Raw genomic sequence first — 115343 nt, 5'->3', positions numbered from 1 at the left:
GACGCCGTCTGCCGGCGGTCGTTCGCCTCGTTCTACCGGCTGGGCATCATGTCCCCCGACCGGTGCCGCCCGTTCGACGCCGACCGCAAGGGCATCCTCAGCGGCGAGGGAGCGGGGATCCTGCTCCTGGAGAGCCTGACCTCGGCACGGGCGCGGGGAGCGACCATCCACGCGGAGGTCCTCGGCTACGGGCTGAACTGCGACGCCCACCACGCGTTCGCACCCGAGGAGAAGAGCATCCAGCGGTGCATGGAGTCGGCCCTGCGCGACGCCGGGGTGCGGCCCGAGGACGTGGACCTGATCTCGGCACACGGAACCGGCACCAAGTCCAACGACGTGACGGAGATCCGCGCGATCAAGTCCGTCTACGGCGACCGGACACCCCCCGTCATCTCGCTGAAGTCGATGCTCGGTCACACGATGGGCGCCTCCGCCGCGCTCGGCGCGATCGCCTCGTCGATCGCGATCACCGAGGGCTTCCTGCCGCCGACGGTCAACCACCGGACGCCGGACCCGGAACTCGGCATCGACTGCGTCCCCAACCGGTCGGTCCCCGCCGACGTGCGGATCGTGCAGAACAACGGCTTCGCCTTCGGCGGCAACAACGCCATCGTCCTGCTGGGCCGTTACGAGGAATCCCGATGATCATTACTGCTTGGTCGGCCCTGTCCCCGTACGGCACCGACGACCAGGACTTCGCACAGGGCACCGTGTCGGGCCGTCCCCTTCCGGACGGGCCCCGGCCGGTGCCGGACTTCGAACCGCGGGAGTTCCTCGGGCAGCAGGGCACCCGGGCCATGAGCCGTGCCACGGCCCTGTCCGTGGCGACCGCCGCCCGGCTGCTCACCGAGGACGACGACCGCGCCCGTACGGGACTGGTGCTCGGGACGACCAACGGCAGCGCGCAGAACATCCTGGACGTCAACCGGGCCTCGCTGCAGCGCGGGAAGCCGTACCACATCCAGCCGACGGTCATCCAGAACGCGGCCATGAACAGCGTCGCGAGCCAGACCGCGATCTGGCACGGCCTCAGGGGACCCAACGCCACCCTCGCGGGGGGCCGGTCCACCGGGCTGTCGGCCCTCGGCTACTGCCGGCGCCTGCTGCTGACGGGCCGCGCGGACACCCTCCTCGCGGGCGCCGCCGAGGAGTTGACCGAGGCGCGTACGTGGGTCGGTGACGGCACCACACCGCTGGCGGAGGGCTGCGCCCTGGTCCGTCTGGAGCGCAGTGCCTCCGACGGTCTGGCCGAGGTGCTCGCCGTCGCGTCGGTGGTGGCCGTGGACGGCGACATCGGTACGGCGGTGCTCAAGGCCGCGGACCGGGTGCTGACCCGTACCTCGCCCGACCGGGTGTGGGCCGCCGTCGGCTCGGGAACGTCGGATGACGCGGAGTCCAAGGCGCTGGCCACGGTCTGCCCCGAGGCGACGGTGCTGCCGCCGCTGACGGAGTCCCTGGGCCAGGTCCATGCCGCGTCGGGCCCCTTCCAACTGGCCGCCGTCCTGAGCCACGCAGCTGCCTCGGGGCCGGCCGAGCGGTTCGCGCTGCTGACCTCGGCCGAACCCCAGGGCATCGCGGCCGCCGCTGTCCTGCGAGTCAAGGGAGAAACCGTTGTCGTTTGAGACCGCCTTCGCCGTCACGCCGTCCACTTCGGGCTTCCGAGGGACGGTCGGCGAGGAATGGATGTTCGCGGGCCGCGTCTTCGGCGGCTGCGTGGCGGCGTTCGCGAGCGAGGTCGCCCGGGCGTTCGCACCGCATCTCGTCCTGGGCGGAATCCAGGGCTCCTATCCGCGGGCGGCCTCGCCCGGCCCCATCGAGGGCCGCGTCGAGACCGTCCGGAAGGGCCGGAGCACCGAGTTGGTCCGCGTCGACCTGATCCAGGGAGACGAACTGGTCTTCACCGCCCAGGCCTGGCTGCTCGACAGCCGGCTGGTGCCGACCGACGAGACCGTCACCGGCGTGGAACCCCCGGCATCGGCCGCCCCGGTGACCTGGCTGGAGGACGAGGTCGCCTTCTTCAAGAACCTCGAGGTCCGGGCCATCGACTACCCGCTCACCCCGGCCGGGCTGGGGGACGGCGTCCCCCGGTGCGAGGTCTGGGTCAGGGGCCGCCCGGACCTCATCGGCGAAGCGACGCACGGGGCGGCCGTCGACCTGCTGCTCTTCGACAGCTTCCTGCTGGAGTGTGTCTTCCGCAGCGAGGGAGTCGGCACCGTCCAGCCGATCACCCTGGATCTGGGCGTCCGCTGGACGCGGCACGTCCCCATCCAGGCGTGGCGCCGCCTCACCACGGAGGCGACCATCACCGACGGCATCGCGCTGGCCGAGGGAACCCACCGGACCGCCGACGGCATCCTCCTGTCGACGGCCACCACGCTCGGCAGGCTGCTCCGGCGCGCCGACACCGCCGCGCAGAAGTGACGGCCGGCGGGGAAGGCGATCTGATACCGGTATGAAGATTCGCATCGGCGTGGGGAACGTGCCCGAGCGCGGTACACCGCCCGGCGATCCCGATCTGGCCCGTCTGGTGGCCGAGCTGGAGACGCACGGGGTCGACTCCGTGTGGTTCTCGGACCTGGTCTCGGCGCCGGGCGTGGTCGATCCGCTGGTCGCCGTCGCCTATGCGGCGGGCCGCACCGAGCGGCTGAAGCTGGGCATGAGCGTGGTGGTCCTGCCCGGCCGCAACCCGGCGGTGCTCGCGGCGCAGCTCGCGAGCCTGGCCGCGCTCGCCCCGCGCCGCGTGCTGCCCGTCTTCGGCGTCCGCCCCGCCCGGCCCGCCGACCGTACGGTGTTCCCCGTGCCGGACGGGCGGCGCGCCGAGGTGTTCGAGGAGGCACTGGGCGTGGTGCGGGCCCTGCTGACCGAGCCGGTCGTCACCCACCACGGCCGGTTCTTCCACCTGGACGAGGCCTCGGTCGCCCCGCTGCCCACGCGGCCCCTGGACCTGTGGCTCAGCGGCCGGGTGCCGGCCGCGCTGGACCGGGTCGGACGGCTCGGCGACGGCTGGCTCGGCAGCACCATCACCCCGGCCGAGGCCGAGGTCTGCCGGGCCCGGATCGTCCGCGCCGCCGACCGCGCGTCCCGGACGATCGACGAGGACCACTACGGCACCTACCTGACGATCGTCCAGGACGACGCCGACGAGCACGCCGTGGACGCCCTGCTGGCCCGGCTGCGCCAGGACCGCCCCGACGTGGCCGACCCGCGCACCCTGCTGTGCTGGGGCTGGGCCGACGCCCGCGACCAGCTGCGCCGGTACACCGACGCAGGCCTGTCGAAGTTCGTGGTGCGCCCGGCGGGCCCGGTGACCTCCCGCCGCGCCTTCGTCGAGGCGTTCACGACCGAGCTGATGCCCCTCGAGAACCGCTGACGTGCCGCCGCCCGCAGGCCGTCAGACAGCGGCCGGGGAAGCAGCGCGCAGCGGGGCGAGCGCCCGCGCCCAGGCCAGCAGCTCGTCGACCAGCCCGCGCACCTCCGCCCCGTGCGGCTCCTGCGGCTTGAAGTCGGCGAAGTCCACGAAGTCCTCGCGCAGCGACAGTGCCACCTGCGGCCCGATGTCCGCCATCCGCAGCGGCCCCGCCTGCGCGCGCAGCTTCTGCACCGCCATGACCGCGCCGAAGATGCCGTACCCGACATAGCCGACCGGCTTGCCGCCCCACTCCTCGTAGAGGTAGTCGATGGCGTTGGTCAGGGCGGCGGGCGGGGCGGTGTTGTACTCGGGGGTGACGACTATGTAGGCGTCGCACGCGCCGATGCGCTCGGCCCAGCGCCGGGTGTGCGGGTGCCGCCCCGGAGCCATGCGCGCCGGGACGGCCTCGTCGAGCAGCGGCAGCGCGTGGTCCTTCAGGTCCACCAGCTCGAAGTCCGCGGCGTCGCCCACGTGTTCGGCCGCCACGTCCCGTACCCATCGGGCCACCTGCTCGCCGTTGCGGCCGGGGCGGGTGCTGCCGATGATGACGCCGATCCTGATCATGTCCGGTTCTCCTGTTCGGGTTCTGGTGCGCTGAAGGTGTGTTGGCGCGGCCCCTGGTCGGCCTCGCGGAGGATCGCCCAGATGTCCGCCACGGGACCCACGTGCCCGAGCTTGTCGGGGTTGAGCACCGAGCGGATCGTGTGGATCCGCCCGTCGAGGATGTCGAGCGCCCAGGTGTTGATGACCCTGCCCTCGCGGTCGCGGAAGATCGCGCCGGGCTGTCCGTTCACCTCGTGCGGCTCCATGGCGCAGCCGACCCGGACGTACGACAGCAGGAGCGCGGCGAGTACGTGGGACACGTTCCCGGCACCGTGGAAAGAGGGCCGCCACTGCGGGGCCTTGCCGCCGCTGTCGCCGACCAGGGACGCGTCGGCGGCCAGCAGCTCCCGCAGCGCGTCGACGTCCCCATCCCGGAAGGCGTCGAGGAACCGTCGGGCGAGTTCCTCGCGCTCGCGCCGGTCGGCCTCGAAGCGGGGCCGGCCCGCGTCCATGTGCCGACGCGCCCGTACCGCGAGCTGGCGGCACGCCGCCTCCGATCGCCCGACGGCCGAGGCGACCTCGGGGAAGCCGAAGGCGAACACCTCCCGCAGCACGAAGACCGCGCGCTCCAGCGGGGTGAGCCGTTCGAGCAGCAACAGGGCGGCCATCGACAGCGAGTCGGCCAGCTCCGCCGAGCGCTCGGGGTCCTGGTAGGGGTCGGCCAGCAGCGGTTCGGGGAACCACGGGCCGACGTACTCCTCGCGTCTGACCCGGGCGGAGCGCAGCACGTCGATCGAGATCCGGGTCACCACGGCCGAGAGGAAGGCCTTGGCCTTCGCGGGGCGTGCCGGGGAGGTCTCGTAGCGCAGCCAGGTCTCCTGAACCGCGTCCTCGGCCTCGCTCACGCTGCCCAGGATCCGGTAGGCGATCGAGAACAGCAGCGGCCGCAGCTGTTCGAACTCCTCGGCGGTACCTTCGTCGAATTCGGTCATCGTGTCGGCTACCAGGGCAGCGGGCCGTCCGCGTTGAAGAACCCGGCGGTCGGTCCGTCATCCGCGAGCGTGGCCAGCCGCACCGCGACCGCGGCTCCCTGTGCGGGGGCGAGGTACCCGCTGTGGTCGTTGATGTCCGTGTCGACGTAGCCGGGGTCGGCGGCGATGGTCAGCGACCCGGCGGCGCTGCTGACGTTGACGATGCGCGGCGCCGGTGCCTTCCGCAGCAGCGGAAGCAGGGCGTTGGTCACCGCGATCACCCCGAAGACGTTGGTCTCGAACACCGTCCGGACCATGTCCAGGTCGACGGAGCTGGGGATCTGATCGCGGGCGTCCTCGGGTGAGACCTGCCCGGATCCGGTGATGCCCGCGTTGTTGGCCAGCGCGTCGAGCCGGCCTGCGCCGATCAGCACCGTCATGCCCAGCGCGGCGAGCTGCTCGGCGATCGCACGGCTGATCGCCTTGTTCGCCCCGGTGATCAGTGCCGCCTTCCGGTGCGTGGCGGGTTCGTTCACGGTCCAGCTCCTGTCCGGGAGAGTCTGTGTTCGCTACCCGAGACGAGACAGCCGGGCCGTTTGTGACATGGCGGGCCGCGCCGAGCGAGGAGTGCGGGTTCTAGAGCCAGTCCCGCCGCTTGAAGATGACGTACAGGCTGACGCAGACGACCCCCATCAACCCGATCGCGAAGGGGTACCCGAAGTTCCAGCCCAGCTCCGGCATGTCGTGGAAGTTCATGCCGTAGATCGTCCCGACCAGCGTCGGCGCGAACAGGATGGCCGCCCACGAGGAGATCTTCTTGACCTCCTCGTTCTGCTCGAACCCCGCCTCCGCGAGGGCCCGCATCTCCGCGTTCTGCTGCTGGGTGACCAGGGTCGCGTTGACGGTGAGGATCTCGGTGAGGGCCTGGCGGAAGCCGTCGACGCGTTCGCTGGTGTGGGTGACGTGGTCGGCGACGTCACGGAGGTAGCGCTGGAGTTCCTCGTCGGTCTCGTACTTGGCGAAACCCGCCATCAGACCGTGCAGCATGCCGACCAGCGGGCGGGTGGCGCGCTGGAACTCGACCATCTCGCGGGAGAGTTCGTAGATACGGCGGGAGACCTCGGGATCACCGCGGAAGACCTCCGTCTCGATCTCGTCGATGTCGTTCTGGACGCCGGAGACGACCGGCGCGTAGCCGTCGACCACCGCGTCGAGGATCGCGTACAGGACCGCCTCGGGGCCGAGTTTCAGCAGCTCGGGGGAGTCCTCCATGCGGCGGCGGACCGCGGACAGGTCGGGGGCCGCGCCGTGCCGGACGGTGATGACGAAGTCGGGGCCGACGAAGACGTGCAGCTCGCCGAAGTCGACCTCCTCCGGCGCGTCCAGGTAGCGGGCGGCCCGCAGCACGACGAAGAGCGTGTCGCCGTAGCGCTCCAGCTTCGGCCGCTGGTGGGCCTCCATCGCGTCCTCGACCGCGAGCGGGTGCAGATCGAACTCGGCGGCCAGGGAGAGGAGTTCGTCCGCCGTGGGCCGGGCGAGGCCGATCCAGGCCATGCCCGAGGGCTGGTCGCGCAGCTCGTGGAAGGTCTCGGCGAGCGTGGCGGGGGCGGAGACCCGGACGCCGTCCCGGTACAGCGCCGCCTGGACGACGCTCGCCGGCTCGGCCGGCTCGGCGGGCTCCGGGGCGGCCGCGGGAGTCTCGGTGGCGGGGGCCGCGGTGACGGTACGGCGCCAGACGGACCTGCGGCCGCCGTTTCTGCCGTTGGGGCGCTCGGACATCGGCTGCCTCTCCGTCGAGCCTGCGTACGGCGTGATCACGAAGCGGAATACGTGCAGGATAGCCGCGGCCTCCCGGTCCGGGCGCCCGGAACCGGTCCAGGGTTCGGTGAGAGTTACGGACAGAAGGTGTCCGCAAGCGGCGCTAGCGTGCCGGCATGACGAAGAGCAGCGCAGCTCCCCTCCTGGACACCCGGGCCCTGAACCGCGCCACCCTCGACCGGCAGCTCCTGCTGCGCCGCTCCCCGCTGTCCGCCGCGGACGCCGTACGGCACCTCGTCGGCCTCCAGGCGCAGAACGTCAGGCCCCCGTACTACGCCCTCGCCGCCCGCCTCGACGGGTTCGCCCCCGAGCAGCTGTCCGCGCTCATGGCCGCCCGCGAGGCCGTCCGGATCGTCACCCTGCGCTCCACCATCCACACCCACACCGCCGAGGACTGCCTGACCCTCAGGCCGCTCGTCCAGCCCGCCCGGGACCGGGAGCTGACGAACTTCCGCAAGGGCCTCGCCGGGGTCGACCTCGACCGGCTGGCCGCACTCGCCCGGGAGCTGGTCGAGGCCGAACCGCGGACCATGGCCCAGCTGCGCGAGGCGCTCGGCACCGAGTGGCCGGACGCCGACCCGCAGTCCCTCGGCGTCGCCGCCCGCTGCAGGCTGCCCCTGGTCCAGGTGACCCCGCGCGGCCTGTGGGAGCGGAGCGGACAGGTGGCCCTGACGACCGCCGAGCACTGGCTCGGCCGCCCGGCCGAGCCGGCCCCCGCCCCCGACGCCGTGGTCCTGCGCTACCTCGCCGCGTTCGGACCCGCCTCCGTCCAGGACATGCAGACCTGGGCCGGACTCACCCGGCTCAAGGGCGCCTTCGAACGCCTGCGCCCGCGGCTCCTCACCTTCCGGGACCCGAGCGGAGTCGAACTGTTCGACCTGCCCGACGCGCCCCGCCCCGACCCCGGCACCCCGGCCCCGCCCCGCTTCCTGCCCGAGTTCGACAACCTGCTCCTCTCCCACGCCGACCGCACCCGCGTCATACCCGCCGATTACTGGGGCCGCAGCTGGCAGGGCAATCAGGCCCACCGCACCCTCCTCGTCGACGGCTTCCTGGCCGGGCTGTGGAAGCCGGAGGGGGACACCCTGGTCATCGAGCCCTTCGGCGAGCTGACCAAGGCCCAGCGGGAGGACGTGACCGCGGAGGGGGCGCGGATGCTGGCGACGATGCACCCCGGGACGTCGTACGACATCCGGTTCGGCACCGTCGTACGGCGCTGAGCCGCCCCCCGGACGTCTCAGCGCCGTACGCCGCATGGAGAGGGGGCGCTGCGGGCCGCTCGTGGTGGCCCGCAACGCCCCCTGGTATCTACCTGAGGGATGCTCAGGTGTTCTGCTTCCGGGTCACGAGTTGACCTGCGTGGTCACGAGGTTCGAGAAGGTGGTCAGCCGGGTGTACACACCCGGGTAACCCGCCTCCGCGCACCCCTCGCCCCAGGAAGTGATCCCTGCCAGGGCGCCCCCGATGAGCAGGGGACCGCCGCTGTCGCCCTGGCAGGTGTCTACGCCGCCGGACGTGTATCCGGCGCAAACCATGTCGGTCTGGACGAAGTCCGAACCGTAGGAGCTCTTGCAGCTGGAGTCGGCCACGATCGGGACGGTCGCGGTCCGCAGCTGGTTGGAGGAGCTGCCGTTCTCCGAGGTGGTGCCCCAGCCGAGGATCCGGGCCGTGGTGCCGGCCGCGTACACGCCCGTCTGGGACGAGGAGACGTACGACGCCGGGGTGTACGGCATCGACGTCGAGAGGGTCAGGACGGCCACGTCGTCGCCGTTGGTGGCGTCGGTGTAGTCCGGGTTGATCCAGATCTTGCTCACCCGGCTGACCGTGCCGTTCGTGCCGTTCAGGTAGGTCCGGCCGCCGACCACACGGACACTGCTGGTCGACTCGCCGACCATGCAGTGCGCCGCCGTCACGACCTTCTTGGCGGCCACCAGGGTGCCGCCGCAGAACTGGCTGCCGGACGCGTCCGTGATCTGCATCATGAAGGGGTACGCCGTGGTGGTGGTGGTCGTACCGCCCACGATGGGCTGGGGTGCGGCGTTCGCCGTGGGGGAGGCGAGCAGCGCGGTCGCCGCGGCGGCGGCGGTGGCCACCAGGGTCGCGGCGGTCTTTCTGGCACGTCTTGACCCGAACATGAGTCTCCTCAGTGGGGGTTGCCGGTGGGGGGTCGCGCGGGTGGGGTTGTGCACGGGGGTCGCGGGACCGACCCCCGTATGCCCGGGCGAGCGGCACGCCCTTTACGCTAGGACCCGGAACCCTCGACTCCCAATGAGGGAACCCCCTAGGGGGTGGGGTGAGGGAAAACCCTCGGTCCGTGTCAGTTAACCTGGCGCGCCGTCACTTCGCGCGCCGCGCCGCCGCCAAACGGACGATGTCCACCCGCGAGCGGATCCCGAGCTTGCGGTAGACCCGGGTCAGGGTCGCCTCGACGGTCTTCACACTGACGAACAGCCGGGACGCGATCTCCCGGTTGGTGGCGCCCTCCATGACGAGCGCGGCGACCTGGCGCTCCATCGCGGCCAGACCCGCCAGCGCGTCCAGGGTCTCCGGCGAGGCGAGAGCCGGCTCGGGCTCCGGGGCGGTGAGGGCCTCGTCCACCTGGCGCAGCCACGGCAGCGCGCGGCAGCGCCGGAACAGCCGGGTGGCCTCGTCGTACGCCGTCGACCTGCGCGGGCCGCCCTCCGGACGCCGGGTGCGCAGCTGGGCCAGCGCGAACGCGGCCCGCGCCTCCTCCAGGCCGTAGCCGAGCTTCGCCAGCCGGTCCTGAGCGGACGTCAGCTGGGCGACGGCGGCCTCGTGGTCGCCGTGCGCGGCGCGCACCAGCGCCTCCGCACGGTCGAGCACGGCGATGACACTCTCCCGGCCGAGCCGGAGGGCGTGTTCGCGGCTGGCGTCGATGACGTCCTGCGCCTCGGCCGGCTCACCGATGCGGACCAGCGCCTCGGCGAGGTCGCCGTGCCAGCGGCCGCGCGCCGGGTCGGTGATGCCGAGGCCCAGCTCCAGGCGGCGCACCCGGCGCAGCGAGCGGACGGTGCCCGCCGGGTCGCCGGCCACCAACTGGGCGTATCCGAGCGCGCCCAGGGCCCGGGACAGGTACATCTGGTCGCCGTCCTCCTCGGCGTGCTCCACCGCCTCCCGGGCGAGCGCCAGTGCGCGGTCCACGTCCCCGCCGGAGGCCTCCGCGAGCGAGGTGAGCATCGCCGAGGCGGTCTCGCCGATACCGGAGTCCCGGGCGAGCCGGAGGCTGTCGCGGGCCAGCTCCAGGGCGCGGCCGCAGTGCCCGGAGCGCAGCTCCGTCTCCGCGAGGCCGCGCAGGAAGTGCACCTCGCTCTCCACCGAGCCGCGCCGGCGCACCTCGCGCAGCAGCGCGGTGACCGTCGCCCGGGCCTCGGCCAGCTGGTCGCCCATGACCAGCCAGCGGAACCGGGCACTGCCCGCGCCGTTGTGATGACAGGCCACTCTCGGGTCCTGGGGCTCCTTCAGGGCGCGCTTGATGGTCCGGGGGGCCTCCGGATGGCCCATCAGGGTCTCGGTCTGCGCCTGCAGGGCGAGGGCGAGCAGTTCGGTGCGCCGGTCGGCGCCGCGCTCGGCCAGCTCGGCGGCGTGCGCGGCCGCCTCCCGGGCCTCGGTGAAGTCGCCCTCCACGATCAGCGCCCGCCACGCCAGCTGGTAGTGGACCTGGGCCAGCAGCCGCGGGTCGTCGCCGGCGTCGGCGAGGGCCTGCGGGAAGACGGCGTCGACCTCCGCCATGGTGTGGCCGGCGGTGTCGATGACGTAGATCCAGGCCCGTACCCGGTCCGCGGGCACGGTCGCCCGGGTGAGCACCTCACGGGCGATGTCCCGGGCCAGGTCGACCTCGCCGGCGGTGATCGCGTCCTCGGCGGCCTGCAGCCGCCGCTCGTCGGGGCCGGGCACGCTGTCGGCGGGGGTGTGCCGGGCGGCGAGGAGCCCCAGCTGGGCGGCGACCGACGGGGCACCGCGGTCCCGGGCGAGGGCGGCGGCCTCGGCGAGCCGGGCGGCCACCTCGGGTCGGTGCCGGTGGTGGCGAGGGCGAGGTGCCGGGCCCGTTCGATCGGGTCGGAGGCGGCGGTGGACAGGGCCGCGTGGGCGGCCCGCCGCTCCTGGGCGGGCGCCTCCGCGTACAGCGCGGCGGAGATGAGCGGGTGCGCGAACCGTACGGCCGGCGCGTCCGGCTCGGTGGCGAGCAGTCCGAGTTCGGCGGCCTGGGCGCACTCGGCCTCGGCGTTCTCCCGGCCGGCCGCGTGCAGCAGCGCCGGGGTGGGGCGGGCGCCGGCGCTGGCCACCAGCAGGGTGCGGCGGGCCTCGACCGACAGCATGTCCAGGCGGCTGAGCACCAGGGCGCGCAGCGAGGTCGGCACCGGCAGCGGCTCGCCCGGCCGGGGCGGGGTCGGACTGTCGGCGAGGGCGCGGCCCAGCTCCAGGGCGAACAGCGGGTTGCCGGCGCTGGTGCGGTGGATCTCGCGGACGGTGGAGCGGGTCAGACCGCCGTGTCCGCGGTGGTCGAGCAGCTGGGCGACCTGGGTGCGGGTGAGCGGGCCGAGCCGGACGGCGAGCGTGTCCGGCGGGCAGGCGCGCAGGTGGCGGTCGTACTCCTGGCTCTCCTGGCCCTCCGTGCGGGCCGCGCAGAGCAGCTGGACCGGGGTGCCCTCGAGGCGGCGGGCGGCGAAGCCGAGCAGTTCGGCGCTGGCCGGATCCAGCCACTGCAGGTCGTCGGCGACGACCAGGACCGGGCCCTGGGCGGCGAGCGCGCGCAGCGCGGAGAGCACCGCGAGGCGCAGCGCGAGGCCGTCGCGCTGGAGGCTGGACTCGCCGCGTCCGGTGAGTGCCGATTCCAGGGCGGTGCGCTGGGCGGCGGGCAGCCGCGGGGAGACGTCGTCGAGGACCAGACCGAGGAGGTCGGCGAGGGCCAGGAACGGAAGGTGGGATTCGGACTCCGTGGCGGAGCAGCGCAAGACGGTGCGCGCGCTGGCGCCGTATTCCTCGGCCAATGCCCGCAGGACGGTCGATTTCCCTATTCCGGCGGGGCCGTGCAGGAGCACACTGCCGCCCGAGGCGAGTTGGTCACGGGCCGAGGCGAACAGCTCCTCGCGGCCGATGAGCAGGTCGGGGCGGCATCGGGCAGGCTCCTGGAAGTCCCGTCGCACGGTCACCGCTCCCCTCCTGTGTCGTGTCCGGGCCAAATTCTAAGCAACGATCCTTTAAATTCGGACGGAAGCCGTGGTGAGGGAAATAACAAACGGTCACGCATAGGTAAATTCAAAGCGTCGTCGCATGAATGGGCAAGTCTCCTTACGACTGCCGCACAAGGCCCCCAGGGCCCGCCTACGGCAGCAGTCCCGCCCGGCGTGCCGCGGTCACCGCCTCTCCTCGTGTGTGTGCGCCCAGCTTCCGCATCGCCGAGCGCAGATACCCCTTCACCGTCTCCGGGCGCAGGCCCAGCTGTTCGGCCACGGCCGCGTTGGTCGCGCCCGCCGCCACCCAGGACAGCACGTCCAGCTCGCGTGGCGCCAGGCTCGCGCCCCCGGCGGGGCGGGGCACGGTGAGCAGCCCGCAGGCGGCGAGCAGTTCGGCGCGCAGGCCCGGGTCGGCGATCCGGGGCGCCAGCGCGCGCAGCGCCGCATGCGCCTCGCGCACCTGCTCCCAGGCGGCACCCTGCCCCGGGGGCACCTCGACGGGCTCCGGCCGGGCCGCCGCCAGCAGCACCCGCGCCTCGTCCCGCACCACCAGCGCCTGCTCCACATCCCGCGCCGCCGCCACCGCCGCGCCCAGCGTGCGGTCGCCCAGCGGCTGGGCCGAGCGCAGCGCGCCGTACAGCACCCCGCGCACCCGCCGCCGCACCACGACCGGCACCGCGAGCACCGAGCGGATGCCCTCGGCGGCCACCGGGACGTCGTACTCGTGGCTGATCTGCCGGGAGACCGAGTAGTCCGTGACCGCGCACGGCCGGGCCAGCGCGACCGCCTTGCCGCCCAGCCCGTTGCCGGAGGTCACCGCGAGCGAGCTGAGGGCGGCCGTGGTGGTGCCGCTCAGCTCGCTGATGCGGATCTGCGGCCGGCCGTACTCGACCAGGCCGCCGAAGGCGACCGGAAGCCCCGTGGTGCGCCGCAGCCGGACCAGCGCACCGCGTATCTCCACCGCCGCCACGGCCTGTGCTGACACCTCTTCGCTCCTTCGGCGCGGTCACGTGGGGGGACCACACCCCCGTTCGGGGGTAGTGAGACCTGCATCACGGATTAGACGATGCCAGAGAGCCGCCCGGCAATGGTCCGGAACCTAGGAGGAACCGATGACGACGGCGACCGAGGTCTTCAGGAGTGCCCGGGACTTCCTGCTGGAGCACCGCGAGGACTACGCCACCGCCCACGCGGGCTTCGCCTGGCCGCGGCCCGAGCACTTCAACTGGGCGCTGGACTGGTTCGACGTGATCGCCGACGGCAACGACCGGACCGCCCTGCACATCGTCGAGGAGGACGGCACCGAGACCAGGCTGTCCTTCGCCGAGCTGGCCGAGCGCTCGAACCGGGTCGCGAACCACCTGCGCGCGCGGGGCGTCGCCGCCGAGGACCGCATCCTCGTCATGCTCGGCAACCAGGCCGAGCTGTGGGAGACCGCGCTGGCCGCGATGAAGCTGCGCGCGGTCGTCATCCCGGCCACCCCGCTGCTCGGCCCCGCCGACCTCCGTGACCGGGTCGAGCGCGGCCGGGTGAAGCACGTGCTGGTACGGGCCGAGGACACCGCCAAGTTCGCGGACGTGCCCGGCACCTACACCCGGATCGCGGTCGGCGGAGTGCCCGAGCAGGGCTGGGAGGCGTACGAGGACGCGTACACCGCCCCCGCCGAGTTCGCCCCCGACGGGCCCACGCGGGCCGACGACCCGCTGATGCTGTACTTCACCTCCGGTACGACCGCCCGCCCCAAGCTGGTCGAGCACACCCACACCTCGTACCCCATCGGGCACCTGGCCACCATGTACTGGATCGGCCTCAGGCCCGGTGACGTGCACCTGAACATCTCCTCGCCCGGCTGGGCCAAGCACGCCTGGTCCAACCTGTTCGCGCCGTGGAACGCGGAGGCGACCGTCTTCATCCACAACTACACGCGTTTCGACGCGGGCCGGCTGATGGCCGAGATGGACCGGGCGGGGGTGACCACGTTCTGCGCCCCGCCGACCGTGTGGCGCATGCTCATCCAGGCCGACCTGACCCAGCTCGCCACCCCGCCCCGCGAGGTCGTCGCGGCCGGTGAACCGCTCAACCCCGAGGTCATCGAGCAGGTCCGCCGGGCCTGGGGCATCACCATCCGGGACGGCTTCGGACAGACCGAGACCGCCGTCCAGGTCTCCAACAGCCCCGGCCAGCTCCTGAAGACCGGCTCCATGGGCCGGCCCAGCCCCGGCTACCGCGTCGAACTCCTCGACCCGGTCTCCGGCGCCCCCGGAGCCGCCGAGGGCGAGATCGCCCTCGACCTGTCCGAGCGCCCGGTGGGCCTGATGACCGGCTACCACGGCGACCCCGACCGCACCGCCGAGGCCATGGCCGGCGGCTACTACCGCACCGGCGACATCGCCGCCCGGGACGAGGACGGCTACCTGACGTACATCGGCCGCGCCGACGACGTCTTCAAGGCCTCCGACTACAAGATCAGCCCGTTCGAGCTGGAGAGCGCGCTGCTGGAGCACGAGGCGGTCGCCGAGGCGGCGGTCGTACCCGCACCGGACGAGCTGCGCCTGGCCGTGCCCAAGGCGTACATCGTCCTCGCCGAGGGCTGGCAGCCCGGACCCGACACCGCCAAGGTGCTGTTCGAGCACTCCCGTGAGGTCCTGGCCCCCTACAAGCGCATCCGCCGCCTGGAGTTCGGTGTCCTGCCCAAGACCGTCTCCGGCAAGATCCGCCGGATCGAGCTGCGCGAGGCGACCGCCGCGGGCTCGGCCGACGAGTACCGCGAGGAGGACTTCCGGTGACCGAGCTGTCGTACACGCACGGGACGAGCCCGACCGTTCTGCTCGGCGACACCATCGGCGCCAACCTGGACCGGGCCGTCGCGGCCTGGCCGGACCGCGAGGCGCTCGTCGACGTGCCCTCGGGGCGGCGCTGGACCTACGCCCAATTCGCGTCGGACGTCGACCAGTTGGCGCACGCACTGCTCGCGAGCGGGGTAGCCAAGGGCGACCGGGTGGGCATCTGGGCGATCAACTGCCCCGAGTGGGTGCTGGTCCAGTACGCCACCGCCCGCATCGGCGCGATCATGGTGAACATCAACCCGGCCTACCGCACCCACGAGGTCGAGTACGTCCTCAACCAGGCCGGCATCTCGCTGCTCTTCGCCTCGCTCAGCCACAAGACGAGCGACTACCGGGCGATGGTCGAGGAGGTGCGGGGCAGGTGCCCGCGGCTGCGGGAGACCGTGTACATCGGGCACCCCGGCTGGGACGCGCTGATCGCCCGCGGGACCCCGGCGCCGTACCCGGACCTGTCCTGCGACGACCCGATCAACATCCAGTACACCTCGGGCACGACGGGCTTCCCCAAGGGGGCGACCCTCTCCCACCACAACATCCTCAACAACGGCTATTTCGTCGGGGAGATGATCGCCTACAGCGAGCAGGACCGGATCTGCGTTCCCGTGCCGTTCTACCACTGTTTCGGCATGGTCATGGGGAATCTGGCGGCCACCTCGCACGGCGCCTGCATGGTCATCCCGGCGCCGTCCTTCGACCCGAAGGCCACGCTGGAGGCGGTCCAGCAGGAGCGCTGCACGTCCCTGTACGGCGTCCCGACCATGTTCATCGCGGAGCTGAACCTCCCCGACTTCGCGTCGTACGACCTCTCGACCCTGCGCACCGGCATCATGGCGGGCTCACCCTGCCCGGTCGAGGTGATGAAGCGGGTGGTCGCCGAGATGCACATGGAGGAGGTGTCCATCTGCTACGGCATGACCGAGACGTCACCGGTCTCCCTGCAGACCCGCATCGAGGACGACCTGGAGCACCGCACCGGCACCGTGGGCCGGGTCCTGCCGCACCTGGAGGTCAAGGTCGTCGACCCGGCCACCGGGGTCACCCGGCCGCGCGGCACGGCCGGCGAGCTGTGCACCCGCGGCTACAGCGTGATGCTCGGTTACTGGAACGAGCCCGAGAAGACCGCCGAGGCCGTCGACGCGGGGCGCTGGATGCACACCGGGGACCTCGCGGTGATGCGCGAGGACGGGTACGTGGAGATCGTCGGCCGGATCAAGGACATGATCATCCGGGGTGGCGAGAACATCTACCCGCGCGAGATCGAGGAGTTCCTCTACGCCCACCCGAAGATCCAGGACGTCCAGATCGTCGGGGTGCCGCACGAGAAGTACGGCGAGGAGGTGCTGGCCTGCGTGATCCCGCGCGACGCGGCCGACCCGCTCACCCTGGAGGACCTGCGCGCCTACTGCCAGGGCAGGCTCGCGCACTACAAGATTCCGAGCCGCCTCCAGATCCTCGACTCCTTCCCGATGACGGTGTCCGGGAAGGTGCGCAAGGTGGAGCTGCGGGAGACGTACGGAGTCCGGGGAGCCTAGGGGGCCGGGGGGCCGGGGGGCCGGGGGCCAGGGGTCAGGCCTCGCCCGACCGGGCGAGGTTCCGTCCCGGGCCGTTCACCGGGGTCGGGGTGCCCGTGAGGTCGATGACGAACAGGGGGACGCCCAGCGTGTCGGCGCCGGCGCGGGCGTCCTCGGCGTATCCGGCCAGGGAGAAGTAGACACAGCCCGCGGACTCCGTCATGGCCGTCAGCCACAGGCACTCCACGTCCCGCAGCGAGGCCGGGCGCACGGCGGGGTCCACCTGGGCGACCAGGCCGTGCGCGGCGAGGCCGATGCCGGACGGGGGCCGCTGGTCGGCGCGGCGGATGTCCCGGTAGCCGAGCCAGCGCAGATAGAGCGCGGTGGCGGTGACGGCGTCGCGGGCGGTGCGGATGGTGACGGGCCGGAAGGGGGTCCGTCCGTCGCTCTTCGGGGCGGGCGCGTCCGGCCGTGCGGTCGGCGACGGGGCATCGCCCGGTACGGCCGCTTCCCCCGATGCCGCCGGTGACACGGCGTCCCGCACCGCGATGCGCAGGACCGTGCCGCAGGGGCAGCCCAGTTCCGGGTGCGGCAACTGGTTGCCGCACCCGCAGGCGGTGCAGCGCACGGTGACCCAGTCCTCGTCCCAGGAGCGGTGCGCGAGGACGGCGGGCCCGGCCGTCAGGTCCAGCCGCGGGGCGACCGGTCTGCCGCAGGCACAGGGATAGGGCGGCGCGGTGTAGACGTGCTCGCGCCGACAGGCCGGACAGCGCACCGGCACGCTCTCGGGCATGGCCACTCCAGGCGTCACGTCGGGACAGCGCTCCCCATCGTGCTCCTGTCGGCACCTCCTTGTCCCTCTCTTGACGACCTTCGGGGACCCACCTACATTGATTTCAGATAGTAGAAATTACTTTCCGCAATACGGAAGTACTCACCGCGGGGCGCGAGGGGAGTACGCATCCGACAGCCGAAGCAGGAGTACTCGATGGCTCGTATGACCGCTGCCCGAGCGGCAGTTGAGATCCTCAAGCGCGAGGGCGTCACGGACGCCTTCGGTGTGCCGGGCGCGGCGATCAACCCGTTCTACAAGGCGCTGCAGCAGGGTGGTGGCATCAACCACACGCTCGCCCGCCACGTCGAGGGCGCCTCGCACATGGCTGAGGGCTACACGCGCACCAAGCCGGGCAACATCGGCGTCTGCATCGGTACGTCCGGCCCCGCCGGCACCGACATGATCACCGGCCTGTACTCGGCCATCGGCGACTCCATCCCGATCCTGTGCATCACGGGCCAGGCCCCGACCTCCGTGATCCACAAGGAGGACTTCCAGGCCGTCGACATCGCCTCGATCGCCAAGCCGGTCACCAAAATGGCGGTCACGGTCCTGGAGGCCGCGCAGGTCCCCGGCGTCTTCCAGCAGGCCTTCCACCTGATGCGCTCCGGCCGTCCCGGCCCGGTCCTGATCGACCTGCCGATCGACGTCCAGCTCACCGAGATCGAGTTCGACCCGGAGACGTACGAGCCGCTCCCGGTCTACAAGCCGACCGCGACCCGCGCCCAGATCGAGAAGGCGATCTCCTTCCTCCTGGAGTCCGAGCGCCCGCTGATCGTCGCCGGCGGCGGCATCATCGGCGCCGACGCGGCCGACCTGCTGGTCGAGTTCGCCGAGCTGACCCAGACCCCGGTCGTCCCGACCCTGATGGGCTGGGGCACCCTGGCCGACGACCACGAGCTGAACGCCGGCATGGTCGGTGTCCAGACCTCGCACCGCTACGGCAACGCGAACTTCCTGGAGTCCGACTTCGTCCTCGGCATCGGCAACCGCTGGGCCAACCGCCACACCGGCTACAAGCTCGACGTCTACCGCCAGGGCCGCAAGTTCGTCCACGTCGACATCGAGCCCACGCAGATCGGCAAGATCTTCCCGCCGGACTACGGTGTCGTCTCCGACGCCAAGGCCGCGCTGGAACTGTTCGTCGAGGTCGCCAAGGAGCTGAAGGCCGAGGGCAAGCTGCCCGACCGCGCCGACTGGGTCGCCTCCACCCAGGAGCGCAAGGCCACCCTGCTGCGCCGTACGCACTTCGACAACGTGCCGATGAAGCCGCAGCGCGTGTACGAGGAGATGAACAAGGCCTTCGGCCCGGAGACCCGGTACGTCACCACGATCGGCCTCTCCCAGATCGCCGGCGCGCAGATGCTGCACGTCTACAAGCCGCGTCACTGGATCAACTGCGGCCAGGCCGGCCCGCTCGGCTGGACCATCCCGGCCGCGATCGGCGTCGCCAAGGCCGACCCGGAGTCCCCGGTCGTCGCGCTCTCCGGCGACTACGACTTCCAGTTCCTGATCGAGGAGCTGGCGGTCGCCGCGCAGCACAAGATCCCCTACGTCCACGTTCTCGTGAACAACGCCTACCTGGGCCTGATCCGTCAGGCGCAGATCGGCCTGGACATCAACTTCCAGGTCAACCTGGAATTCGAGAACATCAACACCCCCGAGCTGGGCGTCTACGGCGTCGACCACGTCAAGGTCGCCGAGGGCCTGGGCTGCAAGGCGATCCGGGTCACCGAGCCGGACCAGCTCGGCGCCGCCTTCGAGCAGGCGAAGAAGCTGGCCGCCGAGTACCAGGTGCCGGTCGTCGTCGAGGCGATCCTGGAGCGGATCACCAACATCTCGATGAGCCGCACCATGGACATCAGCGACATCTCCGAGTTCGAGGACCTGGCCACCGAGCCCGGCCACGCACCGACGTCGATCAAGCCACTGAAGGTCTGATCCGACAGAAGCACACCAGGGGCGGCCCATCCGGGGAGGATGGGCCGCCCCTCACCCATGTGCCGGGCCGACTCTCGGCCCTCGTCGCCGACGATGCCGCATGTCCGTGGACGCCGGCTCTCAGTCGAACCCGCCGCCTCCGTACCCGCCGCCGTAGTCGTGGCCGCCGTGTGAGTGGCCGCCGTGCCCGTGGCCGCCTCCGGCATCGTGGTCGTTGCCGTTCCAGCCGGTTTGGCCCTCGTCGCCGATGATGCCGCGGATGCCGCTGCCCCGGCCGAAGGGGAAGAGGCCCTCGTCGGCGAGGGTGCCGCGGCCGGTGAGGCCGGAGTCGCGGGCGAAACGGGGCAGCAGGGCCGTCAGGGCCCGGTCGCCGTACAGCGCGACGGCGAGCAGCACCTCTTCCTCCGCCAGGCCGTCGGGGCCGTCGGGCAGCGGGTGGCGCTCGCGCAGCTCCGCCAGGTGGCGGCGGGCCGCGCGGGTGCGGCCGGGTGGCAGGGACCGCAGCAGGCCGGCCGCCGCGAGTTCGGCCCGCATCCGGGCCAGGGCCCGCCGCACCATCACCCTGCCGGGCAACTCCCGCGGTCCGGCGGGCCGGTAGAGGCCGGTGCGTACCGCCTTCTCCAGGGGGTGGCGGAAGGACACGGCGTCCCGCGTCCCCGTCCTGCGCAGGGTGCCCGGGCGGCCGGCCTCGACCGCGCCCCGCAGATGCAGCCCGAGGACGGCGACGGTCACGGCGGCGCGGTCGCCGCCCCGCAGCAGGGCGACCGCGCAAGGGTCCGGCGGAATCGACGTCGTACTGTCCATGAGACACCCCCCGTACGGGACCCGCCGCCCCCGTGCCGGCGGGCCCCATGTGTCGGTGTTGTGCCCGCCGGTGACGGTCGTCGAAGCCTCTCTCGCGGTGTTCAGAGGTTGATTTGAGGGTTGCGTAGGCCGGGTACGGCCGCTGCCGTACCGGGCGTGACTAGACCTCGTGCTCCGACAGGCCCGGCCAGTCGTCCGGCCCGCCGCCCTGCCATTCGATGAGGTCGCTCTCCTCGACCTCGATGCGGTCCAGGTCGGCCAGCCGCAGGATCTCGATGACATCGTCCAGGTGGGAGGCGAGCCCCAGCGTCACGTCCCCCTCGGTGACGCGCCGGGAGCCGTCGAGGGCCGGAGCGTGGACCACGATGTGGGGGTACTGCGTCGGATTGCCCATGGGTTCAGCGTCCTGCGGAAGCGGCACGAGCGCACCCCCGGAGCCCGGACGGGGCCCGGACCGAGTCCGGACAGCACGAAAGCGCCCCCTGAGCAGGGGGCGCTTCGGTGCCGTGTGATGACCGTCCGACGGCGCGAGGCTGGGCGCGACAGGACATTCGCGCCGCCGGACGGGGTCCGGGTGGGCTGGGACCGCGGCGGATGCGACGGAACCGGGAACCCTTCCCTCTGGTCGAGAAGGGAACTCGGATCCTTTACCACCGCACTGGCTCACACACCGCCGCGGTCCTCGCCTTGCCCGCGAGCTGTTCCGACCGGCCACCCCTCATCCGGGCCGTTCGGCTGCCGCGGGCCGTTTGTGGCCTCAGTCCTCGCGCAGGGCGCGGACCGCCTCCTCGACGCGCTTGCCGTAGTCCGGGTCGGCGGCGTGGAAGTGGGCCAGGTTCTTCTCGATCACGTCGTCGCGGGAGACCTGCGAGAGGCCGCCGGCGATGTTCGCGACGAGGCGGGACTTCTCGTCCTCCGACATCAGGCGGTACAGCTCGCCCGCCTGGAAGAAGTCGTCGTCCTTGGTGTGCAGCGGGGCCTCGTGGTTGCCGGTGTAACCGGAGACCGCCAGCGGGGCCGACAGCGGGCGGCCGGTTTCCACCGGGCCGTCGTACGAGTTCGGCTCGTAGTTCTTGGCGCCGCGACCCTGGGCGTTGGCCGCCATGAAGCCGTCGCGGCCATAGTTCTGCGCGGTCGTCGCCTTCGGGGCGTTGACGGCGAGCAGGGTGTGGTTGACGCCCAGGCGGTAGCGGTGGGCGTCCGCGTAGGCGAACAGCCGGCCCTGGAGCATCTTGTCGGGGGAGGGGCCAATGCCCGGAACGAAGTTGTTCGGGGAGAACGCGGCCTGCTCGACCTCGGCGAACACGTTGTCCGGGTTGCGGTCCAGCACCAGCCGGCCGACCCGCTGCAGCGGGTAGTCCTTGTGCGGCCACACCTTGGTCAGGTCGAACGGGTTGAAGCGGTAGTCGGCCGCCTCGGCCGCCGGCATGATCTGGACGTAGAGCGTCCAGGACGGGTGCACACCGCGCTCGATGGCCTGCAGCAGGTCCGTCTGGTGCGAGTTGGGGTCCTTGCCCGCCAGCTCGGCGCCCTGCTCGGCGGAGAGGGAGCGGATGCCCTGGTTCGTCTTGAAGTGGTACTTGACGAAGAAGGCCTCGCCCTCGGCGTTCGTCCACTGGTAGGTGTGCGAGCCGTAGCCGTTCATGTGGCGGTACGACGCCGGGATGCCGCGGTCGCCCATCAGCCAGGTCACCTGGTGCGTGGCCTCGGGAGCGTGCGCCCAGAAGTCCCAGACGTTGTCCGGCTCCTGCTTGCCGGTGAACGGGTCCCGCTTCTGCGAGTGGATGAAGTCCGGGAACTTGATCGGGTCCTTGATGAAGAACACCGGGGTGTTGTTGCCGACGAGGTCGTAGTTGCCCTCTTCGGTGTAGAACTTCACCGCGAAACCGCGCGGGTCACGCACCGCGTCCGCGCCGCCGAGGGAGTCGGCGACCGTGGAGAAGCGCAGGAACACCTCGGTGCGCTTGCCGATCGCGCTCAGGAAGTCGGCGTGGGTGAAACCGGTGACGTCGTCCGTCACCTCGAAGTGGCCGTACGCGCCGGAGCCGCGGGCGTGCACCACACGCTCCGGGATCCGCTCGCGGTTGAAGCGCGCGAGCTTCTCCAGGAGGTGCTGGTCCTGGAGCAGCAGCGGGCCGCCGACGCCGGCGGAGGCTGAGTTCTGGTTGTCGGCGACCGGGGCGCCGGACTCTGTCGTGAGCACGCGCTTCGACATCGTGACCTTCCGTGCGAGAGGGCAGCGGGAATCTTCGGAATTTTCGGAAACAGACTTCCGCTTTATGGAGCTTCCGCTGGCGTGAGCCTAGGTTCGGGTGAACGAGACGTCAACAGTTTGTTGAAGGTAATTCCGGGCCGCGGTGCCGCCTGGGCGCGACAGGACAGGTGTCAGCGGCACCGCGGCCCGGAAGTCTCAGGGGGTCGTCAGACCTGGGCGCCGGAGAGGCGCTCCACGGCCCGCAGCAGGGCCGAGTGGTCCAGGCCGCCGTCGCCCTGGGCGCGCAGCGAGGCGACCAGCTGGGCGACCACGGCGCCGACCGGCAGGGCGGCGCCGACGTTGCGGGCGGCGTCGGTGACGATGCCCATGTCCTTGTGGTGCAGGTCGATGCGGAAGCCCGGCTTGAAGTCGCGGTTGAGGAAGTTGTCCTTCTTGCGCGTCAGCACGGTCGAGCCCGCGAGGCCGCCGTTGAGGACGTCCAGCGCGGCCTGCAGGTTCACGCCCGACTTCTCCAGGAAGACCACGGCCTCGGCGCAGGCCTGGATGTTCACGGCCACGATCAGCTGGTTGGCCGCCTTCACGGTCTGGCCGGAGCCGTGCGGGCCGCACAGCACGATGGTCTTGCCCAGCGCGTCGAAGATCGGCTTGGCCTGGTCGAAGTCGGCCTGCTCGCCACCGACCATGATCGACAGCACGGCCTCGATGGCACCGGCCTCACCGCCGGAGACGGGGGCGTCGAGGACGCGGATGCCCTTGTCCTTGGCCGCCTTCGCCAGGTCCACGGAGGTCTGCGGGGTGATCGAGGACATGTCGATCAGCAGGGCGCCCTGCTTGGCGTTCTCCAGGATGCCGTCGGGGCCGTAGGAGATGGCCTCGACCTGCGGGGAGGCGGGCACCATCGTGATGACCACGTCGGCGTCGCGCACGGCGTCGGCGATCGAGGAGGCCGCGGCGCCGCCGGCGGCGGCCAGGCGGTCCAGCTTGTCCTGCTCCAGCGTGAAGCCGGTGACCTGGTAACCCGCCTTGATCAGGTTCTCGGACATGGGGGAGCCCATGATGCCGAGGCCGATCCAGGCGATCTTGGGAAGGTTGGTGCTCATGATTGGGGGTGCCTCTCTAACTGCTCTGCAAAGTCGGGGGGTTCGGCGCGTTGAGCGCGTTCAGCGCGCTTCGCGCGGGAGCCACTCGAAGGCCTCGGCGCTCGGGCGGTCGCCGGCCTTGTACTCCAGGCCGACCCAGCTGTCGTAACCGGCCTTCTTCAGCTGGTCGAGCAGCTCCTCCAGCGGGAGCGAACCCGTCCCGGGGGCGCCGCGGCCGGGGTTGTCGGCGATCTGGACGTGGCCGGTCTTCGCCGCGTACTGCTCGATGACCGAGGGCAGGTCCTCGCCGTTCATGGACAGGTGGTACAGGTCCATCAGGAACTTCGCGTTCCCGAGGCCCGTCGCCTCGTTGACCTTGTCCACGACCTCGATCGCGGCCGGCGCCGACACCAGCGGGTACAGCGGCGACTCGGGCTGGTTCAGCGCCTCGACCAGCAGGATCGCGCCGATCCGGTCGGCGGCCCGGGCCGCGAGGGCGAGGTTCTCCAGGGCGAGCGCGTCCTGCTCGGCCGGGTCCACGCCCTCGACGCGGTTGCCGTAGAGCGCGTTGAGCGCCTTGCAGCCGAGGGAGGCCGCGAAGTCCGCCGCCACGTCGATGTTGGCGCGGAACCTCTCCGACTCCTCGCCCGGGATCGACAGGGCGCCGCGGTCCGGGCCCGGCAGCTGTCCGGCGTAGAAGTTCAGCCCCGTGAGCTGGACGCCCGCGTCCTCGATCGCCTTCTTCAGGGCGTCGAGCTCGGACTGCTCGGGGGTGGGGGAGTCGACCCAGGGCCACCACAGCTCGACCGCCGTGAAGCCCGCCGCGGCGGCGGCCGCGGGACGCTCCAGGAGCGGGAGTTCCGTGAAGAGGATCGACAGGTTGACGTTGAAGCGCTGGTCTGCGAATCCCATTCGGGCCGCGCTCCCTTCCCTAGGAATTCCGTATTGCGGAAGTTCATTTCTGCTTAATGGAAGATTGCCTGCGGCCGGGGGTGACTGTCAAGAGCGGGCACGAAAAAGTGCCCCCGCGCGGGCTGCGCGGGGGCACTTCCTGTGCCTGGTCAGAGGGCGTCGACGGCACTCACCTTCCAGCCGTCGGCGGTGCGGGCGAGCGTCATCCGCACCCGGTTGAGGTCCAGGCGGGCGCCCGACACCTGGGTGCTCTGCGTGATCTGGTTGACGAAGAGCAGCACGACCGCCCTGTCCGGTGCGGCGGACACGACGGAGACCGCCGGGGCGCCGCCGTCCGTGGGTGCCGCCACCGTCGCCTTCACCACACCGTGGTACTTCTTCGCGGTCGGCCCGACCACCGTCTTCGTCGTCCTGCCGTACTGGTCGCGGAACGCGCCGGTCAGCAGGGCACGTGCCCGGGCGAAGTCGCGGTCCAGGTGGCGGTAGTCGTACGACAGCACGACCGGGGCGGCCTTCCGGGCGGCGGCGAGCGCCTCGGTGCGGGCCCGTGCCGTCTGCTGTCCCTGCCGGTACTGCCACCCGAGTACGGCGGCCGCGGTCAGGGCCGCCACGAGCGCGAGGCAGAGTGCCGCGGTGAGCACCCTCGGGAGGCGGGGCGGGCGTGCGGGCGCGCTCTCCTGCTCGTCGGCGTCCGGCTCCGGCGCCGGCTCCGGCGGGTCGTCCCAGCCGCCTGGGGGCTCGATGACCACGGTGTGTCCCGAGAGCCGTTCCTCGGCCCTGTGGGTGGTCTCGTCGTGCTCCGGCAGCCTGGCACGCTTGGCCGCCGCGCGGGCGGCCGCGGTCAGGGTGCGCCGGGCCGGGGAACCGGTGCCGCGGGTTCGGGTGGTCGGGTTCGCCACGGTGTCTCTCCTCACTGCCGGCCTCATCGGCTCAGCCCACGAACTCGACGTCGGAGGTCAGCCAGCGGCCGGCCACGCGCACCAGGTCGAGCTGGAGCCGGTAGGTCCGCGCCTGTCCCTCGGGCGCGGCGGTATTGGTCACCTTGCTGTCGGCCACCACCAGGACCCGGGCCGAGCGCTCGTCGGACCGCACGATGCCCGCTTCCAGGACCTGCCCCTCGGACACCGACTTGTTCTGGGCGACGAGCTTCGTCAACTGCGCGGTCTGCGCGGCGAACTGCTTCTTGAAGTCGCCGGTGGCGCCCTTCAGCACGTTGCCGCTGTCCCGGCCGTAGTGCCGGTAGTCGAGCGAGGTGAAGTTCAGCGCCGACTGGCGGGCCGCCGCCAGCACGTCCTGGCGGCGTTGTTCCGCCGCGCGCTGGTCGGCCAGCCGCAGCCCCAGCCAGACGGACAGCGCGGTCGCCAGGACGGTCGCGGCGACGAGACCCACCCCCAGCGACCTCATGCGCCTGATGCCATCGGTCCAACGAGCAGCCATTGCCACGACTCCTTTCCGAACACGGCCTGTTCGCCGCCCGTCGAGCCGATCCCGACGGATGTCTGTCCCCGGCCGGCCGACGCGCCGGGGGCGTTCTGCGCGCCGCGCACCGAGGTCGCGCTGCCGCGCGGTGCCGCGCAGTGCGCGCCGGTGTTCGCCGGGCGTGTGCCGGTGTCGGCGGGGTCGCGTCGCCGCGTGCCGTAGCCCTGGGTGCACGGCGGCGGGTCGTCGGCGCCCAGGACCAGCCCGAAGTGGGTGGTGCCGTCCCCGGGGACGACGGTGTAGCTGCCCGCGACGGTGAGCGGGAGGGTCACCAGGGCCTGCTCCACGCCGGGCAGCCGGGCCACGGTGACCTGGCCGCCGCTGATGAGGTTGGCCAGCAGGACCGACAGGCCGGGCCCCGTGGACTTCAACAGCGAGTTGACCTCCTGTGCGGCGGGCGCCGTGTTGCCGATCAGCCTGCGCAGATCCCCGTCGCTCGACTTCAGCTGCGCGGTGAGCGTGGCCAGGTCGCGGGAGAACGACTTGATCGCCGAGCCCTGGTCGGCCTGCGTCTTGAGCACCTTCCGCGAGTCCTCGATCAGCGACACCGTCTCCGGGAGCGACTCGGACGCCGACTCGACCAGCTCGTTGCCGGAGTCCACCAGGCGGCTCAGGTTCGGTCCGGTGCCGGCGAAGGCCTTCCCCAGCTCGTCGACGGTGGTGCGTAGATCGTCCTTGCCGACCGAGTTCACCAGCCGGTCGAGGCTGAGGACGAGGTCGGTGACCGGCAGCGGGGTCCGGGTGCGGCCGCGCGGGATCGGGCTGCCGTCGATCAGGTACGGGCCGCCCGAGCGGCGCGGCTGGAGGTCGACGTACTGCTCACCCACGGCCGAGCGGTTGGCGACCACGGCCAGGGTGTCGGCCGGGATCCGAGGCGCGCCGTCCTCGATCCTCAGGGACACCGAGACCCCGGAACCGGTCAGCCGCAGATCGCCCACCCGGCCCACCGGCACCCCGCGGTAGGTGACCTCGGAGCCGGGGAAGACGCCCCCGGACTCGGCGAAGTCGGCGTGCACGGTGTAGCCGCGGTCGAGGACGTCGTCCACCAGGCCCGTGTACTCGGCGCCGACGTACGACACCCCGACGGCGGTGACGGTCGCGAAGGCCAGCAACTGGGCCTTGACCGTACGTGTGATCACGGCAGCATCCCCTTCAGCATCAGCTCGGCGAGGCCGACGTCGATCCCCTGGGGGAGGCGGTGCGAGCCGTCCCCGGTGCCGTAGGCCGCGGTGCACACCGGCGGGCACAGCAGGGTGCTGCCGTCGGAGGGCGTCGAGGGGACAGGGGGCACGGACGGGGTGTCCGGCAGGGACGGGGCGGACGGGAGGGGGGTGGGAGTGGGGACGCTCGGCAGGTCCGGGATCCCGGGCGCCGGGGTGCTCCTGCCCTTGCCCGGCTTGTCGGTGACGTTGCCGTAGATGCCCGCCAGGTCCAGGTCGGCGGTGATCTTCAGGTTGACGTAGTCGCCCTTGACGGCGTCCACCACGTTGCGCGGGAACGGGTAAGTGGTCAGCAGCTCGAGGGAGTTGGGCAGATCGTCGCCCGCCTTGTTCAGCTGCTGCAGGATGGGCCGCAGCTGCCTGAGGTTGGCGACGGTGTCGTCCCGCGAGGCGTTCACGACCCTGGTGCCGGTCTTGCCGAGCCTGGACAGGCCGGTGAGCATCTTGGTCAGGTCGCGGCGCTGGTCGGCGAGGACCTTCAGGGCGGGCGGCATGGTGTCGACGGCCTCGGCGATCGTCTTCTTCTCCTTCTTCAGCCGCTCGGCCAGCCGGTCGACGCCCTTGAGCGCGCGGACGATGTCCGCCCGCTGGTCGTCGAGGCCCCCGAGGAAGGTGTCGAGTTCCTTGAGCAGGGACCTGACCCGGCTCTCGCGGCCGTCCAGGGCCTTGTTCAGCTCGACGGTGATCGTCTTCAGCTGGGCCACCCCGCCGCCGTTGAGCAGTGCGGACAAGGCGGACAGCACCTCCTCGACGTCCGGGTTGCGGCCGCTGCGGGACAGCGGGATGCGGTCGCCGTCGCGGAGCCGGCCGACGGGCTGCGTGCCGGCCGGCGGGGACAGCGCGACGTACTTCTCGCCGAGCATGCTGGTCTGCCGCAGCTCGGCGACCGCGTTGCCGGGCAGCTTCACCGAGTTGGCGATCCGCAGCCGCACGCGCGCGTGCCAGCCGTCCAGCTCCACCTTCTCCACCGCGCCCACGGTGACGTTGTCGACCTTGACCGCCGACTGCGGCACCAGATCCATGACGTCCCTGAACTCGACGGTGACGTGGTACGCGCGGCCGTCCGCGGCGGCGCCTCCGGGGAGCGGGACGTCGTACCAGCCGTTGAACTCGCAGCCGGTCAGCAGCAGCGAACCGACCGCCGTCCAGGCGGCCACCCGGCCTTTGCGCAGCACACTCATGCCCGGGCCCCCAGGATTCCGCCGAGGGTCCTGTCGACCGTGCCTGTGGCCGCCGGGGCCGTCGGCACCTTGGGCAGGGAGTCGAAGAGCTTCTTCAGCTCCGCGCAGTTGCCGTGGTCGTCCCCGGTCGTCCTCAGGAGCGAACAGAGCAGGGACGCCGGGTCCTGCGGTGTCTGCGCGTTGTTGCGGGTGTCGAGGGTGCCGGCGGCGGGGTTGTAGGCGTTCTGCAGGTTCGACAGGCCGGTGGGGGCGACGTCCAACAGCTCCTCCAGTGCGGCCCGTTGGGTGACGAGGACCTTGGTGACCTTGCTGAGCCCCCGCACGTCCGAGGTCAGCGCCTTCTTGTTGTGCTTCACGAAGTCGGACACGTCGCCGAGGGCCGCGCCGAGGTTCTGCAGCGCCGCCGCGAGGTCCTTGCGCTCCCCGGCCAGCTGCGCGGCCACCTCGGCGAGGCTGGTGTTGAACGACCGCACGCTCTGGTCGTCCGCCGCCAGCGCGGCCGTGAACACCTGGAGGTTGCGCAGGGTGCCGAACAGGTCGCCGCGGCCGTCGGACAGCGTGGTGACCGCCTGCGAGAGGTCCTCGACCGTCTGGTTGAGGTTCTCGCCCTGGCCCCGGAGGTTGTCCGCGCTCACCCCGAGCAGCCGCGACAGCGAGCCCTTCTTGTTGGCGCCGTTCGGGCCGAGCGCCTCGGCCGTGGTGTGCAGGCTGTCGAAGATCCGGTCCAGTTCGACGGGGACGGCGGTACGGGACTCGGGGATGACGTCGCCGTCCCGCAGCGCCGGGCCCTTCCGGTACACCGGCAGCAGCTGCACGTAACGGTCGCTGACCACCGACGAGTTGATGATGGCGGCCTGCGCGTCCGCCGGGACCTTGCGCCCCTGCTCGTACTCCAGCTCCACCCGCACCCGGCCGCCCTCCGGCGTGATCCGCTTGACCTCGCCGATGCGGACGCCGAGGACACGGACGTCGGAACCGGGGTAGATGCCGACGGTGCGCGGGAAGTACGCCGTGACGCGGACGGGGTCGGGGTGCGGCCACAGGAGGACGGCGAGCGCGACGACGACCGCGAGTGCGGTGAACAGCGCCAGAAGTCTGCGGGTCATCGGGTGCCTCCCGTCCGTGGCGTGACCGGGGCGGCGACCAGGTTCTGCACGTACGAGTCGAACCAGCGGCCGTTGCCCAGGGTGTTCGTGAAGAGCCGCACGTAGGGCGCGAGCAGCTTGACGCTCCGGTCGAGGCTCGCCTGGTTGCGTTCGAGCATCTTCACGAAGGTGTCCAGGTTCTTCAGGGCCGGCCCGATCTCCTTCCGGTTGTCCTCGACCAGGCCGGAGAGTTCGATGCCGAGCAGGGCGCTGCTCTTGAGGAGGTTGTGGATCGCCGTGCGCCGCTTGCTGATCTCCTTGAACAGCGCGTTCCCGTCCGTCACCAGCGCGGAGAAGTCCTTCGTGTGGCCGGCGAGCACCTGGGTGACTCCGTTCGCGTGGTCGAGCAGATCGCGCAGCGCCTTGTCGCGGGAGGCGACGGTCCTGGAGATCCTCGACAGTCCCTTGATCGACGCCCGCACTTCCTCGGGCGAGTCCTGGAAGGTGGCGGAGATCGTGTCCAGCGCCTTCGCGAGGCGGTCCGTGTCGACCTCCTCGGTGGTGGTCGTGAGATCGCTGAAGGCCTGGACGACGTCGTACGCCGACACGGTCCGCCGGAGCGGGATCTCGCTGCCGGGCTTCAACCGGCCCGGCCCCTTCGGGTGCAGGGCCAGGTACTTCGCGCCGAGGATGGTCTTGACCCGGATCGACGCGCCGGTGTCGGTGCCGAACGCCGGGTCGCCCTTGACCTTGAAGGTCACCTTGACGTGGTCGCCGGCCAGGTCGACGTCCTCGACCTTGCCGACCTTGACCCCGGCGATCCGCACCTCGTCGCCCGGCTTGAGCCCGCCCGCCTCCGAGAAGTCCGCGCTGTACGTGTCGCCGCCGCCGATCAGCGGCAGGCTGTCGGCGTTGAACGCGGCGACGGTCAGCAGCGCGAGGACGGTCAGGCCGACAGCGCCCACGACCAGCGGGTTGCGCTCACGGAAGGGCTTCAGTCGGGACCGCTTCAGCCGGATCCCGGGCAGCCTGGGCGGCAGGACGCGCACCTTCACCAGGAGCTCGGGGCGGGGCGTGCGCTTGGGCCGCTGCGGGAGCTTCGGCAGCTTCGGTGCCAGGACGCGCACTTTCACCAGCGGTTCGGGGTGTGCCTTGCGCTTCGGCCGCCGGGGGAGCTTCGGCAGCTTCGGCGGCAGGACGCGCACCTTCACCAGGGGCTCGGGGCGGCCTCGCCGCCCCAGGGGACGCAGGCTCATCCGCCGCACCTCGCCCGTGCCACGTGCATCTCGGGTGTGAGCACCTTCTTGGTCTTCGGCAGCACGATCCGGCCGTCGAAGTCGCAGAGGTAGAAGTTGAACCACGAGCCGTAGGACGCCGTCCCGGTCAGCTCGTCGAGCTTGTTCGGCAGCCGCTTCAGCACGCCCTCCACGGTCTTCTCGTTGTCGTTCAGCGTTCCGGTCAGGTCGGTCAGCCCGGCGATGTCGTCCTTCAGCGGCGGGCGCGCGTCCTTCAGCAGCCCGGAGGTGGCGTCGGCGAGGGCGCCGATGTTCACCAGGGAGTCCCCGATGGGCTTGCGGTCGGCGGACAGCCCGGAGATGACCCGCCGCAACTGCTTGAGCAGCCCGGAGAAGCGGGCGCCGCGCTTGTCGAGCGTCCCCAGCACGGTGTTGAGGTTGTCGATCACCGAGCCGATCAGCTCGTCTCGGTCGGCGAGGGTCGTGGTGAGCGAGGCCGTGTGCGCGAGCAGGCTGTTCACCGTGCCGCCCTCGCCCTGCAGGGTCTGGATGATCTCGGTGGCGAGCTGGTTGACGTCGTTCGGGCTGAGCGCGGCGAACAGCGGCTTGAAGCCGCCCAGCAGCGCGTTGAGGTCGAGCGCGGGCTGGGTCCGGGACAGCGGGATGGTGCCGCCGGGCCGCAGCCGGAGGGTGCTGTCGCCCACGCCCTCGGTGAGCGCGATGTACCGCTGCCCGACCAGGTTCCGGTAGCGGACGACCGCGTGGGTGCCGGCCGGCAGCGAGCGGTCCGCGGTGACGGTGAAGGTGACCTCGGCCAGCGTCCGGTCCTTGATCCGGATGCCCTCGACCTCCCCGACCCGCACCCCGGCCACCCGGATGTCGTCGCCGGTCTCCAGCCCTGTGACGTCGCTGAAGACCGCGTGGTACGTGTCCTTCGGAGTGAAGGAGATGTTGACGATGGTCGCGGCGAGCAGGGCCGTCGCCGCGATCGTGACCAGCGCGAAGAGGCTGAACTTGATGAGCGGGGCGGCGGTCTGCCGGGCTCCTGCGGTCCTCATGCGACGCTCACCGCCGTCCCGCGGGCCAGCGGCCCGAACAGCAGGGTCGCGACGGGCGGCACCTCGTCCGCGGGGACGCCCATGACAGGGGCCACGAGCGAGCCGACGGCCCGCTGCTCGGCCGCGGTGGCGGACACGTCGACACCTCCGGGGAGCGCGCCGCCCGGACTTCCGGCCGACGTACCGTCGTTGAGATGGGGTTTCGGGCCGGGCACCTGCGGATGCGGCAGGCCCCGGCAGTTCGGCCCGGACCGCTCGCCGTAGACCGGCTCCTCGCCGGGCCGGTACGCGGCCTGCGGCCGTACGACCTCGAGGGTGATCCGCATCTCGCCGCCCCGGAACGCGTCCTCTGACGCCTTCTCCTGCCGGACCAGGCCCTGCAACAGGCACGGGTACTCGGGGGAGTAGCGGGCGAACAGCTCCAGGGTGGGGCGGGAGACCCGGCCGAGGGTGATCAGCCGGTCGCCGTTCTCGGCGAGGAAGTCGTCCGCGGTGCCCGCGACCGTGGCGGTCGTCCGGAGCGCGGCGGCCAGCCGGTCCTTCTGCTCGACGATGGTCCGGCTGGTGGTGACCGTGTTGTGCAGGATCCGCATCAGGTCGGGAGCGGCGTCGCCGTACACCTCGGCGACATCGGCGAACCGTGCGATGTCCTCCTGGAGCGACGGCAGGTGCGGGTTGAGGCGGCGCAGATAGGCCTCGACCCGGGTGAGGTTGTCACCGATCCGGTCACCGCGGCCCTCCAGCGCGGTGGCGAAAGCCGAGAGGGTGGCGTTCAGTTCACCGGGCCTGACCGTGCGCAGCAGCGGCAGCAGGTCGTTCATCAGCTGCTGCACCTCGATGCCGACCTGCGTGCGGTCCTGGGTGATGACGTCCCCGGCGCGGATCGGCCGGGCCGTTGAGCGCGCGGGCGCCACCAGGTCCACGTACTTCTCGCCGAACAGCGTCTTGGGCAGCAGCCGCGCGTGGACATCCGACGGGATGTACGCGACGTACTGGGGCTTGAGCGCGATGTCGAGCGTGGCCTTCGTGCCGTCCGCGTGCACCTCGCGCACCTCTCCGACCAGCAGTCCGCGCAGCTTGACGTCGGCCCGAGGATCGAGCTGGTTGCCGAGGCTGTCGGCCTGCAGGGTGATGCGCACGACGGACGTGAACGCCTGCTGGTACACAGCCACCGCGAGCGACAGCAGCAGCGCGAGTACGGCGATGAACGCGATGCCGTACAACCTGAGTCTCAGCACTCTCACCGGCCTCACCCCGCGATCCGTACGGTCGTGTTGGCGCCCCAGATCGCGAGGCTCAAGAAGAAGTCCAGGACGTTGATGGCGACGATCGACGTCCGCACCGCACGCCCCACCGCGACACCGACCCCCGCCGGACCGCCGCTCGCGTAGTAGCCGTAGTAGCAGTGCACCAGGATGATCAGCACGGCGAAGACGATCACCTTGCCGAAGGACCACAGCACGTCGACGGGCGGCAGGTACTGGTGGAAGTAGTGGTCGTACGTGCCCGTCGACTGCCCGTAGTAGCCGGTGGTGATGGTGCGGGCGGCCAGGTACGAGGACAGCAGCCCGATGACGTACAGCGGGATCACGGCGACGAAGCCGGCGATCATCCGCGTCGTCACCAGGAACGGCAGCGAGGGCACGCCCATCACCTCCAGCGCGTCGGTCTCCTCGCTGATCCGCATCGCGCCGAGCTGTGCGGTGAAGCCGGCGCCGACCGTCGCGGACAGGGCGAGCCCGGCCACCAGCGGGGCGATCTCCCGGGTGTTGAAGTACGCCGAAAGGAACGCCACGAAGTTGGAGGTGCCGAGCTGGTTGAGGGCCGCGTAGCCCTGGAGGCCGACCTCGGTGCCGGTGAAGAAGGAGAGGAAGGCGATGACGCCGACCGTGCCGCCGACGACGGCGAGCGCACCGCGCCCGAAGCTGACCTCGGCCAGCAGCCGCAGGATCTCCTTCTTGTAGCGGCGCAGGGTGCGGCCCGTCCACGCCAACGAGCGGCCGTAGAAGGAGAGTTGGGTGCCCAGCTCTTCGAGGGAGCGCAGGGGGCGTTCGAGTGGTCGCATCGGCTAACCCCTCTGCGGGACGACCTGGAAGTACACCGCGGTCATCACGAAGTTGGTCACGAACAGCAACATGAAGGTGATCACCACCGACTGGTTCACGGCGTCGCCCACGCCCTTCGGCCCGCCCTTCGCGGTCAGCCCCTTGTACGAGGCGACGATCGCCGCGATCGCCCCGAACACCAGCGCCTTGAACTCGGCCGCCCACAGGTCGGAGAGCTGGGCGAGGGTGGTGAAGGAGGCGAGGTAGGCGCCCGGAGTGCCGTTCTGCAGAACGACGTTGAAGAAATAGCCGCCGGCCACTCCGACCACGGACACCAGGCCGTTGAGCAGCACGGCCACGACCATCGAGGCCAGCACGCGCGGTACGACGAGCCGGTGGATCGGGTCGATGCCCAGCACCTGCATCGCGTCGATCTCGTCCCGGATCTTCCGGGCCCCGAGGTCCGCGCAGATCGCCGTGCCGCCCGCGCCCGCGATGAGCAGCGCGGTGACGATCGGCGAGGCCTCGCGCAGGACGGCGAGCACGGATGCCGCACCGGAGAACGACTGCGCGCCCAACTGCCTGGTCAGGCTGCCGATCTGGAGGGCGATGACGGCCCCGAAGGGGATCGACACCAGAGCCGTCGGCAGGATGGTGACGCTCGCGACGAACCAGGCCTGCTGGATGAACTCCCTTGCCTGGAAGGGCCGTCGGGGCAGGGTCCGGACGACGTCCAGCGCCATCGCGAACAGGTTGCCCGAGTGCCGCAGCGCGCCTGTCGGGGAGAGACTCATGCGCCGCTCACCTCCTCCCAGCGCAGCCCGGCCTCCCGTCTCGCGATCGCCTCCCAGCGGGGCGGGCGCGTGATGCCGGGGCTCGGCAGCAGACGGGGAGGGAGGCCCTCGGCCGGGCCGCGCTCGTCGATCTGCGCCAGCTCCTGCTCGACCTGCGCCGCGTCCTTCTCCTCCGCCATGCCGATCGGCCCCTGCATCCGGCCGTTCAGGAACTGCCGTACGACCGGCTCGTTGCTGGTCAGCAGCTCCTCGCGGGGCCCGAACATCACCAGCTCACGGCGGAACAGCAGCCCGATGTTGTCCGGGACCTGGCGGGCCGAGGCGATGTCGTGCGTGACGATCAGGAAGGTCGCGTCGATCTGCGCGTTGAGGTCGACGATGAGCTGGTTGAGGTAGGCCACGCGCACCGGGTCGAGGCCCGAGTCCGGCTCGTCGAAGAGGATGATCTCCGGGTCGAGCACCAGGGCGCGGGCGAGCCCGGCCCGCTTGCGCATACCGCCGGAGATCTCGCCGGGCAGCTTCCCCTCGGCGCCGATCAGCCCGACCATGTCCATCTTCTCCAGCACGATCCGCCGGATCTCGCTCTCGGACTTGCGGGTGTGCTCGCGCAGCGGGAAGGCGATGTTGTCGTACAGGTTCATCGAGCCGAACAGCGCGCCGTCCTGGAACAGCACGCCGAACAGCTTCCGCACCTCGTACAGGTCGTGCTCGCGCAGCTCGGTGATGTCCCGGCCCGCGACCCTGACCGACCCGCGCTCCGGCTTCAGCAGCCCGACGAGCGTCTTGAGGAACACCGACTTGCCCGTCCCGGAGGGGCCGAGCATCACCGACACCTCGCCGGCGGGCAGCGTCAGCGAGACGTCCTGCCAGATGACCTGGTGACCGAAGGACTTGGTCAGCCCTTCCACACAGATCTCGACACCCATCCGGTCCCACCCTTCGCCCGTGGAGCAGCTCCGACATCTGCTCTACGGGGAGGGGCGGGGCGTCCGTCGCGACGGACGCAAGATTTTTTTCGGACGCGTTGACGGGGGGTTACGGCAGCTCGGCTACGGCAGCTTCGGCGGCTTCAAGGAAGGCGTGGGTACGGCGACGGGAACGGACGGTACGGCGGGAGCGCCCGTGACCGACGGGAGCGGTGGCACCGACGGGAGTGGTGGCACCGAGGGGAGCGACGGCACCGTCGACTCCACCGGCAGCTTGGGAAGAGGAGGCGACGAGACCTCCGGCAGAGGCGGCACGGAGAGCGGTACGACAGACCGGTCAGCAGGTGGCCGAGTCGCCGCCCGGCTGGGGGTCGCCGTCGCCGGGGGCCTGGGCGTCTCCGGAGAGCGCACCTGCCGGGTGCTGTCCGTCCGGAGGACCTGCGCCCCGCTCGACACGGCAGGCCGCGGAGCCGGAGCACCCGTCCCACCGCCCCCGTCGAGCGCGTACGGCAGCACGAACCCCGCCACCGCCAGGGTCGCCGCGGTCGAGGTGACCGCCACGGCCTGGGCCTTCCCCGCCCCGCGCGGCCGCCCGCGTCCGAGCAGGAACAGCACCACCCCGAGCGTCCCGGCCAGCGAGGCGCGCAGCGTCCGCCGGGCCCGGGCCAGCAGCGACTCGACCGTCCGGTAGCTGAGCCCCATCCGCACGGCGACCTGGCTCACGTCCAGATCCTCGGACTTCAGCCGCAGGGCCTCCGCCTGCCGGGCGGGCAGCTCCCCGCTGCGGACGGCCACCCACTTCGCCTCGGCCCGGTCGCACACCGCCTCCTCGACCGGCACGGGGCCCGGTGCGTGGAGCGTGGGGCTGCCGCCGACCTCGGCTTCCCGGTTGACCTGCCGGTGCCGGTCGACGCACAGCCGCATGGTCACGGTGGTCAGCCAGGCGCCGAGGCGCTCGTCGTCGAGATCCGGGCGCTCGGCGGCACGCAGCATCGCCTCATGGACGGCGTCCTCGGCGTCCTCCGGGCTCATCGACCGGCGCCGGGCCACCTTGAGCAACTGCTCGCGGTGGCTCCACATGCGCTGCCAACGCTCGTCGGCGGCCTGTATGTCCGCAGGCATGTCCGTCGCCATGAGGGCCCCTTCGCGCTCACCCACCGGTCGGTGCTTCCGGCGGGTGGCGACATTACCGCCGAGTATCCGCGGTTGTGGAGGGGGCGAGACGCATCGTGTTCTAGCCGTTGCTGGTCAGTGGGCCGGGGTCGGGCAGTACGCCGCCACCGGGCAGCGTGAGGGTCGGCTGGGGGAGGGGGACCAGCGGAGTCTCCGACTCCTTCGGGACGTCGGGCGTACGGGACGGGGAGGCGGAGGGCGAGGCGGGCGGTGCCGACGGCGTGCGCGAGGGGCCCGGGGCCGGCTTCCGGTCCTCGGACGGCTTCGGCGAGGGCTTCGGGGTCTTCGGACGGGACGGCTTCGGCCGGTCCCGGGACTCGCCGGACGCGTCCGGCACCACCCGGTGTCCGGTCAGGTAGTACGCGTACCAGGCCCGGACCGTGCGCAGATAGGCGTCCGAGTGGTTGTAGCCGAGGATCGCCCGGTCCAGGTCGGCCGGGTTCGAGAGGTCCCGGCCGCCGGCGCACAGATAGCGCCCGGCGGCGAGCGCCGCGTCGTAGACGTTGTCCGGGTCCGCGTGCCCGTCCCCGTTGCCGTCCGCGCCCCAGTGGGCCCAGGTCGACGGGATGAACTGCATCGGGCCGACCGCGCGGTCGTACACCGCGTCCCCGTCGTAGGCCCCGCCGTCGGTGTCGGGGACGACGGCGTAGGCACCGCCGGTCAGCCGGGGCCCGAGGATCGGCGTCACGGTCGTACCGTCCGGGGTCACCCGGCCGCCCCGCGCCTGCCCGGACTCCACCTGGCCGATCGCGGCCAGCAGCTGCCAGCGCAGCCGGCAGCCGGGCGCGGTGCGGGCCAGCTCCGCCTCGGCGCGCCGGTACGCGGCGAACACGGTCGCCGGCAGGGCGCCGCCCGGCGCTCCCTGGGCCGAGGCCGCCTTACGGGGCCGCAGCGGGGGCAGATCGGTGCGGTAGGGGGTGTCGCCCGACACGCTGGGGCCGTGCTCGGCGGGTGCCGGCTTCCGCACGGGCTCCGCGGCCTGCGACGCCGACACCGCCCCCGGCGCCTGGGACGCGGTCAGCGCGGCCATCGCCGCCGCCGCGACCGCCGTACCCCTGGCGCCTCTGAACACGCCCGACCCGAATGTGCGCACCTCGTGGTCCCCTCCCTGTGCGGCTTCCGTCCCCTGCTCTACGCGGGCGGGCGGCCCGTCCGTCGCGGGAAGTCGCGGAAAGTCGCGCCAGGTCGCAGGAAGGTCGCGGGAAGGCCGGTAGGAAGGTCGCAGCAAGCCCGACCTGCTCGGGACCCCGGGTCGGCACGCATGTCCGTTAAGGTCTCCCCAAGCGGCCGGGGCGGTCCGACCCCCAGCGCCGCGGACCTGGCGGAACGCGCGGGTCGGAGCAGATGCCATGGGGGCACAGTGCGACTGAGAGTGGAGTTCACGACCGAGCCCTTCGACCTGGACGAGGCGCCCGCGCACGCGCTGGCGGCCCGCGAGGTGATCGAGGCGGCGGAGCTGGACGCGGTGGACGTAGGCCCCTTCGGCAACACGGCGGAGGGCGGCGCCGACGCGGTGCTGACCGCCGTGGACGCACTGCTGCGCAGGACCCTGGAAGCCGGTGCCACCCGGATCTCGCTGCAGGTCAACGTGGTCGGAGCGGGCGAATGACCGGTACCGGGGACGAGCCCTTCATCACGGCCGTGAAGCCGCTGGTCGACGCCATGGGCGGGGAGATGCTCCCGCCCGACGAGGCCGGCCCCGAGGACGTCGTCCTCACCTGGGAGGGCGTCGACGTCGTCGCCGTACGCCTGCCCCAGCTCGCCGACTCCCTCGACCACATCCTCGCCGCCATGGAGCGCCGTCAGGGCCGGCCGCTGGCCGACCTGGACCGCAAGGCCAAGCAGGAGGTCGTGCGCATACTGGAGGCGCGGGGCGCCTTCGCCGTGCGGCACGGGGTGGAGACCGTGGCGAGCGCGCTGGGCGTCAGCCGCTTCACGGTCTACAACTACCTGAACCGGGAGAAGGGTGCCTGAGCCCGCGCTGCGGGATCAGTTGTGTTACCCGGAATTTTCAACAAAGTGTTGACGTCGTGTTTCGGAGGGCGTTAGCTGTTCGCAGCCCGTTCAGCACGACGGCCGTTTCCGGCCACGGAGGCTCCCGTGACTACGACTTCCACGCCCCCGGGCCTGGCCCGGTTCAACGTCCTGGAGGAGCACCCGGCACTTGCCGCCCTCCACGAGGCGTGCGCCTCCACCGAGTGGGGCCGGCGGCTGCTCGCCGCCCGCCCGTACACCACCGCCGACGACCTGTACGCCGCCAGCGACGCCGCCATGGCCGAGCTGAGCACCGCGGACCTGGAGGAGGCGATGGCCGGCCACCCGCCGATCGGCCGCCCCAAGCCCGGCGACCCGACCTCCGCCCGGGAGCAGGCCGGCATGGCCGGCGCCGCCGAGGAGCTGAAGACGGAGATGCTCGAACTGAACCTGGCCTACCAGGACAAGTTCGGCCACGTCTTCCTCATCTGCGCCACCGGCCGGACCGGCGAGCAGATGCGGGACGCGGTCAAGGAGCGGATCGGCAACTCGCCGGAGCAGGAGCGGGAGATCGTCCGCACCGAGCTGGGCAAGATCAACCGCATCCGACTGGCCCGACTCGTCGAAGAGGACGCCTGAGACCATGAGCACCAGCACCACCGCCTCCGTGTCCACACACATCCTGGACACCTCCGTCGGCCGCCCCGCCGAGGGCGTCGCCATCGAGCTTTCCGCCCGTAGCGGCCGGGACGCGGAGTGGCAGGCGCTCGGCGGCTCCGCGACCGACGCCGACGGCCGGTGCAAGGACCTTCCGGACCTGCCGGAGGGGACGACACACGTACGGCTCGACTTCGCCGTCGAGACGTATTTCGAGAAGAAGCAAGCCGATGCGCAGCAGGACGCCCCCGCGAATCGGGACAGCGGTGCCGTGTTCTTCCCCGAGGTGGCGATCACTTTCGCCGTCAACCCCGGGGAGCACTACCACGTGCCGCTGCTGCTCAACCCGTTCGGCTACTCCGTTTACCGAGGGAGCTAGCTAAATGCCCACCATCCTGGGACAGAACCAGTACGGCAAGGCCGAGAACCGAGTCGTAAAGATCACGCGGGACGGCGCCACCCACCACATCAAGGACCTCAACGTCTCCGTCGCCCTGAGCGGCGACATGGCAGAGGTCCACTACTCCGGCTCCAACGCCAACTGCCTGCCGACCGACACCACCAAGAACACGGTGTACGCGTTCGCCAAGGAGCACGGCATCGAGTCCGCCGAGCAGTTCGGCATCCACCTCGCCCGCCACTTCGTCACCTCGCAGGAGCCGATCCACCGCGCCCGGATCCGGATCGAGGAGTACGCCTGGGAGCGGATCGCGACCTCCGACGCCAACTCCAAGTTCATCGGCGCCGACGAGGTCAAGCACTCCTTCGTCCGCAAGGGCCAGGAGACCCGCGTCACCCAGATCACCTACGACGGTGAGAAGTGGGAGGTCATCTCCGGCCTCAAGGACCTGGTCGTGATGAACTCGACGAACTCCGAGTTCTGGGGTTACGTCAAGGACAAGTACACGACCCTGCAGGAGGCGTACGACCGCATCCTGGCCACCCAGGTCTCCGGCCGCTGGCGGTTCAACTGGACCGACGACGAGCAGAAGATGCCCAACTGGGAGAAGTCCTACGAGCAGGTCAAGAAGCACATGCTCCAGGCCTTCGCCGAGACGTACTCCCTCTCCCTGCAGCAGACGCTGTACCAGATGGGCTCGCGCATCATCAACAACCGCAGCGAGATCGACGAGGTCCGCTTCTCCCTGCCGAACAAGCACCACTTCCTGGTCGACCTGGAGCCCTTCGGGCTCAAGAACGACAACGAGGTCTACTACGCCGCCGACCGGCCCTACGGCCTGATCGAGGCGACCATCCTCCGGGACGGCTGCGAGCCGAAGATCCCGGTGGACCTCACCAACCTCTGATCCACCTCCCTTTGCGGCACCCGCGGCCGGCGGGCCCTGCCTCCCCGGCCGCGGCACTCAAACTCCCTAGGGTCCTGCCGTGCCCACTCCCTTTGAGTCCACTGAGCGAAAAGGACTAATCATGGCAGCAGCCCAGCGCATCGTCATCGAGAACTGTTCGATCGCGACCGTCGACGCCGACGACACCGAGTACGCCTCCGGGTACGTGGTCATCGCCGACAACCGCATCGAGGCGGTCGGCGCGGGGAAGGCACCCGAGGGCCTGGAGAACGTCGTACGCCGTATCGACGCCACCGGTCACCTCGTGACCCCCGGCCTGATCAACACCCACCACCACTACTACCAGTGGATCACCCGGGGCCTGGCCACCGACCACAACCTCTTCAACTGGCTGGTCGCGCTGTACCCGACCTGGGCGCGCATCGACGAGCCGATGGTGTACGCGGCGGCCCAGGGCTCGCTCGCCATGATGGCCCGCGGCGGTGTCACCACCGCCATGGACCACCACTACGTCTACCCGCAGGGCTCCGGCGACCTGTCCGGCGCGATCATCCGCGCCGCCCGCGAGATGGGCGTCCGCTTCACCCTGGCCCGCGGCTCCATGGACCGCAGCGAGAAGGACGGCGGCCTGCCCCCGGACTTCGCCGTCGAGACCCTCGAAGGCGCCCTCACCGCCACCGAGGCCACCGTCAAGGAGCACCACGACGCCTCCTTCGACGCGATGACCCAGGTCGCCGTGGCCCCCTGCTCCCCCTTCTCCGTCTCCACCGAACTGCTCAAGCAGGGCGCCGAGCTGGCCCGCCGCCTCGGCGTACGGCTGCACACGCACGGCTCGGAGACCGTGGAGGAGGAGAAGTTCTGCCACGAGCTGTTCGGCATGGGCCCGACCGACTACTTCGAGTCCACAGGCTGGCTCGGCGAGGACGTGTGGATGGCGCACTGCGTCCACATGAACGACTCCGACATCGCCGCCTTCGGCCGGACGAAGACGGGCGTCGCCCACTGCCCGTCCTCCAACGCCCGCCTCGCGGCCGGCATCGCCCGTGTCCCCGACATGCTGAAGGCGGGCGTCCCGGTCGGCCTCGGTGTCGACGGCACGGCGTCCAACGAGTCGGGTGAGCTGCACACCGAGCTGCGCAACGCCCTTCTCATCAACCGCCTCGGCGCACACCGCGAGGCCGCGCTGAACGCCCGCCAGGCGCTGCGCCTCGGCACCTACGGCGGTGCCCAGGTGCTCGGCCGCGCGGCCGAGACCGGCTCGCTGGAGGCCGGCAAGCTGGCCGACCTGGTGCTGTGGAAGCTGGACACCCTCGCCCACGCCTCCATCGCCGACCCGGTGACCGCGCTGGTCTTCGGCGCGGCGGCCCCGGTCACCGCCTCCTTCGTCAACGGACGTCAGATCGTCGAGAACGGCCGCCTGCTGACCGTCGACGAGGACGCCATCGCCCGCTCCACGCGGGACGAGGCCCAGCGCCTGGCGCGCATCGCCGCCCAGGGCTGAGAGCCCCACAGGACACCGGCCGGGAGGGACGGCTCCCGGTCGGCAGCCGTGGACCCGAGCGGGGTCCATGGCGGCCGTCTCCGGGGCGCGCGTACATGCGCGCGCCCCGGAACGGTCACCGTCCGCAGGCCCCCGAAGGGCCTCCGGTCCCGCACGACCGTCGCGCACCACCTCCTTGAAACCCACGTCAGAGCTGACGTGTCTAACCGCGACCGGAGGAGCCGCCGTGTCCGCTCAGATCGTTGACCCCGTCGACGAGACCCACCCAGTCGACGAAAAACTCCCCGCACTCAAGATGGCGACGAGCGGCCTGCAGCACGTGGCCGCCATGTACGCCGGAGTCGTCGCCCCACCCCTGATCGTCGGCGCGGCCATAGGCCTGACCGGCACCGAACTCACCTTCCTCACCGGCGCCTGCCTCTTCACCGCGGGCCTCGCCACCTTCCTGCAGACACTCGGCATCTGGAAGATCGGTGCCCGGCTGCCCTTCGTCAACGGCGTCACCTTCGCCGGGGTCGCCCCCATGACGGCGATCGTCGCCTCCGCGCACGACAAGTCCGACGCACTGCCGATCATCTACGGCGCCGTGATCGTCGCGGGCCTCCTCGGCTTTGTGGCAGCCCCCTTCTTCAGCAAGGCGGTCCGCTTCTTCCCACCGGTCGTCACCGGTACGGTCATCACCCTGATCGGCGTCTCCCTCCTCCCGGTCGCCTTCAACTGGGCCCAGGGCCCCAACCCCGCCGCGCACGACTACGGTTCGACGACCAACCTCTCGCTGGCCGGCATCACCCTCCTGATCGTGCTCGCCCTGCGCCGGTTCACCCGGGGCTTCGTGAAGCAGATCGCGGTCCTGCTGGGCCTGGTCGTGGGCACGCTGGTGGCGATACCGTTCGGCGTCACGGACTTCGGCCCGGTGGCGGACGCGGACGTGATCGGCTTCCCGAGCCCGTTCCACTTCGGCGCACCGCAGTTCCAGGTCGCCGCGATCCTGTCGATGTGCGTGGTGATGGTGGTCTCCATGACCGAGTCCACAGCCGACATGCTGGCACTCGGCGAGATCGTCGAACGCCCCGCGGACGAGCGGACCATCGCGGCGGGCCTGCGCGCCGACACCCTCGGCTCGGCCCTCAGCCCCCTCTTCAACGGCTTCATGTGCAGCGCCTTCGCGCAGAACATCGGGCTGGTCGCGATGACGAGGATCCGCAGCCGGTTCGTCGTCGCCACGGGCGGCGCCTTCCTGGTCCTGATGGGCCTGTGCCCGATGGCGGCGTCGCTGATCGCGGTGGTACCCCGCCCGGTGCTGGGCGGCGCGGGCGTGGTCCTGTTCGGCTCGGTGGCGGCCAGCGGCATCCAGACCCTGGTCCGGGCCGGCCTGGAGAAGGACAACAACGTCCTGATCGTCGCGGTGTCCCTGGCGGTGGGCCTGATCCCCATCACGGCGCCGGACTTCTACCACGCCTTCCCCGAGACGGCGCGGATCGTCCTCGACTCGGGCATCTCGACGGGGTGCGTGGCGGCGGTCCTGCTCAACCTGGTCTTCAACCACCTGGGCAGGGGCCGCGAGGCCGAGGACGTCACCCACCCCATGGAGTCGGGCGAGGAACTGGCGCCCGCGCACTGAGCGCTGTTCGCCCAGGGGGTACGGCGAACAGCGGTACCCCCTGGGGCGGATGGTGCACCCTGTGTGCCATGTTGAACGAGTCGAGCCGTGTCGAGGCCTTCAGCGACGGTGTGTTCGCCATCGCCATCACCCTGCTCATCCTGGAGATCAAGGTCCCGGAGGTCGGCGAACACGGCGGCCTCTGGCAGGCGTTGGGCGCTCAATGGCCCTCCTACGCCGCCTACGTGGTCAGCTTCCTGGTCATCGGCATCATGTGGGTCAACCACCACCAGGTCTTCAGCTACGTCGCCCGCGTCGACCGCACGCTGATGTTCCTGAACCTGCTGGTGCTGATGGTGGTCGCCGCGGTGCCGTGGCCGACGGCGATGCTCGCGGAGTACCTGCGCGAGGACAAGGCCTCGCATGTGGCGGCCGCGGTCTACAGCCTGGTGATGGTGCTGATGGCCGCCGCCTTCCAGGCCCTGTGGTGGCATCTCACCCGCACGGGCCACCTCTTCGACGCCCGCGTCGACGTCCAGGCGGCCAGAGCGACCCGGGCCCGCTTCGCCCTGGGCTCGCTGGCCTACCCGGTGACGGTGGGCCTGGCCTTCGTCTCGGCCCCCCTCACCCTCGCCGCGCACGGCCTGATCGCCCTCTACTACGGCTTCAACCAGGTCCCGGTGCCGACCGTGTCCAGACAGCCCGAGTGACCGGTCAGCCGGCCTTGACCTCGTCGACGTCGAGGCCGCGGTCGACGCCGTGTGCGATGACGTTCTGCCCGGGTTCGAGGCGCAGGCGCGTGCCGTCGAGATACACCTCGGCCTTGTCCGGTTCGCACGACACCAGGTCGCTGATCCGGTCGGCCTCCCGGTAGGCGTCGCGGTACGTCCAGGCGGCGCGACGTGCCTCGCCGATGTCGGCGCGGGGGACGTACCAGCGTGGGGCGAATCCCGACTCGAAGAGGACGACGGGGTGCTCGGAGCGGGCGATCACGGCGTCGCCGAGGCGGACTCGCCTGGCGGGCGATGGACGCCTTCTACGAGGAGGACGAACGCATCCTCGGTCACGCGGCGGACCCGTACCACCGCATCGACATCCGCAACACCTCCCGCACCCTCGAAAAGTAGGCGACGGGATAGCGGCCCGGCTCGTGGAGCAGGTCGGGGAGGGGTTCGGGGGTGAGGAAGTGTCCGATCGCGCCGGCGGAGAGGGGGCCTTGCTGCCAGGACAGTCCCATGACGGATTCCTTCCGGTTACGGCGTGCGCCCCGCGCGTCAGACGAGGACGCGGGCGAGGAAGTCGCGTATGTGCTCGGTGATGGTCCCGAGGTGGCTCTCCAGGGCGAAGTGCCCGGATTCGAGCAGGTGGATCTCGGCATCGGGCAGGTCCTGGCGGAACGCCTCCGCACCCGCGGGGCCGAAGATCTCGTCGTTCGCGCCCCAGACCGCCAGCAGCGGGACCTGGGAGCCGCGGAAGTACTGGTGGACCTGCGGGTAGAGGTCCACGTTGGTCGGGTAGTCGCGGAAGAGCCCGAGCTGGATCTCGTCGTTGCCGGGCCGGTCCAGCAGCGCCTGGTCGTGCACCCAGTTGTCGGGGCTGACCAGGCTCGGGTCGGCGACCCCGTTCACGTACTGCCATCGGGTGATCTCGGGAGTCAGGGCACCGCGCATGGGGGCCTCCGTGTCCGGTCCCGGGGTCCTGGCGTAGGCGAAGACGCCGTCCCAGAAGGGCTTGACGAAGCCCTCTTCGTAGGCGTTGCCGTTCTGGGTGATGATCGCCGTGATGCGGTCCGGGGCCTGGAGCGCGAGCCGCCAGCCGATGGGGGCGCCGTAGTCCTGCACGTACATCGCGAACCGGTCCACGCCCAGCTGCCCGAGCAGGCCGGAGGTGACCTCGGTGAGGGCGTCGAAGGAGTACGGGAAGTCCTGCGCGGAGGGCATCGCGGACTGGCCGAACCCGATGTGGTCGGGGGCGATCACGTGGTACCGGTCGGCGAGCGCCGGGATCAGGTGCCGGAACATGTGCGAGCTGGTGGGGAAGCCGTGGAGCAGTACGACGGCGGGCGCCTGGGGGTCGCCGGCCTCTCGGTAGAAGACGTCGAGGCCGTTGACGGTGGCGGTGCGGTGGTGGGCTGGGGAGAGCATGTTTCTAACCTCTTTCGTGAGATTCAGTGGTTACGCTTCCAGTCGAGCACGCTTGACCTAACCCGTCAATATGCTTTTATTGGTTAGGTCGCGATGGTGGCCGGGGCGCCGCGGGGAATCGCGGCGGCACCGGCACAGATCTAGGATCGGTTCCAACGGAGGTCCGCAATGGCGACGCTGCTGTCCGTCAACGTGGGGATGCCCGCGGACGTGTCCTGGCAGGGGAGGACCGTCCACACCGGAGCCTGGAAGGCCCCCGTCCAGGGCTCTCGCATGGTCCGGCGGCTGAACGTCGACGGAGATGGTCAAGGGGATCTCGCCGGGCACGGTGGCGAAATCCGCGCCGTCCTCGTCTACCAGCTCCAGTCCTACGAGTACTGGCAGAAGCAGCTGGGTCGTGACGACCTGACCTTCGGGATCTTCGGGGAGAACTTCACCGTCGACGGCCTGCCCGACGACGAAGTGTGCGTCGGCGACCGGTACCGCATCGGCGAAGCCGAGTTCGAAGTCACCCAGCCGCGCGTCACCTGCTACCGCGTCGGCATGCGCCTGGGTGAACCCACCATGGCCTCCCTGCTGGTCGCCCACCACCGCCCCGGCTTCTACCTGCGCGTGATCACCGAGGGACACGTCCAGGCCGGCGACGAGATCACCCTCACCCGCAAGGGCCCGGAAGAGCTCAGCGTCGCCGACACCGACGCGCTGCTCTACCTGCCCGACCGTGACCCGGCCAAGCTGCGCAGAGCGCTGAACATCCCCGCCCTCAGCCCCGGATGGCAGCAGTCCTTCCGTGAACTCGCCGCCGCCCAGCAGCCCAAGCAGGAACCGGGATGGCCCAGTGAACGCGCCGGCACCCAGCAGCCCGGAGAGGGGCCGGGATGGCCGGGCTTCAAGGCCATGCGCGTCGTCCGCATCGTTCCCGAGACCCCCACCGTCTCCTCGGTCTACCTCGACATCACCGACGGCACACCCCTACCCGACGCCCGCCCGGGCCAGTACCTCTCCCTCCGCCTCGCGGTCGGCGACGCCGCCCCCACGGTGCGCAGTTACTCCCTGTCCTCCGCACCCACGGCCGGGACGTACCGCATCAGCGTCAAGCACGAGCCCCACGGGCAGGTCAGCCGCTACATCCACGACACGCTCCGGCCCGGCGACCTCGTGGACGTCGCCAGCCCGCGCGGGACGTTCGTACTCGACGAAAGCACCCGCCCGGTCGTCCTCGTCTCCGCGGGGATCGGCGCCACTCCCGTGCTCGCCATGCTCCACCAGCTCGCCGCCACGAGGGATCCACGCCCTGTCTGGTGGATCCACACCGCCCGCGACCGCGCTCACCACGCCTTCGCGGACGAGAGCCACGCGCTCCTGGCGCAACTCCCCGACGCCCACGAGCACATCTACTACACCGCCGAAGCCCCCCATCCGGACGAGGCCCACATCACCCAGGGCCGCCCGAGCGCCCTGTCGCTCGCGGCGCTGGGCATCCCCGCCGACGCGGACGCCTACCTCTGCGGACCGGTCGTCTTCATGGACGACCTCGGCGGCTTCCTGCGCGAGCACGGTCTGCGCCCCGAGCGGATCCACACGGAACAGTTCAGCGCCCTCCCGGCCATCAACCCCGGCATCACGCCCACGGCCGCCGTCCGACCGCACCAACCACCCGGCCCCCCGGGCACCGGCCCGCTCGTCACCTTCGCCCGCAGCGGCATCACCACCGCCTGGTCACCGGTCCACGCCTCACTCCTCGACCTCGCCGAGGCCTGCTCCATCCCCACCCGCTGGTCCTGCCGCACCGGCGTCTGCCACACCTGCGTCACCCACCTCGTGGCCGGCGACATCACCTACACCACCCCACCCCTCGAACTCCCCGAACCCGGCACCGTCCTGGTCTGCTGCAGCGAACCGACTTCCGAGGTCGTCCTCGATCTCTGATCGCGCTCTGCCAATGCTTCAACCCGACCCGGCAGGACCCGGCCACGCCATGAGGCTGGCCAGCAGTTCGGCCTGTTCGACGGCGTCGTCGAGGGCGTGGTGCGTGTGACGGCGGCGGGACAGCAGATGCCTCGGCATGGTGCCCTTGGCCACCGCCCGCAGCGGCAGTCCCGCCTTGGTGGCGTACAGCGTCTTCATGTCCAGGCAGCCCGAGTGCCCGAAGGGGCTCTCGCCGGTGAAGCGGATCAGGTACCAGTACAGGAACGTCCAGTCGTACGACGCCGGATAGCCGCACATCACCGGCTGCGCGCCGACGCTGACCTCGCGGACCCAGGTGGAGAACTCGGCAAGGGCGACGGTGGGTTCGGCGCCCTCAGCCTTCAACCGGTCGCGGTCCAGGCCGCTGACGGCGAGGGCTTCGGGGACGAAGTCGGTGGAGATCGGGCGGAGTTCGCGATAGAAGGTCTGCAGTTCGGGGTCGGCCGGGGCGAACCCGTCGACGTCCTGGGTGCCGGCGACTGCCGCGCCCAGGCTCAGCATGGAGTACGGCCCCGGGATCGGACCGTCGGCCTCGATGTCGACGGAGATGCAGCGGCTGGGCTTGACGCGTCGTGCGGGCATGGGACCGGAGCATGGCACCCGGGGCTGTCCCGCGCATCCGAATTCAGGCGCGGGGCCCCGCCTGGCACGGTGAGGACGAGGGCAGTCGGCCGGTGAAGTACGAGCGGGGCGGTACGCCCATCAGGGTGCGGAAGTCGGTCGTCATGTGGGACTGGTCGTAGTAGCCGGTGGTGGCGGCCAGTTCGGACCAGGGGGCGGTCGTGGCGCGGTCGATGACCGTGCGGACGCGGTTGATGCGGGCGTAGTGCTTGGGGGAGACGCCGACGCCTTCGGTGAACAGGTTGCGCAACTGGCGTTCGCTGACGGCGAGTTCGCGGGCCACGTCACGGACCTGGGCGGGTGCCCGGTCCGTGTGGACCGACAGGGCGTCGACACCGGCCCGCAGAAGGGCCGTCCGGGCGGGGTCCGTCGCGGCGGACAGCAGCTCGGGCAGTGCCTCGGCGAGGTGCGGCACCGCCTCCCGTGGATCCAGCCACCGCACCTCGCGCGCGAGCCGGTGCGCCGGCCGGCCCGGCAGCGCGTCGAGCGGTACGACCCGCCCGACCAGGTCGGCCGCCGGGACGCCCAGCAGGGGCCGGGCCGTGCCGGGCGCGAGGTGCAGCTCCACACAGGAGACATGGGCCTTGCCCTCGTAGTACCCGGCACGCACCCGTGGCCCGACGGCCAGCACATCGCGGTGCCCGTCCGGACCCACGCGGAGCACCACCTTGGTGACCGCGTCGGGAAGGTGGACGAAGGACTCGACGGGCGGGTCGGAGACGGACACGGTCCGCACCCCCGCGATCCAGGGGCGCAGGGACTCGGGCGTGGTCAGGGCCTGCCCGTCGGTGGCGTTCGGCACCCTTCCACCGTAAGGGCGCCGCACCGCCTTCCGGGCGGGCGAACCGTGCCGGAATCTCCAAGAGCCGGGCGCCCGGTTCACCCCACCGTGGACCTCATGATTCTGGTGACGGGTGCCACGGGCACCATCGGAAGCGACGTGGTACGACAGCTCGCGGCGCGCGGCGAGAAGGTGCGCGCCCTGACCCGCGACCCGGCGAAGGCCCGGATGCCCGCCGGGGTGGAGGTGGCGCGCGGGGACTACCTCGACCACGGCTCCCTGGCGGGCGCGATGGCGGGGGTGACGGCCGCGTTCCTGCTGCGTCCCCCCGGCCCGGAGGAGGGGCACGACCTGGGGATGGTCGAGGCGGCGCGGGCGGCGGGGGTGCGAAGGCTGGTGAAGCTCTCCGCCATCGGGACCGGCGATCCCGAGGTCGGCCCGGCCGGTGTGTGGCATGTGGAGGGAGAGCGGGCGGTGCGGGAGAGCGGGACCGAGTGGACGGTCCTGCGCCCCTCGTCGTTCGCCTCCAACACGCTCAGCTGGGTGCGGGAGGTCGGGCGGGGCGAACCGGTGCCGAACATGACCGGAGACGGGGAGTCGGGTGTGATCGACCCGCGGGACGTGGCCGAGGCGGCGGTGCGGGCGCTGGTGGACGGCGGGCACGCGGGGCGGACGTACACGCTGACCGGGCCGGAGGCGATCAGCGTTCCCGGCCAGGCCGCCGTGCTCGCCTCCGTCCTCGGCCGCCCGGTCGCCACCCGGGACCTCTCCCCGGAGGAGACACGCGAGCATCTGCTCACCGTCTGGGGCTTCGACGAGGCGCAGGCGGACGGCGTCCTGACCGGCACCGCCTTCGTCCGCGGCGGGGGCAACGCGATCGTCACCGAGGATGTCCGGCAGATGCTGGGGAGGCCGGCCAGGACGTACCGGGAGTGGGCGCAGGACCACAGGGAGGCGTTCAGCGGGGAGTGACAGGGGAGTCGGTGCCCGGCCGCAGCACCGTCGCCGCCAGTACGAGAGCCGCCACCGCGATCCCCGTGGCGACCCGGAACGCCAGCCGGTAGCCCTCCGCCGTGGCCGGGATCAGGTCCGCGCCCCGGTCGAGCAGGGTGTCGGTGCGGATCGCGGCCAGCGTGGTCAGGGCCGCAAGGCCCAGCGAACCGCCCACCACCTGCGTGGTGTTGAACAGCCCCGACGCCAGTCCCGCGTCCTCCTCCCGTGCTCCGGACATCGCCAGCCCGGTCAGCGCGGGCATCGCCGCCGCGAACCCGGCGGACAGCAACAGCAGCGGCGGCAGGACGTCGACGGGGTACGAGCCGTCGACGGGGGCGCGGCTCAGCAGGGCCATCCCGGCGGTGATCAGCACCATCCCGGCGAGGAGCACCCGGTAGCCGCCGAACCGGGCGACGGTCCGTGCCGACAGCCCCAGCATCAGCAGACCGATGGCGATCGGGGCCGGAAGGAACGCGGTCCCGGTCGCCAACTCGCCGTAACCGAGCACACGTTGCAGATACAGCGCGCTGATGAACTGGAAGCCGTACATCGTGCCGATCATCAGCACCTGGACCGCGTTCGCGCCGGTCAGCAGCCGGGAGCGGAACAGGCGCAGGCGCAGGAGGGGGCGGGCCGCCCGGGCCTGGCGCACGGTGAACGCCGTGAACAGGGCGAGCGCCAGGGCCGCCAGGAGGAGGGTGGCGGTCAGGGAGCGGTTCCCTGCGCCGACGATGTCGTACACCGTGAGCATCAGCGCACCCGTGACGAGCGCGGCTCCCGGGTAGTCGGCACCCCTGCCGAGTCCGGCACCGCGCTCGGGCGCGAGGACGCGTACCGCCGCCAGCCAGGCGACCGCGCCGATCGGCAGGTTGATCAGGAAGATCCAGTGCCAGTTCAGGGCCTGGGTCAGGGCGCCGCCGAGGAAGGTGCCGAGCGCCCCGCCCGCCGCGCCGACCGCGCTGAACACCGCGATGGCACGGGCCTGTTCCCGCGGCTCGGGGAAGAGGGCGACCAGCATGCCGAGGACCACGGCCGAGGCCATCGCCCCGCCGACGCCCTGCAGCGCCCGGGCCGCGATCAGCACCCCCTGCCCGGTCGCCGTCCCGCACAGCACCGAGGCCGCCGTGAACACGGCGAGCCCCGAGGTGAACATCCGCTTGCGGCCCACCAGGTCACCCATTCGGCCCACTAGCAGAAGCAGCCCGCCGAAGGCGATCAGATACGCGTTGACGACCCAGGCGAGCCCCGGTCCGCTGAAGCCGAGGTCGCTCTGGATGGCCGGCATCGCCACGGTGACGATGTTGCCGTCCAGGATCGTCATCAGGGTGCCCGCGCACAGAACTGCGAGGGACGTCCAGCGGGAGTACGTTCGTGACGGTGCCACCGTCGCCGGTGACGGGCTGTTGTCGATCGCGGTTGACATGGCTCCCCGTTCTTCATGCGCACCTTGGTGCACGACTTGTAACGGGGTTCATCGTGGGTGACCATGGAGGCCGGCGTAAGGAGGCAGTCCGATGTCCCAGAGGAACACCGGTGTTACCGTCCAGGCAGTGAACGCGCAGGCGTGCCCCGTCCGGGAAGTTCTTGACAGGGTGGCCGGCAAGTGGAGTGTGCAGATCCTTGTCGCGGCCGCTCAGGGGCCCATCCGCTTCACGGAGTTGGAGCGCGGTATCGAGGGCATCAGCCGCCGCATGCTGACGCTGACCCTGCGCAACCTGGAGCGCGACGGCCTGGTCACGCGTACCGTGCATGCGACGGTGCCGCCGAAGGTGGAGTACGAACTCACCCCGGTCGCCCTTGAGTTGCATCAGACGCTGCAGCGGCTGACCGACTGGGCCGAGAACAACAGGGTGTACATCGCCGAGGCGCGGGCGACCTACGACGCCGAGCACCAGCCCGAGTTGCTCGACGCGTAGGCGGCTCGGACGGTTAGAGGCCGAAGAGGCTGAGGTCCGCGGACAGCTCCTTGAACACCGCGTCGGGGTCGGCGATCAGCTTGCGCTCCTCGAGGTTCAGCAGGCCGCCCACCGCGGTGATCTCGGCCGCCACCGTGCCGTCGGTCTTGCGTATCTCCTGCCGGATCCGGAAGGTCTTGCCGCCGCTCCACTCGAACGCGCAGGTCACGTCGACCTCGTCACCGGCCAGCAGCTCGCGTTTGTAGCGGATCGTCGTCTCCAGTGCCACCGGGCCGACGCCTCGGCCGACGAGATCTGCCTGGCTGATGCCGGCGGCCTGGAGCAGCGACCAGCGGGCGTGCTCCGCGTAGTTGATGTACACCGCCTGGTTGAGGTGCCCCTGTACGTCGGTCTCGTAGCCGCGGACGGTCACACGGACGGAAAACGGTTCGGCCACTGCTTGCCCTTCTCGCGTTCGGATCTTCGGTCAACCGATCCTGGCACGCCGCTCACACCCGGCGTGGGGAGGCCAGCAGATAGCGCACCCGCGTGCGCGGCTCGGTGTACTCGCCGGCCTGCCAGCCCGCCCGCTCCAGCGTGGCGGCACACGCCCGCAGCGTCTCCTCGTCCGGCGCGTACACGGCTACCGCCTCCGGCTGTGGGGTCGCGCGCACCCGGTAGCCCTCGCCGTCCGGCCCCGTCGGCCGGTGCCCTGCCGCCTCCAGGGCGAGCGCGGCGGCCCGCACCAGATGCGTCCGTTCCCAGCCGCAGGGGCGGTCGGTCGCACCGCTCGGGTTGGTCATCCGGCGCAGCTCCAGCAGCCCCTGCCAGGCGCTGTGCACCTCCCGCAGCCGGGCCGGCTCCGACGCGGGCGCCTCCTCCTCCCCGCCGACGCGCGCCGCGAACACACCGGTGGACGGCGCCGGCTCTTCCCGGGCCTCGGGCACCGACTCCGCCTCCCGTATGCGATGCCCTGCCGGGGTCAGGAAGTGATCGTGCGGCGGGCGCGGGTGGCGGAAGGCGAGCCCCCGCTTCACCAGCGCGGCCAACTGTGCCTCCGTCCCGCGCAGCCGCCCGGTGACCTCGTCGGCGCCCTCGATCACCCGCCGCTGCGCAGGGGTCGGCGCTCGGCTCACGGCGTGCTCCCTCCGCTGCGTCGTCACCTCGGAACCGCCAGGTGAGCGGCCCATTCGAAGCGTACGACCGGGGTCTGACAACGGGCCGGGGCCGGCCCAGACCCTCGGGGGTTGCAGCTGGGCGGGGGGTGGGACGCGCGACTCGGCGCTGACGAGGTGCCCCTGCGCCCACCCGTGCCGCCCCAGCGGCACGACTGCCCGCAGCCAGGGCGGTCGCGGCCGGCACGGCAGGTGTCCGTCGGGTCGGTCAGGTGGGCGGGTGGACGTTCCAGCCCGCCACCACCGGGCGACCATGCTCCGTGCCGAGGCGGGACAGGGTGCCTGTCGCCAGTTGGAAGAGGGCGCCGTGTTGGGGGCGCAGGCCGAGGCGGCGGGCGGTGAGGACGCGGAGGAAGTGGCCGTGGGCGACCAGGACGACGACCCCCTCGGTGTTGGCGAGCGCGGCGTCCACCTTGCCCAGCATCCGGTCGGCGCGCTCCCCGACCTGCTCCGGACTCTCCCCGGGGTGCTCGGGCGGGCCCGGCGCGACCCCGTCCGTGAACAGGAACCAGTCGGGCCGGGTGCGCTGGATCTCCACGGTGGTGATGCCCTCGTACCCGCCGTAGTCCCATTCGCGCAGGTCGGCGTCGACCCGGGCGTCGTGGATCCCGATCAGTTCGGCGGTCTCCCGGGCCCGCTGCAGGGGGCTGACGAAGGCGGCGCCGATGCGGTGCGAGCGGATCAGCGGCACCAGCCTGCGCGCCTCCTCCCGCCCGTGCTCGGTGAGCGGTACGTCGGTCCAGCCGGTGTGCCGTCCGGACCGCGACCACTCGGTCTCACCGTGCCGGACGAGAAAGAGGTCACCCACGTCAGCGCCCTTCCCGCTCGCTTCCCAGCACCGTGTCACACGGTCGCGGCGCCCCGCAGGGCGGACTGGGCCAGACGGGCCGCCGCGCTCAGTTCCCGGCCGGCGTGCGGTGCGGTGGCGCCATGGACAGGGTCTCGCCGCAGGCGTCGATCACGGCGGTCCTCCGGTGCCGGTCCAGGACCGGGACGACGGTGCGGTCGGAGTCGTGCGGGGCCCGGACCACCGCCTCGCTCTGCCGCACGCACCAGTCGTCGGCACCCTTCGTGCCGTGGGGCGTGTAGTGCAGGTCGACGGTGACCGCCGCCTTCGCGGAGAGGGGGAACGAGGCGGGGTGCCCCGGTCCGGCGCCGTCGATGCTCTCCGCCTTCCCGTTGTGGATCTCGATGCCCGGGTAGCCGTCGAACACACAGCTGTCCGGACCCTTGTTGACGGCGGTCAGCCGTGCGTCGGCCCGGCTGCCGCCCTTCTCCTTGCCGAGCAGGACCAGCGTCCACTTCAGGGATCCGGTCCGGCAGTTGCCCAGTGCCGTGTCGTCCGCTTCGGTGCTGGTGCCGCAGGCCGCCAGGGCCAGTCCGGCCATGAGGACGGCCATGAGGACGGCCAGGCCGCCACTCGGACGAGCCGTCGTGCGCGTCGTTCGCATCGTTCCCCCTGAACCTGTGCGTGGGTGAGTGGTCAAGTGCCGGGATAGACCAGCGTGTTCTCCGCGCCGAGAGCCTTCGCGCCGGTGTCGGCGTACAGCGTCGTCTCGCCGTCGGACCAGCGGACGATGAGGTCGTCCCGGGTGCGGTTGGGGGTGTAGTCGCCCGCCGTCATGACCAGGCCGTGCTTCCACAGGGCGTTCGGGCCGCGCAGCCGCGACTCGGTGCCCAGTCCCGCGGCCGAGGTGCCCGGATAGGCGTCGAGTTCGCCGTCCGCCCAGCGTACGAGGACATCCCAGGTGGCCTTGCCGCTGAAGTTCCCGCTGGTGAGCAGAGTGGCGTTCTTCCAGGTGCCGTTCGGCGCCAGCAGGCGCTTCTCGGTGCCGAAGGTGCCGGCGCCGACCGAGGTGTAGAGGGTCAGTTCGCCGTCGGTCCAGCGGACCAGCAGGTCGGTGGCGTTCCCGCCGCCGTGGAACTGCCCGGCCGAGATCTGGACGGCGTTCTTCCAGACCGAGCCGGGCTTCGCCATCCGGACCTCCTGGCCCAGGCCCGCCGCGCTGACGTCCGGGTAGAGGGTGACCTCCCCGTCGGACCAGCGCACCAGCAGGTCGGACAGATCGCCGCCGGCGAAGTCCCCGCCGGTGATCGTCCGGGCGTGCGTCCAGGTGGAGTTGGCCCGCTGGAGCCGCTTCTGCGGCTGGAATCCGCCCTTGCCGTCACCGGGATACAGCGTGGTCTCGCCGTCGGACCAGACCACGATCAGGTCACTGCGGTGATCGCCCGTGTAGTCACCGGAGGCCGTCAGCCTGGCGTGCTGCCACCGCCCCGCTCCGCCCGGGAGCTTGGCCTCGATCCCTTTGTACGGGGGCAGGTCGGACGGCGGATCCTGCCCCGCGACGGCGTAGGCGAGGAGGTTGGCGGCGTCGGCGCCGAACGCCGGGGCGTAGCTGATGTAGTCGACGTTCGCGTCGTTGCCGCCGCCGTTGTAGCCACCGAGGTTGCCGATGACATGACCGGTGGTGGCACCGTCCTTGTAGTCGGTGATCCAGGGACTGCCGGACACACCGCCGTAGTAACCGCCGCAGGTCATGGACATCTGCCGGTACCCGGGGAGTTGCTTCGTCGGCACGGTGCACTTGAGGGCGCGTCCGGCGCCGTTGTGCGCGTGCGACGGGTACCCGACCACCGTGACGTTCCGGTGCGTGTAGCCGGACGGCTTGGTGAAGGTCAGCCCGCCTCCCACGGCCTCCTGGAGCTGCTTGCCCCGCTGGTTCGCCGAGACCCGGGCGAACGCGGTGTCCAGGTCGGACCAGGGCTTCCTGGTGGTCGTCGAGCCGTTGTCGGGGACGTAGCGCGGGTCGAGGAAGATGTGCTGGATGTGGAAGATGCCGTACGGCTGCCGGTCGGGGCTCGCTCCCTTCACGAACTTCGGGACGAAGATGTAGTCGTTCTTCATGCTCAGCCCGCAGTGGGCCGCGGTGAGCACGATGTTCTTCGACGCGGTGGCGATCACGCTGCCGGTGCAGTGCCAGGCGGTGCCGCTCGGCCCGCTGGAGCCGAAGAACGTTCCCACGAGCCGCGTCCCGCCGTACGGAGTCCCCTTGGGCCGGGCTGCCGCCGCAGCACCCGGCTTCCCGGACGCGGACGGCGCCGAGCGGAACCCGTCCAGCGGCCGGGCGTCCGCCATGCGCCGCGCGGTCCAGAACCGGGCGGCCTCCTGCGCTTCCCGCCCCGCGTCCGCCGTCACGAGCGGGGTCGGAGACGGCGAAGGCGAAGGCGATGCGGCCCGTGCGGTCGGAGCCATGAGCCCGAGTATCACCGCGGACAGGACGGTGACGACCGTCCGGCCTCTTCGGTACGACAACAAGTACGTTCCCCCCGGTTTCACGAAAGCCGGACCAGGAGGACGAGCGGCCGCCGGTGCGACGCTGGTCAGGCGCGCACACGGGCGACTTCGCCACGAACTCCGGTGGATCCCCCTGGTCGTGCCCGCCGCAGGATGACGACGGGACCCAGGCGATCTTCGCATACGCCTGTTCGACGGCGTGCGTGACACGGGCAGCCGCCCGCGGGGCGTACGAAAGCCCCCTGTCGGTGATCACATACGGCGTTCACCGACAGGGGGCAGTGGCCCGGCTTTCCTCCCCCTCACCGTCCCTGTTCCGCGTACTCCTTGAACTGCTCCAGATCACTGCGCACGAGCCGTTCGATCGCGGTCGCCTGGGCGAACCCCTTCGGCCCGCCGAACGTCTCCCGGACGGTGTCGGGGTCGTACTCCAGCCGCGCCTGGACCCGGGTGTGGCCCTGGTCGATCGGCTGCAGGGAGAAGGAACCTCTCAGCTTCGGGGCGCCCGTGGTGCGCCACTCCATCACGCGTTCCCCCGTGCGGTCCGAGACCTCGGCGTCCAGCTCCCGGGTCCGGCCGCCCGCCTCGACGTTCAGATGCGTTTGGCCTGCCCTCTCCGTGCGGGCGTCGCGCACGCCGGCCACGAAGCGTGAGTAGTCCTCCACGCGGTGGAGGCTGTCCCAGGCCCTGTCGATGGTCACCCCGACGTCGACGTGTTCTTCCAGGGTGCTCATGGCTCACCTCCGGGGTCGGATCCTGGCCCGTACCTTCTGTTTCCAGTGTGCGCCCGGCACGGGATCACGCATCGTCACTGTCGGTAGCCGCTCAGGAACCGTCCGATCCGGCCGATCGCCGCCTCCAGGTCGTCCGCGTGGGGGAGGGTCAGGATGCGGAAGTGATCGGGCTTCGGCCAGTTGAAGCCGGTGCCCTGGACCACCTGGATCTTCTCCCGCAGCAGCAGGTCCAGTACGAACTTCTCGTCGTCGTGGATCTTGTGGACCTTCGGGTCCAGGCGCGGGAAGGCGTACAGCGCGCCCTTGGGCTTCACGCAGGACACACCCGGGATCTCGTTGAGCTTCTCCCAGGCCACGGTGCGCTGCTCGTACAACCGGCCGCCCGGAGCGGCGAGTTCGCCGATGGACTGGCGGCCGCCGAGCGCGGCCTGGATGGCGTACTGGGCGGGCGCGTTGGCGCACAGGCGCATGGAGGCCAGCATGGTCAGGCCCTCCAGGTAGTTCTTCGCGTGCTGCCTGGGGCCGGTCACCACCAGCCAGCCGGAGCGGAAGCCGGCCACCCGGTAGGTCTTCGACAGGCCGCAGAAGGTGAGGACCACCAGGTCGGGGGCGAGGGCCGCGGCCGAGTGGTGGACGGCGTCGTCGTAGAGGATCTGGTCGTAGATCTCGTCGGCGAAGACCATCAGGCCGTGCCGGCGGGCCAGGTCGAGGATGCCCTCCACGACCTCCTTCGGGTACACCGCGCCGGTCGGGTTGTTCGGGTTGATGATCACCACGGCCTTGGTGCGGTCGGTGATCTTCGACGCCATGTCGGCCAGGTCCGGGTTCCAGTCGGCCTGCTCGTCGCACAGGTAGTGGACGGCCTTGCCGCCGGCCAGGGTCGTCACCGCCGTCCAGAGGGGGAAGTCCGGCGCGGGGATGAGGATCTCGTCGCCGTCCTCGACCAGGGCCTGTACGGCCATGGACACCAGCTCCGAGACGCCGTTGCCGAGGAACACGTCGTCGACGCCCACCTCCAGGCCCAGGTTCTGGTAGCGCTGGGCGACCGCGCGGCGGGCGGAGAGGATGCCGCGCGAGTCGGTGTAGCCGTGCGCCTGCGGCAGCATCCTGATCATGTCCTGGAGGATCTCCTCCGGCGCCTCGAAGCCGAACAGCGCGGGGTTGCCGGTGTTCAGGCGCAGCACGCTGTGGCCCGCCTCCTCCAGTGCGTTGGCGTGCTCGATCACCGGGCCGCGGATCTCGTAACAGACCTCGCTGAGCTTGTTCGACTGCCGGAACTCCATGCGTCCCTCCGGGAACTCGTGTTGCTTGGTTTTACCAAGTAGGAGCTTGGAAAGTCCAACGACATGTCTAGACTGCGGGTCATGTCACCTCGCCGAAGCTACGACCAGTACTGCTCCGCAGCCCGCGCGCTCGACCTCGTCGGCGACCGCTGGACCCTGCTGATCGTCCGCGAACTGCTGGCCGGCCCCCGCCGCTACACGGACCTGCACGCGGACCTGCCCGGCGTGAGCACGGACGTACTCGCCTCACGGCTGAAGGACATGGAACGGGACGGGCTGACCAGCCGACGGCGGCTGCCGCCGCCCGGTGCGGCCTACGTGTACGAACTCACCGAGCGAGGGCGCGAGTTGCTGCCCGTGCTGCAGGCGCTGGGCACGTGGGGCGAGGGCGAGCTGGGCGAGCGGCGGCCGACCGACGCGGTGCGCGCACACTGGTTCGCGCTGCCCTTGCTGCGCGCGCTGCCGGGCGAGGGAATCGTCGAAGTACGGCTGGAGGAGGGGGAGTTCCACCTGTACGCCGGGGCAGAGGAGGGGCCGGTGTACGGCGACGGGCCCGCGCCCGGTGAGGCGGACGCGCGGTTGGCGATGGACGCGGGGACGTGCGAGGCCGTGGCCCGCGGGGAGATGACCCTCACGGACGCCGTCCGGGCCGGGCGGGTCACGGTGACCGGCGAGGGCACGATCGCCAAGGCGCTGCGGGAGGCGTGAAAACGGGCTGCTGCCTCGGACTCCGGCTTTTCGGCCTACCGAGTCGGGTGGGCGGGTGGGAAAGCAGAAGGCCCGCCGGCAGGCGGGCCTTCGACCAAATCGGCTCAGACTCCAGGCGGCCGCCCCGAGCCCCGTGTCAGCGCATACCCGCCGATCCCCGCGAGAGCGGCGAGCATGCCCCCGATCGCGGTCCACACCCAGCGGTCGGACCACCAGCCGGAGGACCAGCCGTCGTCGGGTTCGAGGCTCGACAGCACCGCGGCCTTCGAATCGTCCTCCTTCGCCTGGGACTTGACCGCCACGCCCGGCACGAGCGGCTCGGCCAGCGAGCCGTCCACGGCCGCCGCGCCGCCGATGTCCTTGGAGTCGACCCGCACCTCGGCGCTCACCGGCTGACCCAGGTCGGAGGCGCCCAGGTCCACCACGGTCAGGCGGACGTAGTACGTGCCCGGCAGCGGGTCGTTGGCCCACGGCTCGGACCAGGCACGCACCGTGCGCAGCACACAGGCCAGCTCGACCGAGGACGCCCCCTCGGCGGCGGTGCGGGTCGCCGCGCCGTACTGGCAGGACTGGCGGCGCCGCAGGCCGTCGTACACGTCGATCTGCCAGTTCTGCGTCCCGTGCGTCTGGGGCAGCTTCACGGTCGCCTTGACCGTCGGGCGCTGTCCGGCGTCAGCGGGGAACGACCAGTACAGGTAGTCGCCGGTGGAACCGGACGCGGTGGCCTGCTGCCCCTGCTCGATCTCGGTCGCCGTACGGAAGGACGTGCCCGCCCGGGTGGGCGCCTTGCCGTCGTCCGTGGCGCTCGGCGACGGGGAGGAGTCGGCGGCCGCGGGTCCCGCGGCCAGCCCGAGCGCCAGCAGCGCGGTGCTCAGTACTCGCGTGATACGCATCAGTTCGTCCTCCAGACCGCGACCCGCCAGCGCGACAGCCAGCCCCACAGCAGACCGGCCAGGAAGCCGGCCAGCACCAGCGCACCCAGCAGCCACCAGCCGCGCCCGAGGCCGAAGGAGGCCACGTCGCCCGCCTTGCTCGGGCCGTCCACGACGTCCACGGTCAGCTCCAGCGGCAGACCCGGGGACGTCTTGACCCCCGCGGCGGCCGAGAAGGAGTTGGTGACCTGGAGGCACACGGTCTCGGCGGTGGCGGTGTCGTCGTCGCTCTCCGGCTTCGGGTAGCGCAGACCGGTCGAGATCACGTCCGTACGGCCGGTGCCCGCGGCCTCACCGCGCACGATCTCCCGGCCGTGCACGGTCACCGCACGCAGCAGCACCCCGTGGTCCGGGTTGACGGCCCGGTCGTCCGCCACGCTCACCGAGGCGCGCAGCTCCTGGCCGGGGTCGACGTCCACCTTGTACCAGCGCTGCCGGCCGAACTCCTCACGATCCGTGTAGAGCCCGGACTTGAGCGACGGCGCCTTCGCGCACTCGGCCGCGCCCTCGGTCGCCACCGGCGTCACCACCGGATCGGCGGCCCGGTCGACCAACTCGCCCACCCGGTCGCTGAGTTCTTCCTTGTGCCGTACGTCGGTGTAGGTGCCGCCGGTCGCGTCCGCGATGCAGCTGAGCTGGTCGCGGGTCTTGGCGTCCGGCACCAGGCCGAGGGTGTCGATGGTCAGCCCGATGCCCTTGGCGGCGATCTCGCGGGCCACCTCGCACGGGTCGAGCGGCTGGCAGGTGTCCTCGCCGTCGCTGATCAGGACGATACGGCGGGTGCCGTCACCGCCGTCGAGGTCGGCGGCCGCCTTCTGCAGCGCGGGGCCGATCGGCGTCCAGCCGGTCGGCGCCAGGGTGGCCACCGCGGTCTTCGCCTCGGTCCGGTTCAACGGGCCGACCGGGTAGAGCTGCGCGGTGTCCTTGCAGCCCGTTATGCGGTCGTTGCCGCGGTAGTTGGCGCCCAGGGTGCGGATGCCGAGCTGGACCTCCTCCGGTGTCGCGTCGAGCACCTCGTTGAACGCCTGCTTCGCGGCGGCCATCCGGGAGCCGCCGTCTATGTCCCGCGTCCGCATGGAACCGCTGACGTCCAGTACGAGTTCGACCTTCGGAGCGGGCTGCTCCGTCTCGTCGGCCACAGCCGTGGACGGGACGGCGAGCCCGGCCGTCAGGGCGGCGAGCAGAGCGCAGACGCCCGCCGCCAGCCGTTGTCTTCTGATCATCGGCGGATCTTATTGATCTCAGGCGCCGGGCTCCAAAACGAGCGGGTTCGGCAGCAGGGCCCACTGGTCGCCGGGGGTGTCCGGGGACAGCCGCATCAGCGTCAACGCCTTCGTGGGCAGCGGGCCTTCGCACAGGGCCGTCAGGTCGGGGGTGCGGGGCAGGTCCGGCAGGGCGGCCCTCAGGGCCGCGCCCAGGGCGGGCCCCGAGCCCGCCGTGCCGGCGAGTGCGCCCGCCACCAGGGAGCCGAACAGCTTGCGGCGCAGGGTCGGCACGTCATCCGTGATCAGCCGGCCGGTCAGGGGCGGCGGGGTGATGCCGTGAGCGGACAGCCGGGCCGGGCTGATGCGGATGTCGGCGAGGTCGCGGTAGACCAGGCGGAGCGGGGAGTTGTCCGCCGAGAGGACCACCAGGAGGTTCTGGCCGTGGGCCTCCAGGGCCACCCCGAGGTCCAGCAGGCGCAGACCGACCGTGAGGGCGAGGCGGGCGAACTCGGCCAGCCAGGCCGGGGAGTCCGGCAGGTCGGTGGTGGCGAGCGCCGCCACCGGCAGCACCCGCTCGCCCGGGCCCGCGTACACCTCGGGCGACTCCCGCAGCAGCGCGGCCAGATCGGGGGAATGGGCGGCCGCGCCCAGGGTGCGGGTCATGTGCAGCAGCCCGTCCGTGCGCGCGGACAGTTCCGTGGCGAAGGCCGACAGGGTCGCGGCCGCCCCGACGGAGTACGCGGAGATGTCCCGCACCGAGGAGGTCAGCCGGGCGGTCAGCGCGGTCTTCACATGCGGCCCGTCGGGCAGGGCGAGGGTGCGCAGGGCCATCAGCGGGTGCGCGGGGCGCCAGGGGTCGTACGGCCGCTTGAGCACATGGGCCGCCTGCCAGGGGTGTACCGGCAGCAACAGTCGCTCGTCGTCCCGCAGTTCCTCCGGCCAGTCCCCGGACAGCAGGCACTCGGCGGCCGGTACGGCGACCGTGCCGAGACCGACCACCGGCCGGTGCTCCGGGCCGTACGCCAGCTGGTCCGCCACCGAGAAACCCGGCCGGGAACGGCAGTTGGGGTGGAACGGATGGCCGTCCACCACCCGCTGTTCCCACTCCCACTCCCGCTCGGGCCACTCCTTCGGATGATCCGCGCCGGCCCGGGACAGCGCCAACGAGGCCACACTGTGCCCGAGTTCTGTCGCCAGACCCGCCGCGTGCGGCACCGCGAGGTCGCTCATCAGGCGTGCCGGATCGTCGTAGCGCTCCCGGTCCAGGCGGACGGCGGTGACGTACCCGCCGGTCGCGTACGGGTCCGCGTGCGGGCCGTGCAGGGTCCGGCCGTCGGCCAGCCGCAGGGCGAGGCTGTGTGCCCCCCGGAGCCGGCCGGTGACCCACGGCAGGGGCTCATGGGCGAGCCCCCGCCACAGCCGGGTCAGCACCGCCGCGCGGGCACCCGGCAGCTCGGCCGTGTACCGGGGCAGCAGGCCGGGCCGGACGGCGGCCAGCTCCTCGGCGATATCGGCCTCTGCGGTGGGGGAGTGGTACACGGGGGCTCCTCGGATGCGGGCAGCTCGGGGCACGATTGTCAGGGACGGCATTCATACTTGTTGCTCGGGCCCAGGACGAAGAACGAATGGATCGCGTGGACCTCAAGCCTCCCGCCGACACCGTCGGACAGCGTGCCGACGCGTACGCGGCCGCACCCCTGCTCAACTGCCTGCTGCGCGAGGTCGCCGAGCCGCATCCGGTCCCGGGGCCACGGGCGGTCTTCCGGCTGCCCGGCACCGGCCGCCTGCTGCGCGTACGGCCGGGGCGGCGGCCCGCCGACCCCGAGGTGCACGCTGCCGGGGACTGGCACCGCCTCGGCCACTCCGAGCTGGTCAAACTGGTCGCCGAGGAGCTGCGCCGGCACACCGGGCTGTCCAACGGCGACCTGCCCGCCGAGATGATCGACAGCCGGGACGCGGTCGCCGCCCTGCTCACCGCCCGTGCCCGGGCCACGGCGCCCGAGGACCCGTACCTGCGCTCCGAGCAGTCCCTGATCACCGGCCACCCCTACCACCCGGCTCCCAAGGCCCGCGGCGGCGGCCCGGTCGCGTCCTGGCTGCCGTACGCCCCCGAGGCACACGCGCGCTTCCCGCTGGTGCTGCTCGGCGTCCGCGAGGACCAGGTGGCCGAGGAGGGCGACACCAGCGCCCTGGACGCCCTCGGCACGGCCCCGCCCGGCTACCGGCTGCTGCCCGCCCACCCCTGGCAGCTCGACCTCGTCGCCCGCGACCTCGCCCCGGCCTTCGCCGACGGCCGCCTGGTCCGGCTCGGCACCACCGCCTTCGACGCCTGGCCGACGGCGGCCATCCGCACGGTGTACGAGCCCCGGCGCGACCTGTTCCTGAAGTTCAGCCTCGACGTGCGCATCACCAACGACATCCGCCGGCTGTGGCGCCACGACCTGCTGAAACTGCGCCGCACCGACTCGGCCGCCAGCGCCGCCTTCGCGGCCATGGGCCCGCCCGCGGCCTGGCTGAGCGACCGCGGCTACCGCACCGCCGCCTTCGCCTTCGAGGAGCTGGCCGTGCTCGTGCGGGACGGGCTGCGCGGCCACCTCCTGCCCGGCGCCACCCCGCTGCTCGCGGCCGGGCTCGCGGAGGGCTTCGAGGGCAGCCCACTGGCCGCCACGGCCGATCCGGACGCCTGGTGGGAGGCGTACCTGCGGCAGGTGATCCCGCCCGCCCTCACGGCGTTCGACGCCCACGGGGTCGTCCTCGAGGCGCACCTGCAGAACACCCTGGTCGCCGTGGACGCGGCCGGCACGCCCGTACAGGCACTGTTCCGGGATGCCGAGGGCGCCAAGGTGCTGCCGGACGTCCCCCGGGCCGCCGGCTGGGAGCGACTCGTCTACTGCCTGGTCGTCAACCACCTCAGCGAGATCGCCGCCGCCCTCGCCGAACACCACCCCGGCCTCGACCCCTGGCCCGCCGCCCGCCGCGAACTCGCCCGCCACGACCTGCCCGAGATCCCCGCCCTGCTCACCGCACCGACCCTGCCCGGCAAGACCAACCTGCTGCTGCGCTGGACACACGCGGACGGCGCGGACGCCCGCTACCTGCCGCTGCCGAACCCGCTGGCCGACAGGGGTTAGTCCGTCAGCTCCCGGCCTCCGAACGCCCCGGTCCCGTCCGCCTGCTTCCACCAGGTCTCCAGGCCCGTCCGGTCGAGCGTCCGCCAGTCCGGGGTCTCCTGGACCAGGGCCCGGCCGAGCCGTCGCCCCAGGTCGACCATGACCCGGCCGGCGGGCGCGCGTGCGGCGTCGTAGGCGGCCAGGGCGTCGGACCAGGTGGCCGTCGAGGTCAGGGCCGACTCCAGGACCGTGGCGTCCTGGAGCGCCTTGACGGCACCGGCGCCGGTGTGCGGGCGCGCGACCGCGGCCGCGTCGCCCATGAGCAGCGCGCGGCCCACCGCGTAACGGGGCGCCGTGAAGTCGTACATGGGCTGGAGGAACAGCTCGTCGTGGGTCGTCGCCCGTACCAGGTCGCCCCAGTAGGGAGGAAGCAACTCGGCGGCGACGTACGCCAGATGGGCGCGCAGTCCGTCGCCCGCGGTGCCCGGAGGCAGGCTCGTGGGGGTCTCGAGGCCCTGGTCGAGGCCCGGCGGCGGGGCCGTGTACAGGACCCAGTTGACCCGGTGGCCGCCGTCGGTCCCGTCCGGGATCCGGTACACGATGAGATGGCCGCCCTCGAAGACGACGTAGCCGCACTCGTCCTCGGCCCACAGCTCGGGGTCGCGCAGCCGGGCCGACGGGTAGGCGCCGCGCCAGGCCAGGTATCCGGCGTACTCGGGGCGGACATCGGCGCACACGGCCGTACGCACCGCCGAGCGGTAGCCGTCCGCGCCGATCACCACGTCGTACCGCTCGGTGCGCCCGCCGGCGTGCACCTCGGCGCCGTCCGGTGCCACCTCGACCGCCTCGACCGCCGAGCCGGGCCGGAAGTCCGCCGCCTCGGGCACCCGACGACGCAGCGCGTGCCAGAGCGGGCCCCAGTTGTAGGTGCGGAACGGGAAGGGCATCACGGCGATCTCGCGGCCCAGCGGGCCGTTCGCCGCCGTGTCGTCCCGGACGTACCAGCGGCGCCGCACGAGCCGCACCCACGGCATCGAGGCGTCGAGATGGCCCGCCGCCTCCAGTTCCGCGTAGCGGGCGTTGTGTACGGCGAGCCCGACTCCGCGGTCGGCCAGGCGGCCCGCCGCACGCTCGTACACCGTGATCCCCTCGGCCCCGCCCCGCCCCGCCCCAGCGCGAGCGCCGCCGCGCATCCCGCGATGCTGCCGCCCACGACCGCGACCCTGCCACCACGCATTCCGAGTCTCCTCGTCGTCCCCCGGCGCCGGTCCGGTGCGCCGCGCGAGACCATGCTGCCAGCCCGGCGATCACCCGGCCTCCGGAATCCGCGCCGACGGCTGGATCCTGCCCTGGCGCACAGCCCGCCCGAATCGGCGGACTGGGGGCTGCCGACCACGCTGGTGGGGTCCCGGCTAGGGGGCGGTTAAGGGTAGGGGCTGGGGTGTGGAATGCGTACCGTAGTCGATACCCGGGGTGATTCAGTAGATCTCGGTGCGGTGAAGGCGAGTTCATTTCCCGCACCAGCATGTCTTTGACCGAGCAGTAGGCGCGCGACGTCTTCAAGGGTGAATTCGTTGCGCGCTGTCGGCTGCTCGCTGATCGAGGAGGGGGACAATGAGCTCTTTGGTCGAAGCTCTGCTCGGCGGCGCCGACACGGGCGAGCTGGAACGGCATGAGCTGCCCGCCGAATATCTGGCCGCACACCTGCGCGCGTCGGACGTCGGAAAATTCGGTGACACCGCGGACAAGGACGTCCGCGACACACTTCATGTCGGCCGGGTACCGATGCCGGAGATCGCGCCCGACGAGGTCGTCGTCGCGGTGATGGCCAGCTCGATCAACTACAACACGGTGTGGTCGGCCACGTTCGAGCCGGTGCCCACCTTCGAATTCCTGAAGCGATACGGCCGGCAGGGCGGCTACGCGGCCCGCCACGACCTGCCCCACCACGTCGTGGGTTCGGACGCGGCCGGGATCGTGGTCCGCGTCGGAGCGGGCGTGCGCCGCTGGCGCGTCGGTGACCACGTGGTGGTCAGCTGTGTCCAGGTCGACGAGCAGGAACCGGCGTCGCACGCCGACGCGATGCTCGGCACCGAACAGCGCATCTGGGGCTACGAGACCAACTTCGGCGGACTGGCCCACTTCGCCGTCGTGCGCGCCGGCCAGCTGCTGCCCAAGCCCGCCCACCTGACCTGGGAGGAGGCCGCCGGAGTCCTGCTCACCGCGGCGACCTCCTACCGCATGCTCGTCAGCGACAAGGGCGCGCGCATCAAGCAGGGCGACATCGTGCTGATCTGGGGCGCCACCGGCGGCCTGGGCGCGTACGCCGTGCAGATGGTGAAGAACGCCGGCGGCATCGCGGTGGGCGTGGTCAGTTCCGAGCGCAAGGCCGAGGTGCTGCGCCGGCTCGGCTGCGATGTGATCATCAACCGCAACGACATCGGCATGGGCCAGGACGCCGCCCCCACCCCGGAACGGACCATCGAACTGGGCAAGCGCCTCGGCCGGGAGATCCGGCGGCAGCTCGGCGAGGACCCGCACGTCGTGTTCGACTACATCGGCCGGGCGACATTCGGTATCTCCGTCTTCGTGGTGCGCAAGGGCGGAACCGTCGTCACTTGCGGCTCCAGCACCGGATACGACCACCATTTCGACAACCGGTATCTGTGGATGAACCTGAAGCGCATCGTGGGCAGCCACGCCGCGAATCTCCAGGAACAGGCCGAATGTAATCGTCTTTTCCAGCTCGGTCATCTGTCTCCGATCGTCTCCGAGGTTTTTCCGCTGCACGAGGTGGGCGAAGCGGCCCGACTGGTCCAGGAGAACAAGCACACCGGAAAGGTCGGCGTTCTCTGCCTCGCGCCCAGGGAAGGGCTCGGGGTCACGGACCCCGAGAAGCGGGCGCGTATCGGGGAAGCAAGGCTCAACCCCCTCCGGAACATCGGAGGAAATGTGGACTGGAATGCGTCCGCGGTGCTCGAAGGGGCTGTCTGACGTGACGGACTGCAATATAGGAATTCTCTCGACCGGCTCCTACCTGCCCAAGCGTGAAGTCGGCAACGACGAGGTCGCCGAGCGCGTCGGCGTCACCCCGGAGTGGATCGAACGGAAGACCCAGATACAGGCGCGGCGCTACGCCGCCCCGCACGAGGCGACGTCCGACCTGGCCATCCGTGCCGGCGCCGCCGCCATGGAGCAGGCCGGGCTGTCCGCGGACGAGATCGACTACATCATCGTCTCCACCTCGACGGGTGACTTTCCCCAGCCGCCGACGTCGTACCTCGTGCAGCACGGGCTGGGGGCCTACGGCGCCGCGTGCTTCGACGTGAACGTCGTGTGCAGCGGCTTCGTGTACGCGCTGGCCCTGGCCCGCAGCCTGGTCGCGCTCAACCCCGACCGCCGCGCGCTGGTCATCGGAGCCGACCTGTACTCCCGGATCCTCGACTTCGACGACCGCAGGACGGCCGTCCTGTTCGCAGACGGCGCCGGTGCGGCGATCGTCGGCGCGGTCCCCGCACCGTACGGCATCATCGACACCGCCCTGACCAGCCGCGGCGACGCCCACCAACTGATCCGCGTGGAGGCCGGCGGCAGCCGGAACCCGGCGACGGTGGAGACCGTCGCGGAAGGCGGCCACTTCTTCCGGATGGACGGCCGCGCCGTACGGGACTTCGTCGCCGACAACGTGCCCCGGGCACTGGTGGAACTGGCGGAGAGCGTCGGCGTGGAACTCGCCGACGTGCACCACTTCGTGCCGCACCAGGCCAACGGCGTGATGCTCAGCGAGGTGGTCGAGCGCGCGGGTCTCGTCAACGCCCACACCCACCGAACGCTGAGGAAGTACGGGAACGTGGGCAGCGCATCGGTACCGGTCGCCCTCGACGAGGCCAACCGCACCGGGGCGCTGTCCGCCGGAGATCTGGTGCTGCTCGCCGGGTTCGGCGGCGGCATGGCCATCGGTGCATCACTGCTGACTTGGGGGACCGGCGCATGACCACGTCCAGCGACACACTCACCACACCTGCGGACATCCACCCGGAGAGCCACCACGCCGCCCGCCCGGACGTCCCCCCGGGCATCCACCGGGTAGGGGTCGTCGGCAGCGGCATCATGGGGACGGGAATCGCCGAACTGTGCGCCAAGGCGGGCCTGGACGTCACCGTCGCGGTCTCCTCCGACGCCTCCCTGGTGTCCGGACCCCAGCGGCTTACCCGGTCCCTGGCACGCGGGGTCGCCAAGGGCAAGCTCACCGAGCGGGAACGCGACGACGCCCTGGGTCGAGTGTCCTTCACCAGGGACCTGGGCGAACTCGCCGACCGGCAGCTGGTGATCGAGGCGGTCAAAGAGAACGAGCAGCTCAAGCTGGACCTCTTCGCCGACCTCGACAAGATCGTCGAGGACCCGGACGCCATCCTCGCCTCGAACACGTCCTCCATCCCCATCGTGCGGCTCGCCGGCGCCACCAGCCGTCCGGGCCAGGTGCTCGGGATGCACTTCTTCAACCCCGTGCCCGTCCTGCCGCTGGTCGAACTGATCGACTCGGTGGTCACGGACAGCCGGGCCACCGCACGTGCCCTGACGTTCGTGTCGGACGTGCTCGGCAAGAAGCCGATCAGCTCGCCTGACCGAGCGGGCTTCGTGGTGAACGCCCTCCTCTTCCCCTACCTGCTCTCCGCCGTCCGGATGGTCGACTCCGGTCTCGCCACGGCCGAGGTCATCGACCAGGGCATGGTCGACGGCTGCTCGCACCCGATGGGACCGCTGCGCCTGGCCGACCTCATCGGCCTCGACACCACGGTCTCGATCGCCGAGGCGATGTACGAGGAGTTCAAGGAGCCGCTGTACGCGCCTCCGCCGCTGCTGCTCCGCATGGTCGAGGGCGGTCTGCTGGGCAAGAAGTCCGGCCGCGGTTTCTACGACTACGCCTGACCCGCGTACGCCCGACATCCGCGCGGGTACCGGGGTGCGCCCCGGCCCGCCGCCACGAGGTATCCCAGCACGTTCCTGCGCGCGATGGCCCTGCCGCGCGCGGTCGCCGAAAGGAAGAGCCACACCATGGCCACTGCATCCGTGTCCGGACGTCCGGAAGTCGACACGGTGCCGGGGGAACCCATCGCCGTCGTAGGAATGTCCTGCCGCTTCCCCGGAGCGCCCGGGGCGGAGGCGTACTGGCAGCTGCTGCACGCCGGTGAGAGCGCCGTGTCCGACCGGGTGCCCGACGGGCGGCCCGGCCTGCCCGGCGACGCGGTGACCAGGCCGGCCGGATTCCTGGACAGCGTCGACGCGTTCGACCCCGAGTTCTTCGGCATCACGCCCCGTGAGGCGGCGAGCGTCGACCCGCAGCAGCGGCTCATGCTCGAACTCGCCTGGGAAGCGCTGGAGAACGCGGGCATCGTCCCGGCCGCGATCAAGGGCACGCGGGCCGGTGTCTACCTCGGCGCGATCTGGGACGACTACGCCAGGCTCGTCCACCAGTACGGGGCCGAATCGGTCTCCCACCACACCATCACCGGCGTCAGCCGGAGCATCATCGCCAACCGCATCTCCTACCTCCTCGGCCTGCGCGGCCCCAGCCTGGTTGTGGACTCGGCCCAGTCGTCCTCGCTGGTCGCCGTCCAGCTCGCCTGCGAGAGTCTCCGCAAGGGCGACTGCGCGCTGGCACTGGCCGGCGGAGTCAGCCTGAACCTGGTGCCCGAGGGCTTCGTGGTGGCCGAGAAGTTCGGCGCCCTGTCACCCGAGGGCCGCACGTACACCTTCGACGACCGCGCCAACGGTTATGTGCGCGGTGAGGGTGGCGGCGTCGTCGTCCTGAAGACGCTGAGCCGGGCGCTCGCCGACGGCGACACCATCCACGGCCTCATCCGCGGCGGAGCCGTCAACAACGACGGGGGCGGCGACAACCTCACCGCCCCCAGCCGGGCCGCGCAGGAGGACGTGCTGCGCCGCGCCTACGACCAGGCCGGCGTCGCCCCCGAGGCCGTACGCTTCGTCGAACTGCACGGCACCGGCACCCCGCTCGGCGATCCCATCGAGGCGGCCGCGCTCGGCGCCGTGCTCGGTGCCGGCAGCGGACGGGCCGCCGACTCCCCTCTGCTTGTCGGCTCCGTCAAGCCCACCATCGGGCACCTGGAGGGCGCCGCCGGCATCGCGGGCCTGATCAAGGCGGTGCTCTGCCTACGGGAACGGACCCTCGTCCCCAGCCTCAACTTCCGCTCCGCCAACCCGTCCATCCCGCTCGACGAGCTGAGGCTGCGGGTCAACGACGGCCTCAGCCCGCTGGACACCCCGGACGGCGCCGCGGTGCTGGCCGGCGTCTCCTCCTTCGGCATGGGCGGTACCAACTGCCACCTCGTCCTCTCCGACTGGACCCCCGACTCGGAGAGCGCGCGGACACCGGACCGGTCCGCCCCCGCCCGCACCCCCGGGATGCCCACCCCCGTGCCGGTGTCCGGCCGGACCGCCGACGCACTGCGCGCCCAGGCGGGCGCGCTGCGCACCCACCTCGAGACCCACCCCGACCAGAGCCTCGGCGACGTCGCCCACTCGCTGGCGACCACACGCACCCACTTCGAGCACCGCGCCGTGCTGCTCGCCGCCGACCGGGACGAGGTGCTCACCGGGCTGTCCTCGCAAGCCTCCGGAGACACTCCCGCCGGAGCGGCGGCCGGTACGGTCCGGCCCGGCGAACTGGCCTTCCTCTTCACCGGACAGGGCAGCCAGCGGGCCGGCATGGGCCGCGCCCTGTACGACACCTACCCGGTCTTCGCCGCCGCCCTCGACGACGTCTGCGCCCTGCTCGACCAGCACCTCGACCGCTCCGTCCGGGACCTGATGTTCCTCGCGGAGGACTCCGAGGACGCCGGCCTGCTGCACCTCACCGGATACACGCAGGCCGCGCTGTTCGCGTACGAGACCGCCCTGTTCCGCCTGCTGGAGGACTGGGGTGTCACCCCCGACGTCGTCCTGGGCCACTCGGTCGGCGAACTGGCCGCGGCACACGCCGCCGGCGTCCTCTCCCTCCCGGACGCCTGCGCTCTCGTCGCGGCCCGCGGCAGACTGATGCAGCAACTGCCGTCCGGCGGCGCGATGGTGTCCGTCCAGGCCTCGGAGCAGGAGATCCTGCCCACCCTTGCCGGACGGGAGGACCAGGTCTCCGTCGCAGCGGTCAACGGCCCGCTGTCCACCGTGCTCGCCGGTGACGAGGACGCCGTGCTGGCCGTCGCCGAGCAGTGGCGCGAGCGGGGGCGCAAGACCAAGCGACTGCGTGTCAGCCACGCCTTCCACTCGCCGCGCATGGACCCGATGCTCGACGCCTTCCGCGAGGTCGCGTCCGGACTCGCCTACGAGCCCCCGCGCATCCCCGTGGTGTCCAACCTCACCGGGCGTCTCGTCTCCGCGCAGGAGATCAGCACCCCCGACTACTGGGTGCGCCACGCCCGGGAGGCCGTCCGCTTCCACGACGGCATGCGCGCGCTCGAGGAAAGGGGTGTGCGCTCCTTCCTGGAGGTGGGACCGGACGCGGTGCTCGCGGCGATGGGCCGCGACTGCGTGTCCGTGGAGCACGAGGAGGAGACCGCCTTCCTGCCGACGGCGCGGCACGGCCGGCCGGAGGTCCCCGCGCTGCTCGGCGCGCTCGCCGAACTGCACGTCCGCGGTGCCACCGTGGACTGGCACCGCACGACGGCCGGCCGGGGCCGCCGCGTCCCCCTGCCCACGTACGCCTTCCAGCGCCGCTCCTACTGGCTGCAGGCCCCGGAGCGTACGGGTGCCGACGTCAGCTCGGCGGGACTCGCCCCGATCGACCACCCGCTGCTCGGCGCGGTCGTACCACGCGCCGAGGCCGGAGAACTCATCCTGACCGGGCGGCTGTCCGCGCAGGCCCAGCCCTGGCTCGGCGACCACCGTGTGCACGACGAGATCGTGGTGCCCGCCGGTGTCTTCGTGGAACTGGCCCTGCAGACGGGTGCCGAGACGGGCGCCGCACACATCGAGGAACTGACGCTGGAGTCACCGCTGGTTCTGCCCGCGGACGGCGGGGCGCGGTTCCAGGTCGGCGTCGGAGCGCCGGACGCCGAGGGGCGGCGCGCGTTCTCCGTGCACTCCCGGCCCCAGGACACCGACACGGACGTCTCCTGGACGCGGCATGCCGCCGGCGCCCTCGTCCCGGCCCGTCCCGAAATCCCGTCCGACCTGAGCATCTGGCCTCCCGCCGGGGCCGCACCGGTCGCCGCCGACGAGCACGAGACGCCCCTCGTCCCGGCCTTCGCGACCCTGCGGGCGGCCTGGACCCTGGGCGAGGAACTCTTCGCCGAGGTGGCCCTCGACGCCGAACACCGCGACGGGGCCGCCCGCTTCGCCGTGCACCCCGGCCTGCTGGACGCCGCCCTGTACGCGCTCGCCGCGAACCGGGCGTCCTCCGCCGGCACCGATCCCACCGCGGTGTGGCTGCCCACCGAGTGGAAGGGCATCGCCGTGCACGCGGCCGGAGCGGAGACCCTGCGGGTCCGGATCACCCCCGCCGCCGGAGCAGCCCGGACCGGTGCGGCCGGTCCCTTCTCGCTCACCGTGGCCGACGGCGCGGGACTGCCGCTCGCCACGGTCGACGCCGTCACCCTGGCCCCCCTGTCCGAGGAAGCGGTACGCCGTGCGGCCGGAACACCCGCTCAGGAGGCACTCTTCCAGATCGGCTGGACCCGCCTGGCGCTCACCGCGGGGGACGCGCGGTCCGGCCGGTGGGCCGTGGCGGGAGACGCCGACCTCGGCCTGGCCACCGCCCTCACCACCGCCGACGCGGGAGTGGTGGTCCACCCGGACATGACCGCGCTGATCGAGGCGGCCGGTTCCGTCACCCCCGAGGCGGTCCTCGTACAGTGCCCCACGCCGGCGGTCGCCGGCCCGGCCGATGCGGTCGCCGAAGCCGTTCGCACCGCCGTCGGGGACACCCTCGCCCGGGTGCGGTCCTGGCTGGAGGACGACCGGCTCGCCGGCTCCCGGCTGGTGCTCGTCACCCGCGGGGCCGTGGCCACCGGCACGGCGGGCGACGACCCCGACCTGGTGGGCGCCGCGCTGTGGGGCCTGCTACGGTCCGTGCGCGCCGAGTACCCCGGCCGGATCGGCCTGCTGGACCTGGGCCGCGAGCGGGAGTCACTGCGCTCGCTGCCCGCCGCGCTCGCCTCCGGGGAACCCGAACTCGCCCTGCGCAACGGCTCCGTCCTGGTTCCCCGGCTGCAACGGTCGCGGATCCCGGCCGGCCCGGCTCCCGCGTGGGAGTCCGGCGGTACGGTGCTGATCACCGGCGGCACCGGCGGGCTCGGCTCCCTGGTGGCCCGTCACCTGGCCGCCGAACAGGGCGTGCGCCATCTGCTCCTGGTCAGCCGCGGCGGTTCCGACGCCGAGGGCGCCGTCGAACTCGCCGCCGACCTGCGGGCGTCCGGCGTGCACGTGACCGTCGAGGCCTGTGACGTCGCCGACCGGGACGCCCTGGCCGCACTGCTCGCCGGCATCCCCGACGAGCATCCGCTGACCGCCGTCGTGCACGCGGCCGCGGTCCTGGACGACAGCGTCGTCGCCACGCTGACCCCGGAGCAGATCGAGCGGGTGCTGCGGCCCAAGGTGGACGCGGCAGTGAACCTGCACGAGCTGACGAAGCATCAGAAACTTTCCGACTTCGTCCTGTTCTCCTCCGTGATCGGCACGGTCGGCAACGGCGGCCAGGCCGCCTACGCGGCGGCCAACGCCTTCCTCGACGGTCTCGCCCACCGGCGCAGGGCCCAAGGGCTGCCCGCCCTCTCGCTCGCCTGGGGACCGTGGGACCACGAGGAGGGGCTGATCCGGGGCCTCGACGACGCCGACCGGGCCCGGCTCCGCCGCCTCGGCCTGCAGCCGCTCGGCGTGGACGAAGGGCTCGCCGCGCTCGGCACGGCCCGCGCGGTGGACGCGCCCGTCGTCGTCCCCGCCCGCTTCGACCGCGCCGCCCTGCGCACCAGGGCGGCCGAGGAGGAACTGCCCGGCGCCCTGCGCGGCCTGGTCGCCCTGCCCAGGCGCCGGGCCTCCGCCGCGCAGCCGCACCCCGTGACCGGCACGCCCGCCACCGGCCTCGCCCAGCGCATCGCGGACCTGTCCGGGGACGCCGCCGAGCGGCTGGTGGACGAGGTCGTCCGCACCCAGGTCGCCGCCGTCATGGGCTACTCCTCCGCGGACGCCGTCGACGCCTCCCGTACGTTCAAGGACCTCGGCTTCGACTCCCTCACGGGCGTGGAGCTGCGCAACAAGCTGAGCGCGGCGGCCGGAGTCCGGCTGCCGGCCACGCTCGTCTTCGACCACCCCACGACCGCGGCCGTCGTCGGCTACCTGCGCTCCGAACTCCTGCACGAGCGGCGAAGTCCCCTCGTGCCGCAGACCCCGGCCACCGTCGCCGCGGACGACGACCCCGTCGTCATCGTGGGGATGGGGTGCCGGTATCCGGGTGGTGTGGGGTCGCCGGAGGATCTGTGGCGGTTGGTGGTGTCGGGCGGGGACGCGATCTCGGGGTTCCCGGTGGATCGTGGTTGGGATCTGGAGGGGTTGTACGACCCGGAGGGGGAGCGTGCGGGGACGTCGTACACGCGTGAGGGTGGGTTCCTTCACGAGGCGGCGGAGTTCGACGCGGAGTTCTTCGGTATCTCGCCGCGTGAGGCGCTGGCGATGGATCCGCAGCAGCGGTTGCTGCTGGAGGTGTCCTGGGAGGCGTTGGAGCGCGCGGGCCTGGACCCGGTCTCGTTGCGCGGCACCCACACCGGCGTCTACGCCGGAACGTTCATGTTCCGTGACGACACCGCGGAACCAGGAGGCGCCGAGGGCCAGCGGATGACCGGCAGCGCGGCCAGCGTGCTGTCGGGCCGCGTGTCCTACACCCTCGGCCTGGAGGGCCCCGCGCTGACGGTGGATACGGCGTGCTCGTCGTCGTTGGTGGCGTTGGACATGGCGGTGCAGGCGTTGCGGCGGGGTGAGTGCACGCTGGCGTTGGCGGGCGGTGTGACGGTGATGTCGACGCCGGGCACGTTCGTGGAGTTCAGCCGGCAGAAGGGGCTTTCCGCGGACGGGCGGTGCAAGGCGTTCGCGGCGTCGGCCGATGGTACGGGTTGGGCCGAGGGTGTGGGCGTGCTGGTGGTGGAGCGGTTGTCGGATGCGCGGCGGCTGGGTCATCGGGTGCTGGCGGTGGTGCGGGGCAGTGCGGTCAACCAGGACGGTGCGTCCAATGGTCTGACCGCGCCGAACGGTCCGTCGCAGCAGCGGGTGATCCAGCGGGCTCTGGCGGGTGCCGGGTTGGCCACGCATGAGGTGGACGCGGTCGAGGCGCACGGTACGGGTACGCGGCTGGGTGATCCGATCGAGGCGCAGGCGCTGCTGGCCACCTACGGCCAGGGCCGTGAGGGCGAACCGCTGTATCTGGGGTCGATCAAGTCGAACATGGGGCACACGCAGGCTGCGGCCGGTGTCGGTGGTGTGATCAAGATGGTGATGGCGATGCGGCACGGTGTGCTGCCGCGCACCCTGCACGTGGACGAGCCGTCCCCGTTCGTGGACTGGGAGTCGGGTGCGGTGGAACTGCTCACCGAGCAGCGGCAGTGGCCCGACACCGGCCGCCCCCGCCGTTCCGCGGTCTCCTCCTTCGGTATCAGCGGCACCAACGCGCATGTCGTCCTCGAACAGGCTCCCGCCGAGGACCCGGCCGACACCGACACCGACACCGGCCGCACGCCCGTCACGACGCCTGTGCTGCTGTCCGCCAAGTCGCCCCAGGCACTGGCAGAACAGGCCCGCCGGCTCCGCGCACACCTGGAGACGGCCGACGAGGTGGACCTGCCGGACCTCGCCTACTCGCTGGCCACCACCCGGACGGCATTCGACCACCGCGCGGCGCTCTTCGCCGACAACCGCCGGGAACTGCTGGAGGCCCTGGACGCGCTGACCGCGGGCAGCCCGTCCGCCCGGCTCCTCACCGGCGCGCCGGCGAGCGGCAGGACCGCCTTCCTGTTCACCGGACAGGGCAGCCAGCGGCCCGGAATGGGACGCGAACTGTACGACGCCTTCCCGGTGTTCGCCGAGACCCTCGACGCCGTGTGCGCCGAACTCGACCGGCACGTGGGGCGCTCGGTACGGGACGTGATCTTCGCGGACCCCGAGGAGTGGGAGGGGCCGCTGCTGCACCAGACGGTGTTCACGCAGACCGGCCTGTTCGCCCTCGAAGTGGCCCTGTTCCGGCTGGCCGAGAGCCTCGGACTGCACGCCGACTACGTGGCCGGTCACTCGATCGGTGAACTCGTGGCCGCCCACGTGTCGGGCGTGCTGTCCCTCGCCGACGCGGCGGCGCTGGTCGCGGCCCGCGGCAAGCTGATGCAGGCCCTGCCGCAGGACGGCGCCATGGTCTCTGTCCTCGCACCCGAGGACGAGGTCGCGGCGCTGCTGGCGGGGCGCGAGCACGAGGTGGCGATCGCCGCCGTCAACGGGCCCGCCTCCGTGGTGATCTCCGGCAACACAGTGGCCGCGCTCGCCGTCGCCAAGGAACTGGAGAGCCGGGGCCGCAAGACCCGGCGGCTCAACGTCAGCCACGCCTTCCACTCACCCCGCATGGACCCCATGCTGGACGAGTTCCGTGCCGTGGCCGAACGGCTCGCCTTCGCGCCGCCGGTCATCCCCATCGTGTCCAACGTGACCGGCGGGCTCCTGACGGCCGAGGAGGTCTGCTCACCGGAGTACTGGGTCCGGCACGTGCGCGAGGCCGTCCGGTTCCACGACGGAATACGTACGCTCCAGAGCGCCGGCGTCACGACGTTCGTGGAACTCGGCCCGGACGGCGTGCTGTCGGCCATGGGCCGGGACTGCGTCGTGGACGCGGAGGGCACGGAACCGGAATTCGTCCCCCTGCTGCGCAAGGACCGCACGGACACCCTGGCGGTCGCCCACGGGCTGGCACGGCTGCACGTCAGGCACCTGAGCCCGTCCTGGGACGCGCTGTTCGACGGCTCCGGCGCCCACCGGGTCGAGCTGCCCACCTACGCCTTCCAGCGCAAGCACTACTGGGCCAAGCCCACGGCCCGCACCGCCGACGTCGGCGACGCGGGGCTGTCCCCGGCCGATCACCCGCTGCTCGGCGCGACGCTGACCCGGGCCGACACCGACGAGACCGTCCTCACCGGCCGGCTCTCCCTGCGGACCCACCCCTGGCTGGCCGATCACGCCGTGCTGGGCCGGGTACTGCTGCCGGGCACCGCCTTCGTGGACATGGCGCTGCGCGCCGGCGCCGAGGGCGATGCCGGGGAACTGGAGGAACTCACCCTCGAAGCACCCCTGGTCCTGCCCGAGACCGGCTCCGTGCGGCTGCAGGTTGCGGTCGGAGCACCGGACGAGTCGGGACGCCGTTCCGTCACCATTCACTCCCGCCCCGAGGGCGGAGCCTTCGAGGAGCTGTGGACCCGGCACGCCGGCGGCACGCTGGCACCCGAGCAGGCGCCCGCCGGCTTCGACCTGGTGGTGTGGCCGCCGCGCGACGCGCAGCCGGTGGACCTGACCGGCCGCTACGACGACCTCGCCGGCCAGGGCTTCGACTACGGGCCGGCGTTCCAGGGACTGCGGGCCGTCTGGCGCCGGGGCAACGAGGTCTTCGCCGAACTCGCCCTGCCCGACGACCAGAAGGAACAGGCGTCCGCCTTCGGGCTGCACCCGGCCCTGCTGGACTCGGCTCTGCACGCCATCGAGCTGGGGGTGCTGCCGGGCACCGGCGAACCACGACTGCCGTTCGTGTGGAGCGGGGTGCGCCACCACGCCCTGGGCGCGGCGGCGGCACGGGCACGGCTGACCCCCGCCGGCTCCGGGGCGGTGACCATCGAGGTCACCGACGCGGCGGGCATGCCGGTCGCCACGGTCGAGTCGCTCGCGGTGCGGGCCGTGTCCGCCGAGCAGCTGGGCGCGGCCGGCGGGCGCAGCCATGAGGCGTTGTTCCGGCCTTCCTGGGTGGCGGTGAACGCCGGCACCGAGACGCCGGCCCGGCCCTGGACCGTCCTGGGCGACGACCCGCTGGAGCTGCCCGGCGCCGAACGGTTCACCGATCTGGCGGCACTGAGCGCCGCCGTCGCCGCCGGAGCCCCGGTTCCCGGCCTGGTGGTGGCGCCGCTGACGACACGGGCCCACTCCGTACGCGAGGCCGTGCACCGCGCCCTGACACTGGCGCGGGACTGGCTCACCGATGAGCGGCTCGCCGCGTCCCGGCTGGCCGTGGTGACCCGGCGGGCGGTCGCCGCCGCCCCGGACGAGGACGTGCTCGACCTTCCGCACGCCGCCGTATGGGGTCTGCTGCGCACGGCGCAGACCGAGAACCCGGACCGGATCGTGCTGGTGGACCTGGACACCGCCGACGCCGGCACCGACGCCGAGCAGGCGATCGGCAAGGCGCTGGCCGCGCACGAGCAGCAGGTCGCGGTCCGGGCCGGAACCCCGCGCACCCTCCGGCTGGAGCGGGCCGTGGTCCCGGCCGACGCCTCGGCGCCCTGGGACCCGGACGGAACGGTGCTGATCACCGGTGCCACCGGAGCGCTGGGCGGCATGCTGGCCCGCCACCTCGTCACCGACCACGGTGTGCGGCACCTGCTGCTGACGAGCCGCCGGGGCCCGGCGGCCGACGGCGCGGCCGAACTCCAGGCCGGCCTCACGGCCCTGGGCGCCGAGGTGACTGTCGCGGCCTGTGACGTCGCCGACCGGGACGCCCTGGCCGCACTGCTCGCCGGCATCCCCGACGAGCATCCGCTGACCGCGGTGGTGCACGCGGCCGGCGTGCTCGACGACGGCGTCCTGGAGTCGCTGACCCCTGAGCGGATCGACCGGGTCCTGCGGCCCAAGGCCGACGCCGCCTGGAATCTGCACGAGGCGACCCGCGACCTGCGGCTGTCCGCGTTCGTCCTCTACTCCTCCATCCAGGGACTCGCCGGCGGCGCGGGCCAGGCCAACTACGCGGCGGCCAACACCTTCCTCGACGCCCTGGCACAGCACCGTAGGGCCCTGGGGCTGCCGGCCACCTCGCTCGCCTGGGGACCCTGGGCGGAAGGCGGCATGGCGGCCGAACTCACGGAGGCCGACCGCAACCGGTTCGCGAAGACCGGCATGGTCGCGATCACCTCGGCTCAGGGCATGGAACTGTTCGACGCCGCACTCGGGACGGACGCGGCCGCGCTGGTGCCGCTGCCGCTCGACACGACGGCGCTCAGGGCGCTCGGCGCCGACGCGCCGCCCCTGCTGCGCGGCCTGGTCCGGGCGCCGGGCCGCCGCGCCGCGTCCGCCGGCCCGGCCACCGGGCAGGCCCCCTCCGGGCCGACCCTCGCCGAGCGGCTGACGGCGCTCACGGCGGACGAGCAGCAGCAGGTCCTGCTGGACCTCGTGTGCGCCGAGATCGCGGCGACGCTGGACTACGGCGCATCGGACACGGTCGACGCCACGCGCGGATTCAAGGAACTGGGTCTGGACTCGCTGACCGCCGTGGAGCTGCGCAACCGACTCGGCAAGGCGACCGGGCTGCGGCTGTCCGCGACCCTCGTCTTCGACTACCCGACCCCCGAGGCCGTCGCCGGACACCTGCTGACGGTGCTCGCCCCCGAGCCGTCGACGGCAGCCGCCGACACACCCGACGAGACCGAGATCCGCCGCGTGCTCGCCTCCGTCCCGGTGGACAGCCTCCGGCAGGCGGGCCTGCTCGACGGACTGCTCCGGCTCGCCCACGACGTCGACGCCCAGGCCGGCGAGCGGAGCGGTGGCTCCGACGAGCCGGAGGACGGTGCCGACCTCATCGACGACATGGATGTCGACGCCCTCATTCGCATGGTCCGCGCCAGTTCCGAGACCTGATAGTGCTGAACGGAGAAATGATGACGAACACGGCATCCGACACTGTGGTCGAAGCGCTGCGAGACTCGCTCAAGGAGAACGCCAGACTGCGCCGCAAGAACCAGGAACTGGCCGCCGCCGGCCAGGAACCCATCGCCATCGTGGGGATGGGGTGCCGGTATCCGGGTGGTGTGGGGTCGCCGGAGGATCTGTGGCGGTTGGTGGTGTCGGGCGGGGATGCGATCTCGGGGTTCCCGGTGGATCGTGGTTGGGATCTGGAGGGGTTGTACGACCCGGAGGGGGAGCGTGCGGGGACGTCGTACACGCGTGAGGGTGGGTTCCTTCACGAGGCGGCGGAGTTCGACGCGGAGTTCTTCGGTATCTCGCCGCGTGAGGCGTTGGCGATGGATCCGCAGCAGCGGTTGCTGCTGGAGGTGTCCTGGGAGGCGTTGGAGCGCGCGGGCCTGGACCCGGTCTCGTTGCGCGGCAGCCACACCGGCGTCTACGCCGGGCAGATGTACCACGACTACGGCCCCCAGCTGCACCACCCGGTGGAAGGCGTCGAGGGCTACCGGCTGACCGGCGGGCTGGGCAGCGTGCTGTCGGGCCGGGTCTCCTACGCCTTCGGTTTCGAGGGTCCGGCGGTCACGGTGGATACGGCGTGCTCGTCGTCGTTGGTGGCGTTGGACATGGCGGTGCAGGCGTTGCGGCGGGGTGAGTGCACGCTGGCGTTGGCGGGCGGTGTGACGGTGATGTCGACGCCGGGCACGTTCGTGGAGTTCAGCCGGCAGAAGGGGCTTTCCGCGGACGGGCGGTGCAAGGCGTTCGCGGCGTCGGCCGATGGTACGGGTTGGGCCGAGGGTGTGGGCGTGCTGGTGGTGGAGCGGTTGTCGGATGCGCGGCGGCTGGGTCATCGGGTGCTGGCGGTGGTGCGGGGCAGTGCGGTCAACCAGGACGGTGCGTCCAATGGTCTGACCGCGCCGAACGGTCCGTCGCAGCAGCGGGTGATCCAGCGGGCTCTGGCGGGTGCCGGGTTGGCGGTGCATGAGGTGGACGCGGTCGAGGCGCACGGTACGGGTACGCGGCTGGGTGATCCGATCGAGGCGCAGGCGCTGCTGGCCACCTACGGCCAGGGCCGGGAGGGCGAACCGCTGTATCTGGGGTCGATCAAGTCGAACATGGGGCACACGCAGGCCGCGGCCGGTGTCGGTGGTGTGATCAAGATGGTGATGGCGATGCGGCACGGTGTGCTGCCGCGCACCCTGCACGTGGACGAGCCGTCCCCGTTCGTGGACTGGGAGTCGGGTGCGGTGGAACTGCTCACCGAGCAGCGGCAGTGGCCCGACACCGGCCGCCCCCGCCGCTCCGCGGTCTCCTCCTTCGGCATCAGCGGCACCAACGCGCATGTCGTCCTCGAACAGGCTCCCGCCGAGGACCCGGCCGACACCGACACCGACACCGGCACCGGCCCGGCGGTGCTGCCTCTGCTGCTGTCCGCCAGGAACACCGAAGCGCTCACCGCCCAGGCCGGGCAGCTGCGCGAACACGTCACCACGCCCGCTGCCGGCGCCCTGATGCCGGACGTCGCGTTCAGCCTCGCCGCGCGCTCGGTGTTCGACCACCGCGCCGTGGTGCTCGGTTCCGACGAGGCGGAACTGCGGGACGGCCTCGCCGCACTGGCCGAAGGACGCCCCGCTCCAGGAGTCGTCACGGGCGTCGCCGGCCGGAGCGGCAAGGTGGCCTTCCTGTTCACCGGACAGGGCAGCCAGCGACCGGGAATGGGACGCGAACTGTACGACGCGTACCCGGCGTTCGCCCAAGCCCTCGACGCCGTCTGCGACGCCTTGGACAGCCACCTCGCCCGCCCGCTGCGCGAGATCATGTTCGCCGAGGACGGCACGGAGAACGCCGGACTGCTGAACCAGACCGTCCACACCCAGGCGGCGCTGTTCGCCCTCGAGGTGGCACTGTTCCGCCTGCTGGAGTCCTGGGGGCTGCGCCCGGACTTCCTGATGGGCCACTCGGTCGGCGAACTCGCCGCCGCGCACGTCGCCGGGGTGCTCTCCCTGGACCACGCCGCCGCCCTGGTGGCCGCCCGCGGCAGCCTGATGCAGGCCCTGCCCGCGGGAGGTGCCATGGTGTCGGTGCTGGCCACCGAGGACGAGGTGACCGGCCTGCTGAAGGGCCACGAGGCCGAGGTGTCCGTCGCCGCCGTCAACGGCCCCGCGTCCGTGGTGATCTCCGGCGACGAGGACACGGTGCTGCGGATCACCGCCGAACTCGACGCCGCCGGCGTCAAGACGCGCCGGCTGAACGTCAGCCACGCCTTCCACTCGCCCCACATGGCCCCCATGCTGGACGAGTTCCGCGCGACCGCCGGAAAGCTGGAGTTCTCCCGGCCGGTCACACCGATCGTCTCCAACGTGACCGGCCGCGTCCTCACCGCCGACGAGGCCCGCTCCGCGGACTACTGGGCCGACCACATCCGCCGGGCGGTGCGCTTCCACGACGGCATACGGACCCTGCACGCCGAAGGGGTGGAGACCTACGTCGAGCTGGGACCGGACGCCGTACTCACCGCCATGGCGCAGGACTGCCTGAGCGGGACCGGAGACACCGAGCCGCTGCTGCTCGCCACCCAGCGACGCGGCAGGCCGCAGGCCCGCACGCTCACCACCGCGGTGGCCGAGGCCCACGCGAACGGAGCCGTCCGGGCGAACTGGCCGGCGCTGTTCGCCGGTTCCGGCGCCCGGCGGGTGGAACTGCCCACCTACCCCTTCCAGCGGCACCGGTACTGGCTGGAGACGCCTGCCCCGCAGGCCGACGGCGACGGCGGCCAGGACGAGCAGTTCTGGACCGCGGTCCGGGAGCGCGACCTCGCGGCGCTGGAGGACCTGCTCGGCACCGACAGCTCCGGCGCACTCGCGGAGCTGCTGCCGGCGCTCGCCTCATGGCGTGAGGACAGCGCCCGGCGCTCCGTCACCGGCTCCTGGCGGTACCGGGCCGCCTGGTGGCCCGCCGGCGTGCCCGTCGAGGGAACGCTCACCGGCACCTGGCTGGTCGTCGTACCCGCGGCACTCTCCGGGTCCGACCTGATCGCCTCGGCCGAGGCGACACTGGCCGGACGGGGCGCCCAGGTGCTCCGGGTGACCGTCGACCCGGCGCGAACCGACCGGGACACGCTCGCGCGGCAGCTCGCCGAGGCCGCCGGCGACACACCCGCTGAAGGCGTTCTGTCGCTGCTCGCGCTGGACACCGCCCCCCACGGCGACCACCCCACGGTGACCCGGGGCATCCTCGCCAGCCTGCTGCTGATCCAGGCGGTCACCGAGACGGCCGAGCCGCCCCGGCTCTGGCTCCTCACCCAGGGCGCGGTCGGGACGGGAGGATCGGACACGCTCGACGACCCCGCCCAGGCGGCGGTGTGGGCCCTGCACCGGACCGCGGCACTCGAACACCCGCAGCTCCAGGGCGGCGTGGTCGACCTGCCGGCCGTCGCGGACGACAGCGCGCTACGCCGCCTGACGGCCGTGCTCGCCGAGCCCGCCGGCGAGGACCAGCTGGCCATCCGGCCCGCCGGTACGCTCGTGCGCCGACTGGTACGCGCCGCGACGGGAAGGCCGGGCGGCGACACGTACCAGCCACGCGGCACCGTGCTGGTCACCGAGGGCACCTGGGGGATGGGCGCGCGGGTCGCGCGCCGGCTCGCCGCCCTCGGCGCCCGGCATCTGCTGCTCACCCACTCCCCGGGCGCCGAGGGCCCGGGCCTGCCGGAAACCCTGGAGGAACTCTCCGCGGCGGGCGCGCAGGCGACCGTGGTCCCCTGCGACCTCGCCGACCGGGCCGCCGTGGCCGCACTGCTGGACGGCATCCCGGCGGAGCAGCCGCTGACCGCCGTGTTCCACACCGCCGGCGACCCGCGCACCGCCGCGCTGGCCGAGACGGACCCGGCGGAGTTCGCCGCCACGGTGAGCGCCGTCGCCGCGGGCGCGGCCCATCTGCACGACCTCGTGGATGCCGGGACCCTGGACGCCTTCGTCCTGTTCTCGTCGATCGCCGGCGTGTGGGGGAGCGGCGGCCAGGGCGCGTACGGCGCGGCCAACGCCTACCTCGACGCGCTCGCCGAGCACCGCCGGGACAGCGGCCGGACCGCGACCGCGCTCGCCTGGGGCCTGTGGGCGGACACCCCGTCCACCGCCGCAGAGGCGCCGGACCCGGCCGCCGAGCAGCTCCGCCGGGAACAGCTCCGCCGCCGCGGACTCGCCGGCATGGCACCCGACCTCGCTCTCGACGCCATGGCCGAGAGCATCGGACAGGCCGAAGCGGCCTACGTCATCGCCGACGTGGACTGGGAGCTGTTCGCCCCGGCCTTCACCGCCGTCCGGCCCAGCCCGCTGATCAGCGGACTGCCCGAGGTCGACCAGGCGCTGAGCCAGGCGGAGGGCGAGAGCGGGGCCCGCACCTCCGAGGCCGCGGACACACTGCTGCAGTCCCTGGCCGGGCTGCCCGAACCGGAACAGGAACGTCTGCTGACCGACCTGGTCCGCACGGAGATCGCCGCCGTCCTGGGGCACTCCGGTCCCGAGGCGGTCCCCGCCACCCGAGCCCTGAAGGACCTGGGACTCGATTCCCTGGCCGCGGTGTCGCTGCGCAACAGGCTGGGCGTGGTGACCGGGCTGCGGCTCCCCGCCACGCTCGTCTTCGACCATCCCAACCCGGCCGCGGTGGCCGCCTTCCTGCGCGCCGAGATCGCGCCGGCGGAGGCGGGCACCCCCGTCGACCAGGAGCTGGACAAGCTGCAGTCCCTGATCACCGCGCACTCCGGCGACCAGACCGTGCGGGAGCGGATCGGCGCCCGCCTCCAGTCCCTCCTGGCGGAGCTGACCGGCCAGGACGCGGAGGTCGCCGCCGTCGCGGCGCAGCTGGAGGAGGCCTCCGACGAGGACATCTTCGCCTTCATCGACAGCGAGCTCGGCACCCCCTGACCCGGCGGCACGGCAGGACACCTGCCAGACATCAGCGAGGATCGAATGAACGCCACATCTGACGAGAAAAAGCTCCGGGAATACCTCAAGCGCGTGACCGTCGAGCTGACGGAGTCGCGCCGCCGCCTGAAGGAGTCCGAGGACAAGCGCCGCGAACCCCTCGCGATCGTGGGGATGAGCTGCCGCTACCCGGGCGGCGTGCGGTCCCCCGAGGACCTGTGGAACGTGGTCGCGTCCGGGGCCGACGTGATCGCGGGCTTCCCCACCGACCGCGGATGGGACGAGAACGTCTACGACCCCGATCCGGACCGGACCGGCCGGACCGTCACCCGGCAGGGCGGATTCCTGTACGAGGCGGCGGAGTTCGACGCGGAGTTCTTCGGTATCTCGCCGCGTGAGGCGCTGGCGATGGACCCGCAGCAGCGGCTCTTCCTGGAAGTCGCCTGGGAGGCGGTGGAACGGGCGGGCATCGACCCCCTCACCCTGCGCGGCAGCCGCACCGGCGTCTACGCCGGCTGCGTCACCGACGACTACCAGCTCACGCTCCAGCAGGCCCCCGGCGAGATCGAGGGCTACAAGATGACGGGCGCCGCACGCAGTGTGCTGTCGGGCCGGGTCTCCTACACCCTGGGCCTGGAGGGCCCGGCCGTGACGGTGGACACGGCCTGCTCCTCCTCGCTGGTGGCGCTCGACCTGGCGGCGCAGGCCCTGCGCCGGGACGACTGCTCCATGGCGCTGGTGGGCGGTGTGACGATCCTCGCCACACCGACCGAGTTCGTGAACTTCAGCCGCCAGCGGGGCTTCTCCCCGGACGGGCGGTGCAAGGCGTTCGCGGCGTCGGCCGATGGTACGGGTTGGGCCGAGGGTGTGGGCGTGCTGGTGGTGGAGCGGTTGTCGGATGCGCGGCGGCTGGGTCATCGGGTGCTGGCGGTGGTGCGGGGCAGTGCGGTCAACCAGGACGGTGCGTCCAATGGTCTGACCGCGCCGAACGGTCCGTCGCAGCAGCGGGTGATCCAGCGGGCTCTGGCGGGTGCCGGGTTGGCGGTGCATGAGGTGGACGCGGTCGAGGCGCACGGTACGGGTACGCGGCTGGGTGATCCGATCGAGGCGCAGGCGCTGCTGGCCACCTACGGCCAGGGCCGTGAGGGCGAACCGCTGTATCTGGGGTCGATCAAGTCGAACATCGGCCACACCCTGGGCGCCGCCGGCATGGCCGGCGTCATCAAGATGGTGATGGCGATGCGGCACGGTGTGCTGCCGCGCACCCTGCACGTGGACGAGCCGTCCCCGTTCGTGGACTGGGAGTCGGGTGCGGTGGAACTGCTCACCGAGCAGCGGCAGTGGCCCGACACCGGCCGCCCCCGCCGCTCCGCCGTGTCCGCGTTCGGAATGAGCGGGACCAACGCGCATGTCGTCCTAGAACAGGCCCCCGCCGAAGACCCCGCCGCGGCACAGGAGCAGCGGACCGGGGGAAGCCCACCGGCCGAGCTGCCGATCCTGGTCTCGGCGCGCAGCCGGGACGCCCTGAAGGCCCAGGCCGCCCGGCTCGCCGCCCACCTGTCCGCGCACCCCGGGGACGACCTCGCCGACATCGGTCATTCCCTCGTCACGACCCGCGCGATGCTCGACCACCGGGCCGTCGTCATCGGCGGCGACCGCGACTCCGTGACGGCCGGTCTGACGGCCCTCGCGACCGGCGAGAACCGCGCCGAGGTGGTCAGCGGGACCGCGCGGGACCACGGCCGGACGGTCTTCGTCTTCCCGGGCCAGGGCTCCCAGTGGGCCGGCATGGCCCTCGGACTCCTCGACAGCGCACCCGTCTTCGCGGACCGTCTGCGCGAGTGCGCGAGGGCCGTAGGCGCCCACGTCGACTGGGACGTGGAGGACGTCCTGCGCGAGCGGGAGGGCGCCCCCTCACTGGACCGCATCGAGGTGGTCCAGCCGGTGCTGTTCTCGGTGATGGTGTCCTTGGCCGAACTGTGGCGCTCCCACGGTGTGGAGCCGGACGCGGTCGTCGGCCACTCCCAGGGCGAGATAGCGGCGGCCGTCGTCTCCGGGGCCCTGACCCTCGAGGACGCGGCCCGGCTCATCGTCCTTCGCTCGCAGCTCTTCGCCGACGAACTCGTCGGCCGGGGCGCGGTGGCCTCGGTCGGAGCCTCGCGGGCCGAAGTGGAGCCGCGGCTCCAGCCCTACGGCGACGCACTGTCGATCGCCGGCATCAACAGTCCGAGCCTGGTCACGGTGGCGGGCGAACCCGAGGCCCTGGAGGAGCTGGTCGCCACCCTCACCGCGGAGGGCGTACGGGCCCGGGTCATCCCCGCCACGGTCGCCTCGCACTGCTCCCAGGTCGACCGCCTCCGGGACCGTATCGCCGAACTGCTGGACTTCGTACGCCCCCGGGCCGGTCGCGTCCCGCTGTACTCCACGGTCACCGGGGAGGTGCTGGACGGCTCCGAACTGACCGCCGACTACTGGTTCGAGAACTGCCGGCGCCCCGTCAGCTTCGAACCGGTGGTCCGCAAGCTCCTCTCCGACGGGTTCGACGTCTTCGTCGAGTCGAGCGCCCACCCGGTGCTCGCACTCGGTGTGGAGGAGACCGCCGAGGGCACCGAGGCCGAGGCCACCGTCATCGGGACACTGCGCCGGGACCACGGCGGCCTGGAGCGCTTCTATGCCTCGCTCGCCGAACTGCACGTACGCGGCGTCCCCGTCGACTGGACCGGCGTCTTCGCCGGCAGCACGGCCCGCCGGGTGGAGCTGCCGACGTACGCGTTCCAGCGCCGCCGGTACTGGGTGGAAGCCGCTGCGGAACAGCACCCCGCCTCCGCCGACGCCGTAGAGGCCGCGTTCTGGGAGACCGTGCAACGAGAGGACCTGGAGTCCCTCGCCGTCACGCTCGGCGTGGACACGGGACCGCTCGGCGCGGTGCTGCCCGCCCTCGCGTCCTGGTGGCGGGACAACCGCCTGGACGCGGAGCTGGACTCCCTGCGCTACAAGGCCGTCTGGCAGCCCGTCGGCGACCCCCTGCCGACGGCGCTCGCCGGCACCTGGCTGGTCGCGGTACCCGCCGGCGCCGCGGACACGCCGCTCGTCCGGGCCGTCGTCCGGGCACTGGAGGACGGCGGGGCCCGCCCCCGCACCGTCGTCGTCGAACCCGGCACCGACCGCGCGGACCTCGCCACCCGGCTGCGCGAGGAGACCGGCGACGAGCAGCCCGCCGGCGTGCTGTCCCTGCTGCCGCTGGACGGCACGGCCGACGAGCCGCACCCCGCGCTGCCGCACGGCTTGGCCGGCACCCTGCTGCTCCTGCAGGCCGTGTCCGACGCGGGCTTCGACCGCCGCGTGTGGTCGGTGACCCGCGGGGCCGTCGCCACCGGCACCGCCGACCGCGTCGAGGACCCCGTGCAGGCCCAGGTATGGGGGCTGGGCGAGGTCGCGCTGCTGGAGGTGCCCCACCTGTGGGCCGGTGTCGTCGACCTGCCGGAGGCACCCGCGGAGCGGGACCTGGGCCGACTGACCGCGGTCCTGGCCGGAGCGGGGGAGGAGAGCCGGCTGGCGCTGCGGCCGTACGGGCTCTTCGCCCGCAGGCTGGTGCGTGCCCCGCGGGGCGGTGACGGCACCGCCTCCGCCGGCCTGCCGACACGGGGCACCGTCCTGATCACCGCGGGCACCCACGGACCTGGCGCGCACCTGGCCCGCCGGCTCGCCGAGGCCGGGGCCGAACACCTGCTGCTCACCGTGGCGCCGGAGGCCCCCTCCGACGCCACGGAGCACCTCGTCGCCGAACTCCACGCCTCGGGCACCCGGGTGACCGTGTCGACCGCCGACCCGGCCGACCGCGACGCCCTGGTCGGCCTGCTGGCGCACCTGGCGGACGAGGCGCCGCTCACCGCCGTCTTCCACACCGCGGGCCTGCTGGAGGAAGAGGCGCTCGGCACGCTCACCCCCGCCCGGCTGGAGGCCGTACTGCGCACCAAGGCGCTCGGCGCGCGTCATCTCCACGAGCTGACGCGCACCCTGGACCTGTCGGCGTTCGTCCTGTTCTCCTCGGTCACCACCGCCCTCGGCGGCGGTCTCGGACTCGCCGGCTACGCGGCGGCCAACGCCTACCTGGACGCGCTGGCCGAGCACCGCAGGGCGCACGGTCTGCCCGCGACCTCGCTGGCCTGGGGCGTGTGGGACGAGGAACCCGCCGAGTCCGAGGCGGCGGCCGCCGCGCAGACCCGGCGCGAACGGCTGACCCGGCGCGGACTGCCGCCGATCGACCCGCAGCGGGCCCTCACCGCGCTGCGCCAGGCACTCGACGAGGACGCCTCGGCCCTGGTCCTCGCCGACGTCGACTGGAACACCTATCTGCGGGTGCTGGCCGCGGGAGGCCCCGGGCCGCTGCTCGGCGGCATTCCCGAGGTCAGGCGGGCGCTGCAAGGCGCGGGTTCCGCGGACGCGGACCGCGCCACGGCGACGGTCCTGGTGAAGCTGCGGGAGGCGAGCCCGGCCGAGCGTCTCACGCTGCTGCTCGACGTGGTGCGGACCGAGATCGCCGACCTCCTCGGACACGACGACCCCCAGGCCGTCGACGCCCACCGGGACTTCCTCGAACTCGGCATGGACTCCGTGGGCGCCGTCGCCCTGCGCAACCGCCTGGACGCCGTACTGCAGCGCAAGCTGCCCGCCCGGGTCATCCTGGACCGGCGCACCCCGGACGCCCTGGCCCGCTTCCTGCGGGACGAACTCGACCGGGACGGCGCCCCGACGGGTACGGTGGACGACCTGGCGGCGCAGTACGTGCGCGCCGCCGCCGAAGGCCGGGCCGACACGCTGCACGACCGGATCGCCGAGGCGGCGAGCGGCCGTCCGTCCTTCGAGGTCCCCGAGCCCGCCGACGTCCCCGACCCGGTGGCCGTCGCCACCGGTAGCCGGCAGCCCTCGCTGATCTGCTTCCCCACCGTCCTCGCCACCTCCGGCCCGCACCAGTTCGCTCGGTTCGCCGCCACCTTCGGCGGTGACCGGGACGTCTCGGCGCTCTCGCTGCCCGGCTTCGTGGAGGGCACACGCCTGCCGGCGACCCTCGACGCGATCACCGGCGCGGCGGCCGAAGCGGTGATGCGCCGCGCGGACGGCGCCCCGTTCGCCCTCGTCGGCTACTCGTCCGGCGGTCTCCTCGCCCACGCGGTCACCGCGCGGCTGGAGGCCGAGGGCGTCTTTCCCGAGGCGCTGATCCTCCTCGACACCTTCCTGCCCGACAGCGAAGCGCTCACGGAGATCGGCCCCGCGCTGATGGCGGGCATGGCGGAGCGACTTGGGGAGTTCGCGCCCCTGAGCACCGACCGCATCACCGCCATGGGCCGCTACCTGGATCTCCTCTCCGGCCGGCAGCCGGCCGACGTCAAGGCGCCCGTCCTGCTCGTGCGGCCCGCCGAGCCCGTGCCCGGTGCCCCCCGGCCGCTCGACGGCGGCGGGCAGTCCACCTGGCAGTGGCGCCACGACGCCGTCGAGGTGCCGGGCGACCACTTCTCGATGATCGAGGAGCACGCCACGACCACCGCGCGGACCGTCCACACATGGCTCGACAGCACGTCCCCCGCAGTGTCCGCGACCACCACCTCGGCAAAGGAGAAGTCGGCATGAAACGGAGCCCCGTCCTGATCGTGGGCGCGGGACCGGTCGGGCTGGCCGTCGCGAGCGCGCTGTGGCAGCGCGGCATCGAGGCGCGCATCGTGGAGGCCCAGACCGAGCCGCACACCGGCTCCCGGGCCGTTCAGCTCCACCCGCCCACCCTGCGTGTCTTCCGGGAGGCCGGCATCCTCGACGAGGCCGAGCGGGAGGGACTGCGGATCCGCTCCACCAGCTACCACCTGGCCGGCGGCCGCACCCTGCGCGTGGCGCTCGGCACGGAGAACGAGCCCCTGATGCTCCCCCAGGAGAACACCAGCCGGCTGCTGGAGGCCGCTCTGGAACGGGCCGGTGGCCGGGTGGAGCGATCCGTCCGCGTCACCGACGTGGCCACCACCGCGGGTGTCATCACCGTGAAGGCCGAGACCCCGCACGGCCCGGAGGCGATCGAGGCCGACTGGCTCGTCGCCGCCGACGGAGTGCGGAGCATCGTCCGGGAGAAGCTGGGCATCGACTTCGTCGGCTCCCCGGTGTCCACGGGTTTCCTGCTCGCCGAGGGCAGGATCGACGGCGCGTTCGAACGGGACGCGGTGCACTACTTCCTGGGCCGTACGGGCTCGGTCGTCTTCGCCGCCATGCCCGGTGACCGCATCCGGGTCTCCGGCGCGGTCCCGGACAGCCATCCGGTCACCGCCGAGGGCGTGCAGCAGCTCCTCGACGAACGCGGCCCGGGCGGCATCACGATCGAGGACCTCGACATGGTCAACCGGTTCACCAGCCAGGAGCGGATCGCCTCGGTCCTGAACACCGAGCGCTGCTTCCTGGTGGGAGATGCGGCCCACACGCACTCACCCCTCGGCGGGCAGGGCCTCAATCTCGGGCTCCAGGACGCCCACAACCTGGCGTGGAAGCTGGCGGGTGTCATCAACGGGGAGCTGCATCCGCGGATTCTCGACACCTACGAGCCCGAGCGGCGCCAGGCCGCCGAGCAGATCGTCCGTGCCACCCACCAGTTCCTGAAGGTCTTCACACTCGGCCCCGCGGCGGCCCGGGTACGCAACAGGGCGTGGAGCGCCCTCGAGGCAACGGGCCTGCTCCGCCGCTGGTTCGTGCCGCTGCTGGCCGGGTGGCGGGTCCACTACCCGGACACGCTGTCCGAGCGGCCGCCGCACGGAGAACGGAAGGCGGACCTGCTCGCGGCCGCCCGGCCGGGCCGACTGCCCGAGCCCGGTCGGCGGGCTCCGCACTGGGTGCCGCCCGCCGCGGTGGACGGTCCCCCCGGATTCCGGCTGCTGACGCTGGGTCCGGCCGACGGCGGAGCGGACCGGCGCGGCCGGGCGTTCGCCGGAGCGTCACCCGTGCCGCTCCGCCACGACCACATGGTTCGGCGATCATCGGGGTTCCTGCTCCTGCGGCCCGACGGCTACGTCGCCGCCTCGGGCACCAGCCCCGCCGAACTCGCCGATGCCGGGCGCCTGCTGGCCCGCATCGCGCTGCCACACCCGTCCACGACCTCAGGCCGCGAAGGAGCGTAGCGATGCTGGCCCATGAGCGCCTGGCAGAACTGATCGAACTGAAGTCGCTGACCCGTCAGGGTTCCGACCCGCAAGCGACCGAGCGTCAGCATGCCAAGGGCAAGCTGACCGCCCACGAACGTATCGAACTGCTTCTGGACGACGGCACGTTCCAGGAGATCGAGACCCTGCGGCGGCACCGGTCGACCGCGTTCGGCATGGAACGGCGCCGACCGCACTCCGACGGTGTGGTCACCGGATGGGGAAAGGTGCACGGACGCACGGTGTTCGTGTACGCGCACGACTTCCGCATCTTCGGCGGCGCGCTGGGTGAGGCCCACGCCGCCAAGATCCACAAGCTGATGGATCTCGCCGAGGCCGCGGGGGCACCACTGGTGTCCCTCAATGACGGTGCCGGCGCGCGGATCCAGGAAGGCGTCACCGCACTGGCGGGCTACGGCGGGATCTTCCAGCGCAACACCCGCAACTCGGGGGTGATCCCGCAGATCAGCGTGATGCTCGGTCCCTGCGCGGGCGGTGCGGCGTATTCGCCCGCGCTCACCGACTTCGTCTTCATGGTCCGCGAGACCTCGCAGATGTTCATCACCGGACCCGATGTCGTGCAGGCCGTGACCGGCGAACAGGTGTCCATGGACGGTCTGGGCGGTGCCGACGTCCACGGCGGCACCTCCGGCGTCGCCGGCTTCGTCTACGACGACGAGGAGAGCTGCCTGGAGGAGGTCCGGTACCTGCTCTCGCTGCTGCCGCAGAACAACCGGGAGCTGCCGCCGGTCGAGTCGAGCGCCGACCCGGCCGACCGCCCCAACGACTCCCTGCTGCACCTGGTCCCCAGCGACCCGAACCAGGCGTACGACATGCGCGAGGTGATCCAGGAGATCGTCGACAACGGCGAGTTCTTCGAGGTTCACGAGCTGTGGGCGACGAACATCGTGTGCGCGCTGGCACGCCTGGACGGACATGTGGTCGGTGTCGTCGCCAACCAGCCGGCCTCGGTGGCCGGGGTCCTGGACATCCACGCGTCGGAGAAGGCGGCACGCTTCGTCTCCACATGTGACGCCTTCAACATCCCGCTGGTCACCCTGGTCGACGTGCCCGGCTTCCTACCGGGCGTCGACCAGGAGCACAACGGCATCATCCGGCACGGAGCCAAACTGCTGTACGCGTACTGCAACGCCACCGTGCCCCGGGTGCAGCTGATCGTGCGCAAGGCCTACGGCGGCGCCTACATCGTCATGGACTCCCGTTCGATCGGCGCGGACATCTCCCTGGCGTGGCCCAGCAACGAGATCGCGGTGATGGGCGCCGAGGGTGCCGCCAACGTGATCTTCCGGCGGGAGATCGCCTCCGCGGACGACCCCGAGAGCGTGCGCAGGCAGAAGATCAAGGAGTACAAGACGGAGCTGATGCATCCGTACTACGCGGCTGAGCGTGGCCTGGTCGACGACGTGATCGACCCGCGCGACACCCGGCAGGTACTGATCCGGTCGCTGGACATGCTCCGTTCCAAGCATGCCGACCTCCCGTCCCGCAAGCATGGCAACCCCCCGGTGTAAGGAGCGGTGATGAACGATCTGTTGGTGGTGCGCGGCGATCCCAGCCAGGAGGACCTGGCCGCCCTCCTCGCGGTGCTGCTCGCCAGGCAGCAGTCCGGCGGGACGGCGGGGCCCGGGGGAGACGCGGACGGGACGGCCGGGCCGCGGCGCCGGGCCGGCTGGGCCCGGGGCCGGCGGTCCGCTCACCTGCCGGCCGGTTCCTGGCAGCACGTGTGACGAGGAACCATCCATCAGTCCATGGCCTGTGGGGCCACCCGACAACTTACGGAAGACGCATGCGCAAGGTGTTGATCGCCAACCGTGGCGAAATCGCTGTCCGCGTTGCCCGGGCCTGCCGGGACGCCGGGATCGCGAGCGTGGCCGTGTACGCCGACCCGGACCGGGACGCTCTGCATGTCCGCGCCGCGGATGAGGCGTTCGCCCTGGGTGGTGACACCCCCGCCACCAGCTATCTGGACATCGAGAAGGTCCTGAACGCCGCGCGCGAGTCCGGCGCGGACGCCGTCCACCCGGGCTACGGCTTCCTCTCGGAGAACGCCGAGTTCGCGCAGGCGGTCCTGGACGCCGGTCTGGTCTGGATCGGGCCGCCCCCGCAGGCCATCCGGGACCTGGGTGACAAGGTCGCCGCCCGCCACATCGCCCAGCGTGCCGGCGCGCCTCTGGTGGCCGGTACCCCGGACCCGGTGAGCGGTGCGGAGGAGGTCGTGGCGTTCGCCGAGCAGCACGGTCTGCCCATCGCCATCAAGGCCGCCTTCGGCGGTGGCGGCCGCGGCCTGAAGGTCGCCCGCACCCTCGAGGAGGTCCCGGAGCTGTACGAGTCGGCGGTCCGTGAGGCGGTCGCCGCCTTCGGCCGCGGTGAGTGCTTCGTCGAGCGCTATCTGGACCGTCCGCGCCATGTGGAGACCCAGTGCCTGGCCGACAAGCACGGCAACGTGGTCGTGGTCTCCACCCGTGACTGCTCGCTGCAGCGCCGCCATCAGAAGCTGGTCGAGGAGGCCCCGGCGCCGTTCCTCTCCGACGAGCAGGTCGCCGAGCTGTACCGCGCCTCGAAGGCCATCTTGAAGGAGGCCTCCTACGAGGGCGCCGGCACCTGTGAGTTCCTGGTCGGCCAGGACGGCACCATCTCCTTCCTGGAGGTGAACACGCGTCTTCAGGTGGAGCACCCGGTCACCGAGGAGGTCGCCGGCATCGACCTGGTCCGCGAGATGTTCCGGATCGCCGACGGCGAGGAGCTGGGCTATGACGACCCGGCGCTGCGCGGGCACTCGTTCGAGTTCCGGATCAACGGCGAGGACCCGGGCCGCAACTTCCTGCCGGCCCCCGGCACGGTCACCAGGTTCGCCCCGCCGTCCGGCCCCGGCGTCCGTCTGGACGCGGGCGTGGAGTCCGGCTCGGTCATCGGCCCGGCCTGGGACTCGCTGCTCGCCAAGCTGATCGTCACCGGCCGCACCCGCGAGGAGGCCCTGGAGCGGGCCGCCCGCGCCCTGGAGGAGTTCCAGGTCGAGGGCATGGCGACGGCGATCCCGTTCCACCGCGCGGTGGTCAGGGACCCGGCGTTCGCCCCGGAGCTGACCGGCTCCGCCGAGCCCTTCACGGTCCACACCCGCTGGATCGAGACCGAGTTCGTCAACGAGATCAAGCCGTTCGCCACCCCGGCCGAGGCCGAGGCGGAGGAGGAGACGGGCCGCGAGACGGTCGTCGTCGAGGTCGGCGGCAAGCGCCTGGAGGTCTCCCTCCCGGCCTCCCTGGGCATGTCCCTGGCCCGCACCGGCCTCGCGGCGGGCGCCAAGCCGAAGCGCCGCGCGGCCAAGAAGTCCGGCCCGGTGGCCTCCGGCGACACCCTCGCCTCCCCGATGCAGGGCACGATCGTGAAGGTCGCGGTCGAGGAGGGCCAGGAGGTCAAGGAAGGCGACCTGGTCGTCGTCCTGGAAGCCATGAAGATGGAACAGCCCCTCAACGCCCACAAGGCGGGCACCATCAAGGGCCTCGACGCCACGGTGGGCGCCTCCGTCACCTCCGGCGCCGCCCTTTGCGAGATCAAGGACTGAACCGTGGCAGTGAGCAAGAACGTGCGGCGCCTGGATCGGGTGATCATCCGGTTCGCGGGGGACTCGGGTGACGGTATGCAGCTCACCGGTGACCGTTTCACCTCGGAGACCGCGTCTTTCGGTAACGACCTTTCGACCCTGCCGAACTTTCCCGCGGAGATCCGTGCGCCCGCCGGCACCCTGCCCGGCGTCTCCTCGTTCCAGTTGCATTTCGCCGATCACGACATCCTCACCCCGGGCGATGCGCCGAACGTGCTGGTGGCGATGAACCCGGCCGCGTTGAAGGCCAACATCGGCGACCTGCCGCGCGGCGCCGAGATCATCGTGAACACGGACGAGTTCACCAAGCGTGCCCTGCAGAAGGTCGGCTACACCGCCTCCCCGCTGGAGGACGGCTCGCTGGACGGCTACAACCTGCATCCGGTGCCGCTGACCACGCTCACCGTCGAGGCGCTGAAGGAGTTCGATCTCTCCCGCAAGGAGGCCGAGCGCAGTAAGAACATGTTCGCCCTCGGCCTGCTGAGCTGGATGTATCACCGGCCCACGGAGGGCACCGAGAAGTTCCTGCGGACCAAGTTCGCGAAGAAGCCCGAGATCGCGGCCGCCAACATCGCCGCGTTCCGGGCGGGGGTGAACTTCGGTGAGACGACCGAGGACTTCGCGGTCTCCTACGAGGTCGCCCCGGCGACCGAGACCTTCCCGGTGGGGACCTACCGCAACATCACCGGCAACCTCGCCCTCGCCTACGGGCTGATCACGGCGTCCAGGCAGGCGGATCTGCCGCTGTTTTTGGGCTCGTACCCGATCACGCCGGCCTCGGACATCCTGCACGAGCTGAGCCGGCACAAGAACTTCGGTGTGCGCACCTTCCAGGCGGAGGACGAGATCGCGGGGATCGGGGCGGCGCTGGGGGCGGCCTTCGGCGGTTCGCTCGCGGTGACGACGACGTCGGGGCCGGGTGTGTCGCTCAAGAGCGAGACGATCGGTCTGGCGGTCTCCCTGGAGCTGCCGCTGCTGATCGTGGACATCCAGCGCGGCGGCCCCTCGACCGGTCTGCCGACCAAGACCGAGCAGGCGGACCTGCTGCAGGCGATGTTCGGCCGCAACGGCGAGGCCCCGGTCCCGATCATCGCCCCGAGGACGCCGGGCGACTGCTTCGACGCGGCCCTGGAGGCCGCCCGGATCGCGCTGGCCTACCGCACCCCGGTCTTCCTGCTCTCCGACGGTTATCTGGCCAACGGCTCCGAGCCGTGGCGGATCCCGGACCTGGACGAGCTGCCGGACCTGGGCGTGCAGTTCGCGTCCGGCCCGAACCACACGCTGGAGGACGGCACCGAGGTCTTCTGGCCGTACAAGCGGGACCCGCAGACGCTGGCCCGCCCGTGGGCCGTTCCGGGCACGCCGGGCCTGGAGCACCGCATCGGCGGCATCGAGAAGCAGGACGGCACGGGCAACATCTCCTACGACCCGGCCAACCACGAGTTCATGGTCCGCACCCGCCAGGCCAAGATCGACGGCATCGACGTCCCGGACATCGAGGTCGACGACCCGCACGGGGCGAAGACGCTGGTGCTGGGCTGGGGCTCGACGTACGGGCCGATCACGGCCGCGGTACGGCGGCTGCGCAAGGCCGGCGAGTCGATCGCGCAGGCCCATCTGCGCCACCTCAACCCGTTCCCGCGCAATCTCGAAGCGGTGGTCACGTCGTACGACAAGGTGGTGATCCCCGAGATGAACCTCGGCCAGCTCGCCACCCTGATCCGGTCGAGGTACCTGGTCGACGCCCACTCGTACAACCAGGTCAACGGCATGCCGTTCAAGGCGGAACAGCTCGCCGCCGCACTGCGGGAGATCCACCATGAAGACTGAACTCACCTTGTCCGTCAAGGACTTCAAGTCCGACCAGGAGGTGCGCTGGTGCCCGGGCTGCGGTGACTACGCGATCCTGGCCGCCGTCCAGGGCTTCATGCCGGAACTGGGCCTGGCGAAGGAGAACATCGTCTTCGTCTCGGGCATCGGCTGCTCCTCCCGCTTCCCGTACTACATGAACACCTACGGGATGCACTCCATCCACGGCCGCGCCCCCGCGATCGCCACCGGCCTGGCGTCCTCCCGCCGGGACCTGAGCGTGTGGGTGGTCACCGGCGACGGCGACGCCCTGTCCATCGGCGGCAACCACCTGATCCACGCCCTGCGCCGCAACGTCAACCTCAAGATCCTGCTGTTCAACAACCGGATCTACGGCCTGACCAAGGGCCAGTACAGCCCGACCTCCGAGGTCGGCAAGATCACCAAGTCGACACCGATGGGCTCGCTGGACGCGCCGTTCAACCCCGTGTCGCTGGCGATCGGCGCGGAGGCGTCCTTCGTCGCGCGCACGATCGACTCCGACCGCAAGCACCTGACCGAGGTGCTGCGCGCGGCCGCCGACCACCCGGGCACGGCGCTGATCGAGATCTACCAGAACTGCAACATCTTCAACGACGGCGCCTTCGACGCCCTCAAGGACCCCGCCACCCGCGACAGCGCTCTGCTCCGTCTGGAACAGGGCCGGCCCTACCGGCTCGCCCCGGACGGCGAGGAGATCGTCCACGACGCCCACGACCCGGACCCCACCCGCGCCTTCGCTCTCTCCCGCCTGCACCACCCGACCCCCATCGGCGTGTTCCGGGACGTCGAACGGCCGGTTTACGACACCCTCATGGCCGACCAGCTCGACACCGCCGTCGAACAGTACGGCAAGGGCGACCTGGCCGCCCTGCTCGCCGGCGGGGACACCTGGACCGTGTAGGCGCCGAGGAGGCGGACGGGGCGAGGGGGGACGCGAAGTCCCCCCTCGCCCCGTTCACATGGCCGGGGTCTCCGGAGGTGCGCCGGTCACCTCGATCTCGGCGACATCGTCGTAGAACGAGATGTACCCCTTGATCTCGGGGACCGCGTCGATCGGATCGACGTAGGACCACGCCACGTCCGGGTGGCCCTGCGCCGTTCCGTCGGTCCCCTCGTCCCCGCGGAACGACCAGTACGAGGCCTCACCCTTGTAGGGACAGGTGGTGCGGGTGTCCGAGGGTTCGAAGAGCGTCAGGTCCACGTCCTCCGGAGGAAGGTAGTAGCGCACCGGCAGTCCGGTCTCGTAGACCAGCACGGGCCGGTCCGACGAGGAGACCGGACGGCCGTCGATGCGCACCCTCACCGCCTGTGTACCGCGGACGGCCACCACGCGGTGGCCGGGCTGTGCTGTGGGCATGGGATTCCTCGGTCTCAGCAGGCGTCGGTGATGGCCTGGTAGGCGGCGTCGGACAGCTGGATCGAGGTGCTCCGGACGTTCTCCTCCAGGTGCTCGACCGACGAGGTGCCGGGAATCGGGAGAAGGGCCGGCGAGTGGCGCAGCAGCCAGGCGAGGGCGAGTTGTGCCGGGGTGGCGTCGTGGTCCTGGAGCACCGCCTCCAGCGGGCTGCCGGGCCCGGCGAGCTGCCCCGTGGCGAGGGGGAACCAGGGGATGAAGACGAGGCCGTGCTGCTCGGCGTAGCGCAGCACGTCCTCCGACTTGCGCTCCGCCACGTTGTAGAGGTTCTGCACCGAGACGATCGGGGTGATCGCCCTGGCCTTCTCCAGCTCCTCCACCGTCACCTCGGACAGCCCGATGTGCCGGACCTTGCCTTCGTTGCGGAGTTCGGCCAGCTCGCCGACCTGGTCCTCCAGCGGCACCGCGGGGTCGATGCGGTGCAACTGGAGCAGGTCGATGGTCTCCAGGCCGAGGTGACGCAGGTTCAGCTCGGTCTGCTGGCGCAGGTATTCGGGGCGTCCCACCGGGCGCCAGTCGTCGGGGCCGGGGCGGGTGAGACCGACCTTGGTGGCGATGACCAGGTCGTCGGCGTAGGGGTGCAGCGCGTCCTTGATGATCCGGTCGCTGCTGAACGGGCCGTAGGCGTCGGCCGTGTCGATGAAGTTCACGCCCAGCTCCACGGCGCGGCGGACCACGCGGACCGCCTCGTCGGGGTCGGCCGGCTCGCCCCAGAAGCCCGGGCCGGTGAGTCGCATGGCCCCGTATCCCAGCCGGTTGACGGTCAGATCATCCCCCAGTCGGAGGGTGCCGCCTGCGGCGGCGGGGGCGGTGGTGGGACCAGTGCTCATCGGCGTAAGCCTTTCAGCAGGACTGTCACGGACAGTCATGGGGAAAAATGCAAGCGATCGCTCCCTGAACAGCGTTCACGAACTACACCCAGCGTGTCAATTGAATGCTGTAAAAAACCAGAGTGGACCACTTATGTTTCAACACTGCTAAGATGCAGAGCATGGGACAGGTGACTCAAAGCCGGAGGACGCGTCTTCGCGAGGCCACGACGGCGGAAATCAAAGCCACAGCTCTCAAGCACATGGCCTCCAGTGGGACAGCCGCGATCTCGCTGCGTGCCATCGCCCGTGACATGGGTATGACTGCCGGTGCGATCTACAGCTACTTCGACACCCGGGACAACCTCGTCAGCGTGCTGATCGCGGACGTCTACAGCAGCCTCGCCTCCGCCCTGGAGGCCGCCATCGAGGAGTGCCCCAAGGACGACGCGGCCGCGCAGGTGATGGCGTTCGGCCAGACCTACCGCAACTGGGCCGTCGCCAACCCGGAGGAGTTCCGGCTGGTGTACGGCGACGCGGCGCCCGACTACCAGCCGCCGGAGGGCGGTGCGGCGGCGGAGGCGGAGCACCGCTCCTGCGCGGTGCTCACCGGGATCGTCGCCGCCGCCTGGCCCAAGGCCCAGCACCTGTACATCGGCAGTGACCACACCTGGTCGGACTTCGCCCCCGAGTTCGCCGAGCTGATCCGCCAGTCGTTCCCCGATCTGCCGCCGGCGGCGGTGGCCCTCTCGCTGCGGGTCTGGGGCCGCATGCACGGCCTTGTCTCCCTCGAGGTCTACGGCCACCTGAACCCTCAGGTGCGCGACCCGGAGAAGCTGTACCGCGCCGAACTGGCCGACCTGTCCAGGTCGTTGGGGCACGTCGCGGTCGGCGACCCTCAGGTCGCCGTCGCGGGCTGAGCCGCCGGACGGCCGGGGGCGCGTCGCCCGCGCGACGCGCCCCCGGCCGTTCCGCGTGTGGTCAGGCCTCGTTGCGGAGTCGGGGCAGCCCTTCGGTCAGCCAACGGGTGCTGATCCCGGCGTAGTCGGGTTCCGTGACCATGCCGAGCCGTCGCCAGTGGTCGGCGAGACGATGCCGGGCCGAGGCGCAGTACACGTCCGCGAGCCGCTGACCGTCCTGCTCGCCGTCGTCGCCGGACTGCTCGGTCCCGGCCCTGGCGAGGACCGCGTACATCGCGAACAGTTCCGCCGCGACACGGCCGAGCAGGATCACTGTGTGCTCCTGTTCGAAGAGATCCTCCTGCCGGGGATGGCTGCGGGTCAGTTCACGGCAGACCTCGTGGAACCGCAGCACCTGCTCCCGTACCGCGGCCAGATGAGCCGCGTTCGCCCCGGACAGGCGGTCCTCGTCCGTGTGTTCCGCACCGAGTCCGCGGGCGAGGGCCCCGGACTCGTCCTCGGCCCTCGTGGCGAACCAGGTCAGCAGGCGTCGAGCGGCCTGGCTGTCCAGCTGGAAGTCCACGTTGCCGGCGATGCGCAGTCCCCGGGCGTCCCTGAGCCTGCGCTCCAGTGGCACGGGGACCGCACCGCGGCGCAGCTTGCTCGGCAGCGTCTCGATGCCCTCCGCGCCGTACAGGGAGACCGTCCGGTCCACGATCCGCCAGCAGGTGCGCACCGCCAGGTTCTTGGCCGTCAGCCTCTCGAACCAGCGGTCCTCCGGCCCCGAGCCGAGGAGACTCCACTGGGTGACGCTCTCCATGGCGTACACCTCGGCCAGGGTCTCGCCGAGCATCCGCTGGATCTCGTCGTACTCGCTCAGCGCCCGGCCGTTGATCCTGCGCCGGGTGACGAACTCGCCCGACCAGCGACGGCACAGCTTGGCGATGGCCACAGCCGGAGCCGCGGTGAAGTACAGCTGGCCGATGAGGACGGCCGAGGCCATCCGGTCGGGGAAACGCGCGTCCTCCGGATCGCTCCGCACCACGTACTCGGCCGGCACCTCCAGGCCGTCGAAGCGCAGTGCTCCGTTGGGCAGGCCCCGGCTGCCCGTGAACTCGATGCGCGAGGTCACCTCGAAGCCGGCGGCGGACGTGTCCACGAAGCAGATGCACAACCTCCGCCCCTCCTCGGTGTGTTCGGTCGCCGCGACCGGCAGCAGGTTCGCCACCGGACCGTGACCCGTGAACACCTTCTCGCCCCTGAGGACGTAGACCGAGCCGTCGGCGGACCGGGTGGCGGTCGTGCCGGGCCAGGCGTTGTTCTGGCCGGCGGGCTCGGTCAGTCCGAAGCCCGAGACCGCTCCGCCGGCGAGTTGCTTGGTGACGAACTCCCGCAGCGAACCCGGCGGCAGCGCGGGAAGCAGCGCGGGTGCGCCGACGCCCGCCTGGATCGCCAGCATCTGGCCCGCGGGCATGCAGTGGCCGGCGGCGTGCTCGATGGCACGGAAGGCGTTGTACGCCGACAGGTCCAGGCCGCCGATCTCCATGCCCAGGCGCAGCTTCAGGTACCCGCTCGCGCGCAGGTCGTCGAGGAACCCCTCCGGCAGCGTGCCGGTGAGGTCCACCTGGTCGGGGTCGAGCCGGTCGCGCAGGAACGCCGTCAGCTCGGCCACGGCCGCGTCGCCCTCCGCCCGGTCCGAGGCGCTCTGCACCGGGTACCGGAACAGGTCCTGGCTGAGGCGTCCCGAGTACAGGGCATCGACGAAGCTCAGGGCCGCGGTGGTCACGCGTCCTCCGCGGGGACCAGCTCCACGGGAACGTCGAGCAGCACGGTGTGCTTGTTGTTGGGCGCCCACGTCTCCGGTGCCGTCAGCCGGATCTCCTCGACCCGGTCGAGCAGAGCCTCCAGCGCCAGCTGGATCTCGAGCCGGCCGAAGGCGTCGCCGAGGCAGTAGTGCACGCCGTGACCGAAGGAGAGGTGCGGATTGGGGTCGCGCCGGATGTCGAAACGGTCCGGGTCCGGGAACACCGCCTCGTCGCGATTGGCGGCGGGCCACCAGAGCGTCACCTTCTCGCCGGCCCGCATGCGCTGACCGTGCATTTCCACATCCCGGGTGAGGGTGCGCCGGTTGTAGGGATTCGCCGGAAGCCAGCGCAGGACTTCCTCGACCGCGGTGGGCAGCAGCGACCGGTCCTTCCGCAGCTCCCGCCACTGGTCGGGATTCCGGGCGAAAGCCAGCAGGCCGCCGGCGATGGTGTTGCGGGGCTGCTCGAAACCGCTGACCAGCATCACGCTCGCATTGGCCTCCCGCTCCATTTCGGTGAGGGGCGGCTGACCGGAGTCCGGGGGCAATTCCCCGCTCGCGAGCACCGTGCCCAGATCGTCGGCCGGGTGCGCGCGTTTCATTTCGAGCAGTGTGGTGAAGTAACCGCGCAGGCTCGCGTAAACGGCCCGCGACTCGTCGTCCACCTTTCCGGTCCTGCGGTGGGTGAATCCGAGGACCGTGTGCACCCATTCGGTGAGCTTTTGCCAGTCCTCGCGCGGTACGCCGAGCAGCAGCGCCACGGAACGCAGCGAGAAGGGCTCCGAGAAGTCGTCGACGAGATTGCCGGTACCGCGCCCGACCAGATCGTCGGCGAGGGCGGCGGCGACCGCCCGCAGTTCGGGCTCCAGCGCAGACACCGCCCGGCCGACGGCCGGGCCGAGCAGATGCTTGAAGACCTCGTGCCGGGGGTTGTCCATCATGGCGAGCACGGTGCCCGTGAGGCCGCCGCCGAAAGGCAGGTCCTCCAGGTGGGAGCCGCCTCCGGCCCGGCCGCCGCCGCCCTGCGAGGAGAAGACCGGGTCCACCGACGCGGCCGCGATGTCGGCATGCCGGGTCAGCACCCAGAAACCCTCGCCGTCCGGCAGCGTGCCGGCAGGGTGGTACAGCGCGGGTGCTTCACGCCGGAGCCTGGCGAACAGGTCGTACGGAATTCCCTCGGCAAATCTTGAATGATCTGTCAGGTCGAATCCGCCGAGGATCTCCGGGTATTCCGTGACCGTTCCCGTGCGGCTTTCCTTTTCCATACGGAACCTCATGTCAACGAGTGCCAAATGCGATATCCTGCGAGTTTCCCGGCGAAGCTATCGGCAGGTCACCCCTACTGCCAACCCCAGATTTCACCCGGGCACCCCCTAACGTCCGGGCTCCGTGAGAGGGGTTGGCCATAGGGGGTGAGAGTCAGTAGTTTCCAGATCCTAGGAAAACGACTCTCAGGGAAGTGGGATGTGGATATGAGCGAGGCGGCGACGGGAAAAATTCCCGATGTCATCACGTACAACCCGGAAGTCGCTCGGCAGACGCTTCCCTTCGATCCGTTCGACTCTGATTTCCATGCCGATCCGTTTCCGTACTACCGGAAGATCCGGGAGGAGTCCGGCTCGGCCTTCCGCACCACGGGCGGGGTCGTAGCCGTGTTCGGCTACGAGGAGGCCGCGGCGGTCATGAAGGACCACCGGTTCGGCTGGGGGGTCAACCCGATGGTGGCCGACCAGTTCGTGGAGAACCCCGCGAGCGGCGAGTCCGGTCGCATCCTCATGTTCATGGACCCGCCGGACCACACGCGCATCCGCGGTCTGGTGTCCAAGGCGTTCACGCCGAAGATGATGAACCTGCTGCGCCCGAAGGCCGCGCAGTACGCACGGGAGCTGCTGGCCAAGGCGGTCGAGGAGAGCCCCGACGGCCGTGTGGACCTGCAGGAGGTGCTGTCCCGTCCGCTGCCGGGCAAGGTCCTCAGCGACATGATGGACATCCCCGAGCACTACCACCCGCTCTTCTTCGCCAACACGATGGAGAGCGGCCGGGGCCTCGACCCGGGCTTCACGCTCACCGAGGACCAGAAGGCCGGCCGCAACGCCGCCCGTGACGTCTTCATCAACGCGGGCATCGAGCTGGTCGCCGCCCGGCGCGCCGAGCCGGGCGATGACCTGATCAGCGAACTGACCAGGGCCGAGCAGGAGGGCGACCGGCTGTCCGAGTGGGAGCTGGCCATGCTCCTGATGAACCTGCTCGCAGCGGGCTTCGGCGCGACGGCCGCCCTGATCGGCAACCAGGTCTACAACCTGCTGAGTCATCCGGAGCAGGTGGAGTGGCTGCGCTCGCACCCGGACCACGTGCCCTCGGCGGTCGAGGAACTGCTGCGCTACGACAGCACCCTGGCCATGGTGACGCGGACGGCTCTGGAGGACGCCGACGTGGCCGGCATCCCGGTGCGGGCCGGCGAGTACGTCGTCGTGATGATGGCCGCCGCCAACCGTGACCCTGCCGCCTTCGACGACCCCGAGCGGCTGGACGTCAGCCGCACCCAGAGCCGCAACCTCGGTTTCGGGCACGGCATTCACTTCTGTGTCGCCGCTCCGGTCGCGCGCATGATCGCGCAGGAGGCGCTGGCCGCCCTCCTCGAGTACGACGTGCGCCTCGACGACGAGCCGGTCGAGCGGTGGCCCGGCGTCTCCCTCCGGGTGATCGGCAAGCTGCCGATCGTCATCGCCCCCTCTGTCTCCGCCTGATCCCCCCTCAAGTGCTCGGCCCCGGACCGCGCTTGCGGACCGGGGTCGAGCGCCGTTCGCTTGACACTCAACGGTGTGTCAGTAACATCTCCAGTGTTAAGTCTGAACACCGCTCAGCAATCGAACGACATGCAGTGAACGGTCTGCCGTTCTCCTTCTTGCATGCGCTCACTTGCCGCTCAACCCCCGTTTCGCCGGCCGACCCGCGGCCGGGACGATCCTTTGCAGAAGGGCTCACATCCAGTGGAACGTTCCGTAAGTTCGCATCAGCGATCGGGCTTGAGGCTCGCGCTCCTGGCGTTGGCCCAGTTCATCATCGCCGTCGACTACAACATCGTCTTCGTGGCGCTGCCGGACATCGGGAAGGCCCTGGACTTCTCGCCGCAGACCCTGCAGTGGGTCGTCAGCTCCTACGCGGTCGCCTTCGGCGGCTTCCTGCTCTTCGGCGGTCGCGCCGCCGACCGTCTGGGCGCCCGCCGCGTCTTCGTCACCGCGCTCGTCCTCTTCGGCGCCTCGGCCCTGGTCGGCGGCCTCGCCGGCTCGGCGGAGGTGCTGGTCGCGGCCCGCGCCGTGCAGGGTCTGGGCGGTGCGCTGCTCTTCCCGTCGACGCTCACCCTGATCGTCACCAGCTTCGAGGAGGGACCGGCCCGTAACCGGGCCCTCGCGGTCTGGGGTGCCACCGGCAGCGGTGGTCTCGCCGCGGGCGCGCTGCTCGGCGGTGTGCTCACCCAGAGCCTCGGCTGGGAGTGGGTCTTCTTCTTCATGGTGCCGCTGGCCGCCGTCGCGCTGCTCGGCGTGCCCAGCCTGCTCGCTCCCGACGCCCCGCGTACCGGCCCCCGCCAGGGCTTCGACGTCCCAGGCGCCCTGGTGGTCACCGTCGGTGCCACGCTCGTGGTCTTCGGTCTGGTCAGCGGCCCCGAGTCCGGCTGGACCACCCCCCGCGTGCTCGGCTCGCTGATCGCCGGTCTGCTGCTGATCGCCTCGTTCTTCGCCATCGAGGCCAAGACCAGCGCCCCGCTGGCACCGCTGCGGATGTTCCGCAACCGCAGCCTCATCACCTCGATGATGGTGGCGTTCCTGCACATGAGCGCCCTGAGCGGCGGCTACTACCTGTTCACCACCTACATCCAGAACATCCTCGACTACAACGCCCTGGAGGCCGGCCTGGCCTTCCTGCCGCTGGGTGTGCTGGCGATGCTGGCCGGCGGCAAGATCGCCGCCTCCATGCTGAACAAGACGGGTCTGCGCGGGACGCTCTCGCTCGGCATGCTCATCTACGGCATCGGCATGGGCGCCATGGCGCTCGGCATGGTCACCGGCGGCAGCTATTGGGCGGTGCTGCCCGGAGTCGCCATCTACGGCTTCGGCGGCGGTCTCGCCTTCACCTCGATCTTCGCCACCGCCGGTGCCGGGGTAGACCCGGCCGAGCAGGGCGTGGCCTCGGCGCTCGCCTCCACCGCCCAGCAGATCGGTGCCGCCGTCGGTCTGGCCGTCATCCTGGTCATCGCCAACTCCGGCCTGGACCTGTCCGCCGGCGCGCCGGCCCCGAGTGACGCCGACGTCGTCGACGGTCTCCGCACGGCCGGCTGGGTCACCGCGGCGGCCGCGCTGCTCGGTGCCCTGGCCGCCCTGAACCTGAAGAAGGCTCCCGCCCAGCAGCCGGCCGTCCCGGCTGCGGAGGAGGCCGAGGCGCCCGTCTCCCGCTGACGCGGCGACCACACCACGAGGTGCCGCCCGGACACCTCGTCATCGACTCGGGACCTGTGGCCGGGAATCCCCCGTACCGGCCGCGGGTCCCGACCCTTTTCCGCTCGTGTGCCACTGGAAGGGCCGCTCCCGCCTGCGACGCAGGCGGGAGCGGCCCTGTGGTCGTCGTGCCGGGACGTCAGCCGCGCACGGCCAGCGACAGCGCGAAGCGCCCGGCGCTGTCCGTCCACCACCGCCGCATGTCCAGACCGACGGCGGCGAGTTCCCTGCGGACCCCCTCCTGCCGGAACTTGGCCGAGATCTCGGTGCGGATGTCGTCACCGGCCTCGAAGTGCAGCACGAGATCGAGCGACGGGATCTTGGCCGTCAGCTGCCGGCGGGCCCTCAGCCGCATCTCGATCCACTCGTTCTCCGCGTCCCAGAGCGCGACGTGGTCGAACGCGGACGCGTCGAAGTCGGCGCCCAGCTCCCGGTTGAGGACACCGAGCACGTTCTTGTTGAACTCCGCCGTGACGCCGGCCGCGTCGTCGTACGCCGGGACGAGCACATCCGGGTCCTTGACCAGGTCGGTGCCCAGCAGGAAGGCGTCACCGGGGGAGAGCATGCCGGCGACGGCGCGCAGGAACTCGGCCCGCTCCGCCGGGGGGAGATTGCCGATGGTGCTGCCGAGGAACGCCACCAGGCGTGGCCCCGGAGCAGGGGGAAGCCGCAGTCCGTGTTGGAAGTCGGCGACGAGTGCGTGGACGTGCAGACCGGGGCGTTCGTGCAGCAGCCGGAGGCCGGCCTGCTCCAGGGCGCTCTGACTGACGTCGACCGGGATGTAGGTGTCCAGACCGGTGAGCGCCGCCAGCAGATGCCGGGTCTTCTCCGAGGAGCCGGAGCCCAGCTCGACCAGGGTGCGGGCACCGGTGGCGGCTGCGATGTCGGCGGCCCGGTCCACGAGGATCTCGCGTTCGGCACGGGTGGGGTAGTACTCGGGGAGCCCGGTGATCTCCTCGAAGAGTTCGCTGCCCCGAGCGTCGTAGAGCCACTTGGGGGGCAGGTGCCGGGGATTGCTGCCCAGGCCTTCCAGCACGTCGGCGCGCAGAGCGCCGTCGCGTGCGGTGGCGGGGAGCGTACGGGTCACGGTGAACGAGCTCACGAAAAGGATTCCTCAAGGGGAGCGACGAGTACTTCGGTCGGGGTGGCGCGCAGCAGCGAGCGGTCGGGGACCTCGGCCCACGCGGGGTCGTCGTCGTAGGGTTCCGAGGCGACGACGACCCCGGCTCCGGGGCGGAGCCGGTACCAGAGGGTGTCGCCCCAGGCCGTGGCGGCGAGGGAACGGCCGTTCGTCAGCAGAAAGTTGAGACGCGCCGAAGGGGCCGCCGCCGACAGGGCGGCCACCGTGCCCGCCAACGCCCGGGACATCTCCTCGCCGGCCCGCAGCCGGTGCGCGATCAGCGTCCAGACGAAGGCGGAGTCGTTGTGCGCCTCCATGCCGAGGAGTTCCTCCGCCGGCAGCGCCGAGGCCAGGGACGCCACCGAGGCGGGCCACCCGGGCAGTGCCCCGTTGTGACTGAACAGCCAGCGGTCCCGGACGAAGGGCGCGGCCGCCGCCTCGCCCTCCGGCCCCGGCCGTGTGGCATCGCGGACCGCGGCGAGCAGTGCCCCGGTGCGCACCAGCCGTGCCAGGTCGGCGAACGACCGGTCGGCCCAGATCGGTCCGGAACGCCGGTAGCGCCCCGGTACCGGGTCGCCGTCCGCGTACCAGCCGACGCCGAAGCCGTCGGCGTTCACGGTGCCGTGCCGCTGGTGCCGGGGCGCCCACGACTGGCGTACCAGCCCGTGCTCCGGGGAGAGCAGCAGATCGCCGATGGGCAGGGGGTCACCCACGTAGCCGAGGTGACGGCACATCAGCCCTCCTCGGCGTCTCGGGCGGTGCGGAAGCCGGAGAAGATCTGCCGCCGGATCGGGTAGTCCCAGTTGCGGAAGGTGCCGCGGCAGGCGACCGGGTCGACCGCGAACGAGCCACCGCGCAGTACCTTGTGGTCGGAGCCGAAGAACACCTCGGAGTACTCCCGGTAGGGGAAGGCGGCGAACCCCGGGTAGGGCAGGAAGTCGCTCGCCGTCCACTCCCACACGTCCCCGATGAGCTGCCGTACCCCGAGCGGTGAGGCTCCCTCCGGATAGCTGCCCACCGGTGCCGGGCGCAGATGGCGCTGGCCCAGGTTGGCGTGCCGGTCGGACGGATCGGCGTCGCCCCAGGGGTAGCGCCTCGACCGGCCGGTCGCCGGATCGTGCCGTGCCGCCTTCTCCCACTCCTCCTCCGTGGGCAGGCGCCGCCCGGCCCACCGGGCGTAGGCGTCGGCCTCGTACCAGCTGACGTGCAGGACGGGTTCGCCCGCGGGCACCGGTTCGGTCACGCCGAACCGGCGACGCACCCACTGACCCGCCTCCCGCTGCCAGAACAGCGGGGCGAACAGCTGGTGCCGGCGGACGTACGACCAGCCGTCGGGGGCCCACCAGCGCGGCTCCGTGTAACCGCCGTCCTCGATGAAACGCAGGTACGCGCCGTTGCTGACGGGCGTGGTGTCGATGTGGAAGGACGGAACGTGCCGCACGTGCGCGGGCCGTTCGTTGTCCAGGGCCCAGGGTTCGACGTCCGTCCCCATGCGGAACGGACCGCCGGGAACCAGCACTTGGGCGGGCAGCGCCGACGCGTCGGCGGGCGCCGGCGGGGGAGCTGGGGCCGACAGGGCGGGGGTGCCCCGGCGCAACTGGTGCGTGATGAGCATCGTCTCGTCGTGCTGCTGCTCGTGCTGGGCGACCATGCCGAAGGCGAACCCGGCCTCGGCGAGCGGCCCGCCACCGCTCAGCGGCATCTCCGCCACCACGTCCAGCACCCGCGCGCGGACGTCGCCGACGTAATGGCGCGCCTCCGCCGGCGGCAGCAGCGGCAGTGAGGGCCGCTCCGCCCGGGGATGCTCGAAGGCGTCGTAGACCGAGTCGATGTCCGGGCGCAGCGCCTCCCTCCCGCCGAGCGTGCGCAGCAGCCACTGCTCCTCCTGGTTGCCGATGTGGGCCAGATCCCACACCAGCGGCGACATGAGGGGCGAGTGCTGAGCGGTGAGCTCGGGGTCCGCCACGCAGGAGGTGAGCAGCTCGGTGCGGTCGCGCGCCGTCGTGAGCGCCGTGACCGCGCGCTGCCGCAGCGCCTCCGGGTCGACGTCCCCGCCGGTCTCCTGCGGAACGCGAAGGGTCATGAGCCGATGTCCTTCCTCGGGACGGTGTCGAGCAGGTCGTCGGCGGGGCAGCGGCCCTGGGACACATAGCGGTCGACGAAGGAGACGACAGCCGAGCGCACCGCCGCGGACGCGCCCCTGCGGGCCAGGGCCTCACCGGCCGCGGCGAAACAGGCGACGGCGGCATCGCGGAGCGGTGGGTGGGCCGGACCGTGGCGGGCGGCGGCCCGCCACAGCGGATGGCGCGGGGCACGCTCCGGGGTGTCCGTGTCGCCGACGAGCGGCTGGAGGGCGCGCAGGGCGAGGCCGGCGGCCGTCGGATCGTCCAGGAGCGCGGTGGTCACGGCGAGGGGTACGATCCATCCGTCCTCGCCAGGCTGCGCGTCGATCATGCGCAGTTCGAGGTGACCACGCGGGCGGACCGGCGGGAACAGCGTGGTGAGGTGGTACCGCAGATCGTCCTCCGTGGCGGGTCTGGGACCCCGGCCGCGGAGCCAGTCCCGAAACGTCAGTCCGGCGGGGGCGGTCCAGTCGGTGCCGTCGGCCCTGACGCACAGCACCGGCGCGTCCAAGGCGTAGGAGGCCCAGGCGGTACGGGGGTCCGCGGCGGGCGCGGGCGCGAGGGTGCGTGCGGGGTCGAGCGAGGCCCAGACGCGCTGACGGGTGGACTTCCACCCGGTGGGCCTGCCCCCGGCGAGCGGGGAGTTGGCGAAGGCCGCCACCAGCACGGGTCCCAGGAGATGAGCCAGCCGCCAGCGGAACCGGTAGCCGTGGGGTCCGTCCGTGTCGTCTCCGCTGTCCACGCACACCTGCACGGAGGCGGTGCTGCACATCATGGAGCGTCCCGCGGACCCGAACCTGTCGAAGTAGGTCTCCATCGCCGCGTAGCGAGGTTCGGTCAGTACGCGACGCGGCGCGCGCCACAGGTCGTGCCCGTGACCCGTGAGCACGAGTCCGTGGCCCTTCAGCACGCCTCGCACCAGGGCGAGATCACTGTCCACGACCGTGATGCAGTCGTCCAGCGAGGGGGAGGGCGGAGAGCTGAGTTCGAGCTGACCGCCGGGTTCTGTCGTCACCGTGGACCGGAGGGGAAGGGCACGCACCTCGGCGACAGCCGGGGCGAGCCTTTCGGGGCCCACGGGACAGAGCGGGTCGTCGGGGTCGTGCAGTAACCATTCGAGTTCCACGCCGGTACGCCGCGGGGGACCGTTCTTGAAGCAGATTCCCTGAATCAGCTCCTCGGCCTCCACCTCTTTTATCGGGCGCGCACGTTCTCGCTCGTTCCTCACGGGTACGCAGTTTCCTTCCTGCCGGTCCCCGGCCATCCGGAAGCCGGCCGTCACGATGGCAGATACGCCCTCAACCCTCACCCGGCCGACGCGACCGGGACAAGCACTCACGGACCGATCTGGGGGCGCGGAATACCGGAGTAGGGGCTGATTTCAGGGGTCGGAACAGGGGTTGCGTCATCGGCTGCCGGGTCGGACCGATATACCGGTCCCAGCCAGCGGGTAGGGGTTCCGGACGCTTTGGGACCGTCCTACGCTTCGTCCGTGAAAATGCCGACTGAGAACACGAGCGACTGGCTGCGCCGATTTACTCCGCTTTCGGGCAGCTCGGCGACACTGGTCTGCTTTCCGCACGCAGGAGGTGCGGCGAGCTTGTACGTCCCGCTTTCCCGGGCGCTCGCTCCCGAGGTGGAAGTCGTTGCGGTCCAGTACCCGGGCCGCCAGGACAGGCACCAGGATCCCCCGGCCGAGAGCATCGAGGAGTTGGCGGACGCGGTGTTCGGGGCGCTCGGCCCCGAACTGCCGCGTGACTGCGCGTTCTTCGGCCACAGCATGGGTGCGGTCGTCGCCTTCGAGGTGGCCCGCCGCTACGAGCGGCGGCCGGACACGGCCGGCCCGGTACGGCTCTTCGCGTCGGCCCGCCGGGCACCCTCCCTGCGCCGGGACGACCGGGTCCATCTGCGCGGTGACGCCGGGATCATCGCGGAGCTGCGGCGCCTGAGCGGCACCGACCAGGCCATCCTCGCGGACGAGGAACTGATGGCCATGCTCCTGCCCGCGCTGCGGGCCGACTACAGGGCGATCGAGACGTACCGCCTCGCACCGCAGGACGCCCGGATCGACTGCCCGATCACCGTGCTGGTCGGCGACGCCGATCCGGTCACCACGATCGAGGACGCGACGGCGTGGCGGGCCCATTCCACGAGCGACGTCGACGTGCGCGTCCTTCCGGGCGGCCACTTCTACCTCGACGGACAGTCCGACGCGGTGGCCCGCGAGATCCGTGGGGCTCTCACGCCCTTCCCCGCCGGCCCCGGCCGAGCCTGAACGACGCTTCGGTGCGGGCCTGGAGCGGCAGGCTCCAGGCCCGCACCGCCACCGGCGTACGGCGAAGGCCCGGTCCCGCCGTGGTCACCGCGCCCGGCCGGACCCGCGTCAGGAGGCGCGGCGGGCGTAGTCGCCTCCGTGCAGGGCGAGCGTGAGATCGCTCCGCCGTTTGATCCCCAGCTTCCGGTACACCCGGGTGAGGTGCTGTTCGACGGTGCTCACCGTGACGAAGAGCTTGGCCGCTATCTGCCGGTTGCTGTGACCGCGCACCGCCAGCGCAACCACCCGCATCTCCGCGTCGCTCAGCATGCCGACCAGCTCGTCGCTGCCGCCCACCACGGCGGGCGGCTGCTGTCCGCGCGGTGCCTCCGGAAGCGTACGGGCCGGCAACTGCACGCCGCATTCCTCGGCGAGTTGGCGAGCCCGCAACAGGGCCATCCGGCCCTTGCTGTACTGGCCCGCCTCCTGGTCGCACCGGCCCATCTCGTGGAGCGTGTACGCGAGAACCACCGGGTTGCCGCACTGCTGCGCCGCCTCCAGCGCATGACCGAGCAGCGTGCCGCGCTCCTCCGTGGACGCGGTCGCGGCGAGGACCCGCAGGGTCACCGCGCGTACCTGGTGCTGGCCCTGGCGCACCAGACCCAGCTGCTCCGTGGCCAGTTCCCGCGCCCGCGTGGTGTCGCCGCGCAGCAGATGCACCAGGGCGGCGTCGGTCCGCCAGGGCAGCACCGCGGGAACGTCCATCCGCCAGCGTCCGGCCAGCTCGCCGACCGCGAGGAAGTCGTCCAGGGCCGCCTGCGACTGCCCGTTCCCCAGGAGGGCACGGCCGCGGGCGCGCAGGTAGCGCAGGCCCAGCGGAGTCTGGAACATCGCGTCCGGGGTCGGTACCTGGAGCTGGGCGAGGGCGGCGCCGTACGCGCCCAGGAGGGTGTGGGCCTCGAGCGCGACACTCAGCGGCAGGCCGATCATGATGCCCCAGCTCGCGGTGGGGATCTCGGCCAGGGCCGCCTCGGCAAGGCGTGCGGCCTTGGCCGGGTTGCCGCGCTGGAGAGCCAGCCTGGCCTCCAGGCTGATGAAGAGAGCATGCCAAGCGGATGCCGACTGTTTCCGGGTGACCGAGACGAGCGTGTCGATCCACCGCTCGGCCGACGCGTGGCGGCCGTTGATGAGCAGGATGTCGATCGCGGCGGCGAGGCTCGGTACGGTCTCGTCGGTCAACTGGTGGCTGACCAGCGTCTGTTCCGCGGCCAGGGTGGACGGCGCGTTGGGGCCCACCTGCAGCACGCGGATCAGCTCGCTCAGGACCTGGCTCCGGGAGGACGCCCACCGCGGACCGTCCTCCGCGGGGACCGGGGCGGAGGCGCCGTCGCCGTACACCATTGCCGGATACAGCACGCCGAGCGTGGCGCGGCGGGTCTGAAGGTGCGCGGACGCCTCCACGTCCTGCCTCTGCCAGGCGTGCCGCTCCATCCGCTCCAGGGCGTCGAGTGCCGCCTCGGGACGGCCGAACCAGAGCAGGGCGTCGACCGGGGCCGAGACGTGGCGTCCCGACAGGTGGCCCTCCCGCGCCGCTTCCACGAGCGTCGGTATACGGCGGGCCGCGGTGCGTGGATCGGCTCGCCACTCGGTACGGAAGAGCATCGCCGTCGTGGTGGCGCGGTGCTGCTCGCTGCGGCCGTACTGGTAGGCGATGGACAGGCAGTTCGACGCGAGAGCCGTGTCACCGGTGGCGAGGCCCTCCTCGGCCGCCTCCAGCAGCACGCTCGCCGCGCAGTCGTTGTCGATCCGGCTGGCGGCGACCAGGTGGTGGGCCACCGCGGTCACCGGAGCGCCGTTCTTGAAGAGAAGGGTTCCGGTCCTCGTGTGCAGGGTGGCGCGCTCCTCGGCGGTCATCTCGTGCAGGACGGCCGCGCTGGCCTGCGGATGGCGCCAGGCGCCCTCCCTGAGGAAGCCGGTCTCCTCCAGGACGCCGAGTGTCAGGGAGAGGTGCCGCGGGTCCACATCCGGCAGCCGGGACAACAGCGGGATGTACTCCGGGTCGTCGAGGACGGCCATCTGCCGCGCGACGGTGCGCACATACGGATCGCACCGGTAGAGGCAGTCGAGGATGGCCCGCTCGAAACGGGGGCCGGCATGCAGTGCGAACGGTTCTCCCCGCGCGGCGGTGTCCTCGATCAGTCTGCGCACCAGCAGCGGGTTGCCCCCCGTGACGGCGAGGCAGTCCTCGGCGAGGCGCGAGGCCGCGGATTCGCCGAGCCGCGTGGCCAGCAGGGCGCGCACCCCGCCGCGGGACAGGGGAGGCAGCAGCACCCGGTGGGACATCGGCTCCGGCGGCAGCTCCGCGTTCAGCAGGACGCTGGCGGACTGCGGGGAGGGGTGCTCGCTGAGGACGATCAGCAGGGGGGCCGTACGCCGCCGGCGTGCCAGGGTGGACAGGCACAGCAGGGACGGGGCGTCCGCGTACTGGACGTCGTCGACGCTGATCAGCAGAGGCTGCGAGAGTTCCACGAGATCGTGGAGGACCGTGCCCATCTGGTGGAACAGCTGCGGGGGTATGGCCCCCGGTTCGTGGGGCGGCGCCGAGCCGCCCGAGCCCATGGCCTGGTCCAGCAGGCGGGACACACGGGTGCTGATGTGCTGGGGCAGGTCCACCGCCTGGAACAGCTGGGCCAGTATGCCGAACGGGACGGGCTGCTCGGCACGGGAGGCCGTCGCGGCGACATGGACCACCCCGAGGCGCTTGGCCTGTGCGGCGAACGCGTCGAGAAGTTC

At 71.8% G+C, this 115343-nt stretch carries 86 protein-coding genes and 2 pseudogenes (1 of these 88 running past the window's edge); 37 read left to right on the top strand and 51 right to left on the bottom strand.

From position 1 onward, the window contains the following. The 4 genes in view from CRP49_RS00445 to CRP49_RS00430 are tightly spaced (at most 31 nt apart) and all read left to right on the top strand, a layout consistent with a single transcriptional unit that may run on beyond the window. A protein-coding gene (locus CRP49_RS00445; RefSeq protein WP_097251614.1) for a beta-ketoacyl synthase crosses the window boundary here: on the top strand, positions 1-645 show its 3' portion. Its footprint begins 582 nt before the window's first position; only the last 645 of its 1227 coding nucleotides appear in the window; its start codon lies beyond the left edge, outside the window; it ends in the stop codon at positions 643-645. Continuing rightward, complete coding sequence (locus tag CRP49_RS00440; RefSeq protein WP_097251613.1) at positions 642-1622, top strand: beta-ketoacyl synthase N-terminal-like domain-containing protein; 981 nt, start codon at positions 642-644, stop codon at positions 1620-1622. Before CRP49_RS00445 ends, CRP49_RS00440 begins: the two co-directional genes overlap by 4 nt. After that, on the top strand, positions 1612-2421 hold the full coding sequence (locus CRP49_RS00435; RefSeq protein ID WP_143669938.1) for a thioesterase family protein: 810 nt from the start codon (positions 1612-1614) through the stop codon (positions 2419-2421). Before CRP49_RS00440 ends, CRP49_RS00435 begins: the two co-directional genes overlap by 11 nt. Before the next feature lie 31 nt (positions 2422-2452). Then, entirely contained in the window at positions 2453-3370 is a 918-nt protein-coding gene (locus CRP49_RS00430) for a TIGR03854 family LLM class F420-dependent oxidoreductase (protein ID WP_097251611.1), read from the top strand. Positions 3371-3391: 21 nt separating this feature from the next. Here CRP49_RS00430 and CRP49_RS00425 read toward each other — a convergent pair whose 3' ends face one another. The 4 genes from CRP49_RS00425 to CRP49_RS00410 all read right to left on the bottom strand — a co-directional run bounded on the left by CRP49_RS00425 (position 3392) and on the right by CRP49_RS00410 (position 6702). Continuing rightward, on the bottom strand, positions 3392-3973 hold the full coding sequence (locus CRP49_RS00425; protein WP_094219863.1) for an NADPH-dependent FMN reductase: 582 nt from the start codon (positions 3971-3973) through the stop codon (positions 3392-3394). Next, positions 3970-4944 (bottom strand): RNA polymerase sigma-70 factor, encoded by a 975-nt coding sequence (locus tag CRP49_RS00420; protein WP_097251610.1) that lies wholly within the window; start codon positions 4942-4944, stop codon positions 3970-3972. Before CRP49_RS00420 ends, CRP49_RS00425 begins: the two co-directional genes overlap by 4 nt. An 8-nt stretch (positions 4945-4952) precedes the next feature. Then, positions 4953-5459, bottom strand: coding sequence for an SDR family NAD(P)-dependent oxidoreductase (locus tag CRP49_RS00415; RefSeq protein ID WP_097251609.1), 507 nt, complete (start codon positions 5457-5459; stop codon positions 4953-4955). Between the two features lie 100 nt (positions 5460-5559). Continuing rightward, positions 5560-6702, bottom strand: a complete 1143-nt coding sequence (locus CRP49_RS00410) for a magnesium and cobalt transport protein CorA (protein ID WP_179851451.1) — start codon at positions 6700-6702, stop codon at positions 5560-5562. Between the two features lie 155 nt (positions 6703-6857). On the opposite strand from CRP49_RS00410, the gene CRP49_RS00405 reads away from it, so the two are divergent. Continuing rightward, positions 6858-7961: a winged helix DNA-binding domain-containing protein gene (locus CRP49_RS00405; protein WP_097251608.1), complete on the top strand. Its 1104-nt coding sequence runs from the start codon at positions 6858-6860 to the stop codon at positions 7959-7961. Between the two features lie 123 nt (positions 7962-8084). Here CRP49_RS00405 and CRP49_RS00400 read toward each other — a convergent pair whose 3' ends face one another. The 3 genes and pseudogenes from CRP49_RS00400 to CRP49_RS00385 form a co-directional block, all read right to left on the bottom strand. Next, positions 8085-8876, bottom strand: coding sequence for a trypsin-like serine protease (locus CRP49_RS00400; protein ID WP_097251607.1), 792 nt, complete (start codon positions 8874-8876; stop codon positions 8085-8087). Positions 8877-9078: 202 nt separating this feature from the next. Continuing rightward, positions 9079-11912: pseudogene (locus tag CRP49_RS00390) on the bottom strand (AAA family ATPase). A 172-nt stretch (positions 11913-12084) separates the two neighbouring features. Further along, entirely contained in the window at positions 12085-12921 is an 837-nt protein-coding gene (locus tag CRP49_RS00385; protein WP_097251606.1) for a helix-turn-helix transcriptional regulator, read from the bottom strand. A gap of 127 nt (positions 12922-13048) precedes the next feature. Here CRP49_RS00385 and CRP49_RS00380 point away from each other — a divergent pair, with 127 nt between their 5' ends. Further along, entirely contained in the window at positions 13049-14722 is a 1674-nt protein-coding gene (locus CRP49_RS00380) for an AMP-binding protein (protein WP_097251605.1), read from the top strand. Beyond that, positions 14719-16314 (top strand): AMP-binding protein, encoded by a 1596-nt coding sequence (locus tag CRP49_RS00375; RefSeq protein WP_097251604.1) that lies wholly within the window; start codon positions 14719-14721, stop codon positions 16312-16314. Before CRP49_RS00380 ends, CRP49_RS00375 begins: the two co-directional genes overlap by 4 nt. 34 nt (positions 16315-16348) lie before the next feature. Here CRP49_RS00375 and CRP49_RS00370 read toward each other — a convergent pair whose 3' ends face one another. Continuing rightward, on the bottom strand, positions 16349-17086 hold the full coding sequence (locus tag CRP49_RS00370) for a hypothetical protein (RefSeq protein WP_097251603.1): 738 nt from the start codon (positions 17084-17086) through the stop codon (positions 16349-16351). Between the two features lie 195 nt (positions 17087-17281). Here CRP49_RS00370 and gcl point away from each other — a divergent pair, with 195 nt between their 5' ends. Continuing rightward, entirely contained in the window at positions 17282-19069 is a 1788-nt protein-coding gene (gene gcl / locus CRP49_RS00365; protein ID WP_097251602.1) for a glyoxylate carboligase, read from the top strand. 120 nt (positions 19070-19189) lie between these two features. Here gcl and CRP49_RS00360 read toward each other — a convergent pair whose 3' ends face one another. The 18 genes from CRP49_RS00360 to CRP49_RS00275 form a co-directional block, all read right to left on the bottom strand. After that, entirely contained in the window at positions 19190-19873 is a 684-nt protein-coding gene (locus CRP49_RS00360; RefSeq protein WP_097251601.1) for a TIGR04222 domain-containing membrane protein, read from the bottom strand. 160 nt (positions 19874-20033) lie between these two features. Next, positions 20034-20267, bottom strand: a complete 234-nt coding sequence (locus tag CRP49_RS00355) for a hypothetical protein (protein ID WP_094219851.1) — start codon at positions 20265-20267, stop codon at positions 20034-20036. Positions 20268-20630: 363 nt separating this feature from the next. After that, complete coding sequence (locus CRP49_RS00350) at positions 20631-22088, bottom strand: catalase (RefSeq protein WP_097251600.1); 1458 nt, start codon at positions 22086-22088, stop codon at positions 20631-20633. A 206-nt stretch (positions 22089-22294) separates the two neighbouring features. Next, entirely contained in the window at positions 22295-23188 is an 894-nt protein-coding gene (locus CRP49_RS00345) for a 2-hydroxy-3-oxopropionate reductase (RefSeq protein WP_097251599.1), read from the bottom strand. A 60-nt stretch (positions 23189-23248) separates the two neighbouring features. Continuing rightward, entirely contained in the window at positions 23249-24079 is an 831-nt protein-coding gene (locus CRP49_RS00340; RefSeq protein WP_097251598.1) for a TIM barrel protein, read from the bottom strand. A 149-nt stretch (positions 24080-24228) separates the two neighbouring features. Further along, the gene (locus CRP49_RS00335) at positions 24229-24978 is read right to left on the bottom strand and encodes a hypothetical protein (protein WP_097251597.1); all 750 of its coding nucleotides are present in this window, start codon (positions 24976-24978) and stop codon (positions 24229-24231) included. 31 nt (positions 24979-25009) lie between these two features. Then, positions 25010-25483: a hypothetical protein gene (locus CRP49_RS00330; RefSeq protein WP_097251596.1), complete on the bottom strand. Its 474-nt coding sequence runs from the start codon at positions 25481-25483 to the stop codon at positions 25010-25012. Beyond that, complete coding sequence (locus CRP49_RS00325; RefSeq protein WP_097251595.1) at positions 25480-26697, bottom strand: MCE family protein; 1218 nt, start codon at positions 26695-26697, stop codon at positions 25480-25482. The genes CRP49_RS00330 and CRP49_RS00325 overlap by 4 nt, the downstream gene beginning before the upstream one ends. After that, positions 26694-27959, bottom strand: coding sequence for an MCE family protein (locus CRP49_RS00320; protein ID WP_097251594.1), 1266 nt, complete (start codon positions 27957-27959; stop codon positions 26694-26696). The genes CRP49_RS00325 and CRP49_RS00320 overlap by 4 nt, the downstream gene beginning before the upstream one ends. After that, positions 27956-29065: an MCE family protein gene (locus tag CRP49_RS00315; RefSeq protein ID WP_179851449.1), complete on the bottom strand. Its 1110-nt coding sequence runs from the start codon at positions 29063-29065 to the stop codon at positions 27956-27958. Before CRP49_RS00315 ends, CRP49_RS00320 begins: the two co-directional genes overlap by 4 nt. Then, positions 29062-30063 (bottom strand): MCE family protein, encoded by a 1002-nt coding sequence (locus CRP49_RS00310; RefSeq protein WP_373560383.1) that lies wholly within the window; start codon positions 30061-30063, stop codon positions 29062-29064. Before CRP49_RS00310 ends, CRP49_RS00315 begins: the two co-directional genes overlap by 4 nt. 233 nt (positions 30064-30296) lie before the next feature. Next, positions 30297-31337 carry an MCE family protein gene (locus CRP49_RS00305; protein WP_097251593.1) on the bottom strand — a complete coding sequence of 347 codons (1041 nt, stop codon included), beginning with the start codon at positions 31335-31337 and terminating at the stop codon, positions 30297-30299. Continuing rightward, on the bottom strand, positions 31334-32581 hold the full coding sequence (locus tag CRP49_RS00300; RefSeq protein WP_179851448.1) for an MCE family protein: 1248 nt from the start codon (positions 32579-32581) through the stop codon (positions 31334-31336). The genes CRP49_RS00305 and CRP49_RS00300 overlap by 4 nt, the downstream gene beginning before the upstream one ends. Before the next feature lie 5 nt (positions 32582-32586). Next, entirely contained in the window at positions 32587-33402 is an 816-nt protein-coding gene (locus tag CRP49_RS00295; protein ID WP_097251591.1) for an ABC transporter permease, read from the bottom strand. A gap of 3 nt (positions 33403-33405) precedes the next feature. Next, complete coding sequence (locus CRP49_RS00290; RefSeq protein ID WP_097251590.1) at positions 33406-34176, bottom strand: ABC transporter permease; 771 nt, start codon at positions 34174-34176, stop codon at positions 33406-33408. Next, positions 34173-35102, bottom strand: coding sequence for an ABC transporter ATP-binding protein (locus CRP49_RS00285; RefSeq protein ID WP_097251589.1), 930 nt, complete (start codon positions 35100-35102; stop codon positions 34173-34175). The genes CRP49_RS00290 and CRP49_RS00285 overlap by 4 nt, the downstream gene beginning before the upstream one ends. A gap of 123 nt (positions 35103-35225) precedes the next feature. After that, the gene (locus CRP49_RS00280) at positions 35226-36224 is read right to left on the bottom strand and encodes an RNA polymerase sigma factor (RefSeq protein WP_306459682.1); all 999 of its coding nucleotides are present in this window, start codon (positions 36222-36224) and stop codon (positions 35226-35228) included. 112 nt (positions 36225-36336) lie between these two features. Continuing rightward, positions 36337-37305 carry a lytic transglycosylase domain-containing protein gene (locus CRP49_RS00275; RefSeq protein ID WP_097257130.1) on the bottom strand — a complete coding sequence of 323 codons (969 nt, stop codon included), beginning with the start codon at positions 37303-37305 and terminating at the stop codon, positions 36337-36339. A gap of 330 nt (positions 37306-37635) precedes the next feature. Between CRP49_RS00275 and CRP49_RS00270 the strand changes: the two genes are divergently transcribed. The 8 genes from CRP49_RS00270 (at position 37636) to CRP49_RS00235 (ending at position 44024) form a co-directional block, all read left to right on the top strand. Further along, complete coding sequence (locus CRP49_RS00270) at positions 37636-37884, top strand: hypothetical protein (RefSeq protein ID WP_097251587.1); 249 nt, start codon at positions 37636-37638, stop codon at positions 37882-37884. Next, positions 37881-38249, top strand: coding sequence for a helix-turn-helix domain-containing protein (locus tag CRP49_RS00265; protein WP_097251586.1), 369 nt, complete (start codon positions 37881-37883; stop codon positions 38247-38249). Before CRP49_RS00270 ends, CRP49_RS00265 begins: the two co-directional genes overlap by 4 nt. A gap of 126 nt (positions 38250-38375) precedes the next feature. After that, complete coding sequence (gene uraD, locus CRP49_RS00260; protein WP_097251585.1) at positions 38376-38888, top strand: 2-oxo-4-hydroxy-4-carboxy-5-ureidoimidazoline decarboxylase; 513 nt, start codon at positions 38376-38378, stop codon at positions 38886-38888. Positions 38889-38892: 4 nt separating this feature from the next. Further along, on the top strand, positions 38893-39285 hold the full coding sequence (uraH, locus tag CRP49_RS00255) for a hydroxyisourate hydrolase (protein WP_097251584.1): 393 nt from the start codon (positions 38893-38895) through the stop codon (positions 39283-39285). Positions 39286-39289: 4 nt separating this feature from the next. Next, on the top strand, positions 39290-40213 hold the full coding sequence (pucL, locus tag CRP49_RS00250; protein ID WP_097251583.1) for a factor-independent urate hydroxylase: 924 nt from the start codon (positions 39290-39292) through the stop codon (positions 40211-40213). A 121-nt stretch (positions 40214-40334) separates the two neighbouring features. Then, complete coding sequence (locus CRP49_RS00245) at positions 40335-41714, top strand: 8-oxoguanine deaminase (protein ID WP_097251582.1); 1380 nt, start codon at positions 40335-40337, stop codon at positions 41712-41714. A 67-nt stretch (positions 41715-41781) separates the two neighbouring features. After that, a complete protein-coding gene (locus tag CRP49_RS00240; protein ID WP_373560319.1) occupies positions 41782-43335 on the top strand; it encodes a nucleobase:cation symporter-2 family protein in 1554 nt (517 codons plus the stop codon). A gap of 68 nt (positions 43336-43403) precedes the next feature. Continuing rightward, complete coding sequence (locus CRP49_RS00235; RefSeq protein WP_257033287.1) at positions 43404-44024, top strand: TMEM175 family protein; 621 nt, start codon at positions 43404-43406, stop codon at positions 44022-44024. A 4-nt stretch (positions 44025-44028) separates the two neighbouring features. On the opposite strand, the gene CRP49_RS47610 is transcribed toward CRP49_RS00235, so the two are convergent. Both CRP49_RS47610 and CRP49_RS00225 read right to left on the bottom strand, forming a co-directional pair. After that, a complete protein-coding gene (locus CRP49_RS47610) occupies positions 44029-44307 on the bottom strand; it encodes a hypothetical protein (protein ID WP_257033286.1) in 279 nt (92 codons plus the stop codon). 281 nt (positions 44308-44588) lie between these two features. Further along, positions 44589-45458 (bottom strand): alpha/beta fold hydrolase, encoded by an 870-nt coding sequence (locus CRP49_RS00225; protein ID WP_097251581.1) that lies wholly within the window; start codon positions 45456-45458, stop codon positions 44589-44591. Positions 45459-45626: 168 nt separating this feature from the next. Between CRP49_RS00225 and CRP49_RS00220 the strand changes: the two genes are divergently transcribed. Then, on the top strand, positions 45627-47387 hold the full coding sequence (locus tag CRP49_RS00220; RefSeq protein ID WP_097251580.1) for an MOSC and FAD-binding oxidoreductase domain-containing protein: 1761 nt from the start codon (positions 45627-45629) through the stop codon (positions 47385-47387). An 18-nt stretch (positions 47388-47405) separates the two neighbouring features. On the opposite strand, the gene CRP49_RS00215 is transcribed toward CRP49_RS00220, so the two are convergent. Together CRP49_RS00215 and CRP49_RS00210 are read right to left on the bottom strand one after the other, a co-directional pair. Continuing rightward, on the bottom strand, positions 47406-48008 hold the full coding sequence (locus CRP49_RS00215) for an exonuclease domain-containing protein (RefSeq protein ID WP_097251579.1): 603 nt from the start codon (positions 48006-48008) through the stop codon (positions 47406-47408). A gap of 43 nt (positions 48009-48051) precedes the next feature. Continuing rightward, positions 48052-48849, bottom strand: a complete 798-nt coding sequence (locus CRP49_RS00210) for an AraC family transcriptional regulator (RefSeq protein WP_257033285.1) — start codon at positions 48847-48849, stop codon at positions 48052-48054. Between the two features lie 96 nt (positions 48850-48945). Between CRP49_RS00210 and CRP49_RS00205 the strand changes: the two genes are divergently transcribed. Further along, the gene (locus CRP49_RS00205; protein ID WP_373560318.1) at positions 48946-49800 is read left to right on the top strand and encodes an SDR family oxidoreductase; all 855 of its coding nucleotides are present in this window, start codon (positions 48946-48948) and stop codon (positions 49798-49800) included. On the opposite strand, the gene CRP49_RS00200 is transcribed toward CRP49_RS00205, so the two are convergent. Beyond that, positions 49787-51244: an MFS transporter gene (locus tag CRP49_RS00200; protein ID WP_097251577.1), complete on the bottom strand. Its 1458-nt coding sequence runs from the start codon at positions 51242-51244 to the stop codon at positions 49787-49789. The genes CRP49_RS00205 and CRP49_RS00200 overlap by 14 nt on opposite strands. 91 nt (positions 51245-51335) lie before the next feature. Here CRP49_RS00200 and CRP49_RS00195 point away from each other — a divergent pair, with 91 nt between their 5' ends. After that, on the top strand, positions 51336-51737 hold the full coding sequence (locus CRP49_RS00195; RefSeq protein WP_179851447.1) for a helix-turn-helix domain-containing protein: 402 nt from the start codon (positions 51336-51338) through the stop codon (positions 51735-51737). A 13-nt stretch (positions 51738-51750) separates the two neighbouring features. Here CRP49_RS00195 and CRP49_RS00190 read toward each other — a convergent pair whose 3' ends face one another. From CRP49_RS00190 to CRP49_RS00160, 7 genes are all read right to left on the bottom strand, one after another. Next, complete coding sequence (locus CRP49_RS00190) at positions 51751-52173, bottom strand: thioesterase family protein (RefSeq protein WP_097251576.1); 423 nt, start codon at positions 52171-52173, stop codon at positions 51751-51753. Between the two features lie 52 nt (positions 52174-52225). Further along, on the bottom strand, positions 52226-52852 hold the full coding sequence (locus CRP49_RS00185; RefSeq protein ID WP_097251575.1) for a hypothetical protein: 627 nt from the start codon (positions 52850-52852) through the stop codon (positions 52226-52228). A 247-nt stretch (positions 52853-53099) separates the two neighbouring features. Beyond that, positions 53100-53699 (bottom strand): histidine phosphatase family protein, encoded by a 600-nt coding sequence (locus tag CRP49_RS00180; protein ID WP_097251574.1) that lies wholly within the window; start codon positions 53697-53699, stop codon positions 53100-53102. An 88-nt stretch (positions 53700-53787) separates the two neighbouring features. Beyond that, positions 53788-54342: a DUF4232 domain-containing protein gene (locus tag CRP49_RS00175; protein ID WP_097251573.1), complete on the bottom strand. Its 555-nt coding sequence runs from the start codon at positions 54340-54342 to the stop codon at positions 53788-53790. Between the two features lie 32 nt (positions 54343-54374). Further along, a complete protein-coding gene (locus CRP49_RS00170) occupies positions 54375-56144 on the bottom strand; it encodes a serine protease (protein WP_257033284.1) in 1770 nt (589 codons plus the stop codon). 344 nt (positions 56145-56488) lie between these two features. Further along, positions 56489-56920, bottom strand: a complete 432-nt coding sequence (locus CRP49_RS00165) for an SRPBCC family protein (protein WP_097251571.1) — start codon at positions 56918-56920, stop codon at positions 56489-56491. 74 nt (positions 56921-56994) lie between these two features. Continuing rightward, entirely contained in the window at positions 56995-58203 is a 1209-nt protein-coding gene (locus CRP49_RS00160) for a pyridoxal phosphate-dependent aminotransferase (protein ID WP_094215022.1), read from the bottom strand. An 81-nt stretch (positions 58204-58284) separates the two neighbouring features. On the opposite strand from CRP49_RS00160, the gene CRP49_RS00155 reads away from it, so the two are divergent. Beyond that, positions 58285-58911 carry a winged helix-turn-helix transcriptional regulator gene (locus CRP49_RS00155; RefSeq protein WP_097251570.1) on the top strand — a complete coding sequence of 209 codons (627 nt, stop codon included), beginning with the start codon at positions 58285-58287 and terminating at the stop codon, positions 58909-58911. A 104-nt stretch (positions 58912-59015) separates the two neighbouring features. On the opposite strand, the gene CRP49_RS00150 is transcribed toward CRP49_RS00155, so the two are convergent. Genes CRP49_RS00150 through CRP49_RS00140 form a run of 3 tightly spaced genes read right to left on the bottom strand, consistent with a single transcriptional unit; the run spans position 59016 to position 62587 of the window. Further along, positions 59016-59804 (bottom strand): hypothetical protein, encoded by a 789-nt coding sequence (locus CRP49_RS00150; RefSeq protein WP_097257126.1) that lies wholly within the window; start codon positions 59802-59804, stop codon positions 59016-59018. Beyond that, the gene (locus CRP49_RS00145; RefSeq protein WP_097251569.1) at positions 59804-61066 is read right to left on the bottom strand and encodes a VWA domain-containing protein; all 1263 of its coding nucleotides are present in this window, start codon (positions 61064-61066) and stop codon (positions 59804-59806) included. Before CRP49_RS00145 ends, CRP49_RS00150 begins: the two co-directional genes overlap by 1 nt. 18 nt (positions 61067-61084) lie before the next feature. After that, positions 61085-62587, bottom strand: a complete 1503-nt coding sequence (locus tag CRP49_RS00140; protein ID WP_097251568.1) for an IucA/IucC family protein — start codon at positions 62585-62587, stop codon at positions 61085-61087. A gap of 86 nt (positions 62588-62673) precedes the next feature. Between CRP49_RS00140 and CRP49_RS00135 the strand changes: the two genes are divergently transcribed. Further along, the gene (locus CRP49_RS00135; RefSeq protein ID WP_097251567.1) at positions 62674-64179 is read left to right on the top strand and encodes an IucA/IucC family siderophore biosynthesis protein; all 1506 of its coding nucleotides are present in this window, start codon (positions 62674-62676) and stop codon (positions 64177-64179) included. Here CRP49_RS00135 and CRP49_RS00130 read toward each other — a convergent pair. Beyond that, positions 64176-65297 carry an FAD-dependent monooxygenase gene (locus tag CRP49_RS00130; protein WP_306459680.1) on the bottom strand — a complete coding sequence of 374 codons (1122 nt, stop codon included), beginning with the start codon at positions 65295-65297 and terminating at the stop codon, positions 64176-64178. The genes CRP49_RS00135 and CRP49_RS00130 overlap by 4 nt on opposite strands. 475 nt (positions 65298-65772) lie before the next feature. On the opposite strand from CRP49_RS00130, the gene ccrA reads away from it, so the two are divergent. The 12 genes and pseudogenes from ccrA to CRP49_RS00070 all read left to right on the top strand — a co-directional run bounded on the left by ccrA (position 65773) and on the right by CRP49_RS00070 (position 98535). Further along, positions 65773-67152: a crotonyl-CoA carboxylase/reductase gene (ccrA, locus tag CRP49_RS00125; protein WP_097251566.1), complete on the top strand. Its 1380-nt coding sequence runs from the start codon at positions 65773-65775 to the stop codon at positions 67150-67152. A gap of 1 nt (position 67153) precedes the next feature. Further along, positions 67154-68152, top strand: coding sequence for a 3-oxoacyl-ACP synthase III family protein (locus CRP49_RS00120; protein WP_257033283.1), 999 nt, complete (start codon positions 67154-67156; stop codon positions 68150-68152). Continuing rightward, complete coding sequence (locus CRP49_RS00115; RefSeq protein ID WP_097251564.1) at positions 68149-69087, top strand: 3-hydroxybutyryl-CoA dehydrogenase; 939 nt, start codon at positions 68149-68151, stop codon at positions 69085-69087. The genes CRP49_RS00120 and CRP49_RS00115 overlap by 4 nt, the downstream gene beginning before the upstream one ends. 126 nt (positions 69088-69213) lie before the next feature. After that, a complete protein-coding gene (locus CRP49_RS00110; RefSeq protein WP_179851446.1) occupies positions 69214-80031 on the top strand; it encodes a type I polyketide synthase in 10818 nt (3605 codons plus the stop codon). A gap of 2 nt (positions 80032-80033) precedes the next feature. Beyond that, positions 80034-84995 (top strand): type I polyketide synthase, encoded by a 4962-nt coding sequence (locus tag CRP49_RS00105; RefSeq protein WP_373560317.1) that lies wholly within the window; start codon positions 80034-80036, stop codon positions 84993-84995. Between the two features lie 54 nt (positions 84996-85049). Continuing rightward, positions 85050-90623, top strand: a pseudogene (locus tag CRP49_RS00100) (type I polyketide synthase); the annotation flags it as partial. Continuing rightward, the gene (locus tag CRP49_RS00095) at positions 90620-92143 is read left to right on the top strand and encodes an FAD-dependent monooxygenase (RefSeq protein ID WP_097251560.1); all 1524 of its coding nucleotides are present in this window, start codon (positions 90620-90622) and stop codon (positions 92141-92143) included. The pseudogene CRP49_RS00100 and the gene CRP49_RS00095, both read left to right, overlap by 4 nt. 2 nt (positions 92144-92145) lie before the next feature. Continuing rightward, positions 92146-93696, top strand: coding sequence for an acyl-CoA carboxylase subunit beta (locus CRP49_RS00090; protein WP_097251559.1), 1551 nt, complete (start codon positions 92146-92148; stop codon positions 93694-93696). A gap of 9 nt (positions 93697-93705) precedes the next feature. Next, the gene (locus CRP49_RS00085) at positions 93706-93912 is read left to right on the top strand and encodes an acyl-CoA carboxylase epsilon subunit (protein ID WP_097251558.1); all 207 of its coding nucleotides are present in this window, start codon (positions 93706-93708) and stop codon (positions 93910-93912) included. Between the two features lie 59 nt (positions 93913-93971). Continuing rightward, positions 93972-95744 carry a biotin carboxylase N-terminal domain-containing protein gene (locus tag CRP49_RS00080; RefSeq protein WP_097251557.1) on the top strand — a complete coding sequence of 591 codons (1773 nt, stop codon included), beginning with the start codon at positions 93972-93974 and terminating at the stop codon, positions 95742-95744. A gap of 3 nt (positions 95745-95747) precedes the next feature. Beyond that, complete coding sequence (locus tag CRP49_RS00075) at positions 95748-97613, top strand: 2-oxoacid:acceptor oxidoreductase subunit alpha (protein ID WP_179851445.1); 1866 nt, start codon at positions 95748-95750, stop codon at positions 97611-97613. After that, on the top strand, positions 97603-98535 hold the full coding sequence (locus CRP49_RS00070) for a 2-oxoacid:ferredoxin oxidoreductase subunit beta (protein WP_097251556.1): 933 nt from the start codon (positions 97603-97605) through the stop codon (positions 98533-98535). The genes CRP49_RS00075 and CRP49_RS00070 overlap by 11 nt, the downstream gene beginning before the upstream one ends. Positions 98536-98589: 54 nt before the next feature. On the opposite strand, the gene CRP49_RS00065 is transcribed toward CRP49_RS00070, so the two are convergent. Together CRP49_RS00065 and CRP49_RS00060 are read right to left on the bottom strand one after the other, a co-directional pair. Continuing rightward, positions 98590-98991: a DUF427 domain-containing protein gene (locus tag CRP49_RS00065; protein WP_097251555.1), complete on the bottom strand. Its 402-nt coding sequence runs from the start codon at positions 98989-98991 to the stop codon at positions 98590-98592. 14 nt (positions 98992-99005) lie between these two features. Beyond that, positions 99006-99878, bottom strand: coding sequence for an aldo/keto reductase (locus CRP49_RS00060; protein WP_097251554.1), 873 nt, complete (start codon positions 99876-99878; stop codon positions 99006-99008). A 152-nt stretch (positions 99879-100030) separates the two neighbouring features. Here CRP49_RS00060 and CRP49_RS00055 point away from each other — a divergent pair, with 152 nt between their 5' ends. Then, a complete protein-coding gene (locus CRP49_RS00055; RefSeq protein ID WP_306459679.1) occupies positions 100031-100777 on the top strand; it encodes a TetR/AcrR family transcriptional regulator in 747 nt (248 codons plus the stop codon). A gap of 61 nt (positions 100778-100838) precedes the next feature. Here the strand turns inward: CRP49_RS00055 and CRP49_RS00050 are convergent, their stop codons facing one another. Further along, positions 100839-102542 carry an acyl-CoA dehydrogenase family protein gene (locus CRP49_RS00050; RefSeq protein WP_097251553.1) on the bottom strand — a complete coding sequence of 568 codons (1704 nt, stop codon included), beginning with the start codon at positions 102540-102542 and terminating at the stop codon, positions 100839-100841. Beyond that, entirely contained in the window at positions 102539-103825 is a 1287-nt protein-coding gene (locus CRP49_RS00045; RefSeq protein WP_097251552.1) for a cytochrome P450, read from the bottom strand. Before CRP49_RS00045 ends, CRP49_RS00050 begins: the two co-directional genes overlap by 4 nt. Positions 103826-104032: 207 nt before the next feature. Here CRP49_RS00045 and CRP49_RS00040 point away from each other — a divergent pair, with 207 nt between their 5' ends. After that, positions 104033-105307 (top strand): cytochrome P450, encoded by a 1275-nt coding sequence (locus tag CRP49_RS00040; protein ID WP_097251551.1) that lies wholly within the window; start codon positions 104033-104035, stop codon positions 105305-105307. A gap of 279 nt (positions 105308-105586) precedes the next feature. Next, positions 105587-107014, top strand: a complete 1428-nt coding sequence (locus CRP49_RS00035; protein ID WP_257033281.1) for an MFS transporter — start codon at positions 105587-105589, stop codon at positions 107012-107014. Positions 107015-107192: 178 nt separating this feature from the next. Here CRP49_RS00035 and egtD read toward each other — a convergent pair whose 3' ends face one another. From egtD to egtA, 4 genes are read right to left on the bottom strand one after another with little or no spacing between them, the layout of a single operon-like run. Continuing rightward, a complete protein-coding gene (gene egtD, locus CRP49_RS00030; RefSeq protein ID WP_097251549.1) occupies positions 107193-108155 on the bottom strand; it encodes an L-histidine N(alpha)-methyltransferase in 963 nt (320 codons plus the stop codon). After that, on the bottom strand, positions 108152-108907 hold the full coding sequence (egtC, locus tag CRP49_RS00025; protein WP_097251548.1) for an ergothioneine biosynthesis protein EgtC: 756 nt from the start codon (positions 108905-108907) through the stop codon (positions 108152-108154). The genes egtD and egtC overlap by 4 nt, the downstream gene beginning before the upstream one ends. Further along, positions 108907-110256, bottom strand: a complete 1350-nt coding sequence (gene egtB / locus CRP49_RS00020; protein ID WP_097251547.1) for an ergothioneine biosynthesis protein EgtB — start codon at positions 110254-110256, stop codon at positions 108907-108909. The genes egtC and egtB overlap by 1 nt, the downstream gene beginning before the upstream one ends. Further along, positions 110253-111560: an ergothioneine biosynthesis glutamate--cysteine ligase EgtA gene (gene egtA / locus CRP49_RS00015; protein ID WP_097257123.1), complete on the bottom strand. Its 1308-nt coding sequence runs from the start codon at positions 111558-111560 to the stop codon at positions 110253-110255. The genes egtB and egtA overlap by 4 nt, the downstream gene beginning before the upstream one ends. A gap of 234 nt (positions 111561-111794) precedes the next feature. Between egtA and CRP49_RS00010 the strand changes: the two genes are divergently transcribed. Beyond that, on the top strand, positions 111795-112571 hold the full coding sequence (locus CRP49_RS00010; protein WP_097251546.1) for a thioesterase II family protein: 777 nt from the start codon (positions 111795-111797) through the stop codon (positions 112569-112571). Between the two features lie 108 nt (positions 112572-112679). On the opposite strand, the gene CRP49_RS00005 is transcribed toward CRP49_RS00010, so the two are convergent. Then, a partial coding sequence (locus CRP49_RS00005) for a LuxR family transcriptional regulator (RefSeq protein WP_097251545.1) occupies positions 112680-115343 on the bottom strand: 2664 nt, incomplete at its 5' end.

This window comes from Streptomyces sp. Ag109_G2-15 (genome assembly GCF_900215565.1).
GTDB classification, from domain to species: Bacteria; Actinomycetota; Actinomycetes; order Streptomycetales; family Streptomycetaceae; genus Streptomyces; species Streptomyces diastatochromogenes.
The sequence above is the reverse complement of the archived record's forward strand: the minus strand, read 5'-3'. Positions and strand labels throughout refer to the sequence as shown.

Coding starts and splice junctions, on each gene's coding strand:
- CRP49_RS00220 (WP_097251580.1), top strand. CDS start 45,627: ATGGCGACGCTGCTGTCCGTCAACGTGGGGATGCCCGCGGACGTGTCC.
- CRP49_RS00350 (WP_097251600.1), bottom strand. CDS start 22,088: ATGTCGAAGCGCGTGCTCACGACAGAGTCCGGCGCCCCGGTCGCCGAC.
- CRP49_RS00145 (WP_097251569.1), bottom strand. CDS start 61,066: ATGATCAGAAGACAACGGCTGGCGGCGGGCGTCTGCGCTCTGCTCGCC.
- CRP49_RS00060 (WP_097251554.1), bottom strand. CDS start 99,878: ATGAGCACTGGTCCCACCACCGCCCCCGCCGCCGCAGGCGGCACCCTC.
- egtA (WP_097257123.1), bottom strand. CDS start 111,560: ATGGCCGGGGACCGGCAGGAAGGAAACTGCGTACCCGTGAGGAACGAG.
- CRP49_RS00165 (WP_097251571.1), bottom strand. CDS start 56,920: ATGAGCACCCTGGAAGAACACGTCGACGTCGGGGTGACCATCGACAGG.
- egtB (WP_097251547.1), bottom strand. CDS start 110,256: ATGACCCTTCGCGTTCCGCAGGAGACCGGCGGGGACGTCGACCCGGAG.
- CRP49_RS00175 (WP_097251573.1), bottom strand. CDS start 54,342: ATGCGAACGACGCGCACGACGGCTCGTCCGAGTGGCGGCCTGGCCGTC.
- pucL (WP_097251583.1), top strand. CDS start 39,290: ATGCCCACCATCCTGGGACAGAACCAGTACGGCAAGGCCGAGAACCGA.
- CRP49_RS00280 (WP_306459682.1), bottom strand. CDS start 36,224: ATGCCTGCGGACATACAGGCCGCCGACGAGCGTTGGCAGCGCATGTGG.
- CRP49_RS00420 (WP_097251610.1), bottom strand. CDS start 4,944: ATGACCGAATTCGACGAAGGTACCGCCGAGGAGTTCGAACAGCTGCGG.
- CRP49_RS00150 (WP_097257126.1), bottom strand. CDS start 59,804: ATGCGTATCACGCGAGTACTGAGCACCGCGCTGCTGGCGCTCGGGCTG.
- CRP49_RS00320 (WP_097251594.1), bottom strand. CDS start 27,959: ATGAGTGTGCTGCGCAAAGGCCGGGTGGCCGCCTGGACGGCGGTCGGT.
- CRP49_RS00205 (WP_373560318.1), top strand. CDS start 48,946: ATGATTCTGGTGACGGGTGCCACGGGCACCATCGGAAGCGACGTGGTA.
- CRP49_RS00405 (WP_097251608.1), top strand. CDS start 6,858: ATGACGAAGAGCAGCGCAGCTCCCCTCCTGGACACCCGGGCCCTGAAC.
- CRP49_RS00265 (WP_097251586.1), top strand. CDS start 37,881: ATGACCGGTACCGGGGACGAGCCCTTCATCACGGCCGTGAAGCCGCTG.
- CRP49_RS00360 (WP_097251601.1), bottom strand. CDS start 19,873: ATGGACAGTACGACGTCGATTCCGCCGGACCCTTGCGCGGTCGCCCTG.
- CRP49_RS00345 (WP_097251599.1), bottom strand. CDS start 23,188: ATGAGCACCAACCTTCCCAAGATCGCCTGGATCGGCCTCGGCATCATG.
- CRP49_RS00080 (WP_097251557.1), top strand. CDS start 93,972: ATGCGCAAGGTGTTGATCGCCAACCGTGGCGAAATCGCTGTCCGCGTT.
- CRP49_RS00430 (WP_097251611.1), top strand. CDS start 2,453: ATGAAGATTCGCATCGGCGTGGGGAACGTGCCCGAGCGCGGTACACCG.
- gcl (WP_097251602.1), top strand. CDS start 17,282: ATGGCTCGTATGACCGCTGCCCGAGCGGCAGTTGAGATCCTCAAGCGC.
- CRP49_RS00135 (WP_097251567.1), top strand. CDS start 62,674: ATGGATCGCGTGGACCTCAAGCCTCCCGCCGACACCGTCGGACAGCGT.
- CRP49_RS00170 (WP_257033284.1), bottom strand. CDS start 56,144: ATGGCTCCGACCGCACGGGCCGCATCGCCTTCGCCTTCGCCGTCTCCG.
- ccrA (WP_097251566.1), top strand. CDS start 65,773: ATGAGCTCTTTGGTCGAAGCTCTGCTCGGCGGCGCCGACACGGGCGAG.
- CRP49_RS00070 (WP_097251556.1), top strand. CDS start 97,603: ATGAAGACTGAACTCACCTTGTCCGTCAAGGACTTCAAGTCCGACCAG.
- CRP49_RS00245 (WP_097251582.1), top strand. CDS start 40,335: ATGGCAGCAGCCCAGCGCATCGTCATCGAGAACTGTTCGATCGCGACC.
- CRP49_RS00055 (WP_306459679.1), top strand. CDS start 100,031: ATGCAGAGCATGGGACAGGTGACTCAAAGCCGGAGGACGCGTCTTCGC.
- CRP49_RS00295 (WP_097251591.1), bottom strand. CDS start 33,402: ATGCGACCACTCGAACGCCCCCTGCGCTCCCTCGAAGAGCTGGGCACC.
- CRP49_RS00160 (WP_094215022.1), bottom strand. CDS start 58,203: ATGGAGTTCCGGCAGTCGAACAAGCTCAGCGAGGTCTGTTACGAGATC.
- CRP49_RS00305 (WP_097251593.1), bottom strand. CDS start 31,337: ATGAGGACCGCAGGAGCCCGGCAGACCGCCGCCCCGCTCATCAAGTTC.
- CRP49_RS00340 (WP_097251598.1), bottom strand. CDS start 24,079: ATGGGATTCGCAGACCAGCGCTTCAACGTCAACCTGTCGATCCTCTTC.
- CRP49_RS00440 (WP_097251613.1), top strand. CDS start 642: ATGATCATTACTGCTTGGTCGGCCCTGTCCCCGTACGGCACCGACGAC.
- CRP49_RS00355 (WP_094219851.1), bottom strand. CDS start 20,267: ATGGGCAATCCGACGCAGTACCCCCACATCGTGGTCCACGCTCCGGCC.
- CRP49_RS00285 (WP_097251589.1), bottom strand. CDS start 35,102: ATGGGTGTCGAGATCTGTGTGGAAGGGCTGACCAAGTCCTTCGGTCAC.
- CRP49_RS00065 (WP_097251555.1), bottom strand. CDS start 98,991: ATGCCCACAGCACAGCCCGGCCACCGCGTGGTGGCCGTCCGCGGTACA.
- CRP49_RS00370 (WP_097251603.1), bottom strand. CDS start 17,086: ATGCCCGAGAGCGTGCCGGTGCGCTGTCCGGCCTGTCGGCGCGAGCAC.
- CRP49_RS00045 (WP_097251552.1), bottom strand. CDS start 103,825: ATGGAAAAGGAAAGCCGCACGGGAACGGTCACGGAATACCCGGAGATC.
- CRP49_RS00115 (WP_097251564.1), top strand. CDS start 68,149: ATGACCACGTCCAGCGACACACTCACCACACCTGCGGACATCCACCCG.
- uraH (WP_097251584.1), top strand. CDS start 38,893: ATGAGCACCAGCACCACCGCCTCCGTGTCCACACACATCCTGGACACC.
- CRP49_RS00240 (WP_373560319.1), top strand. CDS start 41,782: ATGGCGGCCGTCTCCGGGGCGCGCGTACATGCGCGCGCCCCGGAACGG.
- CRP49_RS00085 (WP_097251558.1), top strand. CDS start 93,706: ATGAACGATCTGTTGGTGGTGCGCGGCGATCCCAGCCAGGAGGACCTG.
- CRP49_RS00315 (WP_179851449.1), bottom strand. CDS start 29,065: ATGACCCGCAGACTTCTGGCGCTGTTCACCGCACTCGCGGTCGTCGTC.
- CRP49_RS00040 (WP_097251551.1), top strand. CDS start 104,033: ATGAGCGAGGCGGCGACGGGAAAAATTCCCGATGTCATCACGTACAAC.
- CRP49_RS00010 (WP_097251546.1), top strand. CDS start 111,795: ATGCCGACTGAGAACACGAGCGACTGGCTGCGCCGATTTACTCCGCTT.
- CRP49_RS00090 (WP_097251559.1), top strand. CDS start 92,146: ATGCTGGCCCATGAGCGCCTGGCAGAACTGATCGAACTGAAGTCGCTG.
- CRP49_RS00155 (WP_097251570.1), top strand. CDS start 58,285: ATGTCACCTCGCCGAAGCTACGACCAGTACTGCTCCGCAGCCCGCGCG.
- CRP49_RS00275 (WP_097257130.1), bottom strand. CDS start 37,305: ATGGCCGCGCTGACCGCGTCCCAGGCGCCGGGGGCGGTGTCGGCGTCG.
- CRP49_RS00195 (WP_179851447.1), top strand. CDS start 51,336: ATGTCCCAGAGGAACACCGGTGTTACCGTCCAGGCAGTGAACGCGCAG.
- CRP49_RS00380 (WP_097251605.1), top strand. CDS start 13,049: ATGACGACGGCGACCGAGGTCTTCAGGAGTGCCCGGGACTTCCTGCTG.
- CRP49_RS00200 (WP_097251577.1), bottom strand. CDS start 51,244: ATGTCAACCGCGATCGACAACAGCCCGTCACCGGCGACGGTGGCACCG.
- CRP49_RS00235 (WP_257033287.1), top strand. CDS start 43,404: ATGTTGAACGAGTCGAGCCGTGTCGAGGCCTTCAGCGACGGTGTGTTC.
- egtC (WP_097251548.1), bottom strand. CDS start 108,907: ATGTGCCGTCACCTCGGCTACGTGGGTGACCCCCTGCCCATCGGCGAT.
- CRP49_RS00400 (WP_097251607.1), bottom strand. CDS start 8,876: ATGTTCGGGTCAAGACGTGCCAGAAAGACCGCCGCGACCCTGGTGGCC.
- CRP49_RS00290 (WP_097251590.1), bottom strand. CDS start 34,176: ATGAGTCTCTCCCCGACAGGCGCGCTGCGGCACTCGGGCAACCTGTTC.
- CRP49_RS00095 (WP_097251560.1), top strand. CDS start 90,620: ATGAAACGGAGCCCCGTCCTGATCGTGGGCGCGGGACCGGTCGGGCTG.
- CRP49_RS00425 (WP_094219863.1), bottom strand. CDS start 3,973: ATGATCAGGATCGGCGTCATCATCGGCAGCACCCGCCCCGGCCGCAAC.
- CRP49_RS00330 (WP_097251596.1), bottom strand. CDS start 25,483: ATGAGGTCGCTGGGGGTGGGTCTCGTCGCCGCGACCGTCCTGGCGACC.
- CRP49_RS00110 (WP_179851446.1), top strand. CDS start 69,214: ATGGCCACTGCATCCGTGTCCGGACGTCCGGAAGTCGACACGGTGCCG.
- CRP49_RS00410 (WP_179851451.1), bottom strand. CDS start 6,702: ATGTCCGAGCGCCCCAACGGCAGAAACGGCGGCCGCAGGTCCGTCTGG.
- CRP49_RS00225 (WP_097251581.1), bottom strand. CDS start 45,458: ATGCTCTCCCCAGCCCACCACCGCACCGCCACCGTCAACGGCCTCGAC.
- CRP49_RS00215 (WP_097251579.1), bottom strand. CDS start 48,008: ATGCCCGCACGACGCGTCAAGCCCAGCCGCTGCATCTCCGTCGACATC.